Origin of the sequence: Archangium lansingense, assembly GCF_026626635.1 — a bacterium.
Taxonomy (GTDB): Bacteria; Myxococcota; Myxococcia; order Myxococcales; family Myxococcaceae; genus Archangium; species Archangium lansingense.
This window is the reverse complement of record NZ_JAPNKA010000001.1, coordinates 57,219-172,561: the sequence shown is the minus strand read 5'-3', so window position 1 is coordinate 172,561 and position 115,343 is coordinate 57,219. Positions and strand designations below refer to the sequence as shown.

Here is a 115,343-nt window from a genome sequence, read left to right as displayed (position 1 = left end):
GGCTCGGTCTTCTCCACCCGTGCTTCCTTCAAGCAGTCATGGAGCGCGGTGGTGGCCAAGGCCCCCATGCGCTCCGAGCGTGTGCGGTGCGGCTCCAGCAGCGTCAGCCGGGAGGCCCGGAGCGGCTCTCCCTTCCTGTCCAGCACTTCCGTCAGGAAGAAGCGCACGGTGCCGGCCGCCATCTCCACCTGGGTTGTTCGGGCGGTCAGCCCCAGTGGCGTACACAGTCCCAGCCCGAGCACCGCCACTTCCTCCGGCCAGGTGCTCATGGGGACGCCTCCTCCCAGGGCTCCAACTCGCGTACCACGCTGTATTCGTGCCGGGACAGCTCCCCATGGGCAACCACCGCCGCACGCCAGATGAGCGTCAGGGTTCGCTCCTCGGGCTCGAGATGGATGGCGTCCAGCGCCAGCGGGCGCCGCTCCACCCGGTGCTGGAAGATCACCTTGACGGCCAGGCGATGCCGGGGCAGCGGGAAGGCCCACTGCCCGTCGGGCGACAAGCCGGTGAGGACCACGGGCTCACCCCCCTTCAACCAGGGCGAGGCCACGAGTCCAGGGGCCGCCGCCTGGAAGAAGCGACGATCGAAGTCGGGTGGCCACAGGGGGGCGCGGTTCTTGAGCCATGCCTCGTCATACGTGCCCGCGTAGGCGAGGCGAGGCTGCCAACTCCGGGCAATGGGGCCGAACCCCACGGGGGTCACCTGGTCGGCGTGGTGGCGGAGAAGCTGGAGGGGATCCTCCAGGTTGGGAAGTGGCTGCTCCACCGCCGCCCGGGCCGAGGCGTAGAGACCTCTGCCCACCGGGTTGCGCGGCTCGGTGGCCCCACCGAAGCTGCGCTCGTAGACGAGCGGCATGGACTCGAAGGGCAGGGGGTCCAGGGGACGAGGCTCCAGCAGACCCCGTGCCCACACTCGCTCGCCGAAGACCTGGAGGACCTTCCGACAGGGGCCGATCCGGACGCCCACCTGCATCTCCTTGATGGGCTTGCCTTTCGGTGCCCAGGCCTTTCCGGAAATGTAGATGTCGGTGGCCGGGCGGAACCAGGTGCTCTGTCCCTCCACGCGAAGGCTGGACGTGTCTGGCGGCCCCCACCATGTGTCCTCCATGGGAGGAGGGAACTGGTGGTCGCTGCGAGCAGGAGGTGCCTCCGACGAATGGCCAGCGGGTGGCAACTCGAAGCGGCCGGCGATACAGGCGACCAGCAGTTCCCGTCCCTCCTCATCCAGGGATGGGAAGGTCACGGCCTCGAAGGAGGTGAGGTTCTCGAGGTTCGGCATGGGTTGTTGTGTCATCCCCCCGGTGACAACAGGCACTCCAGTGGCTTCTTTGGCTTCCCCTTCTTCGTCGGGACTACTCCTGAGCAGGAGCGGTCTTGAAATCGGAAACCACGGAAGCGAACCAACTCAGACGCCCCACCAGAACCGTCCAGCACCCGGAGACATCCGGCCCGTCCAGCTTGATGATTCGCGCATACTGCTTGTCATCGAGCGATTCCAACGCGATTCCGGGGGAGCCAGCGATGAGCTTGTTCTTGTCCAGAAAGGCGAAGAAGTCGTCCGCCTTCTTCCGGACCGCGTCGTTGGCGAAGCTTCCCCGGCATCGAACGACGATGGGCCCCGCGGCCCTTCCTTCCAGTCGGATGTTGTGGCGGTTCCGACCGGACTCCCTGCCGATGTTGAACTCGATGGCGATCCGGATGGGCCTCTTGGGATCGAGATTTCGCTCCTGGAGCGCGATCAAGAAAGCATCCCGTGTCGTGTTCTCCGTGGGGAACTGCGTCGATGCCATCAAGATCGTGGCATGGCTCGACGAGAACGTATAGGTATCGAGGATCGAGAGGTCGCGCGGCGTGTTGGGGATGCTCCAGCGCCTTTCGATAAATGGCCTCTGGCTGGCCACATCACGCGTGGCGCGACCAGCTTGGGAAGAGCGTCCTCCCTTCACACGAAGAATTCAAGTGCCTCGTTCCTGGAAGATGGCGACCAGAATGGAGCGCGGGCGCTCCATCAGAACTCAGAAGAGGTCCTTGGTTGAGGATTTCGTTCCCCCATTCAGCTTCTTGGTCGCGCGCGCTTGGATGGGGTTGTGGATCGCCTTTTCCATTAGGCTTCTTCCCCTTGATTGGGGTGTCAGGAATGCCTTGCTTTACCTCCTCGGCATAACTCTGTTGGTTGCGTTCGAGAAGACGGTCGAGCATCTTGTCTATGTTTTCAGACTTCAATGTAAAACACACGCCGAGCGGTGTTTCAATAAAACCATGCCGCTCTTTTGCCAAGTCACTCCAGCCATAGCATCCCAGTACTGCTTGATTGATGTCCTCATACAGTTTGCGCAATTGCGCTAGACTACCCGGTCAGATGCGAGAGGGCCCGAGGGGAGGAGCGCGGGCGCAGATGCTACGCAGGCAGAGAGGACAGTGGCCGATACGGCGCAGTATCAAATGCTGAAGACGGCGGCGCACCTGGGGCAGCGTCCAAGGTGTCCGCCTCCGGGGAAAAAAGCGCCCGGCGCGGGGCGAGAAAACCGTGAGCCATCATGCAGAGCGTGGCGTGGTGGTGGAAGCCACGCCAGGAGCGGCCTTCGAAATGGTCGAGGCCCACCTCCGCCTCCATCTCCTGGTAGTTGCGCTCCACGCGCCAGCGCAGCTTCGCCAGCCGCACCAGTTGTTTGAGCGGTGTGTCGCCCGGCAGCGAGGAGAGGTAGTACTTCGTCGGGGCCTTCTGCGCCTTGGGCCATTCAATCAGCAGCCATTCCTCTTGGCCAGGTGCAGCACCGTGGACGTGCCGCTCGGCCGAGTGCACACGCACGGCGGCAAAGCGCGAGGACTGCTCTCCACGGCTGCCCTCACGCCAGGTGACGGTATGGAAGTCCTCCTGGGGCACCTGGAGGGCGAGTTCCTCAATGCTCCAGGGCTTCACCCCCTGGGCCTCGCAGCGCGTACGCGGGCGTCCATTCTTTCCCTTCTCCTTCGGCGGCTGCGCGGGCCTGGCTCCTGGTGGCCACACCTTGTGCGTACCCTGCACGCCCACCTGGTAGTGCAGCCCTCGTGCCCTCAGGCCGTCACGAAACTCCCGAGCATCCCCGTACCCGGCATCCGCCAGGGTGACATGCTGGCGCACGCCCCACGCCAACGAGTCATCCAGTTGCTCCAGGGCAATCTCCCACTTGCGCAGGAAACGTACCTCCTTGGGGACTCCCGCGACGCTGCGACGCTTGCGGCTGTGGGGCCACTCCTCGGGCAGGTACAGCCGCATGGCGATGCAGCCGCTGCCTTTTTCTCTCCCGCCAGATGCAGGCTGACGGCCACCTGGCAGTTGTCAGTGCGTCCCAGCGTCCCGGAGTACTGCCGGGCCACGCCTACCGAGTGCGTCCCCTTCTTGGGAAAGCCCGTGTCGTCTATGACGAAGGCTTCCAACTCCGGCAGCTCCGCCTCCAACTTCGTGGCCAGGCGCCGACGCAGCTCGGCATCGCTCCAGTTGGACGCCGACACGCACTGTTGCAGTCGCTGGCGCATGGCATCCACCTGCGCTTCATCCTCCACCAGCCGGGCCGCCATCGGCTCGATGCTCTTGCGCTCCCCCCTCCAGCAGCAGCCCCGTCACGTACCACTCCAGAGCACGGCGCCGCTCACTGCGCCCCATGCCCTCCACCATCGACTCCATGTACTCGCCCAGCTCCCGGTCGAGCTGGCGCAGCTGTGCCCGTGTCATCCTGACTTGTAAACACGGGTCGCCCGAGGTTACTTCCGAAGTGACCTCGTAGTACTAGGAGCTTGTCGGAGAATCGCCGAAAAACGACTCCTACATACCAACCATAGCGGTGTGTTTGAGTCGCACTACCCCTCATGTAGTGGGTAGCCGAGGTATTCCGACAGGCTCCTAGTGTGAGGGTGGTACGCGCCGGGAGAGGACCGTGCACGTTGCCGGCGTAGTCCACCATGAGCACGCCGCCCTCGCCCACGGAGACGACCCAGCCCACGCGGCTCGACGATGCGCTCCTGCGATGGAACCTGCCCTCCACCGGGCTTCCGTCCAGGGTTCGGCGGTCATACAGCTCCCAAGCGATTGGAGTCCCCCCCTGAAGCCCACGTCCACCTGCCTGGACAATGCCGAGGCGCTCATGGCCGGTGGCCCCAGCATCCGCTCGAGCTGCTGCACCGCACTCTCTGGGGCTACAGCGCGAAGTCCACCGTCGCGGGCGCCACCTTGATGTCCGTGCACTGCGCATCACACACGACGGGGCCGTCGCACCTGGCGACCCCCGCGCGGAACGGGACGACGCCAATGGGCTCGAACGTGTAGCGGCCCTCGGCCTCGAGCGCTGGCATGACGAACTTCACTGTCGTGCCCTCCACGGTCAGCCGATACACGCGGTCGACGATCTCCTCGGCCCCTTCCTTGCGGACGAGCAGCATGTCCGGAGAGACGAGATCCGTGGCCGGGGACCACTGCAGCACCACGGGGTCACCCGCGCGCACGCTGCCGGTGGCTGGCGACGCGAGCGTCACCGAGCGCGCAGCGCACACCGATTGGAACTCCGCGCGCCACTCCGTATTTCCATCAGAGATGACGATGTTCGCGGTCTCCGCGGTGAAGTCGGGGAGGCGCGAAGCCGCGTCGGGACGGCTCGCGCGGTGGTTGTCGTCGACGTAGAAGCCGGGAGGGCTGCACACATCGCCCTGCGCATCGTACGAGTAGTACGTGCTCCCAGTCTGGAAGGTGCCCAGGCTCAGCTCGTTGATCGCCCCCGTGACGCCGCGACGCATACCGACGCACCCGGGCGCCCCCGTGATGATCGTCACGCGCATGGCGCCCAGGCCGTGAAACGAACCCAACGCGTTGGCTCCAGTCGAGACGCTGAGGTACAGCTTGGGCTCAGGGAGCTCCTGAAGGCTGAGGCGGGGTCCCTCGGGATCACGGCCGCAACCCATTGCAACCAGGAGGCTCGAGGCGAGAAGGAACGAGCGCATGGTCGGTCCATGCTGCCGACGGAGCCGCACCGAGTCCAGCCATGAGTAAGGGCAAGCGGATGGGTGACACGCAGAGAGAACCTCGTGCAGCAGAGCGGCCCACCTGCCCTCACGGCCCGTGAACCTGACCCCGGCGCAGGGCCAGCGCAGCTCGCCTGGTGTTGAGCGCCAGGCAGCAGTTGCCCACAAGCCCGTCCCCCTACCGCGCTCCTCATGGGAGGGCGGCCTCAGCCGGTGATGATCTTCCCCATCGCCTCCGCGAGCTTCTCCGGCGTGCACACCAGGATGTCCATCCCTTCCTTACGCAGCCGGCCCGCCGTGTTCCGGTTGTATTGAGGCTGCGCGTCATAGCCGAGCGCCCCGAGCCCCACCATGCGCACATTCGCGTCCACCAGCCGCCTCACCACGCGCACGAGGTCCTCCTCGGAGCGGCCTTCGTAGAAGTCGGTGATGAGCACGACGATGGTGCGCGCAGGCTCGCGCACGAGCCCCGAGCAGTACTCCAGGGCCCGGGTGATGTCGGTGCCGCCTCCCAGCTGCACGCTCAGGAGTACGTCCACCGGCTCTCCGACCTTGTCGCTGAGGTCCACGATCTGCGTGTCGAAGAGCACGAGCGACGTCTTGACCCCGGGCAGCTCCGCGAAGATCGACGCCATCACCGCCGAGAAGATCGCCGACTCCAGCATCGAGCCGGACTGATCCACGCACACGATGACGTGCCAGGGCCGCTTGTTCTTCTCGGCCGCATGGAACCAGATCCGGTCGATCAACAGCTTCTGCCGCTCGCCGTTCCAGTTCTTGAGGTTGCGCCGCAGCGTCGTCCGGAGGTCCAGGTTCTTGAACACCCGCCTCGGAGAGTGCTTGTCCTTGCGGACGGCCCCAGTAATTGCCTGCTCCACCCGCACCTCGAGCTTCTTCTTGAGCTCGTTGACGACCTTGTCGATGACCTTGCGCGCGAGCACCCGGGTCTTGGGCGTCAGCAGATCCTTGTGCGTCAGGAGCGTCTTCACCAGCTCCACGTTGGGCTCGATCCGCTCCAACAGCTCGGGCTGCTCCAGCAGTTGGTGGATGCCTTTGCGCTGGACGAGCTCGCGCTCCAGCACCTCCTTGGCCTGCCGTGGAAAGAGCTCGTTCACCGAGTCAATCCACCGGGGGACCGTGAGGTTCGAGCCGCTCGAGCTGCCGCCACGCTCGTTGAAGAGGAAGTCGAGCGCCTCCTCCGCGCCCTCGCAGTCCCCGTCGCCCACGCCGGGCGAGATGCCCAGACCTGATTGCTCGGCGCTCTTGCCGAGCACGAGCCTCCAGCGATTGATCTGCCCGCGCTCCTGGTCGGTCAGGTCTTTCAGCGACCGCCTGGCGGGCTTTGGCGGCGTGCTCATGCGAAGTCCCACTCTTTCATGATCTCCCCCACCCGCGCGTCGATCTCCGAGAGCTTCACCGCGGCGCCGACACTCGTCTCCAGCTTCGTCACCGCCGCCGCGTCGTCATCCTTGAGGCCATACATCACGGCGACGCGATCCCCGAGCGAGACTCGCGAGCGCTCGTGCACGGCCTCGAAGGCGCCACGCGTGCGCGGGAGCAGCATGAGGAACTGGTCCCAGCTGGCCACGCGCAGGAGCTCGTCGATGGCATGGACGATGCCATCGGCGCCGAGCATCAACGCCGTCTTGCTGGTCTCCATGACGCCGCTCAGGTAGTCCCCGCACTGGACCATCTCCTCGGGCAGGGCCTTCGCGAAGCGCGCCACGTCGGCCGCGAGGTCCTCGGGCGATTGAGCGCGGATCTCCGTCAGGACGCCGGAGAGCGCACCGCGGAGGCGCTGGCTCTTCGAATCGGCGAGCGTGGTGCGCGCGTTCTCGATGAACAGGTCGCGATCCAGGTCCGCGCCCTTCTCACTGATGAGCACCTCCGCGAGGCTCTTCACCCCGGCCACCACCTCGTCGAACTCCTCGGCCGGGACATTGGCCGCGTTCGGCATGGCGAAGCACGCGCGGCCGAAGCACCGCTCGATCAGGTCATCGAGGAGGTCTTTCTTCAGGCGGCGCCGTGCGGCCTGACGCTCCAGCACCACGAGGTGCGTCAAGGCCTGTCCAAGCGAAGCGAGCCGTGTGTCCGCATCGATCGCCCCGCCGGCCGACGCCTGCAGGCGCAGCACCATCCCCGGGAGATCCATGTTCACGGCTCGCAGCAGGCGCTCCGCGACGGCGCCGGCCGAGCCCGCCGCCTGCGCCAGCTCCTCGTCGAGCTTGGCGAGCGCCGCGGACTCCACGCTGTCGCCGTGGATGCTCTCCTCGATGAGCGCGGCCTCGACCTTGGGAGTCCACGCGACCTCCCACTCCTCGGTGAACAGGGTGCCCGCCTTGTCGACGGCTAGCTGTTTGGCGAAGGGAATGCCGATCTGCGCGAGCCGGTGGAAGAAGATCGAACGCCGCTCGTCTTCCGCCTGTTGCAGCTTGAGGACGACCTTGGCCTTCCTGTCCTTGGTGACGTACTCGCCGAGGTCGAGCTCGTCGAGCGCCTTGTAGAAGTCATAGAGGAGCGGGAGCTTGCCGAGCGCGGGGGTGACGCGGCCCACGGCCGTGCCGGTCTCGACAGCCTTCATCGCGCCCAGGAGGTACCTGCCCTCCTGCTGCGGCGAGCCCTTGCAACAACAGGAGATCAGCGCGTCACGCACGTCGTCGAGGATCGGCGCGGAGCGGTTGCGCAGATTCGCGAGCATGCGCGCATGCTGCGTCACCGAGATGGCGTCCGCCGAGGACAGCAGCTCTCCGTCACGCCGGCCACGTGCCAGCACGCTGACCACGTGGTCCACCATCGCGGCGACAGGCGCGTTCGCGGGGTCGGACTCGGAGTGCTGGAAGAGGCGCTCGTAGTAGAGGGGCGCGCGATTACCGGCCCCATAGCCGGTGTCGGAGCTCGTCCGCAGGTAGGAATACGGCGCCAGGGAGTTGTACACGGTGCCCGGCGGAAGGGCCCGGCCAGGCTCCGTGCTCTTCTCGAGGAAGATGTGGAACCCGCCGCACACCACCATGGCCTTCTCGGGCGGCGTCCGGGTCTCGGCGAGGGTGCGCGTGATGGTGCTCCACATATGCGCTTCGCGCAGGAGCGTGCCGTCGAGCTCCATCCGCTCGCGGCTGGTGGTGGCGCGCACCGCAGCGCAGAAATAGGCCAGGTCGCGCCGGAAGCTCTCCGTGTCCGAGTGGCGCAGGGACACGTCGAAGAGCGCATCCCAGCACTCGTCGAAGGAGCGGTACCCCGCCGCGTCCGCGAGCTTCTGGTAGAAGCTGCTCTCCACTGCGAGGTGTTCCCAGCCTGGCTGGCTCTCGTGGTGCTCGGCCACGTGATGCTCGTCATCGCGGGGCGGACCCACCTCTTCTTCGGGCGCGGGCTGCCGCGGGCCGGACTCCTCTGGCGCCCCCTGGAGGCCTCGCTCGGCCGCGCTCTTCACCCGGGCGCGGTAGGGCAGGTCGATGAACACCACGCGCGCCCCGAGCGCTGCCGCCTCGCGCATGGCCACGTACTCGGGTGAGTACGAGAGCAGCGGATAATAGACAGACACCTTGAAGGGCACGTCGGGCGCCGGGCTCTCGATGCCCGCGAGCCCAAGTGTGTTGTCGTCGTCGCGGTACGAGGAGAACAGCGCGATCGGCGGCTTCGTCTTCTTGTCGACGATGTGCGGCACCAGCTCCGAGGCGTCCGAGGGGGCCTCGATGAAGACGATCGACGGCCGCCGCGCCTGGATGGTCTGGGCGACGTGGCGGGCGACCGCGGGAGAGTGGTGCCGCACCGGGAACCAGTGAAGAGGCTCGGCCAGCACGGCGTGCGCGCGCGCTTCGATGCGCCCGGCGTCGAGCTCCTCGAGGATCTGGGCGATGGGGGAGGCGGGGGTCATCGGCTATTTGATGGCGGAGATGGCCGCTTCGTAGAACGCCTTCCACTGCGCGTCGCCCTCGCCGCGCTTCTTGGCGACCAGGGACAGGTACTCCTTGAGCACCTTCACGTCGTCGAGGTCCTCCTTGACGATCGAGCCCACGAGGTTGCGGCCGATGGAGTCGGCGCCCACGACGCCCGAGCCGAAATACCGGCTGTGGATGGCGGCATCGAGCGCCACGCCGATGGCCTCGGCGGTGGACAGCGTGGTCGAGGGCTTCTGGACGTTGACGCCCTCGGCCGTCACGCCATTGCGCATCTCGCGGAACACCGTGGCGAGCAGCTTGAGCACGGGCTCCTCCACGCGGGCGGCGATCTTGTAGCGCTCGAGCAGCTCCTTGGAGCGGGTGCGGACGATCTCGACCTCGGTCTTCTGGTCGGCGACCACCGGGATGTGCACGTAGTTGAAGCGGCGTTTGAGCGCGGCGGACAGCTCGTTGACGCCCTGATCTCGCGCGTTGGCGGTGGCGATGATGTTGAACCCAGGCTTGGCGAACACCATGGCATCCCCCGGCAGCTCGGGCACCGCGATGGCCTTGTCCGAGCAGATGGAGACGAGCGCGTCCTGCACGTCACCGACGCAGCGGGTGATCTCCTCGAACCGGAAGATGGCGCCCTTGCGCATCGAGATCATGCACGGCGAGGCGATCATGTTCTCGGGCTTGGGCCCCTCGGCGATGATGCGCGCGATGTTCCACGAGTATTTGATCTGCTCCTCGGTGGTGCCGGCCGTGCCTTGAATCGTCAGCGTCGAGCAGCCGCTGATCGCCGCGGCGAGGTGCTCGGAGAGCCAGCTCTTGCCCGTGCCCGGATCTCCCACGAGGAGCAGCGCGCGTTCGCTCGCGAGCGTCACGATGGACCGCTCGACGATGGTGTCGTCACCGAAGAACTTGCGCGTGATGGGCACCTCGACCTGGGCGCCATTGATGGTCGCGGTGAGCGGCTTCTTCGTCCCGACGATGTAGGCGAGCACCGAGCGCGGAGACAGCTTCCAGGCGGCGGGGACCTCATCCTTCTCGTTCTGGCGCAGGGCCTCCAGCTCGTGGGCGTATTTGATCTCCGCCGGCTCCTTGAGGATCTCGGATACGGGAGGGGCTGCGGTCTCTTCGGATTTCTTCGCGGGTTTCGCCATGCTTCTCACCGGTCCTCAGAACAGATTGCCCACGAGGGCGGAGACATCGAACGTCTTGTCACTCAGCATGAGATGCTCCGGGCCGCCGTCCTTCGTCACCTTCGCCTTGCCCTCGCCCTTGGTGCCCTTCTTCTTCGAGGCCTGGGCCTTGGGTGCGGGCTCGGGCTCGGGGGCCGCGGAGCCGCTGTAGAGCAATGACAGCGGCAGGAGCATCATGCGGCCGAACTCATAATAGGTGATGCCATAGAGGAGGGGTTTGTCGGCCTGCTTGAGCGCCGCGCGCAGGCGTGGCAGGAGCTCCTCGCCGTCCGGGCCATCGGGGATCACCGCATCGAACGAGAGCCCGCCCGCACCGCTGAGCGCGAAGATCCGCCGGCCATCACCGGTCTTGATCGGCTTCTCGCTCATCGTGGCCCCGGCGACGACGACCTCCTCCTGCAGCTCGACCGCGAGATCCAGCGGCCCCGGCGTGTGGCGCTTCACGCGCTCGAGCGCCGCGGCGGGGTCGAACTGGAAGAGGGGTGGCCAGTCCGTATGGACAGAGCCCTCGGTCACGGTGCTCTTGGGCCCGAGTGCGAGCCGGCCGCCGCCGCGCTCGTCGAGCATCAACGCCGCGTCGGTGATCTTCACGACCTTGTCCTGGCGGAAGACCCTGGGCATGAACTTCTGCGGCTGACTCAGGTGCAGATAGGCCTCAGCCGGGAGATCCTTCGCCTTCCCCTCGGCCTTGCGCGCGAACACGAGGCTGTAGGTGATGCTCCGCCCCACGAGCTCCGGCTCCGCGGCGCCCACGATGCGCAGCTTGAACTCGAACGTGTATGCGCTGGCAACGGTGCGCTTGAGCACGCCGAGCGTGACGACCTCGATGGACTTGACCGGCCGCGGTGCAGCCGACGGGGCGGCGGCCAGTGCCGCGAACAGCGCGTCATTCTTGTCGCGGATCGCCTTCACCATCCCGCGGGCGAGGAGCCACGAGCGGTGGAGGAAGAACGAGAAGCGCCGGATCGAAAACTGCGGGTCGCCGGCGAGGTAACGGCCGACATCGTCGTTGACGTAGCGCAGCGACGGACCGAGCCGGAGGAACTTGCGGCGCGACGCCTCCTTGAAGGACGCATCGATCTTGGCGCGCGTGGCCTCGGTGGCGACGGGGACGCCCGTGCGCACCAGGTCCTCGACCGCGCGTGACAGCTCCTCGAGAAGCGCGAGCGCGCCTTTGGGATCTTCGATGGGGGGCGCGGCGGCGGGCGGCTTCACGGCGGGCGGCGCGGAGGCCGCCGGCGCTGCATCCGCCGCCCCTTCTTCGCCTTCTTCACTCTGTGCTGCGACGTATTCGGCCCACGCCTCGGCCGCGGCCTCGAGGCTGAGCACGCGCTCGAACACGTGCAGGCTGGTGTGCGCGGAGAGGAGCGCACGCGGCGCGTCTTTCGTGCCGGCCTCGGCGGCCCGCAGCGCGGCCGTCAAACGCGACGCGATGTGCCCTGCGCCGATGCGCTCCCACTGCTCGGCGAGCGATGCGAGCTTCTTCCAGTCCGCGGCGGACGACGATGCGAGGCCGCGCACATAGAGTTGCTCGAGCTCCGTGCGGAGGGTGTCCGCTTCCTGTCCGACTTCCTCAAGGCTGCTCATCGGGCGAGCCGGCTACAAGGCATAATAGTCTTCAGGGGTGGTCTCCGTCGGGCGCCACTCGATTTCACCGGCCTCGGCGCCCTTGTATTTGACGAAGGTGGCGCTCATCGCGTCCTTGTCGATCACCGGCTTCTTGCCTTTGAGCGCTTTCGTCCACTCGGAGAGCCGGGTGGCGTCGATCTTCCCGCCCTGCACGAGGCCGATCATCAACACGAGCATGTGCTTGCAGGGCTTGTTGCCGCCGAGGCCGCCGCAGCGGTTGAGGTTCTGCGTGCAGCACATGAAGTTCCCATGCTTGTCGATCTTGCACGCGTAGAAGAGAGAGTAGTCCGTCTGGCTTTTGACGACGCCGGTGACGTGCTCATCGGTCACCTCGTCGAAGAGCTGGAAGCGATCGCTCTGGAGCATCGAGGTCGCTTTCTGGACTCGGGCGGAGTCGGTCTGCTTCCTGAGCTGCTCGACGAATCCCGAGAGATTGAGGGTGCCCGCCGACATGCCGGTGTTACCAGACGCTGCGGGTTGGATGATCTTTCGCGTGGCCATGACCTTCCTCTCGGGTGCGCAGTCTAGCGAGGACAGGGGCCCTCCTGTCCAGCACCTGACGGAAGCCCAGAGGGTAGCCGGGCAGGCCAGAGCGCATAGGAGAGCTTCACCCTCAACGGGTCCGTGTGGCCGCGGCCCGGCTCTGTCGGGGGCAATCGCTAAAGTGGGCGTCACCCTCCGGAGGCACTGATGACGTCCACGCGGCTGGTGTTGCCGCTGCTTGCCCTGGCGCTCCTGTCCAACGCCTGTGTGCCGCTGACGCCACCACCCGAGATGGGGCGGAGCCTGCGCTACACCCCGCACGGCGCCACCGGGCCCGCCTTGGCCGGAGGAGCACCCTCCCCTCCTGGGCCCGAGGCACCGGGGCGGCTGCGCAATCGAGGTTCCCGGGAGGCGGTGCCGGGGGCAGGCCCTGGCAGCGCCGACGCGACTGTGTGGCAGAGCGCCCTCGCTGCCCACCTGGCCTTTCGCGGAAGCGCGGGCGAGGTGTCCGGCACCACCCGCCGCATCTCCCGCGAGCTCTCCAGACTCAGGGCCAGCCACTCCGGCATCGCTGGCGCGGGCAACGGCAGCTTCGTCCGCTACGTCGACCATGGCGAAGCCTGGTTGCGATGGATTGACTCTGAGCTTGCCACCGCCAATGAGCTCGCTGCCGAGGCGTCGGAGGTGGAGGACCCGGACATGCAACTCGCCCTGCTGCGCCTCGCTGGCCCACGGTTGGAGGCCGCCATGATGGGCTCCATGCTGCTGGCCGTGTGGTTTGACTTCCTCAACCTCACCGACGCCACACTCTCCCGGCACCTCTACGGCGTGGAGACGCTGTACGTGAAGATGGAGCGCTGCCAGAAGATGCTGGAGCCCTCCATGACGGCTCTTTCGTCCCTGGAGCCAGAGCAGGTGGAGTCAGCGGCGGAGGACATGCCCGCCCTGGTAGGCCACCTCACGAGCGAATTCGCCACACTTCTCGAGGCCATACACAAGGGGGCGAAGGTCCTCGAGACGGCACTGGTGCTGAAGGAATCCATGGAGGCGCTCACCACCCTGTCGGTGCTGAAGTTCACGTTGCCCGCGCTGCGCGCGGCGACTCCCGCCACGCTCGGTGTGGGTCTCATGGTGAGCCCCAACGGCGTGATGATGGGAACACGGATTGTGGTGTCCGCCGAGTGGGTGGAGATGATGCGCCAGTTGGTGCGCGCGGGCGTCCTCTCCGTGCCCGCCGTCAGCGCCGCGGTGCGGATTCAGGCCGGCCTCGTGATGATGGCCCAGGGCCACGGCGACCTCCCGCGGGGCGTGCGCGACGCGCTCGGCGATGCGCCCGAGGTGCGTGCCATGCGCGTGACGGGCAAGACGGGCGCCGGCATGGCCGAGCCCCCAGATCACCACGTCATGCCGAAGGAGTTCCGCGCGTGGTTCGAGAAGCGCGGCTTCACCGGCAAGATGAGCATCGACTGGTTCTGCGTCACGCTGCAGCAATCGCACCATCAGGCGATTCACGGTGGTGGAAACTGGAAGCTGGGGCGCAAGTGGCCCGGTGAATGGAACCGGCTGACCATGGAGACGCTGTACGAGGCTGAGGCCAAGGCTGGCCGGATGTTGACGCGGAACACGATCCTGGAGATCGTCGCGGAGCAAATGATGAAGTACAGAATGCCAATGAACTTTATCCGCTGTGGTGGGAGATGAGCGACGGACGTGCTTGGGAGGGCAACATCAAGGCGCGCCTGTACGAGCGGGTCCGCGAGCGAGGTTACAACTCGCTCACCGCCTTCGCCGAGGCGCGCCCCACTGCTTCGCTACTGGCACTAGCGGACGAGCTTGGCCCTGAGGACATCGCGGCAGTGCAGGTGTTCAGCGGGTTGGTGGCCGAGGCGGAGCGAAGCCGCAAGGTCACACGTTTGGTGCGAGGGCAACTCGTGCGCGAACTGTTTCAGCGTCTCCCCAACGGCTGGCCGGCCGTGCTGGACGACGAAAACCGCCTCAAGGTTGCCGTGGCGCTCGGCACGTGGACCGCTTACAGCCCAGAAACGCATAAGGAGCGCGTAAGGCGGATCGGTGATGCACTCCTTGCCACTCCTCCTCCCCCAGGGTGGCGGCCACTCGGACCCGACGACGAGCTGCTGCTGACGCTCCTGCCCGACGAAGAAGCCTGAGCCTCGCCCCCTGGAGAGGACCATGAGCGAGGGCCGTTCCTGGGAGGGTAACTGGAAGGTGCGCCTGTATGACCGGGTTCGCGAGCGGGGTTACGACTCGGTCACTGCCTTCGCGAACGCCCGCCCCACGGCCTCCTTGGTGGCGCTGGCCGACGAGTTGGGCCCGGACGACATCGCAGGAGTGCAGGTACTGAGCGGGTTGCTCGCCGAGGCGGAGCAGCGCAAGCAGGTCACTCGCTTCGTGCGTGATGTGCTCGTGCGCATGTTGTCCCAGAGTCTTCCCGATGGGTGGCCGACTGTGCTGGACGATGCCAACCGCTTCAAGGTTGCCAAGGCACTTGGTCGCTGGTTTGCGTACACCCCAGAAACCCACAAGGAGCGCGCCGACAGGGCTGGTGATGCGCTCCTTGCCACGCCACCGCCGCCCGGTTGGCGCCCGCTCGGGCCCGACGACGAACTGCTCCTCACGCTCTTGCCTGACGAGGAAGTCTGAGCTTCTCCCCTTTGAGAGGACCATGAGCGAGGGCCGTTCTTGGGAGGGTAGGCTGCCCCCACTCCGCTGAGTGGGAAGCTCAGAGCGCGTAGGAGAGTTTCACCATCAGCGCGTCCGAGTGGCCGCCGTCCAACAGGCCCTCGGGCAGCAGCGTAAGGGGCACGGGCGCCCCGGAACGGGCCTGCGCCTCCTGCGAGCGCGCGTACACCACGAAGAGCGTGGAGCCGAGCGCGTACTCCCAGCGCAGCACCAGGTTGATGTTGAGGGCCGCCGTGTGGAAGGCCGGGTCCTCTCCCGTCAGAGGCACCTCGCGCAGGTCCGCTAGCCGCAGCCGAGAGCCCGGCTCGCCCAGGGCCCCGAAGAAGCGGTCATACCGCCCATAGCCGCTGTAGAGCTGGGCATGCGCCTGGAGCGTCAGCGTGGGCGAGAGCACCACGAGCTGGCGCAGCGTGACCCCGACGAACCGAGGCACCAGGTCCCCGAAGCGATGCAGTCCCTCGGGCGAGCTGTCCAGCCAGCGCGGCCCGTCCGATGCGTTCTCGAAGGAGAGGCGCAGCGAGGTGCTGAGCTGCGGCAGGGGCGTCCACGTCCCGGCCAGCGTGACGTTCTGGCCAGTGCTCCAGTGACGCACGGGCACGCTCACGAGCCGGTCCGCGTACACATCCGCCTCCAGCGCGAGCGGCCGGGAACGGTCCGTAGCGTACGCGCAGCCCCCAAAGACGAAGGAGGGGCGCTGCAGGGCCACGCCCGACCCCACCACCTCGAACAGGTCCTGCCGCGCCGTCTCCAAGCCCACGTAGCAGTCACCCGCGCTCGAGTCCGACAGCACCACCCGCGCCTCCACCTGCGCCCGCGTACTCAGCGGCAGGTGGCGCCCATCGGCGGACCAGCGCTGTTGGGCGTGCACCCCCACCGCCACCTCGGGCAGCCCGCGCCAGTCGATGCGGACGAGCTCCGGGTTCACCAGCAGCAACTGCTCGTTGTGCATGGGCTGAAAGCCGGTGGGGTTGAGGTTCAACCGGGGCGAGGTGAGGCCATACCCGAGGCGCAGCCGCCAGGGCTCCCCCCCTTCCTTGCCGCCGCTCACCCGCAGGCCGTAGCCCATGTCTCCCGAGCGCAGCAGCGTCCCATCCGCGAGCAGCCGGCCCTCGGCGGGCCCGCCCGTCACCCGCGAGCCGGAGAGCTGCGCCGCCAGCACGTAGTCTCCCAAGTCGCTGCGCAGCGCCATGTCCAGCGTGGCCGCCTGGCCTCCCCGGGCAGTACACCCTTCCAGGTCCGCGTCCTCCGGATCGCAGTCCGGCCGCAGCGGGGTGGCCAGCGCCACCGAGCCGCCCACCGTGGCGGCCTCGGACACGCGCGCCCGCACCACGCCGGCCAGGAAGTTGGTGGGTGCGCCCACGCGCCCGGGCAGGGTGTGGCGTGGCGCCACGTGCAGCGGCCTCCACGGCAGGAAGCGCACCGAGGTGTCCAGCGGCTCCTCCTCCCCGCTCCCCGCCTCGCCCGCTACCACCGCGTCCAGCACCGCCACCTGCACGTTCTCCGTCACGCTGCCGCTGAGCTTCACCGCGCCCAACATGGGCAGCTCCAACCCTATCCGCCGCGAGTACAGCAACGACTGCTCCGGCAGCTCGCTGTCCACCAGCGGCTCGAAAAGCTCCAGCCCGTCCAGGAAGAACGGGCGCTTCTCCGGGAAGTACAGCTCCACCCGGCTGGGGTTGTAGAGGAGCTGGTCCGCCTCCACCTGTCCGAAGTCCGGGTTGACGGTGAGCGTCAGCGACAGGTTGGAGGTGAGCCCCGCCTGCACGTCCACCCCCACGTCCGCCGAAGGCCCCAGCGGCCCCGTCCCCTCGCGCACCGAGCGCATCGCCACGTACGGCAGCACCAGCATCTGCCTCGGTGGCCGCAGCTCGCGCAGCGCTCGCAGCTCCGCGAAGCGCGAGACCAGCGCGTTCACATCCCGCGGCAGCGGCACCGACTCCAGCACCTCGTGGGTGCGCGCCAGCTCGCGCCGCACGTGGAAGCCCCAGCGCTGCTCCCCCGCCTCCGGGAAGCGCAGCAGCCGCAACGGAATGCGCAGCTCCGCGCTCCACCCGAGCCCGTCCACCGACGAGGCCCCCTCCCAGATGCCGTCCCACGCCGTGTCCGTCTTCGTATCCTGGGTAATGCGCGCGTCCGCCAGCGTCCCGCCCGCGTTCACCGCGAAGACGAGCCCCGTGCGCCTGTCTCTCAGGCTATCCACCATCACCCGCACCACGTCCGACACGGGCAGCTCATCCCTCCGCCCGAGCGGCGCGCGGATGGCGGAGGGCTGGCCGTCGAAGCACCGCACTCCTACGTAGAGGTTGCTGTCATCGTAGAGGACGCGCACCTCCGTGCGCTCGCTCGGGGCAGCGTCAGGCTCGGGGAAGCTCTGGTGGAAGCGGTCGAAGACGGGGGCCTGACTCCACGCCGCTTCGTCCAGGCGCCCGTCCACGCGCGGGGGCTCGCCGGTGCGCAGCGCCTCGAAGCCCTCTGGGCCCACCTCCCGGGCCTGCACCGGTGCCGCCCACGCCACCGCCAGCAGCAAGGCGAGCCCTGTCATGCGACGTGTCCTGTCCATACATCCAATTCCATTCAGGGAAGTACCTGATACTCCCTCTCCCCTCGGGAGAGGGTGGGGGTGAGGGTGCCCGGGCCCGTTCTTCAACCCGTGGCACTCAGTGGGCAGGGGGGTTCAACCCGGGTTCACCCGATACCCTCACCCCGTCCCTCTCCCGGGGGGCGAGGGGAAATATGGCAGCGTTGTCAGCACATGTTCCCAGAGGCGCACCTTCGAGGACCTGCCCGAAAAGGCTCAGTCCGGCTCCGGGACCACCACCGTCATCACCGCACCCACTCGCACGGACGGCATGCGCCTGGCCTCCAGGTTGCGCTGGGTGTTGACCATGTCGTGCCAGGGGCACTTCACGCACTGCGTCCCCTCGTCATACGTCCCCAGGCTCAGCGGGCCGCCGCGGTGCTTGCACCGGTCCAGGATGACGACGAGCTCCCCGTTCTGGCGCAGACACAGGTAGCGCTCACCGCCCACACGCTGGCGGGCCCAGTGCCGAGCCTCCATCTGGAGAATCATCCGCGCCCCCCTGCAGCCTGGGGCTCCAGCACGAGCGAGGCGCCCTCCTCCAGCACGCGCACGCCCAGCATCCGCCCGGCGGGCACCATCACCGCCCCGCCCGGCCCCAGCACCCGCGGCGACAGGTAGCCGCCATCCACCTCCACCCGGCCCTTCACCACGCCCACCACGTGTGGCGTGTCGTACACGTTCGGCTCCAGGAAGGTGCCCGCCGCGAGCTCCCGCGCCTCCAGCCCCTGCCACGGCCCACCAGGGGCCGCTCCTCCCGCCGCGAGCGCCTCGCAGAAGTCCATCTGCTCCAGGTAGTCGCGCTCGGACACGTCCCCCAGCAGCCGGCTCGCCTCGATGCCGCGCACCATGGCGGGAATGACGCTGTCCCCGTAGCGCTCCACCATGGGGCGGATGAGCTTGTCGAACGCCATGCGCCGATGGTGCAGGTCGATTCCCACGTGCTCGTCGAAGTAGCCCGTGTTCACCCCCGCTCCAAAGGTGTCGTGCAGCAGCCGGCTGAACTGCCGATTGAAGTGCGGCACCACCGCCTCAATCCAATACAGCGCGCCCACGTACTCGAACCACCGCGTCTTCGTGGCGGTAATCCAGTGGAAGTAGCTCGTCATCAACAGCGAGGTGGGCAGGTACCAATAGTAATGCGTGTGCACCCGCGGGCTGAGCCCCACCGAGGAGAGCGTCTCCTCGAAGAGCGTGGAGTGCTTCTGCGGGTGCACGCCGTAGCCGAACTCGTCGATGAAGATCTTCATCAACTCCGAGTGCACCGGCCCGTAGTTGCCGGGCAGGGCCCGCGCCATCTGCGAGGCCTCCGAGAGGAAGTCCGGCGCCACCTGCAACAGGAAGAGGCGCGCGGCCTTGTCCGGGTGGGCCGTCCGGCGGATGCGCTCACACAGGCCGCTCGGGGCCGCCTCGAAGCGGCTCAGCGCGTCGCGCGTGTACTCCTCCAGGTGGGCCATGGACCAGGGGCCCTGCACGGAGATGGTCTCAGTGAGAAAGTCGAAGCAGGAGCGCTCCAACACCGGGCGCAGCAACGCATTCGCGGCCACGAAGTCCGGCGCGTAGTAGCTGTGGAACGCCTGCAGTTCCTGCTCGCTGAAGCGCGCGGACGGCAGGTAGAGGTTGTTCTGCTCGTAGATGTTGAAGAGCAGCCGGTTGAGCACCAGCGAGCGCCGCGTGCACAACGTCTCCATCCGCAGGGGCTCGCCGAGCGAGCCAGGCGACAGGCCCGTGAGGTCCGTAGGCCGGTGATAGGGATTGTCCAGCGTCCAGCCCCGTCCGGGCTGATAGGGCGCGGAGGACTGGAGGTGCTGCCAGAGGGGGCGCAACGCGGGGGACTCGAGGAGGGTGGCGGTGTCCAACATGGTCTGGGTCTCGTGGGAGAAAGGAAGAAGCAGGTAGGAAGGAGGCGCCCCTCACTGCGCCGGGGCGCGGCCATCACCGAGCAGCGCCACCAGCAACGGCAACGCCTCGGGGCCCTTGTTGGAGTCCACCAGCGTGGCGGCCTCCGCGTAACGCCGGAGCTGCGGCGCGGCGCCCCCGGCGGGCACCTCGGCGGCGGGAAGCTGCGCGCACCGCTCCAGCACCGGCGTGTGGACGTAGCGGGCCACCGAGCCGTGGATGTCCTCGTGCTGCCGCGCCGCCCAGCCCAGCAGCTCGTGGCAGAAGTCTCCGCCCTTCGTCTCCAGGTAGGACTTGAAGCCCGGCTCACTCGGCGAGAAGGACGCGGCCGCCGCGGCGTAGTGCCGCACGGAGATCATCCGCAGATCGTCCGGGCTCGCGCCCTCCACCCGGGACTTCCACTCGGCGCTCTCGCGAGCACGCAGCAGCGAGGCGAGGTAGCGGTCAATGTAGCCCTTGAGGTGGAGCTGGTGATCCGGCACCCACGCATCGGAGAAGGGCCGCAGCTCGCGGCGATCCTCCGGCACCTTCACGAGTGAGAGCGACGCCACCGCCCAGGAAGCACGCAGGTGGGGATCCGCCGACGTGTCGAGCGCCCGGCGCGTGAGCTGCTCCCGCAGCCCGGCCAGCTCCGTGGGCCGCTTGAAGGCGTACAGGTGACCATTGCCGAAGAAGTCACTCTGGAAGAGCGAGGCGAAGCCCGCATGCAGCAACGCCGAGTGCAGGTGGCGCACGCCCACGAAGGGCTGGGGCTGCTCCAACCCGCTGAGCACCTGGTAGTCCCACAGGTTGGTGTTCATCTGCATCACTCCGCCCTCGGACAGCCGGGCGCGCGCCAGGGCGAAGAACTCCTGGGTGATGCAGTGGGTGGGAATCTGCTCGCCGGCGAAGATGTCCACGACGATGTAGTCGTAGGTGCTGGTGTCCTCGCGCAGGAAGAGCCGGGCGTCGCGCACCACCATCTTCACGCGAGGGGACTGGAGCGCGGGCACGAGGCGGAGCGACAGGTCCACCACCAGTGGATCAATCTCCACGCCCGTCACCTCCGCCTGAGGGTCCGCCGCGAGGATGGCCGCCACCGCCCCGCCCAGCGCCGTGCCGAGCACCAGGTAGCGGCGGGAATCGCGCGCGAGGCCCACGTTGACGTAGGCGGTGGTGAACTGATCCTTGAGCGGCGCCTTCGGGTACACCGTGGAGTGCACGTAGTCGCGCGAGGGCATGTACTCCAGGCGCTCGTCCCCGCCTTCCTCCTGGGCGCGCAGCACGCGCACGGTGCCGTAGAGCGACTCGCCGGCGAACACGAGCGCCTCGTCCTTCTTCTCCAGGAGGTGCGCCGTCGCCGGCCCGCCCACCGCCATCGCCAACGCGGCCACCGCCGCCCCCGCGGCGAGCACCCGCCTGCGCCCGAGCGCCAGCCCGAGCGCCACCACCAGTCCCAGCGACGCCAGGAAGATGCCGAGCGTCGTCTGCACCCCCAGCACCGGCAGCAGCAGGAAGGAGGGCAGTGTGGTGCCCGCAATGCTGCCCACGTTGGACACTGCCATCAGGTTGCCCGCGGTGCGCCCCGTGCCCTGCCCGGAGTCGGAGGCCGACAACAGCTTGATGAGGAACGGCGACACGTGGCTGAGCGCCACCATGGGCGGCCCGAAGAGCACCAGCGTCGCCAGCGACACCGGCACCACGTGCTGGAGCGTCACGTCATCGAACGAGGCGCGCAGGTGGTAGCACGCGTCCAGCAGGGGCTCGACCAGCAGCAGGTGCACCACCGCCACGTAGACGACCGACGCGCCGATGAGGCCCAGCAGGAACTCCAGCGAGCCGAAGCGCTGCGAGAAACGGCCTCCCAGGTAGTACCCCACCGAGAGGGCGATCATCACCAGCGCCAGCAGCACGCCGGTGACGTAGATGGATGAGCCGAACGCCGTCCCCAGCACCCGAAAGCCGCACATCTCCAGCAGCATCACGTTGAAGCCGCCGGCGAAGGACAGCAAGTACAGGTATGGATTGAGCAGCCGATGCTGCGATGAGACCATCTCGGACAAGACGTGCTCCTAGCCGACGCTGTGGGAGTTGGGGTTGGTGAAGGACGACTTGAGGAACCACCAGGCGAACCCGAGCGCCTCGCTGCCGTGCACGAAGTTGTACGTGAGCGAGATGCTCGTCCGGGTCGTGTGGACCTCGTGGAACCACAGGTGGGGGACGAAGAGCGTCTCCCCGGGAAGCAGGTCGAACTCCACCATCTTCGCGCGGCCGAACGAGGGTGGCTCGAACTCCAGGTGCTTCACCTGGCGCGCGCGCCGCGAGTCGCGGTCCGGCAGCTGCGACTCCTGGTCCGGCGCCAGCACGTAGCAGCGCTTGGAGCCGTACACCTGGCAGACGATGGCGTTGGAGCGGATGCCATCCACGTGCAGCTTGCTCGCGCCGCCCCGGGGCGAGATGAAGAGGCCAAAGCCCGGGTAGCGCTCGCGCGTGGGGTCCATCCCCAGGGGCGCGAAGGGGATGCAGTAGCCACGCTCGGGCATGAAGTAGGGCCGCGCCCAGTGCTCGCGCACCGGCTCCATCGGCTCCAGCTCCCGCATCCGCATATAGCGCAGGTGCTGGATGCTCCCATCCTGGGGCACCGGACCAGTCTCCGCGGCCTTCAGGTGCGCGTAGAACTCCGAGTACGGCATGCGGCCCTCGGGGTCCGGCCCGTCCCGAGTCACCTCCACCGGCAGTTCCCCCAGCAGGGACTGGAAGTACTCGGGCGTCCACAGCTCCCGCGCCTTCCAGGTGTCCAGCGCGTCCGAGACGATGACCGGCTTGTTCGGGACGACATACTCCTGGACGAACTCGCGAGGGGACAGCTTCTCCCGGACGTCAATGGGTCGATTGGGCATGGCTCTCATGGTGCGTTCTCCAACGCCCGCCGGAAGTGCTCCGCGACGGCGTCGACGTGCGGCTCGCGCACGAGTTGGTAGTGGTCTCCCGCCACCTGGTGGTGCTCCACGCCCCCCAGGACAACGGCCTTCCAGGTGTCAGGCAGAGCGGGCTCCAGCGAGGCCTCGCGCTCGGCGGCCTCGAGAAGCAGCATGCGGCCCAGGTATGGCCCGGGACGGTAGCGCCGCAACGCGCCCAGGTTGCGCCTCAGCTCCTCCAGCACGTGCTGGAGCGGCTCGTCGGCTCGGCCCTTCCCTGCGAGCAGCTCGCGGGCCTCGTCCTCGGACACGCCCAGCTCAGCGGACACCAGCCCGGCCAGCTCCGCCGCCGCCCACTCCTCGGACACCTCGCTGACGGAGTCAGGCACCGCATCGAGCGCCAGCAACAGCGCCACCTCGCGCCCGCGCGCCTCGAGCTGACGCGCCATCTCGAAGGCCAGCACGCCGCCCAGGGACCAGCCCGCCAGCAGAATGGGGCCCTCGGGCCGGACCTCGCACACGCACCGGACGTACTCGCGCGCCAGCTCGGCCAGCTCCTCGGGGCGCTCCACACCCTGCAGCCCCACCGAGCGCAGGCCATAGTGGGCCCGCTCGCGTCCCAGACGCCGCAACAGCGGCTCGTAGCACAGCACTCCGCCGCCCACCGGGTGCACCCAGAAGAGCGGAGGCCGCTCCCCCCCCTCGCGCAGCAGCACCAGCGGCGAGTGCTCCGGAGCGCTCCTCCCGGCCTCGATACGCCGGGCGAGCGCGTCGATGGTGGGCGTCTCGAACAGCGTATCCAGCGGCAGCTTCACCCCCAGCGACTGCTGCACCCGCGTCATCATCCGCAGCGCCAGCAGCGAGTGGCCGCCGAGCGCGAAGAAGTCGTCCGTCACCCCCACCTGCTCCACGGAGAGGAGCTGCTTCCAGATGGACGCGAGCTCCTCCTCCACCGGGCCCCGCGGCGCCACCGCCGCCGTGCGTGGCCCGAGGTGCGTGGCCTCTGGGGGACGCAGCTGCTTGCGGTCCACCTTGCCACTGGCGTTGAGGGGCAGCGCGGGCATCGGCACGAGCGCCGCCGGCACCATGACGGCCGGCAGCGAGGCCGCGAGGTGCGTGCGCAAGGACTCGGACCACTCCGCCTGAGCAGGCCCTTCCAGCGCATCGCGGACGGCGCAGTACGCCACCAGCCGCACGTCCCCCGGCCCGAAGGTGTGCGTCACCACCACGCAGTCGCGGATGCTCGGGTGGGCGCGGAGGCAGGACTCAATCTCCCCCAGCTCGATGCGCACTCCACGCAGCTTCACCTGGTGGTCCGTGCGACCGAGGAACTCGATGTCCCCGTTGGGCAGGTAGCGCACCAGGTCGCCCGTCCGGTAGAGCCTCGCGCCGGGCTCGACGCTGAAGGGGTCCGGCACGAACTTCTCCGCCGTCACCTCCGGCCGCCCCTGGTAGCCCCGCGCCAGGTAGGCACCGCCGATGAGCAGCTCGCCCGGCACTCCCACGGGCACCGGCCGCAGGTGCGCGTCGACGATGTACATGCTCGAGCGCGAGATGGGCTTGCCGATGGGCACACTCTGCATCCCCGGCACCATGCGGCAGGGCCAGTGCACCACGTCCACCGTGGCCTCCGTGGGCCCATAGGTGTTGACGAGCTCGACGGACAGGGTCGCCAGGAAGCGCTCCTGCAACACGAGCGGAATGGCCTCGCCGCCCACGAAGACACGCCGCAGGGACGGGCTGCTCATGAAGAGCGGCTGGTCCAGCATCAGCTCCAGCATGGAGGGAACGAGCTCCATGCTGGTGACGCGGTGCTCGTCCACGTGCCGCGCGATGACCGAGGGATCTCGATTCCCCCCCGGCGGCAGCAGCACGAGCTGCGCGCCCGTGGAGAGCGCGTGGAAGATCTCCAGCACGGACGGGTCGAAGCCCAGCGAGGCCACCTGCAACACCCGGCTGCCCTCACCGAGCGGATAGGCGGCCTGCCCGAACGCGAGCCGCTGGCACACCTCGCGGTGCGCGAGCATCACGCCCTTGGGCCGCCCCGTGGAGCCCGACGTATAGATGACGTACGCCAGGTGCTCCGGTTCGAGCGCCGGAAGCGCGAGCGGCTCCGTGTCCTCGCTCCCCGCCACGTCGTCGAGCCACAGGCGCTCGAGCGCCATGATGGGCAGGCGCTCCTCCAGCCGCTTCTGGGCGAGCAGCACCCGCGCGCCCGAGTCCTCCAGCATGTACTGGAGCCGCTCGGCGGGGTGGGTGGCGTCCAGCGGCACGTAGGCGCCGCCCGCGTGGATGACGCCCAGCACTGCGATGATCATCTCCAGCGAGCGCTCGGCGCACACGCCCACCCGCACCTCCGGACCCACGCCGCGGGCTCTCAGCGCGCGGGCCACACTCCGGGCCCGGGCCTCCAGCTCGCGGTAGGTGAGGAGCGACGTGCCGAAGGACAACGCCGGAGCCTCGGGCGAGCGCGCCGCCTGGGCCGCGAGCAGCGCGGCGAGATTCGTGTGCGTGGGGAACACGTCCGGAGTGACGTTCCACTCCACGCAGATGCGCTGGCGGGCCTCGACGTCCAGCACCGGCAGCTCGCGCACGCGCAGCTCCGGAGCACGCACCGCCGCCTCCAGCAGCGTCTCGTAGACGGACAGCCAGTGCGCCACGACCTCCTCGTTGAAGAGGTCCGTGTCGTACTCGGCCTCCAGCTCCAGACCGTGGCCGGTGTCCGTCACCGCGAGCGTGAGGTCGAACGTGGACGTGCCCGTCTCCACCTTCAGCGGCTCCACCCGCAGCGAGGAGAAACGCTCCGGCTCGCCCCCCGGCTCGTTGTAGATGAACATCGTCTGGAACAGCGGCGTGTGCTGGGTGGAGCGCACCGGCTGCACCGCCTCCACCACGTGCTCGAAGGGGATGTCCTGGTGCGCATAGGCGTCCAGGCACACCTGCTTCACCCGGGCGAGCAGCTCGCGGAAGGGCAGCGCTCCGGGCACGGCCGCGCGCAGCACCAGCGTGTTCACGAAGCAGCCGAGCAGCCCCTCCACGTCCGCGTGCGTGCGTCCGGAGATGGGCGTGCCCACGAGCAGCTCCTCCTGTCCCGTGAGGCGGTGCAGCAGCGCCTTGAAGGCCGCGAGCGACCACATGAAGGGGGTGACACCCTGCCCCTGGCTCGCCGCGAGCAACGCCTCCCGCAGCGCCCCGGAGGCCTGCCGTCCGAGCGTGCGACCCCGGTAGCGCTGGCGCTGAGGCCGGGGCCTGTCCCTCGGCAGCTCCAGCACCGGCAGCTCTCCACCGAGCTGCTGGCGCCAGTAGTCGAGCTGACCCGCGAGCGCGCCGGACTCCACCCACCCGCGCTGCCACGCGGCGAAGTCGGCGTACTGCACGGGCAGCGGCGCCAGGGCCGCCGGACGACCCTCGAGGTGCGCCGCGTACAACTCCCCCAGCTCGCGCACGAGCACGCGCAGCGACCAACCATCGGAGACGGCATGGTGCATGGAGAGCACGAGCACGTGCTGCTCGGCCCCGAGCGTGCACACGTGGGCCCGCAGCAGCGGACCGCGCGCCAGATCGAACGGGCGCTCCAGCCACGCCCGAGCCAACGCGAGCGCCCGCGCCTCCCGCTCCGCCTCCGACACCTCCGCGAGGGACACCTGCTCCAACGCCACCGTGGCCTCGGGGACGATGAGCTGGCGCGGCTCTCCCTCCACCTCCACCAGCCGGGTGCGCAGCACCTCGTGCCGCTCCACCAGCCCGCGCAGCGCGGCGGAGAGTGCCGACGCCTCCAGCCTCCCCTCCAACCGGAGCGCGAAGGCCATGTTGTAGAAGGCGCTGCCCGTCTCGAGCTGGTCGAGGAACCACAGCCGCTGCTGAGCAAAAGACATCGGCGGCGGCGTGCTCCGCTCCACCCGGCTCAGCGGCGGAGGCAGCCGCGCGGGAGCCTCCCCGGCGCGCGCGCGCAACCAGCCCGCGAGTTGCTCCAGCCGCGGATGCTCGAAGACGGTCTTCAGCGGCACCTGGAGCCGGAAGGTCTCACGCAAGCGAGAGACGAGCTTCGTGGCGAGCAGCGAGTGCCCGCCCAGCGCGAAGAAGTCCGAATCCACGCCCGGCACCTCCACCTCCAGCACCTGGGCCCAGAGGTCCGCGAGCAGGCGCTCCTCTTCCGTGCCGGGAACGAAGCGCGAGGGCACGCCCGCGGAGCGCGGAGCCTCGGCCTCGACGAGCCGCTGCCGGTCCACCTTGCCGTTGGGTCCGAGCGGCAGGGCGTCCACCACGGTCCACGAGGTGGGCACCATGTGCTCCGGCAGGCGCTCGCGCAGGGCCACCCGCAGCGCGGAGGGCGACGGGGGCGCGGCCTCGTTCCGCGGCACGACGAACGCGGACAGCCGCTTGTCTCCCGACGGGTCCGGCAGCGCGAGCACCACGGCATCCGCCACCTCCGGCCGGGCGCGCAGCACCTCCTCGACCTCTCCCAGCTCGATGCGGTAGCCGCGCACCTTCACCTGCCGGTCCAACCGCCCGAGGTACTCGATGCGGCCGTCCGCGCGGAAGCGCGCGAGGTCCCCCGTGCGGTACAGCCGCGCACCGGGCCGATCACTGAAGGGATGCGGGATGAACCGCTCGGCCGTCAGCTCCGGCCGACCGAGGTAGCCCCGGGCCACGCCCGGCCCCCCGAGGAGCAGTTCCCCCGGGACGCCCACCGGCACGGGCCGCAGCCGCGCGTCGACGATATGGGCCTCGGTCCCCGAAATGGGCCGGCCGATGGGAAAGCCGTCCACGGGCTCGCCCGGCGCCACCACGTGGCTGCATGCGAACACAGTGACTTCCGTGGGCCCGTAGCCATTGATGAGGGCACAGTCCGGGAAGCGCTCGCGCACGCGTCCCATGTGGTGCGCGGACACGGCATCGCCGCCCGCCAGCAACTGCCGCACCCGCGCGAGCCCCTCCAGGTTGCCCTCCACCATCTGGTGGAACAGGCCGGCCGTGAGCCACAGCGTGCTCACCTTCCGCTCCTGGAACAGCGTTCCCAGCTCCTCCAGGGACAACGCGCCCGGAGGCGCCATCACCACCTGACCGCCGTTGCACAGCGGCCCCCACAGCTCATAGGCGGAGACGTCGAACGAGATGGAGACGAACTGGAGCACGCGCTCCCCCGCCCCCAGCTGCGCGTACGTCGAGCCCGTCACGAGCCGCGCGAGCCCCCGGTGCGTCACCCCCACGCCCTTGGGCCTGCCGGTGGAGCCGGACGTATAGATGACGTAGACGAGGTTCTCCGGCACGAGCCCACTCTCGAGCGCCTCGCCGGGCTCCCGCGCGAGCGCCTCCGCGTGCGCGTCCAGCAGCACCCGCCGTTCCCCCATCGAGGGAATGCGCCCGGCCACGCGCTCCTGCGCCACCAGCACGGACACACGGCTGTCCTTCAGCATGAAGGCGAGCCGGTCCTCGGGATAGGCAGGGTCGAGAGGCAGGTACGCCCCACCCGCCTTGGAGATGCCGAGCATCCCCACTGCCAGCTCCAGCGAGCGCTCGGCGCACAACCCCACCACCGACTCGGGCCCCACGCCCAGCCGGCGCAGGTGGTGCGCGAGCTGATTCGCGCGCCGATCCAGCTCCCGGTAGGTGAGGCTCTCGTCGCCAGCGCTGACGGCCACCGCGTCCGGCGTGCGCCGCGCCTGCGCCTCCACGAGCGCGGGCAACGTCGTCTCCTCCTGCCCGGGCTCGGGCCCCCGGCTCCACTCGCCGAGCACCCGCGCGCGCTCCTCTGCGTCCAGCAGCGGCAGGTCCGCGATGCCCATGTCTGGCGTCGCCGCGCCCCGCAGCACCCGCTCGTAGTGCGCGAGCATCCGGCGCACCGTCGCCTCGTCGAAGAGGTCGGTGCTGTACTCCACGTGGCCGCGCAGCCCCCCGGCCGTCCCCTCCAGCGACAACATCAGGTCCAACCGGGCCGTGCGCGTGGGAATGGCCAGAGGGGTGACGCGCAGGCCCGCGAGCGCGAGCGGCACCGCCGGCTGGTTCTCCAGCACGAGCATCACCTGGAAGACTGGAGGAACGCCCAGGCTCCGCGGCAGCCGCAGCTCCTCCACCACCTTCTCGAAGGGGATGTCCTGGTGGACGTAGGCCTCGAGCGTCTCCGCGCGCGCCCGGCGCACCAGCTCGCGCAGCCCCGGGTTTCCCGCCGTGGACACGCGCAGCGCCAGCGTGTTCACGAAGAGGCCAATGAGCCCCTCCTGCTCGGCGCGGCGGCGGTTGGCCACCGGCGTGCCGATGACGACCTCCGGTGCCCCCGAATACCGGTGCAGGAGCGCGGAGAAGCCCGCCAGCAGCGTCATGAAGAGTGTGGCGCCCTCGCGCTGCCCGAGCTCCCGCAGCGGCGCCAGCACCTCAGGCGGCAGGGAGAAGTCCAGCGTCGCGCCCTTCAACGTCTGCACGGGCGGGCGTGGGCGATCCACCGGCAGCTCCAGCACCGGCAGCGGCCCGGCCAGCTTCCGCTTCCAATACTCCGCCTGGCGCTGGGACTCGCCGCCCTCCTCCATCCACTCGCGCTGCCACTCGCTGTGGTCCACGTACTGCAACTCAGGCTCCGGCAGCGGCGAGCCCCGCCCCGCCCGTGCCTCGGCATACACCTCCAGCAACTCCCGGGCGAAGATGGCCATGGACCACCCGTCCGAGATGATGTGGTGCAGCACCAGCAGCAGCACGTGCTCCTCGTCCTCGAGCCGCAGCAGCGAGGCGCGCAGCAGCACGTCCCGCTCCAAGTCAAACGGCCGCGCCGCCTCGCGGGCGCACCAGTCCAGCACGCGCGCCGTGCGAGCCCCCGGCTCCACCGGCTCCAGCTCCGCCAGCGTCAGGCCGAGCGACGCTGGCGGATGGATGACCTGGTTCACCTCGCCATCCGCCGCCTCCTCGAAGCGCGTGCGCAGCGCCTCGTGGCGGTGGAACACCTCGTCGAGGGCCTGCCCCAAGGCCTTCACATCCAACGGCCCCGTCAGCCGCAGGGCAAAGGGCATGTGATAGGCGGCGCTCCCTGGCTCCAGCCTATCCAGGAACCACATGCGCTTCTGCGCGTAGGAGGCCGGAAATACATACACCTCCCCCTCGTGGAGGATCTCGTTCGGCTCGCTCATGACCTGGGCGGACATCTGTCGCATGAACTCGTTGGGTGAGAGGGATTGGAGTATGCCAACCCCCTCCCACACTCCCTCAGCCACCCACTCCGGTGGCATGTGTGGGGTTGTCTTGAAGAACGTCATCCTCGATGCGGTACAGACCCGGCCGGGCCCGCACCACCGCCATCACCGTCATCAACAACAGCCCCAGCAGGAAGAGCAGTAGGCCCACGCCCCGGCCCTTCCCCACGCCGAAGACGCCTCCCAGGCTGCCCGCGAGCGCTCCATCCGGCGCAAGCAGGGGCTCGAGCACGCGGTCCACGAGCGGCCCCGCGCCGAAGAACACGACGACCGCCGTGGCCTCGCCCACCATGCGCCGCAAGCCGAACGCACGGCCCTGGAGCTCCGCCGGAATCCGGAGCTGCCACACAGCGTGGGCACAGCTCCACACCACGGGCATGCAGAACATGGCCACCCACCCCGCCACGGCCATGACCACCACCGAGCCCCCAAGGCCCGCGCCGATCAGCGCCAGCCCCATCAGCGCGCCCGCGCCGAGCACTCCGTCCATCTTCCGGCGCGGCCCGCTCCAGGTGCTCATGGCCACGCTGCCACACAGCGCTCCCACGCCCGCCACCGACATCACCATCCCCATCACCGCTGGCGACGTGTGCGCCAGCAGCATCGGCGGCACCAGCACCTCCATGGAGCACAGGGTCATCGTCACCATCGAGGCCAACACCAGCAGCCCCACCAGCTCGCGCCGCGAGGCCACGTACTCCCAGCCCCGCACCGCCTCGCGCCAGGCCGAGCCCGGCTGCCCGCCTGCTTCCACTCGCGGCACCGCCGGGAAGCGCAACAGGAGCAGCAGGCTCACCCCGACGAGGAAGGTGGCGAAGTCGAACACCAGCGCGGCCATCATCCCCCCCATCGCCAGCAACCAGCCCGCCAGCGTGGGCGCGAGGATGTCCGTCATTCCCTCCGACACCTGCACCAGCCCCACTGCCCGGGAGAGCTGCGCGGGGGGCACCAGCTGAGAGATGGCGGCGGACCAGGCGGGTGACTGCAGGGCGCTCGCGCTCGCGCCCGCTATCACCGCCAGGTACAGGTGCCAGGACTGGAAGTGTCCGGACAGCACCAGCCCGGCTACCGCCAGCGTGCACAGCGCCGCAGCCGAGTCCGCCCACAGCATCACCCGGCGCCGGTCGTACCGATCCGCCACCACGCCCGTGAAGGGCAACAGCAGCAACACCGGCAGCGCGTCACACATCGCAACCAGCGCGAAGTCCGTCACCGCCCCCGTGCGCTGGAAGAGCCAGATGCCCAGGGCGAGCCGCGACGCGCGCGAGCCCACCATCGACACCGCCTGGCCCAGGCAGATCGCGACGAAGGTCCTGAAGCCCGGCCCCTCCTGGCCGCTGTGTGCCTCGCGGGTTCGCACGCGCCTACCGGTTCTCCAGGTCCGACAGCGGCACGAGTCCCGGCGTGGGCAGATCAGAGACGCGCCGATAGAGCGCCTCGCCGTGCTGGCCCCCCGAGTGCGGGAACTTCTCCAGGTACATGAGGCGGAAGCCCTGATCGCGCAGGAACGCATCCACCTCCTCGAAGAGCGCACAGCCCTCGTAGCGCCGATCGAAATTCACCTCGGTAAAGATGGTGTCCAGCTGCTCCAGGGTGCGCGGCGCCCCTTTCAGCGCGAGCAGCTCGCCCCCCTGAATGTTGAGGTAGAGCGCGTTGTAGGGCACCCCGCCCCCGTGCCGCTCCACCACCGTGTCCAGCCGAAGTGTGCCCACCTCCACGCGGACCGGTGCGTGCGCATCCGCCATCTCCCGCCCCACCAGCTTCACCCAGTACTCATCGTCTGGCTTCAGGAGGGAGTTGAGCGTGGGTACTCCCGGCACCATGTAGTACGCGGACGTCCCTTCCCGGTCCGACACCGCCGCATGCACACAGCGGACGCGCGCCGAGGCATGGCGCTCGAGCTGTGAGAAATCCTCGGGGTTGGGCTCAATGCACAACACCGACTCGAAGCCCGCGTCGAGGAAACCCCCGACATTTTCACCCACGTGGGCCCCCGCATAGATGATGCCTTGGGGCTTCACGAGATGTGTCTGGAATAGCGTACGCAGCGTGTACATGGCTCGGGTTCCTGGGAACGTGTCTGGTGATGGAGCCGTATAGGACATGGGTCTGTCATGTCCGCTCACCGCTCGGGTCATCCCTGACGTCGGCGAGGCATGTCAGACGCGTCTCTATCCTCTGCGAACACTTCACCCGACCCGGTCTCTCCATTCACTCCAGCGATTGGCATCGGGCCCCTTTCTCAAATCCAGACAAGACCCGGTGACTGACAACACCGACACAAGGAGCACTGACACCACCATGGAGGACACGGCCCCCTCCCTCTCTCCCGTCCGGGAGACGGGGGCGTCGCCCAGACTGAAGGTGGAGGAGCTGCGCCGCTTCCGGCTCTATCTGTCCGAGGGCGAGCGCGGAGAGCGCTTCCGGCGCTACCACCAGCCGAGGCCCCTGGTGGCGCTGTGGCAGGTGGCGCAGTCGTGGGCGCTCGTCTTCGTCGGCTGGGCAGCGGTGGTGTACGTGTCACCGCTGTGGCTGCCCGTGGCGCTCGTGCTGGTGGGCTCGCGGCAACGCGCGCTCGGCAACACGCTGCACGATGCGGCCCACGGCAACATGTTCACGGGGCGTAGGACGAACCGCCACGTGGCCACGATCCTCTTCGGTCCGTGCATCTTCGAGGACTTCGAGGCGTACCGGCTCTCGCACCTGCGGCACCACGCCTACCTCGGAGACCCAGAGGGGGACCCGGACTTCCTCCCGCCACCCCGCGACGCGGACGGCCACGTGGTGCGCTCGTCGTGGCGCTTCTACCGGTCCTTCCTCTTCAACGGCGCGCTGTGGCGCAAGTCCGTGCTGGGAGAGCTTCCACGCATGAGTGGTGCGCAGCGCCTGCGGGTGGTCGTCTGGTGGGCCGCCATGCTCACCGTGCTGGGCGTCGTCGGAGGTGCCCGCGCCGCGCTGTCATTCGCGGCCGTGTGGATGCTGGCGCGCGCGACCGTCTATCACGCCATCAAGGTGTTCGCGGAGATCTCCGACCATGTCGGGCTCGAGCCGGGAAGCATCCTTGGCTACACGCGCAACCTGCCGTCCAACGGGCTGGCGTTCTTCCTGCACCCGCACCACGACAACTACCACCTCACGCACCACATCTTCCCCCGCATCCCCCTGGCCAACCTGGCCCACATCCACCGGATGCTGGAGCCGCTCCCCGAGTACGCGACAGCCAATCACTGTCACGGCTACTTCCTGGGTCCCCATGCGGTGGTGAAGAGCTGGACCACGCCGGTGGCCAACGCCGCCCCGCCCCTCGTCTCCAGCACTCCAGCCCAGCCGGACCGCGTGGCCTGACGCCCCTCCGTTCCACCCCTCCTCTCAAGACACCCGAATGATCGCCACAGCTCAGCCCCAACCGTCCAAGCAGCTGCCCGTCGTCAACGCCTTCACCGAGTGGGACCTCCTGGAGGAGGTCGTCGTCGGCGTGGTGGACAACGCCACCTTCCCCGAGTGGCACATCTCGCTGAAGGCCACCGTGCCGGACAACATGTGGGATCTCTTCCAGCGCAACGCGGGCCGCCCCTTCCCGCCCGAGCGCATCGCCGCGGCCAGGAAGGATCTGGAGGAGCTGGTCCACATCCTGGAGGCCGAGGGCGTCACCGTGCGGCGGCCGGACGCGCTGGACTTCCGCCGGCCCATCGTCACGCCGCACTTCACCAGCTCGGGCGGGTTGTACGCGGCCATGCCTCGCGACGTGCTGCTCGTGGTGGGGGATGAGATCATCGAGTCGCCCATGGCGTGGCGCTCGCGCTACTTCGAGCCCCTGGCCTACCGCGCGCTCATCAAGGACTACTTCCGCGCGGGCGCGCGCTGGACGGCCGCCCCCAAGCCGGAGCTGCGGGACGAGCTGTACGTGCACGACTTCGTGGACCCCACCGAGGACGAGCCGCCCCGCTACGTCATCACCGACACCGAGCCCACCTTCGACGCCGCGGACTTCATCAAGTTCGGCAGGGACCTGGTCGTCCAGAAGAGCAACGTCACCAATGAGTTCGGCATCCGGTGGCTACAACGCCACCTGGAGGGCCGCTTCCGGGTGCACGTGGTGGAGCCGCGCGACACCCACCCCATGCACATCGACGCCACGATCATGCCGCTGGCGCCGGGCAAGCTGCTGGTCAACCCGCAGCGCTTCCCCAAGGTGCCCTCCCTCTTCCGCGGCTGGGACATCCTCGAGGCGCCCACTCCCTGCATCCCCGACGGCCACCCGCTCTACATGACGAGCAAGTGGATCAACATGAACCTGCTCAGCCTGGACGAGAAGCGGGTCGTCGTGGAGCGCAGCGACGAGCCGATGATCGCCGCGCTGCGCCGGTGGGGCTTCACGCCCATTCCCTGCAACTTCCGCAACTTCAACACCTTCGGCGGCTCGTTCCACTGCGCCACGGTGGACGTGCGCCGCCGCGGCGGTGCCGTGTCCTACCTCTAGAGACGAACGCTGAAGACGCACGCTCTCCCCTCTCCCGCCCGCCCGACATATGAGCACCTCCTCGTCCGCCGTCTCCCAGGAAGCCGAGCCCCTCAGCCATCCCCAACGCCGCATCTGGTTGACGGAGCAGGTGGCCCCAGGCGGTGCGGTGGGCACGCTCGCGGGGTTGTTGGAGGTGAAGGGCGCAGTGGACGCGGGGCTGCTGGCCCGGGCGGCACGGCTGTTCCTGGAGCAGACGGAGGACGCGCGCGCGGAGGTCGTGGTGCACCAGGGCGAGCCCTTCCAGGTGCCCGCCCGTGGGCCGGTGGAAGAGGTGCCCGTGCGGGACTTCCGGGGTGGGCCCGAGCCCCGGGCCGCCGCACTGGCCTGGGCTGGAGAGCGCGCTCGCGAGCCGCTGAGCCTCGGGAGGGGCTCCCTGCGCGAGCTCGCGGTGCTCACGTGGGGCGAGGGCTCGGCGCTCTTCGCGCGGTTCCACCACCTGCTCGCGGATGCAGCCTCGCTGGCCCTGCTCGGCCGGGGAGTGGGCAAGCTGTACGAGGCGCTCGCCGAGGGCCGCGCACCGGAGCTCCCCACGCCGGGGCGCTATGCCGCCTTCCGCGAGGAGGAGCGCCAATATCTGGCCTCGGAGACGGCCGCTGGAGACCTGGCCGCGCTGCGCGAGGCGCTGGAAGGTGTGGAGGAGCCCACCCTGCTGGGAGAGTCCGGGCTGGCCCTCACCGGCACCCGCGCCGAGCGTCACACGCTGGTGCTGGAGCCCGCGTTGACGGAGGCCCTCCATGCTCGGCTGCGCGAGTGGGGCAGCACTCCCAACCGCTTCTTCTGCGCCCTCACGGGCCTCTTCCTCGGAAGGTTGTTGGGGCGACGGGACGTGTGCCTCGGGGCGTACTCGCACAACCGGAACTCGCGGCAGGCGCTGCGCACCTTTGGGATGTGTGTGGCCACCGTGCCGCTGCGCCTGGAGCTGGAGCCTGAGAGCTCCTTCTCCGACTGGTTGTCGCGCGCGGGCTCCCGCGTGGGAAGCTTCCTCCGGCACGGGCGCTACCCGTACGAGTCGCTGCTGGAGCGGCTCGAGGCACCGGCACTGCGCCGCCAGGGCCTCTTCGACACCGTCGTCTCCTACCAGAACCAGCAGTACGAGAGCACCCTGGCCGGTCATCCGGTGGAGATCCACTGGCTGTTCAGCGGCCACGAAGCCCATGCGCTCGCGGTGCAGGTGAGCGATCGCACGCGCCAAGGCGAGCTGCGGGTGGACCTGGACCTGCGCACGGGCGCCTTCCCCGAGCAGGTGCCGGCCCGACTCGCGGAGAGCTTCCTCGCGCTGCTGGAGGCGGTGGTGCGTGAGCCCAGCACCCCGCTGGGGCGGCTGCCGCTGGTGGGTGAGGCCACACTGGCGACGATCCTCGGACTGAATCCTCTTCCGCCCTCCACGCCCGCTCCGAAGGATGCGCTGACGCCCATTCTCGAGCAGGCGGCGCGCGCGCCCGACGCAGTGGCCCTGCGCACGGGCGGACAGCGGCTCACGTATGGCGAGTTGCTCGGCCGGGCCCGGCAGCTCGCCGCGGAGCTCACTGCCCGAGGCGTAGGCCGGAACGACACGGTGGCGCTGTGCACGTCGCGCTCGGCCTCTCTGCTGGTGGGACAGCTCGGCGTCCTGTGCGCGGGCGCGGGCTGGTTGCCCCTGGAGCCTTCCCATCCTCCCGAGCGCCTGCGCTTCATGCTGGAGGACTCTGGCGCCCGGCTGGTGCTGCTGGATGAAGCCACCGCCTCGCTCTCCGCCGTCCTGTCCGTGCCCTCGGTGCGGGTGGACATGCTCGGCGAGCCGGTGGTCCCCGCGGCTCCCCTCCCCGCTCGCCCCGGGCCCAGAGACCTAGCCTACGTCCTTTATACGTCTGGCTCCACCGGCAACCCCAAGGGCGTGCTCATCGAGCACCACTGCGTGGGCAACTTCCTCGCCGCCATGGCCGAGGCCCTGCCGCTGGGAGAGCGTCCCCGCGTGCTCTGCTGCACGAATGCCACCTTCGACATCTTCGTGCTGGAGACGCTGCTGCCGCTGTCGCTCGGGCTGGAGGTAGTGCTGGCGGACGAGGAGGCACAGTCCTCGCCGGAGCTGCTGGCCACCCTCATCCTGCGCGAGGGCTGCGAGCTGGTGCAGCTCACGCCTACCCGCCTCCAGCTCCTCCTGAGCCATCCGCTCGGGGAGCGGGCGCTGCGCTCGGTGCGCCTGCTGCTGGTGGGCGGAGAACCGCTGCCCCCCGCGCTGCTGCGCACCGTGCGGGGCATCACCCCGGCGCGCCTCTTCAACATGTATGGCCCCACGGAGACGACCGTCTGGTCCACCACCGCGGAGCTGAGCCACACGGGCCCCGTCCACGTGGGCCGCCCGGTGCGCTCCACGCGGGTGTACGTAACGGACGCCCAGGGTGAATTGTTGCCACCGGGCCTGGTGGGCGAGGTCCTCATCGGCGGCGAAGGCGTGGCGCGCGGCTACCTGAACCGGCCCGAGCTGAACGCGGAGCGCTTCGTCCGCCTGCCCTTCGACGCGGGGCGGCTGTACCGCACGGGAGACCTGGGGCGGTGGCGGCCGGATGGGAACCTGGAGCACCGGGGCCGCGCGGACCACCAGGTGAAGGTGCGCGGGCACCGGGTGGAGCTGGGCGAGGTGGAGGCGCGAATGATGGCCTCGGGCGTGGTGGCCAGCGCCGCGGTGGTGGTGCGCGAGGACGGGGCGGGGCAGGCAGTGCTCGCGGCCTTCTATGTGCCTCGCGGGGACGACTCGGGCCTGCGGGGCTTCCTCGCCACGCACCTGCCGGACTACATGGTGCCCACGTACCTGGTGCCACTACCGGCCATGCCCACCCTGCCGAGCGGCAAGACGGACCGCAAGGCGCTGGGAAAGTGGCCGCTGGCCGTGCGCGCCCGCGAGGCCGTGCCGCCCGAGGGTGCTCGGGAGACGGAGCTGCTCTCGCTGTGGCACGAGGTGCTCGGCTCGGAGGCAGGCGGCGTTACCGACGACTTCTTCGAGCGGGGTGGCCAGTCGCTGCTCGCCATCCAGTTGCTGCACCGCGTGGCCGTCAGGCTGGGCCGGCGCGTTCCGCTGGCGCGCTTCCTCGCGGCTCCCACCGTGCGCGGGCTGGCCGCGCTGCTCGACGAGGCCGAGGCCGCCCTGCCCCCGCTGGTGCCCACCGAGCCCTCCGCCCACCACCCCACTACCGCCGCCCAGCGGCGGATGTACCTGGTGCACGAGCGCAGCGGCGGCACGGACACCAGCTACCACATGACGGGCGCCCTGCGGCTGGAGGGCTCGCTGGACGAGGCCCGGCTGGCGCGGGCCCTGGCCGGACTGGCACAGCGCCATGAGGCCCTGCGCACCTCCTTCCACCAGGTGGAGGGAGAGACCGTGCAGCGCGTGGCGAGTGCCGTGGAGCTGCCGCTGGAGCGTTGGGAGGCACGGGGGGAGAACGTCTCCAGCCTGCTCGCGCGCTTCGTGCGGCCCTTCCGGCTCGGCACCGCGCCGCTGATGCGCGCGGGGCTGGCGCGCGTCTCGGAGTCCGAAGCGCTGCTGCTCGTCGACTTGCACCACCTGGTGGCGGATGCGGCCTCGGTGGAGGTGCTGGTGGAGGAGCTGTGGGCCTTGTACGAGGGGCGAGCGCTCGAGGCCCCCCGCCTGCAGCCGAGGGATTACGCGGCGTGGCAGCGGCGGCTGGCGGGTGCTCCGGCGCTCCAGGAGGCCGAGGCGTGGTGGAGGCGCGAGCTGGCCCTGCCTCCGACACCTCTGGAGCCTGGCACCAGCCGGGCGCGTCCCGCCACCGTCTCCAACGCCGGTGCCACGCACATGGAGGAGTTCCCCGCGGAGCTGGCCGCGGGTCTCCACACCCTGGCGCGCGCGCACGGCACCACGCTCTATAATGTGCTGCTGTCCGCATTGACGCTGCTGCTGACGCGGCACTCGGGCTCGCGAGAGCTGGTGGTGGGCGCCCCGATGCTGGGACGTCCCCTTCCGGAGCTGGAGCGCATGGTGGGCCTGCTCACGCAGACGCTCCCGCTGCGCAACCGCACGCGGCCGGGCATGACGGTGGCGGAGCTGCTCGCCGAGGTGTCCCTGCGCACCCGCGACGCCCTCGCCCGCGAGGCCGTGCCGTTGGACATGCTCCAGGAGGGCCCCTCCGCGGACGCCGGGGGTGCCATGTATGACGTGCTGCTGCTCGTGCGCGAGCCCCGGCCCCCGGAGCGGACCTCCGTCCACGGGCCGCGCGTCCACCGGGTGGAGCACCCCATCCCCTCGGCCAAGGTAGACCTCACGCTGACGGCTGTGCCCGCGTCCACGGGCGAGGCGCTCGCGCTGGAGTGGACGTACCGCACGGACGTGCTGGAGGGCGTGGAGGTGGCGGCGCTCGCCCGGCGCATGCGACGCGTCCTGGAGCAGATGGTTGAGGCTCCCTCGCGGCCCCTCTCAGCTGTGGACGTGCTCACCCCGGAGGACCGGGCCCGTCTGGACGACTTCCACACCGTGCGCCAGCCTTTCGCGGCGGACGTCACGGTGCTGAGGCTGTTCACGGAGATGGCCGCGCGGCACGCCTCGGACGTGGCGGTGTGGCACGAGGGCCGCTCGCTCACCTACGCGGAGCTGGAGTCACGCTCCCGCCGGCTGGCGCGGACGCTGCGCGCGCTCGGCGTGGGTCCCGAGGTGCGCGTGGGCCTGCTCGCCGAGCCCTCGCTGGAGATGGTGGTGGCCATCCTCGGCGTGCTCGGGGCGGGCGGCGCCTGGGTGCCATTGGATCCTTCCCACCCCGAGGAGCGGCTCGAGCTGCTGCTGCGCGACAGCGGCGTGGAGCTGCTGCTGCACCAGGGGGCCACGCCGTGCCCCGCCTCCTTCACCGGGCGCGTGCTGCGGCTGGGGGAGTCGCTCCTCTATGCGTCCGGAGACGGTGCCCTGCCCGAGGTGGCCCGGCCCGAGCACCTCGCCTACGTCATCTACACCTCGGGAACGACCGGCACGCCCAAGGGGGTGATGCTGGAGCAGCGCCAGTTGTGTGCACAGCTCGCCTGGCTTCGCCGCTTCTTCTCCGGCACGTCGAGGCGCATGCACCACATGCTGCTGGTCTCGCCCGCGGTGGACGTGTCGGTGCACCAAATCTTCCTGCCGCTGATTCGGGGCGACACGCTCTACCTGCCGCGCCAGGAGACCATCCTCTCGCCCGAGGCGCTCGCGGCCTATGTGGCGGCGCACCACATCGACGTGGTGGACTCGGTGCCAGCGCTGCTCAAGGGCCTGCTGGAGCGAGACGCGGCGGCGGGCCGGCTGGAGGTGGAGTACCTGTGCTTCGGCGGCGACGTGCTGAGCACGGACGTGGTGCGGCTGGTGGGCCGGAGCGTCCATATCCGTCACCTCATCAACTACTACGGGCCTACCGAGACGTGCCTCAACGCCACCGCACTGATGACGTCCGAGTGGGAGCGGTTGCAGCGGGTGCCCATCGGCCGGCCCTGTGACAACTACACCCTCCATGTGCTGGATGCGTCGCTCTCGGAGCTGCCACCGGGCTGCGTGGGCGAGCTGTACGTGGGAGGCCCGGGCGTGGCGCGCGGCTACCTCGGGAGGCCAGAGCTGACGGCGGAGCGCTTCGTGCCGGACCCCTTCCGCCCCGGAGAGCGGCTGTACCGCACGGGAGACCTGGGGCGGTGGCTGCCGGACGGACAGCTCGACTTCGTGGGCCGGGCGGACCAGCAGGTGAAGATTCGCGGCTACCGGGTGGAGAAGGGCGAGGTCGAGGCCGCCCTGCGCCGCGCGGCCCTGCACTCCGGGAGTGCGCTCTCCGAGTGTCTCGTGGAGGTGACGGATGCGAACCCGCGCCGGCTGGTGGCCTTCCTCGTGCCCGGGCCGGGAGGGGCCGCACCGGATGTGGCCTCGCTGCGCGCCGCCCTCAAGCGGTGGCTGCCCGTATATATGGTGCCCTCGGCCTTCGTCCCCGTGGAGCGCCTGCCCCTCACGGTGAGTGGCAAGGTGGATCGCAAGGCGCTGCTCGCCCTGGCGGAGGAACACGAGGCCGGGCTCCCGGAGCAGGTCGAGCCCCTGTCCCCCACCGAGGAGCGTCTGGCCTCCGTCTGGAGGGAGCTGCTGGGCGTGCGAGGCGTCCGTCCGAGCGACAACTTCTTCGACCTGGGAGGCCAGTCGCTGCAGGTCGTCCAGGTGGTGTCGCGCCTGCGCGAGGCCCTGGGCGTGGACGTGCCCCTGCGGCTGCTCTTCGAGGCGGAGGATCTCGCGGCCCTGGCGCGCGGCGTGGAGGGGCTGACGCGACGGACAGCCCAGCTGCCCCCCGTGGTGCCCGTGGCTCGGACGGGCGCGCTGCCGCTGTCCTCGGCCCAGCAGCGGCTGTGGCTGTTGGACCAGCTGGAGCCCGGCAGTCCCCTCTACACCATCGCCGGAGCGCTGCGGCTGGAGGGCGAGCTGGACGTGGGCGCCACCGAGGAGGCCCTGCGCGCGCTGGTGGCGCGGCACGAGTCCCTGCGCACCCGCTTCGTGTCCGAGGCGGACGAGCCCGTGGCGGTGGTGGAGCCCGCGCCGCCCTTCTCGCTGGAGCGCGTTGTCCTCCCGGACACCGGGGCCGACCTGCTCGAGCGGATGGACGCGGTGGTGGCCGAGGTGGCTCGGCGACCCTTCGTGCTGGAGCGGGCGCCGCTCTTCCGTGCCGTGCTGGTGGAGGTTGTCGCCGGGGAGCACCTGCTCGTGCTGGCGCTCCACCACCTCGTCGCGGATGGCTGGTCCCTGGCGCTGCTGAGCCGGGAGTTCGCCACCCTCTACGAGGCGCGGACGCGAGGCGGAGAGGCGGCCCTGCCCCCGCTCGCGGTGCAGTACACGGATTTCGCTGCATGGCAGCGCGAGCACCTGACGGAGGAAGCCCAGGCGCCCCTGCTGGCCTTCTGGAAGAAGCACCTGGAGGGCCACACCGAGCTGAACCTGTCCACGGACTTCGCCCGGCCCGCGGTCCAGTCGCACCGGGGCGCCACGCTCGCGTGGGGGCTGTCCGAGTCCCTGTCGGAGGACGTACGCGCGCTCGCTCGGGCCCGGGGTGTCACGCCCTTCATGGTCATGCTGGCCACCTTCCAGGCGCTGCTGCACCGCTACACGCGGCAGGAGTCGCTCACGCTCGGCATTCCGGTGGCCAACCGCGGCCAGCGCGAGGTGGAGGGCGTGGTGGGCTGCTTCGTCAACACGCTGGCCCTGCGCGTGGACGTGCGTGGCGAGCGCTCCTTCACCGAGCTGCTGGAGCAGGTGCGCGAGCGCACCCGGGAAGCGCTGGCACACCAGGAGCTGCCCTTCGAGAAGCTGGTGGAGCATGTGCAGCCTCCGCGGGACACGAGCCGCTCGCCCCTCTTCCAGGTGATGTTCAGCTACGACGTGGCGCCCGAGGCCACGCTCCAGCTCGGCGGCCTGCGCCTCACGCCGTACGAGGCGGACACGGGCACGGCCAAGTTCGACCTGACGCTGAGCGTGCTGGAGCAACCCGGCGGGCTGCGCTGCTCGCTGGAGTACGCGACGGACTTGTTCCGCGAGGCCACCGTCTCCCGCCTAGCACAACACTACGAGCATCTGCTGTCCGCCGTGGTGCGGGAGCCCCAACGGGCGGTGCGGCACCTGCCCCTGCTCACCATCGAGGACACGGCGCTGCTGGAGCGCCACCGCGCCACCGCTGCCCCGCCCGGCCTCCCCCTCACCGTGCACGGCGCCTTCGAGGCCCAGGTGGCGCGCACGCCCGGAGCCCTGGCGCTGCGTCATGAGTCGCACTCGCTCACCTATGCCGAGCTCGACGCGCGGGCCAACCAGCTCGCCCACGTGCTGCGGCGCCGGGGCGTGGGCCTGGGAGCACACGTGGGACTCCTGCTGGAGCGCTCGGTGGAGGCGCTGGTGGGCTTCCTCGGGGTGCTCAAGGCGGGAGCGGCCTACGTGCCGTTGGACCCCGAGTACCCCCGCGAGCGCCTGGAGGCCATGCTGGACGACTGTGGCGCCCGGCTGTTGCTCACCCGCGCCGCGCTCCTCGAGCGGGTGGGCGCGCGAGGCGTGGAGGTGCTGGACGTGGACGCCTGCCGCGCCGAGCTGGAGGCCGCGCCCCGCGAGGCACCCCGGGTGGACGTGCCGCCCTCGGCTCCGGCCTACCTCATGTACACCTCGGGCTCGACGGGCCGGCCCAAGGCGGTGGTGGTGCCGCACCGAGCCGTGGAGGGCTACGCGCGCTCGTGCATCCAGCTCCACGGCTACACGTCCGCGGACCGGGTGTTGCAGTTCTCCACCCTCAGCTTCGATGCGAGCGTGGAGGAAATCTACCCGGCGCTGCTGAGCGGGGGCACGGTGGTGCTGCGCACCGAGGCCCTGCTGGACGCGCGCGAGCTGTGCGCGCGGTGCGAGGAGTGGGGCGTCACGCTGCTGTGGCTGCCCACGGCCTTCTGGGTGGAGCTGACGGCGGCGCTGGCGTCGGGCGCGGCGAGGCTGCCCGGGTGCGTGAGGACCGTGGCCGCGGGAGGCGAGAAGGTGCCTGCCGCGCAGGTGCTCCAGTGGCGGCGGGTGGCGGGCGGCGTGCGCCTGGGCAACGAGTACGGCCCCACGGAGACGACAGTGGTGGCGGTGGCCGCGGACCTGGACGCCGTGGCGGAGGAGGAGCTGCGGCGAGGCCTCGTCCCCATTGGCCGGCCGGTGCCGGGCATGAGGGCGTATGTGCTGGACGCGGCGCTCGAGCCCGTGCCGCCGGGAGTACCGGGCGAGCTCTTCCTGGGAGGCGCCCACGTGTCCCAGGGCTACCTCGGCCGGCCGGAGCTGACGGCGGAGCGCTTCCTGCCCGACCCCTTCTCCCCGGAGCCGGGGGCACGCTGCTACCGCACGGGAGACCTGGCGCGCCTGCTGCCGGACGGCTCGCTGGAGTACCTCGGCCGCACGGACCAGCAGCTCAAGTACCGAGGCTTCCGGATAGAGCCGGGGGAAATCGAGTCGGTGCTCGGCCGGCACCCGGGTGTGAGGGAGGCGGTGGTGGTGCTGCGCGAGGACGCGCCGGGAGTGAAGCGGCTGGTGGGCTACGTGGTGCCCTCGGACGGAGCGCCCCTGGAGGTGACGGAGCTGCGCGCCTTCGCCCGGGGTCAGCTACCCGAGCACATGGTGCCCACCGCCCTGGTGGCGCTGCCGCACCTGCCCCTCACGCCGGGTGGCAAGGTGGACCGGGCCGCGCTGCCCGCGCCGGACGCCGGGGCGGACGCTCCCCGTACGCCTCCCTCCACTCCGCTGGAGATGGGGCTCGCCACCGTGTGGAGGGCGCTGCTGGGCGTGCCACGGGTGGGCCTGGAGGACGACTTCTTCGAGCTGGGCGGCCACTCGCTGCTGGCCATGCGGGTGGTGGCGCGAGCCCGAGAGGAGCTGGGCCTCGAGGTGCCGCTGCGCGTCCTCTTCGAGCACCCCCGGCTGGGGGACCTGGCCCGGGCTCTGGAGGGGCGTTTGGCGGTGCCCGGGGACTCGCGGCGCATCACCCGGGTGGACCGGGGAGCCCGGCGAGTGAAGCGTTGACGCTTCCGAAGCTGGCATACGGGTTGTGCGATGGTGTAGAAACCCAATCCGTCATCTGGCCGCGCTCCTCGCGGCCGGGAGGGTGGACGCGACGACGCACGGCAGACGCGCCAGGTAGCGCGAGTGGTCGAGAGAGGTCCGGAAAGCATCAGCCTTCGCGCCTCGAGCGCGGGAGCGGCGCTGCGCCGCTCTGGAAGCAATGCAGGACACTCTCCGCAAGGTAGCCTGTTCTTGGCTCTCTCCTGGTAGTGGAGCTCCGGCCGCCCGGGGAGCTGAGCCAACGACGCAACCGCCGTTTCCCCAGGCGGCCGGAGCTCCACTACCAGGGAGAGCCGGTGAGGCTACCGTGCCCCAGGTGAGCAGGTGGTGGTTCCAGGCCTCTCTCGACCGCTCGCGCCGTCCCGTCCCCCTTTGACGCCTCCTCGCATCACCGAGGTGCTGTGATGACCGCGAAGCTCGAGACGTTCGTCCCCGCCGCGGCCCCGGTGGTCGTGCCTACCCCCACTCCCGCCCCCGCCTCCGCCAACGTGGTGGCCCAGCGCGAGCTGAGCCAGCGCGAGGAGCAGGCGCGGTTGGCCCGCTGGAAGGCGATTGAAGAGGCCGGCGGCCAGGAGGCGTGGGTCGAGGCCGAGCTGAAGGCCAAGGGGCTCGCGCCCGAGCACGAGGACCCAAGCGGACTCTCTGAAAAAGAGAAGACGGCCTGGAAGGAGAAGAAGAAGGCCGAGGCCGCCGAGCGCCGCGCGCTCCAGCGTCTGGCGTGGGAGGCGTGGCGCACCACGCACATCGACCACCTGGGCGCGGGGGTGCACTGGGAGGAGGCCGGGGGCCCGGACAAGTTCGACCTCAAGGACCGCGAGGAGCGGGCGAAGGCCAACGAGCTGCCGGAGCTGGAGTCGGCACAGGCGCTGGCGAAGGCGCTCGGGCTGAGCGTGTCGCGGCTGCGCTGGTTCGCCTACCACCGGGAGGTGGACACGGGGACGCACTACCGGAGCTGGGAGATTCCCAAGCGGGACGGTGGGAAGCGGACCATCACCTCGCCGAAGAAGGAGCTGAAGGAGGCGCAGCGCTGGGTGCTCGCCAACGTCGTCGAGCGGCTGCCGGTGCACGGGGCGGCGCACGGCTTCGTGGCGGGGCGCTCCATCGTCACCAACGCGCTGGCGCACAAGGCCGCGGACGTGGTGGTGAAGATGGACATCAAGGACTTCTTCCCCTCGGTGACGTGGCAGCGGGTGAAGGGCCTGCTGCGCAAGGGCGGGCTGGCGGAGGGTACGGCGACGCTGCTGGCGCTGATGGCCACGGAGGCGCCGCGCGAGGTGGTGCAGTTCCGCGGCAAGACGCTGTACGTGGCGAAGGGGCCGCGCGCGCTGCCGCAGGGAGCGCCGACGTCTCCGGGGATTACGAACGCACTGTGCCTGCGGCTGGACAAGCGGCTGTCGGCGCTGTCCAAGCGGCTGGGCTTCGCGTACACGCGCTACGCGGATGACATGACGTTCTCCTGGAAGAAGAGCCGGGGGAAGCCAGAGGCCCCGGTGGCGGTGCTGATCGCCCGGGTGGAGAAGGTGCTGGAGGCAGAGGGCTTCCGGGTGCACCCGGACAAGACGCGGGTGATGCGTCCGGGGAACCGGCAGGTCGTGACGGGGCTGGTGGTAAACGAGGCCGCGAAGGGCCAGCCGGGAGCGCGAGTGCCGCGCGAGGTGGTGCGCCAGCTGCGGGCGGCGCTGCACAACCGCGAGAAGGGCAAGCCGGGCAAGGAGGGCGAGACGCTCGATCAGCTCAAGGGCATGGCCGCCTTCATCCACATGACGGACCCGGCGAAGGGCCGCGCCTTCCTGGAGCGACTCAGCGCGCTGGAGAAGCGCGAGGCGTGAGCAGGCGGTCCTTCAAGGTGTGGCCGCGTCGTGGTGGAGCCAATGGCCACGGAGAAGGAGGCTCGGGGCTCGGAGGCTCAGACGTCTTCGTCGGGCAGGAGCGTGAGCAGTAGCTCGTCGTCGGGGCCGAGCGGGCGCCAGCCGGGCGGCGGTGGCGTGGCGAGGAGCGCATCGCCGGCCCTGCTTACGCGCTCCTCATGGGTTGTTGGGGTGTCGGCGAACCACGTGCCGAGCGCCATGGCAATCTCTCCACGGCTTGCGTCGTCCAGCACGGCTGGCCAGCCGTCAGGGAGGCTCTCTGCAAGTTCGCGCACGAGAACATCGCGCACAAAACGTGTGACCCGATGGCTTCGCTCCGCCTCAGCAAGCAACCCTCTGAACACCTGCACCCCGGCGACGTCGTCCTTGCCAAGCTCCTCAGCCAGCAAATACAGAGGAACGGCGGGGCGCGCCTCGGCAAAGGCGGTGAGCGAGTCGTAACCCCGCTCGCGCACCCGCTCATACAGACGGACCACCCAGTTGCCCTCCCAGGCCCGTCCGCCGCTCATTGCCCTCTCCCCCGAGTGAACTCCATCGGGATACCGTAGCGCCGCATACGCTTCGCGACGAGCTTCAAGATTTCGTTCCGAGTCAACATCCGGCCAGCCTTGGCCTCGGCCTCGTACAGCGCCTTCATGATCATCTGGTTCCATTCACCAGACCATGTGCGGCCCAGCTTCCAGTCGCCACCGCCGTGAAGGGCCTCGTGGTACGCCTGCTCCAGCTTGACGCAGAACTCGTCAATGTCCATCTCGCCGGTGAAGCCGCGCTTCTCGAACCACTCGCGGAACTCTTTGGGCATGACGTGGTGCCCCGGCGGCTCGGCCATGCCGGCCCCCGCTTTGCCCGTCTCGCGCATCGCCTCCACCTCGGGCCCATCTCCCAACGCCTCGCGCACGCCCCGCGGCAGCTCGCCGTGCGCCTGAGCCAGCATCACCTGGCCCGCCTGAATCCGCACCGCGGCGCTGACGACGGGCAGGGAGAGGACGCCCGCGCGCACCAACTGGTGCATCATCTCCACCCACTCGGCGGACACGACAATCCGCGTGCCCATCATCACGCCATCGCCGCCTACCGCCATGCCGACCAGGGTGGGAGCGGACGGAGGCACCGAGGGCAGCGAGAACCGCATCGTCGAGAGCATCGTGACAGTCTCGATGGCTTCTTTGAGCACCAGCACCTTCTGGAGGTTCTCCGCCGCCACGCGCATTCTCTCCACGGTGGCCGCGAATTCGTCCGTGAGGTGGCCCACCAGCGGGGGCACGTCTTGCGCCGCGGCCTCCATCTGCCCGTGCTCCAGGGAGGAGAGCGCCCTCATCGCCGGCTCGAGCATCTCCTGCCAGCGCCACATGTCTGCGAAGAGCGTCTCCACGGAGTAGAGGTGTTGTCTGAGCGCGACGTCAGCGATGTTGAGGAAGTCGAGCCAGACGGCGAGCAGGAGCGAGCCCATCATGGCGGCCTCGAGCCGTGGACCGGCCAGGCGTAGCAGGGCGAGCTGCATGTCCGGGTCCTCCACCTCCGAAGCGGCGTTGACCAGCCGGGTGGCAGCGGCGAGCCGGGCGTCAATCCACCGCAGTTGCGCGGCGCTGTAGCCGGCGTAGCGGAGAAAGACACCGTTTCCGCTGGCGAGGCCCCAGCCACTGGCATTGAGCCGGGCGAGCTCGCCTGAGATGCGGCGGGTGGAGCCGGACACCTCACGAAGGGCCCCGCGAAACGCCAGTTGAGCCGCGAGGGCCCGCTGCCGCGCCTCTCGCTCCGCGCTGTCCGAGCCCGCGGCCGTCACCTCCGCACGGGAGGCCCGGCGCCGATGCAACCGCTCCGGCGCCTCGGATTCAGGCGTTGAGACGAGGAGGTGGCGAGACTCGACACCCGACCCCTGGACCGATGAATGCCCCGGAGCCTCGCCCAGCGTGTAGCGCAGGCCCGTTCCCATACCGGGCGGTGGCGTCAGTGACGCGCAGCCGGTGGACAGCAGGGCCAGGGCGAGCAGCAGGCCCGTCCGCCGGGCCCGAAGCGAGTCTGCGAGCATTGTTCACCCCAGTCCCACGGAAGCGAAGGCCCCCAGGCGCAGCGCCTCCGATGGGAGACTCCCATTCTGTCGGGCGCCTCCGACTCCTCCGCGACTCCTTGGCGCGCGAGCGCTCCTTCATTCTCACGCCGCGCGAGCCCCGCTCTCGCCTGACAGAGGAACCTCGCGAGGCACGGGCCCAGACTCCGGGTGAACAGCGGGCCCTGCTCGCCTGCCTGCTCGCTCTCGGGCCCCGTATCCAAGGTGGCTGGAGCGACAACCATCTGCTACGAATGGGCCCTCTTCCGCCCCCGGGTCTCCCCCCTCCCGGCGGTGGTGTGGTCCGGCATGAATTTCCCTTCGAGGCTGCACGCACTCGCGGCGTTCCTGCCTGGTTCCTTGGTACGCGCCCTCCAGGAGGACACCTCGCGGCCTCGCGCCGGAGCCCTGCGTGAGCAGCAGGGCGCGGTGCTCTTCGCCGACCTGACGGGTTTCACCGCCATGGCCGAGGCCCTGGAGAACAGCGGTCCCTCCGGCGCCGAGCGGCTGCGCGGCATCCTCGACACCTTCTTCTCCCGGCTCATCGACACCATCCTCGCGCATGGTGGAGACATCCTGCGCTTCGCCGGAGACGCGCTAGTAGCGCTGTGGCCGGCGGACCCGGATGGAGAGCTGCCGCGCGCAGTGAGGCTGGCGGCACAGTGCGCCCGGGCGGCCCAGTCGCTCATCGAGGGCAGCGAGCCCGTGGACGGGGTGCGGCTGCGGCTCAAGGTGGGCATCGGCGCCGGGACGGTGCGGCTGTCCGACGTCGGCGGCGAAAAGGGCCGCTGGGACTTCCTGGCCTCGGGCGAACCGCTGCTGGAGATGGCCCAGGCGGCGCACTCGGCGCAGCCGGGAGAAATCATCCTCGGCCCCCGCGCCTGGCCGCTGCTGCACGAGGCCCAGGGCAAGCCCCGGGGCAACGCGGGCTGGAAGCTGGTGGCGATGGAGCCCGTGCCACTATCGGACGTGCGCCCGCCAGAGCCGGTGACACCGGAGCTCGCGCCCGCCCTGTGCGCCTACCTCCCGCGAGTGGTGACGCACCGACTGGAGGCAGGGCACGGCCAGTGGCTGTCCGAGTTCCGCACCGTCACGGTGATGTTCATCAACCTGGACGAACCCGGCTTTGCCGCCGGCCAGCGGCCCGAGGAGCTGCAACGCGCGCTGTGCACCCTCCAATCCGTCCTCTTCCGGTACGGGGGCAGCGCCAACCAGGTGGTGGTGGACGACAAGGGCGTCATCATGGTGGCGGCCTTCGGGTTGCCCCCGCTCTCACACGAGGACGACGCGGCGCGCGCGGCGCAGACCGCGCTGGACCTTCGGGGCCCGCTGAAGGCCCTGGGGGTGCCGTACCGTCTGGGCCTGGCCACCGGGCGCGTCTTCTGCGGCACCACGGGCGGAGCCACGCGGCGCGAGTACGTGATGGTGGGCCATACAGTGAACCTCGCCGCGCGCCTGATGCAGGCCGCGGTGGGCGACGTGCTGTGCGACGCCACCACGCTCCGGCAGGCCTCCTCGCGGCTGCGCTTCGAGACGCTCGCGCCCCTGAAGATGAGAGGGATTACGCACCCGGTGCCGGTGTTCCGCCCCGAGCAGGGCACCGAGAGCGCGGAGGCGCCCGGTCCGAGTACGCGGCTGGTGGGCCGCCAGGAGGAGCGCTCGCGACTGGCCTCGGCGGTGCGGGCCCTGGCCGAGCGTGGCGTGGGTGGCACCCTGCTGCTCGAGGGTGAGGCCGGCATGGGCAAGTCCGTGCTGGTGGGCGAGATGATCGAGCGTGCCCGGGCCGCCGGACTGAACACCGCGCTGGGCCTGGGCTCCTCGGTAGAGGGCTCCCCTGTCTGGCACGTGTGGCGCGCCGTGCTCTCGCGCCTGCTGGGACTCGAGGGCCTGCCGGACGAAGCCACTCGCACCACGCGCCTGATGGAGCGGCTGAGCGCCTGGCCCGAACAGGAGGCGTGGGCTCCGCTCCTCAACGGCGTGCTGCCGGTGCAGGTGCCGGAGAACGAGGCGGTGCGTCACATGACGGCCGCCCTGCGTGCCGCCACCACCCGCGAGCTGCTGGTGCAACTGCTCGACGACTGCACCCGCGAGCGCCCCCGGCTGGTGGTGCTGGACGACGCGCACTGGATGGACTCCGCCTCGTGGGAGCTTGCGCTCGCCGTGCAGCGGCGGGTGAAGCGGCTGCTGCTGGTGCTCTCCACGCGTCCCCCGGGCGAGTCGGCCCCCGCCGAGTACCGCCAGCTCCGCGACTCGCCCGGCACGGCGCACCTGCCCTTGGGGCGCATGTCCTACGACGACGTGCTGACACTGGTGTGCCAGCGGCTCGGCGTGCGGAACCTGCCCGCCCAGGCCGCCACCTTCATCCGGGACCGAGCCGAGGGACACCCCCTCTTCAGCGAGGAGCTGACGTGTGCCCTGCGCGATGCCGGCTACCTCGTCATCGAGCGCGGCGAGTGCCGGCTGGGCGCGCGCTCCCTGGAGAAGCTGGCGATGGAGCTGCCCGGCACCATCCAGGGCCTCATCACCAGCCGCATTGATCGGCTCACCCAGCAACAGCAGCTCACCTTGAAGGTGGCCAGCGTGCTCGGCCGTGCCTTCTCCTTCGAGCTGCTGCGCGACGTGCACCCGGTGGAGGCGGACCGTCCCACGCTGCCACAACAGCTCGCCGAGCTGGAGCGGTTGGACCTCGTGCAGCGAGAAGACTCTGGCTCCGGCCCGGTGTATGCCTTCAAGCACGTGCTCATCCAGGAGGCGGCCTACCACCTGATGGCCTTCGCCCAGCGCCGGGAGCTGCACCGCGCCGTGGCGCTGCTGCACGAGCGCGACCAGGAGGAGCGAGGCGAACAGCTCCAACCGCTGCTGGCGCACCACTGGCGGCTGGCGGAGCAGCCCGAGCGAGCGCTGGAGCACCTGGAGCGGGCCGCGGAGGCCGCGGTCTCGCGCGGGGCCCACGCGGAAACGGTGGCCCTGCTCAAGCGCGCCCTGGGACTGGCCGCCAGCGGTGCCGAGCCAATGGACACGATGCGCGAGGCCCGCTGGAGCGCACGGCTCGGCGCCGCGTACCACGCGCTGGGCGAGACGGAGCACAGCCTGCGCCACTGTGACAGCGCGCTCCGCCTGCTGGGACAGACGCGGCCTGGCACTCGTGCGGGTTGGGGCGGCCGGCTGGCGAGGGAGGTGGTGCGGCACGTGGGGCGCATGCTGCTGGGGCGCTGGCTGCCGGCACCGCGCTCGGAAGAAGAGCGGGAGCGGCTCTCCCTGGCCGCCAGCATCTTCAGCACCCTCTCCGAGCAGACTTTCTACGCAGGCCAGATGCTGGAGCACTTCACCGCCAACTTCGCCGCCGTGAACCTGGCGGAGACGGCGCGCGACTTCTCCACCGCCACCGCGGCCTACAACTCGCTGGGTTACATGGCGGGCCTGGGCCGGATGGATGGGCTGGCGAGGCGCTACTTCCGCCGCGTCAGCGCCTCGGTGGACGCGAGGAACCCGCCTACCGACATTGTCGAGGGCGCCTTGCACCTGACCTTCGGGCGTTGGGAAGAGGGCCTGCGGCTGGCGGAGCAGGGCATCGCCGGGGCCCGCCGCCACAACAATCCCTTCACCCTGTGCACCGGCCTGGAGGTGCTGGGCATGGGGCTGGAGCTGGCTCGCGAGCCGGGTGCCGCCCAGTACGTGCGCGAGTCCATGCTGGCCGTGGCGAACGATGTCTCCAACGTCATCAACGTGCTGTGGGCCCTCACGGAGATGACTCCCACGCTGTTGCTGCTCGCGCGGCTGGAGGAGGCCGCCGAGAGGCTGCGCGAGGCGGAGGTGCTGTTGGCCCTGGCGGACCCGCTCAACGTGCTGCGCTTCCGCTGCAACGCGGCGCTCGTGGCCCAGCGACAGGGAGAGCACGCCCGGGTGCTCGTCCATGCGCGTGAGGCCTTGCGCCTGCTGCGTCAGCGCCCGCTGCTGGTGTGGTCCGATCTCACCTCCCTCACCTCGCTGGTGCAGGCGTGTCTGGAGCTCTGGGAGACCGCGCGAGGCGCCGGAGACTCCGAGCCTCGGGCACTGGCCATCGCTTCCCTCCGGGTGCTGCGTAAGGTGAGCCGGCTCCACCCTACCGCTCGCAGCCGCACCGCCCGCCTCGAAGGGACGCGGGCCTGGCTCGAAGGCCGTCCCGAGCGCGCCCAGGTGTTGTGGCAGCGAGCCCTGGAGCTCGCTCGCACCTGGCGCATGCCCACCGACGAGGGGCTCGCCCATTACGAGCTGGCCCGGACCTCCGCTCTCGGCGGCACTCGGGCGCTCCACCTCTCCCGAGCCCGCCACATCTTCGAGCACCTGGGCGCAAAGGGCCCGCTGCAGGCGCTCGATGCCCTGGAGGCGCCCCTGTTGCCCGCTCCCGCGAAGGCGTCCGCCCTTTAATACAGTGATGAATGCTCCCTCTCCCGGGAGGAGAGGGGAAATGGCCGCGGGCACGCCTTCACGGACTCACCTGAAAGGGCTCAAGACACCTCGCGGCCCTCACGCCACGTCGATGACGCCGGGCCGTACGAGGAAGTCCTGGCGGGAGAAGCGTGCGGCGAGCTTCTCCGGCTGCTCCGCGTAGTTCACCCGGACCTCGCTGCTGGGGATGAGGTGGTACGCGGCCCGCACCACCTCGGGGCCCACCTCCAGCACTGTGAAGCCGTGGGCGTCGCTGTCCACGAAGGTGATACCCGGGTTGCCCTCGCGGAAGGTGGCCTCCTGTTCGGTGACGACGTAGCGATAGACAGCCGTTCCAGGAGGGAAGCCCGCGGCCTCCACCGCCTCGCCCGCCTCCTCCTGCACGGCAGCGGAGGCAATGGCAGGCGCGGTGAGGGCTGGCACCCCGTGCTCCACCGACGCGAAGGCCGCATGAATGTCCCCCGCGACGACGAGCGTACGGCCACCGGCTCGCTCCCGCAGGGCCGTGAACAGCTCGCGCCGCTTGTCGGGGAAGCCGTCCCACTGGTCCACGCTGAAGTAGTACCGGTTGCGCACCGTGGGCGGCTCGACGTCCGGCTTGTTCCTCAGGTCCCAGATCATCGACGTCGTGGACACCGAGCTCGCCACCACCTTCCACGTCTGAGCGCCCTCACCCGCCTCCAGCAGCCAGGCCTCCTGGGCCTCGCCGAGCGCGTCCTGGGCCTCGCGGCCGGAGGTGGCATACCGCCAGGCGGCGTACACATCGAAGGTGTCTTTGATGACCACGTTGCGAGCGCCGATGCTGGTGAAGAGGTCCTGCTTCCCCATGTGCACGAAGGCCAGCCCCCGAGGATTTCCCACCGGGTCGATAGGCCCCGCCCCCGGCTGAGCCGCCGCCACCAACACGGGGTTGACGTAGGCCAGCGCGAGGTTGCCCTGCACGGCCGCCACTGCCCGCGCCGAGGCCTCCTCGGACGACAGCCCCGCCCCCACCGCGAGCTGCACGTACGCGCCCCGCAGCACAGCCTGCTGCGCGGGGAACTCGCCGATGTTCACATAGGCGAAGGCATCCGCCGAGAAGGCCTCCGTGAGACCCAGTGAGGCCAGCACCGCCGCATCCATGGCCACCGTGGCGGGGTAGGCATCCTCGGGGATGAGATGGTCCGGCCGGTGGGTGCGGTAGTCGGTGACGAGCAGCCGCAGGTGCTTGCCAAAGACGAAGTCACGCCAGATACGCGTGTCTGGGTAACGAGGCACTCCCTCCAGGTCGATGGCACCTGGAGGCGCATCGGTGTTGTCGAGGGGCATGTACTCGAAGAAGGCAAGCTCCGCGTTGCGCCGCCGCTCGGGCTGGAACTCATCGGTGCGCCCATCGGTGTACGTGGCGTGCGCGTCCCAGCAGTCGTTGGAGAACTCGTGGTCATCCCAGGTGACGATGAACGGGTAGCGCTCGTGCACCTGTTGCAGGAAGGGGTCCGAGCGGTAGGTGCGGTAGAGGTCGCGGTAGTTGGACACCGACTGAGCAACGAGCTCCACGCGTCCCCCGCCCATGTCCCTGGGCAGGGCGGAGCCGGGGTCGGTGAAGCGCACGTTGCGCGTGGGGTCCGTCGAGGGCACGAGCGAAGAGTCGGCCTCGTAGATGTAGTCGCCGATGAACAGGACGAAGTCGAGCTCCTCGTCGAGCTGTAGCAGGCGGTGCCAGGAGTTGTAGTAGCGCCCGCGGAAGTCCTGACAGTTGGCCACCGCGAATCGGACGGACGTATTCGTGCCGGAGGCGGGAGCGGTGCGAGTGCGGCCCACGGGCGAGCCCAGACGTTGGCCGTCCTTCTCGAGGATGAAGCGATAGTAGTAGCGCGTCCTCGGCTCCAGACGCGTCACCTTCACCTTGAGAGCATGATCATGCGCGGATTGAGCGAGCAGTCCGGTGCGCTCCAGGACGCGGTGTTTGAAGTCCTCGTCCAGGGCGACCACCAGGGTGATCGCAACATCGGTGTCCGGACGATCGGGGTCCACCATGCGCGTCCACAGCACCACGCTGGTGGCACGTGGGTCTCCCGAGGCCACTGACTGAGGGAAGTACGCACGCCCGTCGTCCACGGGTGGCTCATCGTCATGACAGCCGAAGGCGGTGCTCGCCGCCGCGGCGACGAGACACTTCAAGACAGTCCGGCGGTGCAGGGGCTGGGACAAGGAGACTCCTCCGCGTAGAGCCGGGCCAGGAGAACGCCCGGAGCGCGGGAGGGTACGCAGCACCCACCACACGGACGTCTCCGACTCCAGGGCAGCATGTCTCCCGTCCGCCACGCGGGAGCTGGAGAGCGTCCACTTTCCGGCACGCCATCAACAGCGCACTGCCCCATTCCCCGAGGACCTCCCGGGCTCGCGCGTTGCCAACTGGTCCGACCATCGGACCAGTTGCTCGCGACCGCGCCCGGAGGGCTCACTCCTTCTCGGGCTCCTCCACCTCGCGCGTCATCTCCACCATGGTGGTGCGCCAGCCGAGCCGGGTGAACAGCCGCTGCGCTGCCTCGTTCCGCGACGCAGTCATCAACAGGATGCGAGGCACACCCCGCGTCCGCAGTTGCCGCACCATCTCCTCGACGAGCAGCGCGCCCACGCCACTGCCTCGCGCCGCTTCCTCCACCCAGACGTCATGCAGCTCGCCGTGGGCATCGAGCAGCGCGTTCCAGTCACGTCCCTCCACGGTGGCGTAGGCGTAGCCCACCACCATGCCCTCTTGCTCGGCCACCAGCACCACCGCGCCCTGACGCTTCAACTCGCGGGACAGCCACCACTGGTAGCCGGACTCCACGTCCTCCGCGGGGGTCATGAAGCGCTGGGAATCGTACGAGTGGTGCAGGCGAACGAGCGCCCCGCCCATGCGTCCCAGGGCGGGGGCGTCCTCGACTCGGGCGGGCCGGATGGTGGTGGGCATGCCTCGGGCTCCTTACGGCTCCACGCCGAGCTGCGTGAGCAGGAAGGCCTGGTCGAAGGCGATCTCCTTCAACCGGTCATACCGTCCCGACGCGCCGCTGTGCCCGGCGTTCATGTTGATGTGAAACAGCAGCGGGTTCTTGTCCGTCTTCAGGGAGCGCAGCTTCGCCACCCACTTGGCCGGCTCCCAGTACATCACCTGGCTGTCATTGAAGCTCGTCTTCACCAGGAGCGTCGGGTAGGCCTTCGCGGTGACGTTGGTATAGGGGCAGTACTGCCGCATGGACTCGTAGTCCTCCTTCACCTGGGGGTTGCCCCACTCCTCGAACTCGCCCACGGTGAGCGGCAGACTCGCGTCGGACATGGTGTTGAGCACGTCCACGAAGGGCACGTTCGCCAGCACCACCTTGAAGAGGTCCGGACGCAGGTTCACCACCGCGCCCATCAGCAGGCCGCCGGCGCTCCCGCCCTGGATGGCCAGCCGCCCCTTCGAGGTGTAGCCCTGGGCGATGAGCCCCTCGGCCGAGGCGATGAAGTCCGTGAAGGTGTTCATCTTGTTGCGCATGCGGCCGGCGTCGTGCCACGCCTTGCCCAGGTCGCTTCCGCCGCGAATCTGCGCGGTGGCCAGCACCACGCCCCGGTCCAGCAGCGACACGTCGTTGTAGTTGAAGCCCAGGAAGGCCGAGGCCCCGTAGGCACCGTACCCCTTGAGCAACAACGGCGCGCTCCCGTCCTTCTTCAGCCCCTTGCGGTAGACGAGGTTCACCGGAACCTTCACCCCGTCCTTCGCCTCCACCATCACCCGCTCCGTCTGGTAGTTCGAGGCGTCATAGCCGCCCAGCACCGGCCGCTGCTTGAGCAGCTTCCGCTCGCGGCTCACCATGTCGTAGTCGTAGACGGACGACGAGGTGACGGGCGACTGGTAGCCGATGCGCAGCAGCTTCGTGTCCCACTCCTCGTTCATCTCCGGGAAGACGGCGTACACCTCTTCGGGGAAGGCAACCCGGTGCGCGGCGCGCGTCTTCAGGTCGGTGATGGAGATGTGCGGCAGCCCGGCCTCGCGCTCGTACACCATCAGGTGGTTCTTGAAGAGGGAGACCCCTTGCAGCATCACCGTCTCGCGGTGGGGGATGAGCTCCTTCCAGTTCTCCCGGCCGGGCGACTTCACCGGCGCGGTGACGACGCGGAAGTTGCGGCCCCCCGAGTTGGTGCGGATGTAGAACTGGTCCCCCCGGTGGTCCACGCTGTACTCGTGGTCCTGCTCGCGCGGCGCCACCACCGTCAGGGCCGCCGTGGGCTTGCGGGCCGGCCACACGCGCACCTCGCTCGTGGTGTGACTGCTGGAGACGGTGAACAGGTACTCCCCGGAGCGCGAGCGGTGGGCGTACAGATTGAAGCGCTCGTCCTTCTCCTCGTACACGAGCACGTCCGCGGAGGACGCCGTGCCCAACGTGTGCCGCCACAGCTTCGAGGGCCTCTTGGCCGCGTCCTCCGTCACATAGAAGAGGGTGCGGTTGTCCGCGGCCCAGACCACCGACGTCGCCTTCTCCATGCGCGCCTCGCCCACCTGGCCGGTGCGCAGGTCCTTCACCCGCAGGGTGTACTGGCGGAAGCCCGTCGTATCCAGCGAGTACGCCAGCAGGTGGCCGTCATCACTCACCTCGGCGTCGCCCAGCGAGAGGAACGTCTGCCCCTCGGCGAGCACGTTGAGGTCCAGCATCACCTCCTCGGGCGCCTCCAGGCTTCCCTTCCTCCGGCAGAGGATGGGGTACTGCTTTCCCTCCTCGGTGCGCGAGTAATAGAAGTACCCGCCCTTGCGGTAGGGCACGCTCAGGTCCGTCTGCTGGATGCGGCCGAGCATCTCCCTATACAGCCGCGCCTGCAGCGCCTCGGTGGGCTTCATCACCTCGGCGGTGTAGGCGGCCTCGGCCTCGAGGTACGTGCGCACCTCGGAGTTCTCCTTCTCGCGCAGCCAGAAGTAGTCATCCTGGAGGGTATCCCCGTGGAGGTTGACGGGATGGGGCACGCGCCGGGCCACCGGCGGCACCGGCCCCGAAGGCGCGGGCGCGGCGACCACCTCGGCGGCGGGCGCGGGCGCAGCGGCCGGTGCAGGCGGCGTGGTGGAGCAGGCCACGTGCGCGAGCAGCGCGGCCAGACACAACGACAGAAGACGGGTGGGACGCATGGAACCCCGGGAGTGAAGCCCCGCACGTGGCGGAGCACCTCGCCGGGGTAGCTCAATCCCGGGGCGCTTGGGAAGGGACTACGGGCTGCTCGCCGAGGCCACCGTCTCGGGAGCCTTGGGCAGCTTCACCCGGAAGGTGGCACCCTGTCCCGGCGTGCTGTCCACCTCGATGGCGCCGCCCAGTCCCGACACCACGCCGTAGCAGATGGAGAGGCCCAGGCCCGTCCCCTCTCCCGGCGCCTTGGTGGTGAAGAAGGGATCGAAGATGCGGCTCAGGTGCTCCTTGGCGATGCCCACCCCGTTGTCCTTGATCTCTATCATCACCCCGCCGTCCTCGCGCTGGCGAGCCACCACCGTCACCCGCGGCTCCGCGGCCCCCTTCAGGGCATGTCCCGCGTTGTTCAGCAGCCCGAGGAACACCTGCTCCAGGCCCTGCTCGCTGCCCCACACGGGCGGCACGTCCTGGAAGTCGCGCACCACCTGCGTCTTGGGCCCCAGGTTGTAGCTGGCTCCCGACAGCGCGTGGTCCAGCACCTCGCGCAGGTCCACCCACGCCTGCGGCTGCCCATCCAGCTTCGAGAAGAGCCGGAAGTCATTCACGAGGCGCAGAATGCGGTCCGCCCCCAGCAGCGCGTCCGAGCACACCTCGCTCAGCTCTTTCGGGTCCGCCTGCCGGCCGCCCTTGGCCTGGTCATCCAGCTCCGAGCGGATGAAGCCCACGCTGGCCATGATGACGCTCAGCGGGTTGTTGACTTCATGCGCCAGCCCCGCCGACAGCCGCCCGAGCGCCTCCAGCCGCTGGGCCTGCACCAGCCGCAGCTCCAGCCGCGCCCGGTCCTCCATCTCCTTGCGCAGCCGCTCGTTGGCGACGGACAGCTCGCGCGTCCACTCCTCCACCTCGCGCGTCAGGTCCTCCAAGCGCCGGTGGCTCTGGCGCAGCAGCTCCCACTTCTCGGTGAGCGCGTGCGCGAGCTGCCGCACCTCGATGTTGTCGAAGGGCTTGCGCAGAATCAGCAGGCGCTGGCTGATGCCCAGCCGCTGCGTCATCTCCTCCCACGAGTAGTCGGAGTAGGCCGAGCAGAGCACCACCTGCAGGTCCGGGTCCATCTTCCACACCCGCTGCACCGTCTCCACGCCGTCGATGCCCGGCGGCATGCGGATGTCCACGAAGGCCAGCGCGTACGGCCGCCCCTCGGCCACCGCGGCCTTCACCTTCTCCAGACCCTCTTCGCCCTGGTAGGCCGAGTCCACCTCGAAGCCCGTGTCCACGGGCGCCGCCGATGGACCGCCAAAGAGCGCGGCCTCCATGGCGTCCAAGGCGGTGCTCGCCGGAGCGGCACAGAGAATCTTGCGGAAGTCCTGGTGGATGGCCTGGTTGTCATCCACCACCAGGATGCGGCGGTTGGGTGGGGTGGCGGCACTCATGCCCTGTTCTCCTCGCCCGAGATGGGCAGATCGATAGTGAACGTAGCACCCTGGCCGCGACCTTCGCTCGTGCAAGAGAGGAACGCGTCCATCTCCGCCGCCGCCAGTGCGCTGATGTGAAGGCCGAACCCGTGGCCGTCCTTCTTGGTGGTGAAACCCTGGGTAAAGAGCCGGGGGGCGTCCTCGGGGGAGATTCCCACCCCGTTGTCCTGTACAGCGATGCGCAGCCGCTCGGCCACCATTCGCTCCACCCGGATGGTGAGCTGCTTGTCCGCCCGCCCGCTCTCCACCAATGCCTGTCGCGCGTTGCTCAGCAGGTTGAGCAGTATCTGCAGCAGCTTGTGCCGATCCACCTTCACCAGGTGGTGGCCCTCGAGGTAGTCGCGCCGCACTTGAATGCCCAGGCGCTCGAAGGACACGGCCTGCAGGCGCAGCGCATCGTCCAGCAGCGCCGTCAGCTCCAGCCGCTCCACCACGCCCGAGAACCGCGCGTGCTCCTGCTGCATGCTCACCACGGACTTGATGTGCTCCACGCTCTTCTGCAACGTGCGCACCTCATCTAGCAGCTCCTCCCGCTCGCCGAGCAGCTGCGAAGCAAGCGCCTGCAGATAGGAGGGCAGCTGCTTGCCCCGGCCATCCGTCGTGAGGAAGGCCCCCAGGTCCGCCGCATGCGAGGCCATCAAGTCCATGGCCTTCTTCAGGCCCGGCAGCCGGGACTGGTGGAGCCGCTCGGCCAGCACGTTGACGGAGACATTCACGCTGTTGAGCGCGTTGCCCACGTTGTGCAGCACACCGGTGGCCATCTCCGCCATGCCCGCCTGGCGCGACACATCCAGCAGGCTGCGGTGCATCTCCCCCAGCCGCGCCTCGGCCTCCTTGCGGTCGGTGATATCACGCCCGAAGACGGTCATCCCCACCACGCGGCCGCCCGACACGTCGAACACGGGGTTGAGGGAGATGTCCAGCACCCGCGGCCGCTTCAGCCGTGAGGGCGAAGCCTCGAAGCGCACCCGCTTGCCGGCGAGCACCTGCGCGGAGGCCTCGCGCCAGCGCCGGCGCAGGCGCTCCGGCGAGTGCTCCGGGAAGAGCGGGTCGCCCGGCGACAGCTCCGCGCCGATGAGCTCCCGGTACATCTCCTCGAGCGCCGGGTTGGCCGCGATGAGTCGCCCGTCAGCATCCACCGAGCACACGATGTCCTCGGTGTTCTCCAGCAGGCTCGTCAGCTTGCTCTCGTTCTCGCGCAGCGAGCGCAGCGCCCGCACCAGCGCCGAGTTGGCCTGATCTCTCGCGGCCAGAATCAGCCAGCTCAGCGCCCAGGCGCCCAGGATGAAGAGCGCGGCGAACAACGAACGGGCCCACAGGCCACCCTCCACCCTGTGCCACAGCGGCAGCACTCCGCCCACGCCCAGAGCGCCGAGCGCCGCGAAGATGAAGCCCGTCCGCGGCCCGAGCAGGTAGACAGACAGGATGGGGATGAGCATGCAGATGGCATGCGTGCCCACGTGGGGATCCGGCATGAGCAGCCCGGCGGCCAGGAAGCCGCCCGTCAGTATCGCGCACAGCAGCATGCCCGGCAGCCGCAAGGAGGTGCCCCGACGCAGCAACACCAGCGAGGCCGCGAAGCCCCCCGCGCACGCTACGCCCACCAGCGCCAGCGACAGCGGGAAGCCCGTCCTCGGCACGTAGAGCAGGAACAGCAGCGAGCACAGCAGCAGCACGACATTGGCGCCCGCCAGCACCCGGCTTCGTCCGAGCTCCTCGGCGGGCCCGCGGCGCAGCGACTCCGCGAGGAAGGCGTCCAACCACGCGAGCAGCCGCACCGTCCCACGCGCGCGCGCGAAGCTCTGCCCCGGCGACTCCAGGCCTCCGACTCCCTGCGCTCGCGCGACCCTGGTGGTGGACATGCTCGACATGAACGGGCGGCTCTCCCAACCCGGACGCGAGTATGCCTGAACCCCTCACAAGTGCTGCAAGAGCAGGGAGACGGGAAGTATCCGCTCGCCGAGTCCCCTGCTACCCACGTGGGTAGAGTTCACCTCACTCCAGGCGGCCTACTCCTCCCACTCCACGTGAAAGCGTGCACCGGAACCTTCTCGCGACACCACCCGCGCCCGCGCCCGCTGGCCACCCGCCAGGGCAATACACGCCTGCAGAATCCCCTCGTAGTAGGTGGGCTGGCCCATCACCTCGTTAATCCATACCTCGCACGAGGTGGGCGACAGCTCGGTGAGGCGCGCCTCCACATAGTTGTCCGCGCTGCGCAGCGTGTTGTTCAGCCGGCGCAGCGAGCGCAGCGGTCCCAGCAGTCGGGCCACTCCCACCATGGCGCGGCCCATCACCGTGTGCACCAGGCCGTTGACCACCTCCTGGCCCAGCCGGCGCCACCCCTCCTCGCGCGGCAGCAGCGGGTGGAGGTCCACCACGGTGAGCTCCAGGGCCCGCTTCCACGTCTCGTACGAGTAGGCGGGCAGCAGGGGCTTGGACAGGTCGATTCCCGCCGCGCGCAGGCCATTCCAGGCCTGGGCTGACAGGCGGCTGCGCAACGAGAAGCGGAAGAGCCCTTCCACCGTGTGCTCGAACACCAACCGCCGCGGCGTTGCCGTCGGACGCCCAACCCCCAGCTCCCACGAGCCCTCGAGCCCCTGCATGCCCCACGCTCCCATGACAGTCACACGAAAAAATTAGGAATGGGCGCTCTGCTTCCCCAGTCCGGGGGCGCTCAGACGGGCAATGCAATGCTGGATGGTCAACGTTCGGCGGCGTCCGGCGAGCCCGGAGCTGTTCAGCGGAGGACACGCCTCTGGGGCAGAAGGGCGAGCCGCCCGGCCGTGCGCTGTCCGGGCCGCTGTCCGCCGTGTCGCCGGAGGGTGCCTACCCTGGTGGAAAAGGAGCGCACACCATGGAGACCTCTGGTTGCACCCACCTCGAGTCCATTCGCGACGTCCGTCCAAGCAGCACGGCCGGGTGTGAGGACTGCCTGCGCATCGGCGGCCGTTGGGTGCACCTGCGGCTGTGTCTGGAGTGCGGCCACGTGGGCTGCTGCGACTCCTCGCCCAACCGCCACGCCACCAAGCACTTCCACGCCACGTCCCATCCCGTCATCCGCTCCTTCGAGCCCGGCGAGGACTGGGGCTGGTGCTACGAGGATGAGGTGATGCTCGAGCCGGACGCGCTGCGGCTGGCCGTCGCTCGCCACGGACAGGGGGGGCACCCTCCGCACGTCTGAGTGCTCTGCTAGAAATAGCTCTCATGGATGACGCTCGTCACGAGAGGATCTCCGAGCTGTGCGTCATGGGAGAGGAGCTCGCGCGGCAGCGGGAGCTGGCGTCCGCGCTACTGAAGTACCGCGAGGCGCTCGCGCTCATCCCCCGGCCCGTGGAGGAACACGACGTGTCGCTCCGGGTGCTCACCGCGCTCGGGGACATGTGCTTCCAGCTGGGGCGCTTTAGCGAGGGCAAACACGCGCTGCAGGGAGCGGCACGAAGCTCCGGCGGCCTGGGCACGCCCTTCGTCCACCTGCGGCTGGGCCAGTGCGAGCTGGAGCTGGGCAATACGGAGCGGGCCGTGGAGGAGCTCGCGCGGGCCTTGACGCACGGGGGCGAGGCGCTCTTCGAGGGCATTGACTCCAAGTACCTCGCGTTCGTGAAGTCCCTGCCCCGGCGGCCATAGTCAGGTGGAAGGTGCGTGCTCCGCCAGCACGCGGTCCAGGGCCTCCGCCTCCTGCCGCAGCTCCGGATCCGAGTCCCGCAACACCTTCGTCAGGAGAGAGCGCGCGCGAGCCGGGTCTGTCTTCGCCAGGGCCATGGCCTGGTAGAGGTTCGCACGAGGTTGGTCTGGCTGAGCGTCCAGCACCGGCGCCAGCACTTGCGCTGCCCGTGCGTCCTCGCCCCGCTCCAGCAGTGACATGGCCAGGTCACACGCGGGTCCCGGCTCGGAGGGTGCGCGGGCATGGGCGAACTCCAGCAGCTCCAGCGCCCGGGCACGCTCTCCCGCGAGGTCCAACGCGAGCGCCAGCCCGTGCATTGCCTTCACATCCCCCGGGGCCTTTTGGAGCGCCTCCTCCAGCAGCCGACGCCCCTCTTCCACGTCCCCCGCTTCCAGCCGGGCCATCCCATCGAGATAAAGGTCCGTTCCCACTGAGGTCTCCCCGCACCACGCGGCGCGTCAGTCACAGGTACGCAACTCCCGTACGGCGGACTTCGATAACTTGAGAAGAAGCTGCCCCCAAGGTTCCCATGCTCGTCCGTAACTCCCCAGTCTCGCCGCGCCGCCCGGTCAACTCCACTCCCGCGGAGACGCCGGCCGAAGCGTCGTCCAACGCCGTTGCCCAGACGCGTCCCCACCAGCAGGACACGTTCACCGGCGCCGCCAACGCGCTGCAGCGCACGGCGAAGGTGGGAGCCGCGCCCGCGGGCAACCACGGCACGCTGATGCGGGAGTACCTCACCGGTGCTCGCCCGCCCCCGGCCGACTTCGAGCAGGTCATGGGCTACAAGCCCTACGCCATTCAGACGAAGCACGGCCAGCGGATGCAGGATCCTCACGGCGACGCCTCCGCCCCGGGGAAGATTGGCCCGGACAAGGAGTTCGATCCCATGGCCAAGACGCACGACTACGGCTACGACCTGCTTCGCTACTACGAGAAGAAGGGCACGCCGCTCGGGCCCGAGGCGCGCAAGGCCGCCGATGCCCTCTTCCGCGAGGATCTCTTCCACTACGCCAATGATCAGAAGGGCCTGGGCAACCGCATCAAGTTCAAGGCCTGGGCGCAGATCTACGCCACCGCGGTGGAGCTGAACTCGCGCCGCCAGGGCTATGGCCCTCCGTGAGCTGAAGTGGAGTGTCCTCGAAGGTCTTGAGGACATCCCCTCTCCCTCTGGGAGAGGGTTAGGGTGAGGGATTTCCCTCCTGTGCCCCATGACTGCGACGCGGGGTGACACGCAGGGGACTACCCTCACCCCCCGCCCTCTCCCAAAGGGAGAGGGAGCATGCGCAACTCACTTCTTCTCGAACATCGCTCCAGCCCTCCTGCACAGAAGCGTGGGTGAGCCCAGCACTGGGGAAACCCGGGGCCCGTGGCACCCTCACCCCGTGGGGCTTGCCCCCCTTTGAACGACGGGGGGATCCTCTCCCGGAGGGCGAGGGGTTCTTGGGCTCGGCTTCGAGCAACTGGTCCGATAGTCGGACCAGTTGGCGACGTGCTCTCCCGGAGGGCGAGGGGTTCTTGGGCGCGGTCTTCAGAAAGGTGTCCGACTGTTGGACACGTTCGTGAAGCTACGGCTCCGGCTGAGGCTGCGGCTGGGGCTCCGGCGGAGACTGCGTCTCCGGCTGCGGATTCTTCGCCCGGCGGTACTCCTCGTACCCCTTCGAGTAGGTGCCCCCGAAGACCTTGTCCAGGTAGGCGAAGAAGCCCGCGTAGTTGCCGAAGAACCGCCGGTGGTGGAAGTCGTGGTACGCCGGCCCCTTGTAGAAGGGGAAGAGCAGCGCCGGGTTCCACGGCACGTCGTAGCCCGAGTGCCCGTCCGCCGCCTCCAACTGCCGGAAGACAATCCACGCCCACAGCGTCACTACATGCGCCCCCACCAGCGAGGGCCCCACCAGCACCAGCGTCGAGGTCAGCATGAACTCGACCGCGTGCATGTAATTGCCGGTGAGCGCGTAGGGCGTGGTGATGCGGTGGTGCACCGAGTGCACGTGCTTGTAGAGCCAGCGCGTGTGCAGCGTCCGGTGCATCCAGTAGTAGAGGAAGTCGTCCAGGACGATGAAGAAGAGGATCTGCCCCACCATCACGTACCAGGCGGGCAGCTCCCCAGCGTGAATGCCCGACAGGCGGAACACCGGCCACGCGGCCAGCACCCCCATGAAGGACACCAGGTTGTTGAAGGCGAAGCGCTGCAGCGACGGCGCGAACCACCGCTTCACCGGGATGTCCCGGCCCTGTACCCGGTACTTCCGCAAGGACTCGGGGTTCTTCCAGGCCACCCACGTCCAGGGCAGGGCGAAGAACAGGAACGCCGTGATGCTCAACAGCGTGGAACAGATGGCGATAAGGAAGAACCGCTCCTCCTGGTACATCGCCACGATGCTGTTGAGACTCGTGATGGCGCCTTCCATACCGCCCTCCCGCGGTGATGCACACGGGAAGCAAGTACGCCGGCCTTGCCGTGAAGCCTCCCTGTCGGAAAGCACAGCTTAGCGGGTGCGCGGGCAGGCGGCGAGCCACGGCCTCTCTCCCCGGTGGCTCGGCAGCCAGCCGTCCTCCCACCTCAACGCACCGCGCCATGGGGCTCGGAAGGGGCACTGCGGGGGCTCGAACGGGGCTCAGAGGTACTTGCCGAAGAGCACCGTCACCCCCTCCGACAGCCGCTTGAAGAGCCCGCGCCGACGCCACGAGTCCCAGCGAATCTCCACTGAGTGTTGCAAGTCCTCCTCGAAGGCTCGGGCGAGCTGCGCCGCCAGCTCCGGGTCGTCCACCACCAGCGAGCCCTCCTCGGCACTGAGCGCCAGTGGGTCCAGGTTCGTCGAGCCCACCATCGACAGCCGGTCATCCACCAACAGCGACTTGGAGTGCATCATCGACACCTCGTACTCCCAGATGCGCACGCCGTTCTCCAGCAGTCGCGCGTAGGTGGCGCGCTGGCCCTCGTGCACCGGGGGGATGTCATGGTGCCGCCCGGGCGTGAGCACCCGCACGTCCACGCCCGCCTTGGCCTTGGCGATGAGCATGTCCTGAATGGCCCCCGTGGGGATGAAGTACGAGTTGGCGATCCACAGCCGCTTCTTCGCCGAGGCAATCGCCAGCAGCGTCATCCGCTCGGCGTTGGTGAGCACCGGCGCGCCCGTGTGGGTGACGAAGCCGGCACGCGCCTCACCCGGGGTGGGCATGGGCTCGGGGAAGGCCTCGGCCGGCAGCATGCCGCCCCCCGCCTCCTGCCAGTTCTGTGCGAAGGCCAGTTGAAGGCCTCTCGCCGCCGGCCCCTGCACCCAGATGTTGGCATCGCGCCACTCGTCCGGCTTGCGCCCCTCTCCTATCCAGCTCTTCCAGATGCCCCAGCCGCCCGTCATCCCGGAGATGCCATCGCGCACCACCAGCTTGCGGTGCAGCCTCGATTGGAAGCGCTTGAGGTTGAGGGTGGAGATGGTGCCCTGCAGCGGGCGGAACATGCGCACCTCGCAGCCGGCCGCCACCAGCTCCGGCCCCACGCTGTCCTCGAAACGGATGCTGCCCAGCGGGTCCACCAGGACGCGGCACGCCACGCCGGGATGGCGCTCGCGCAGCGCCTGGATGATGCGGTCCGACGGGTGCCCCGGACGCCAGATATAGAGGAGGATGTGAATGCTGGAGCGGGCGGCGCGAATCTCCTCCTCGAGCATGTCGAAGACGTGGCCGTTGTGGACGAGCTCCACGTGATTGCCCGGCTCCAGCTCCACGCCCACTGTCTGGTACCAGGCGAGCGACAACCCCTCGTGGGTCTCTGGGATGGTGTCCCGGATGCGCAGGGCAAGGTGATGATTCGGCAGGGGACAACCCGCCAGCACTCCAGCGAGCAGCAGCAGCGGCCAAGGCGTCTTCACGCGCGAAAGCTAGTCACGCCTCGCACAAGTGACTGGGCCTGCCCGAGCTCCGTCCACCCGCCGACAAGCGAGGACCCTCTCTGTCTGCTGGGACGCGCCCGCCCAGGTGCACGGGTGGACGAAACGCGACACCCGCCCCATCCCTCCGCCACACGGGTCCACCACCAGGTCCCCGCTGCCCGGGAGCCGGGCCGGGGCGGCTGCACCGCGGGCCCTCTCTGAATACCATGCGCCTGCCTGCTTCCCTCCTCTCCTCCCTGGCCTCCCTCGCGCTGCTCGGGGCCGTGCTCGCCTCATCACAGGCCTCGGCCCGGCCCCTCCCGGCCCTCCACGAGTCACCGCTGAAGGCACGGGCGCGGGGCATCCCCGTGGCGCTCCCGCTCCTGACCGACCAGAACGTCGAGTTCCCCGCCACGCCCGTCCAGCCGGAGCCCCAAGAAGAGGCTTCCGAGGTGGAGAAGACCGAGCCGCCGCCAAAGACGGTCCGTACGTCTCCCCACCTCGCCGCGGACGCTCCCGTGTCCGCCGGGGCGTGGGTGATGTACGGGACGTTCTCGCTGGTGCCGCTTGGAGGCGTGTACGGCGCAAGCCGCATGGGCGGAGAGCGGCTGTGGGTGACGGCGGCGGAGACGCTGGCTGGCAGCCTGGTGGGCGCGTTGCCGGCGGGGCTGCTCTTCCTGCAATCGGCGGAGTCGGGCGGGCGCTGGACGGAGCTGGACGTGGCGGCGTTCGGCGCGGGGCTGGTGCTCACGCCCCCGCTGGCGGCCCTGGGGACGTGGGGACTGGGCGAGCTGGTCTTCAACGGCAGCCAGGATCGGGGAAGCGCCTTCCTCGGAGCGCTGGGAGGTGCCGCCGTGGGCACGCTGCTGGGCGTGGTGGCTCACGGAGTCCTGGAGGAAGTCGTGGATAACCGCAGCACGCTCCAGTGGCTCCGCAAGTACATCGCCCTGGGCTTCATCGGCTCGGGTGCCACCGTGGGGTACCAGTGGGCAGGCGGAGGACCGCGCACGCGCTCCAGGTGAGCCCACCTGCGCGCGGCCACCCTTGTTAGGCTCTCGGGCGCTTCCTTCCTTCCCGAGGGCCTACTTCGATGAACCGACTCCTCCCGATCCTCTCCGCGTGCCTGCTGTTCGCTGTCTCTGCCTGTGGCCCGGACACGGGAGACCCAGCCAACGTGACGTTCGCCTCCGAGCTGGGCGTGGACCTCGCGGCCATGCAGCGCACCGACTCCGGCCTCTATATCCAGGACCTGGTGGTGGGCACTGGCGCCGAGGCCAAGACCAGCCGCTACCTCGAGGTGCACTACACCGGCTGGCTCCCCAGCGGCACGAAGTTCGACAGCAGCCGTGACATCAACCAGCCCTTCGCGCTCCGGCTCGGGGTCGAGCCCCGGGTCATCGCGGGGTGGGAGGAGGGCCTCGTCGGCATGAAGGTCGGCGGCACGCGCAAGCTCGTCATCCCCGCCGAGCTCGGCTATGGCCAGAACGGCAGCTACCCCTCCATTCCGCCCAACTCGGTGCTCGTCTTCGACGTGGAGCTCATCTACGCCCGCTGACGCGCGGAGCCCGGGTTCCCCATGACTGACTTCATCGAGGTCCACGACGGCGTCCTGCCACCCGCGCTGTGCCAGGACATCCTCCAGCTCTTCGAGAAGAGCCCCCACGTGCAGCGCGGCCGCACCGGGGGCGGCGTCGACCTGACCAAGAAGGACAGCTACGACCTCACCCTCAACACGTACGCGGAATACCAGCCGCTGCTGCGCCGGCTGCTGGACGCGGCGTTTCCCCCGCTCAAGAGCTACCTGCGCAAGTACCTCTACAGCCTCATCGGCGCCGTCTCCCTCTCCACGAAGCACCCCAAGACGGGCCAGGTGGTGACGCTCACGCGGGAGAACTTCGCCGAGCTGGGGGACCCCGTCTTCGATCAGCTCGTCGGCTTCCTCTACCGCTACGGGGACCTCACCGTGCAGAAGTACCTCAAGAGCTCCGGCGGCTACCCGCACTGGCACTCGGAGGTGTATCCCAAGGACGCGAGCTGCGAGCCCCTGCACCGCGTGCTCGCCTTCCAGTTCTACCTCAATGACGTGAGCCAGGGCGGCGAGACCGAGTTCTTCTACCAGGAGAAGAAGGTCCAATCGAAGGCGGGCCGCATGCTCATCTTCCCCGCGAGCTTCACCCACACCCACCGGGGCAACGTGTCGGAGTCCAACGACAAATACATCATCACCTCGTGGGTGCTCTTCCACCGCGCCGAGACGCTCTACGGCGGCGCGCCCCGGAAGTGAGGGCCTCCCGGGCCGGCCTCAGGCCTTGGGCTTCCACGTGGCGCGCATGAGGTGGACGGGGCGCCGTCCCCGGGTGCCTACGCCTCCCTGGGCCTATAGGCGGGCCGCGCTGTTGGGGGCCGTGCTGCTATCCACCGGCTGCGTCACGCTGGCGCCGCGACATGGCGGCAGCACCCTGGAGAGCTCCAGCGCCCTCTCCACGTTGCGAGATACGGGGGCCAGTGAGCCCCCGCTCCTCGCGGCACTCTCCCCTCTTGCTTCCACGCAGGGGGGCGAGCACGCCCTGTCCGCCGGGCCGGGCCAGCAGGAGCGGCGGGGGGGCGCGGGCGAGGCGCCTGAGTACGTGGTGGCCAGCATGGGGCCCACCCCCCAGGGCTGTGGGGGGCAGGCCGTGCCGCCGGGCTGGCCCGACTTCTCCTCCGAGGACAGCGACGCGCTCCTCGCCCCCTTCCTCACATGCACCTCGCCCGCCGAATACGTCGCACTCCAGCAGCGTGTGGACATGCCCCGGCTGGTGGAGTCGCTGACGGACTGGGATGCCGTGCGGCTCGGCCCGCTGGGGCCCGTGCGCGAGGACGCCGCCAGCATTCTCAACCGCAAGCGTCTCTCCTTCCTCCTCCATGCCACCGACACATATGGAGTCGCCCATGCCGAGGTGTTCGTCCGTTTCCTCCTCGACTCGGCCTATGACGATGAGCTGCGAGAGCTTCTCTTCTGGCTGGCCCGGGACAAGCGGCTGGAGTCCACGCTGGGGCTGATGCCCAGGGCCCGTGCGGAGTTGGAGGCGCGAAGCCTGAAGCTCTCAGCTCGTCCGGACAGGGATTTCCAACCCGGAGACCTGCTGCGGGGGACTGGCCGCGCCGCCACCGACCTGCTCACCCACGAGCAGGAGAAGAATGCCTGGTACACCCACTACGCACGGCAACGAGGCCAGCTTCCCCCCTCCTACCAGGAGGACCTCGACGAGGTGGAACGGGAGGCGGCGAAGCAGCACTACTCGGCGGGCAACGTGGTGCTGGGCAGTGTGGACCACCTCACCTTCGGTGTGCCGCTGGGCTTCTACTACCTCGCGGCGGGTACGGGCCACGGGCTGTACTCGCTCTCGCGGGGCGAGTACGAGCAGGCCGTGCGCGAGCTGACACCCGTCGCGCTGCTGGCAACCCTGTACGTAGGGGGCAAGGGCGTGCGCCCCCTCTATGAGGCCCGGGGAGGAGGAGCCGGACTCCAGAGGGGGCTGGAGACGGTGCGGACGCGAGTGGGAGCCCTCGCGGAAAAGACGCGGCAACTGCAAGCGCAGCTGGGCATGGGTGCGGAGGGCCTACGGGAGCTGGCCCGGTACATACAAGCCAGACGTGAGGCGGGCCGCTTCGTGGCCGTGGGGGGAATGGACGCCGCACTGGCGCTGTACGCGGCGAGGGGGAATGTGGCCAAGGCCCGGCCGCTCATGTCCAAGGCCAGGCCCGGGGCCACGGGCTCCCCACCCGTGAAGAGCGGTGCGGGGGCCAGCGCCGGGAAAGCCGCCACTGCGGCGGACGAGGCCGCACGCCCCGCCCCGAAGCAAGCCCTTGCCGCGGAGCGCCAGGGCACCCTGGCCTCGTTGGTGGATGAGGGGGTGGGCCACACGCGGGAGGTGGTGGAGGCAAAGCTGGCGGTGGCGGAACTGGAGGCCACGGGCCCGCGCCTGCCCAAGGACGTGAGGGTGCTGGAGCAGCACCGCCCCGTCCTGGAAGCCCCGCCGCCGGAGGCCCGGGGCAGCCCGCGCTGGCGCGAGTACGTGGAGTACTACAACAAGCGCTTCAAAGAGGTGGAGCAGGGCACGGCCGCCGAGGGCCCCCTGAAGTGGGCGCCCTACGAGCAGTTGCGCGGGTGGTTTGCCCGGGGCCTGGCCTTCGAGCGCGACATGGTGAAGCTGCTGCGCGAGGACGCGGCGAAGCCTCGGGCCGAGCGCCGCTTCCTCGGTGATTTCGACAGGCCCCGCATTGAAACGCAGGTGGGCGTGAGGAAGCCGAATTCTGGCCTGCGCTACACGGATGTGCTCGTCATCGAGGAAGGCGCGCTCGGCGGACAGCCGCTGCGGGTGGAGACGTTCAGCTTCAAGAGTCGTGACCTCTCACAATCAGGAGACAAGGCTCTAGAAACGCAGATGAAGGCGGATGCGCTCGAGGCCCTGAAACATTACGGCGAGACGCTGGACATCCGCCGCAACTCCGTCCAATCCATTCTCCCAGGGAGCAGCGAAGTGCAGGTCGTGAGGGTACGCCTCATCTACGAGGGCGGCGACCTCAAGCCTGCAAAGGTCAACAACTTGAAGGCTGTTGTGGACGCGGTTCAGAAGGCGATTCCGGGAGTGGAGGTGTTGTTCCCATGAAGGTTCTGGAGTTTCACGGCGAGAAGGACGAGGACTCCCTTTGGTTCTCATTCCAAGGCGCCTTCAACCCGCAGGCGGCAAGGGAGAGCGAGCTGGAGCCTTTTCTCGTGGCGCTCGAGGAGCACGCCGGTGGGTGGATGCCGGACGTCGTCGAAGGCAAGCGGCGACGAAAATATGCCCGCCCCGCCGTCTGGAAGGCACTGGACGAGGAGCGCCGCGACAGAGGAACAACCATCGGGCTCTACCGGACGAAGTGGCCCGCGTTGGACATCACGCTCAGACAGTGGTTCCCACCTCTTGCGCCCCAACTGGACATCACCATCAAGATAAAGCCTCTCTCCTTCTTTTCGGGGGAGGAGCGCTGTCGCCAATTCGTGGAGATGGTGCGTGCCTGGACCGCGCGCTACCCGGGTCCCCATGCAGTGGCTCACAGCATTGATGACATGGAGTGGGCGGGCTTCCCCGATTTTGGCCGCGACGACGCGACTCGACGAAGAGACGGGTTCGATAAAGTCTATGAGGTGTGTTGGCTCAACGTCTTCAGTCCCAGACTGGTGGAGACCGTGGGCCGCGAGCGCATGCTGTCCACGCCGGCGCACCGGGTGGAGGAGTTGCCCAACGGCTGCGTCCTCCTGGTGACGTGGCCCACCGCCGCGGATTTCGCCAGCAAGGAGGCCCGGCTCGCCCAAGCCCGAGCCCACGCCCACCTCCGGCCGGACCTCGACTTCGACACCGTGCTGCGCACCCTGCATGAGCGCAGCGCCCTGCTCGCCCCCGTGGAGCCCCGCTTCCACCCGGACCTGGCCCCTCTCCTCTCGCGGGTAGTGGACCGCGCCCCCAGTCACGTGCGCCAGCGCAGAATCGCCGAGCTCAACGCATGGCAACCTCCCGAGCCCGAGGAGTGGCGCCCCGCCGGCTCCGCCCTGCCCCCAGACGTGGAGAACCTGGAGCTCGCTCTGCAGCAGTACAGCCTCTACGCCGAGCACCTCGTGGCCCTGCTTCACTCGGAGGTGCCCTCCGTCTTCGACGCCACGCCCGAGTCCCTCACGGATGCCGACTTCTACTTCTGGCGCGAGGAATTCCCGACGAGCCGCCTGCGGGAAGCCATCGACGAGCACGCGATACCCGCCATTGGCGCCTACCTGGGAGAGGTGCTGGTGCGCAACCTCGGCGGCAGGTGGATTCCGCGCCAGAAGCTCGAGGAGGCCCAGGTGCTCGTGGGCAACCGCCTCTGGCTTCCCTTCGTCCGGGCCCGCAACTACATGCGCTCGCGACAGTCCCTGCTGGACTCCTCCCTCACCTGGCTCTACCGCGTGGCCGAACGCCACCGGGGCTCTTGATGAGGCGCACCTCGGACCATCTCCGTGGTCCCATCGAATGCCGCGGCGAGAAGGACTTCAGACCTTGGGCTTCCACGTGGCGCGCATGGTGAAGCCCTTCGCGTCCATGTCGTGCAGCCGCACCTGGGGCTCATCCGCGCCCCCGGCGCGCATGCCCGCGAGCACCAGGCCCACCGTGAAGTGGCGCAGCACGTCGTCCGTCTCGTTGAACCACAGCTCCATCTCCGTGGGAGACACCTCGGTGATGCGGACCTCGCTGTAGTTGTTGCCGGTGCGGAAGTTCTTCTGCGCCCGCTGCAACATCCGGCGCGGCCCCAGCACCTGGAGCATGGAGAACATCGCCCGGCCAATCATCGAGTCCTGGTAGCCGTCGATCATCCGCTCGCCCATCCGGCGCCAGGCCAGCTCGCGGCGCGGCTCGTCGGGGAAGGCGGCCCGGGCACCCAGGTCGATGCAGCGCGACCACACCGTGGTCGGGTAGGCCGGCAGCAGCGGCTTGTCCAGGTCCACCCCCGCCACGCGCAGCTGCGCCTTGAGCTCGGGGGGGACCCCGTCCGGGAACGTGCGGGAGAACAGTCCCTGGACGGTATGGTTGAAGACGAGTGGGGTCTCCGACATGCGGCGGCACCCTAGCGCGGAGACCCCGGAAGGGGGAGGGCTTCCCCCGCTACGGCGTCCCCACGTTCGACACCGGCGGCGCGTCCTTCGGGGCCTCCGCGGGCGTGGGGCTACCCGGAGCACCCGGCCCGTTGTCCCACAGCGGCGGCGGCTCCGCCTCCATGAAAGTCAGGAGATCCTCCAGCGCCTGGTCCTGCATCGGGTGGTTGCTCGTCACGTAGCAGCGCGAGCGCAGCTCGAGGAACTGCTGGGTCCAGGGGATGTGGGGCTCGAAGGCCCCGACGGCCTCGGCGCACAGGCCCCCCTTGGGGTCAATCCGATCGGCCATGTCCAGCCGGACGCCCAGGCGCAGGCTCTCCCCGGCGTAGTTGGAGAAGGGCTTGTCCAGCGCGGTCCACAGCCGCCGCCCCAGGACCGGGTCCTTCTGGGAAATGGTCAACGCCTGCGTCAGCGCATCCTGCAACAGGGAGCGGTTGTGCCAGGGCGTCTGGCGCAGGATGGCGAAGGCGCGCTCGAGCGACTCCGTCTCCTCCACCGGACGCTGCTGCTGCTTGCGCAGCCGGGCCACCAGCGCCTCGGCATCGAAGGGCCTCGTGGGGCGCAGTTCCTCGACGAAGGGCATCATCGCCGCCTCCTCACCCGCGGCGGCCAGCGACTCGGCCACCCGGACCAGCTCGATGGGGCCCCGGGGCTGCCAGCCGCCCTCGCGCCACAGCTGCAGGGCCCTGGCGTGCTGGTTGCGGCGGTACGCCTCGCTGAAGGCCTGGTGGTTCTCCAGCGCGGCCTTGTTCACGCCAGGCTGATTCATGGAGTAGGGAAGCTCGCCGGACAGCCGCAGCTCCTCCACCCGATGCCAGTCCGCCGTACCGCGCGCCACCTCCGGACGGTCCACGTTCAGCTCCCGGCTGCGCCTGCGCAGCAGCGGGTAGGAGAAGCCCGTGTCCTTGCGCCCCACGCTGCGGGCGAAGGCGAACTCCACGTACGAGAGGTCATCCGTGTTGAGGAGCGCCTCCTGGCCCTCGGCCAGCGCCTTGGACAGCGCGGGCCCGGCGATGAAGTGTGCCAGCACGCCCTCCAGCTCGTTCGTGCCCCAGACGGCGGGCAGCGCCCGACGGTAGGGCTCCTGCGACACGCGCGCCCGCATCAGCTCCAAGTCATGCCGCTGCGGCTGCTCGGTGGCCATGAGGATGAGATCTCCACCCTGCGTGTGCCACGTCTCCACCGCGCCGAACTCGCTGGACAGCGTGGCGTAGACGCTGCGCACCGTGCGCGCATCCACCTCGTACGTCTGCAGCCACTGCAGGAAGATGCCCCCGGGCGCCAGCCGCTTCTTCACCGCCTGGTAGAACTCGCGCGAGAAGAGGCTGGAGATGCCGGCCCGGTAGGGGTTGGAGGGCTCGGAGAAGATGATGTCGTAGGACTCCTTGGAGGCCAGCAGCACCTCGCGGGCGTCGTCCAGGTGCACCTTCACCTTGGGGTTGTCGAGCACGCGCTCGTTGACGTCCTGGCACATGCGCGCGAAGTGGAGGATGGCAGGCTCGATCTCCACCACGTCCACCCGCTCCATCTCCGGCACGGAGCCGAGCCAGCCGGCGGTGCTGCCGGTGCCCAGGCCCACCACGAGCGAGCGGCGGGGGTTGGGATGGGTGAAGGCGCCGATGAGGCCGCCCATCACCTGGGTGCCCGAGTCGCCGAGGCTGTTGCCGTCCGACTTGCCATTCACCATGAAGGACAGGCCGTAGGCGCCGAGGACGCCGACGCTGCTCTCCACACCGTCCGTCTCCCAGCGCAGCCAGCGGCGCTGGCCAGCCATCCAGTCGCGCACGCCGTTGATGGAGTTGCCCCCTTCCAGCTTGTCGCGGCCGGCGCCGATGGCGCTGTGACGCCAGGCGGCCGTGGGTCCCACTGCGGTGAGCAGCAGGGCGGCCACCACGGCGGCGGCCAGCGGCGGCACCATGCGTCCCGGCGTCGCCTGCTCCTGGCGCAGCGACAGCACCACGGCGGCGAGCCCCAGGCCCACCAGCACCGCGCCCACCAGCCGCCAGACACCAGGGGCGGAGAGCAGCGGCAGCAGGCCGAAACCGCCCGCCAGCGAGCCCACGATGGAGCCCGCCGTGTTCCACGCGTAGGCCATGCCCACCTGGCGGCCCACGTTGTTACCGCCGCGGCCCAGCAGCGCCAGCAGCAGGGGGAACTGCACGCCGGAGATGAAGGCTGCCGGCAGCACCACCACCGCGGCGACGATGGCCCAGCTCAGCACCAGGCCGCCGAAGCCGAAGATGGACAGGGGCCGCATGAGAGAAGCGAACACCGCCATCCGGTCGCCCAGCGCCAGGGGCACGGCGAGCAGCAGCGCCTCCAGCAGACACGTCAGCGCGAAGCCACGCAGGGTGGCCGGGCGCTGCTGGCCCCACGCCGCGTACGCCGCGCCGCCCAGGCCGATGCCCGCCAGCGCCACCACCAGGATGATGCCGAAGGTGAAGGTGGAGCCGCCCAGCAGGGGCCCCAGCATCCGGTACCACACCATCTCCATGAGGAAGAAGGCGAAGCCCACCAGCGCCGCGGCGCTCAGCACGAAGCGGCGCGGCGGCAGGGAGGCCGTCGCGGCCTCCGGGGCAGCAGCAGCAGCGGCCTCGGCCGGTGCGGCGGAGTCCTCATGGTCGGGCAGTCCCCGCGCCACCGCACGCGCAATCAGGGCCACCAGCACGTTGAGGAGCGCCGCCAGCCACAGGGTGCTGCGGGTGCCGAAGACCTCGAAGAGGAGGAAGGTGGAGGCCGCCGCGCCGGCCACCGCGCCCAGGGTGTTGAGGCCGTAGAGGACGGCGAGCGCCCGGCGCCGCACGTCGTCCTGCGTCTCCGCCGCGCGCGCCGCCGCCGGCAGCGTGCCACCCATCAGCAGCGTGGGCACCGCGAGCACCAGCGCGGAGAGCACCAGCCGCACCACCGAGCCGAAGCCCAGCCCCATCGACACCGTGCCGCCCAGGCCCGTGTAGACGAGCCGCGCCAGCCACACCAGCGCCGGCGTCACCGCCGCGCTCAGGGAGATGAGCAGCTCCAGGTTGGCGTAGAAGGCCAGTGGGCGCTTCTCCCGGTCCACACGGCCGCCCAGCAACGCGCCTCCGAGCCCCAGCCCGCCCATGAAGATGGCCAGCACCGCGGCCGATGCGGCCGTGGAGGCCCCGAAGATGAGGCGCAGCTCGCGCTGCCACGCGGTCTGGTACACCAGGGCACAGAATCCCGAGCCGAACAGCAGGGGGGCTATCTTCCAGACACGTGCGTTCATCGATCCTCGGCCAGTTGCGGCGAAAGAAGCGGGGCGGGGATTGAACCAGTGCCGGCCCGGGGTAGCCAGTTCCACGTTCAAAGCCGCTCCCGAACCAGGCGGGCCAACAGCCCTCGCGTTGCCTGGGAATAACTACCTGACACGTCGGATGACGGCACTGGCTGACGCGGCGTGTTGGCGCGAAGCGCCGTACATGGGCCGCATGGGAGACCCGAACCCGCTCTTATGCCCGCCCGGTGGGGGACCTTGTTGCGGCCGAGGGCAAGCCGTTAAGGGATCGCCCCCCATTTTCATCGAGACGAAGTTTCCCCCATGAAACAGTACGAGAAGAAGCTCGACGCCCACGGCCGGCCCTACCTGGAGACGCACCTGGAGGGGCTGATGCTCACCCGCCTGCCCCTGCTCAACAAGGTCACCTCCTTCAGCCTGGAGGAGCGGCGCGAGTTCGGACTGCTGGGCCTGCTGCCCACGCACGTGTCCACTCTGGACGAGCAGCTCGAGCGCGCCTACGCCAACTTCCGTTCCTTCCGCTCGGACCTGGACAAGCACGTCTACCTGCGCGCGCTGCAGGACCGCAGCGAGGTGCTCTTCTACGCGCTGCTGAACCGGCACATCGAGGAGATGATGCCCATCATCTACACCCCCGTGGTGGCGCAGGCGGTGGAGCAGTTCAGCCGCATCTACCGCTATCCGCGCGGGCTGGTGGTGAGCCCGGAGAACATCGGGGAGATCGACGCGCTGCTGGCGAACACGCCCTTCCCGGACGTGCAGCTGATTGTCGCCACGGACAACGAGGGGATTCTGGGCATTGGGGACCAGGGCTTCGGCGGCCTGGCCATCTGCATTGGCAAGCTGTCGCTGTACACGGCCGCGGCGGGAATCGACCCGGCGGTGACGCTGCCCGTGGAGCTGGACGTGGGCACCAACCGCAAGGAGCTGTTGGATGACCCGCTCTACCTGGGCGTGAAGCGGCCGCGCATGGAGGGCAAGGAGTACGACGACTTCATCCACGCCTTCGTGACGGCGCTCAAGCGGCGCTTCCCCAACGTGCTGGTGCAGTGGGAGGACTTCAGCAAGCAGAAGGCCTTCGACGTGCTGGAGCGCTACCGGGACGTGCTGCCCTCGCTCAATGACGACATCCAGGGCACGGGCGCGGTGGTGCTGGCGGGCCTGCTGTCGGCCACGCGGCGCAGCCAGACGACGCTCGGCCAGCAGGTGTACCTGGTGCACGGAGCGGGCGCGGGCGGCGTGGGCGTGGCGCGGCAGATTGTCCGCGGCATGGAGCGCGAGGGGATGAGCACGCAGCAGGCGCGCGAGCACATCTACCTCATCGACTCCAAGGGCCTCATCCTGAAGGACCGCAAGGGGCTGGAGCCGTACAAGCTGGAGTTCGCGCACGAGCCCTCGCGCGTGGCGGGGTGGAAGATGCAGGGCTCGATTCCGAGCCTGCTGGAGACGGCGCGGGAGGCGAAGGTGACGGTGCTCCTGGGGCTGAGCGGGCAGCGCGCGGCATTTGGCGAGGACGTGGTGAAGGCGGTGGCGGCGAACACGCCGTACCCGGTGGTGTTCGCGCTGAGCAACCCGACGGCGAACTGCGAGGCGGTGCCGGCGGACATCTACCAGTGGACGCAGGGCAAGGCGCTGGTGGCCACGGGCAGCCCCTTCGAGGACGTGGAGTGGGACGGGGCGCCGCACCCGGTGGGCCAGGGCAACAACGCCTTCATCTTCCCGGGACTGGGGCTGGGCGTGCTGCTGTCGCGGGCGAAGCGGGTGACGGACGGCATGCTGACGGCGGCGTCGCTGGCGCTGGCGGACTACACGGACGGGGCGAGGCTGGCGCAGGGCGCGCTGTACCCGCGCATGGACCGGCTGCGCGCGGCGAGCCGGCAGGTGGCCATCGCCGTCATGCGCCAGGCGGTGAAGGAGGAGGTGGCCATGCGCAAGCTGCCCGAGGACCTGGAGAGCCTGCTCGAGGCCGAGATGTGGCGGCCCGAGTTCCTCCCCCTCCGGCGCGCGTCGGGGAAGTAGCCGTTCCGGTGGTGTCGTTCCGCCGGTATGATGGCTCGCCGCACGTTCCGGCGTGCGGCGGGCCCATGAGCGACACAGCGGCATACTGGTTCTCTCCTGCACCGAGCGAGGTCACGTCCTCGCGGCTCTCGCTCGACTTCGATCTGCGCGCGGCCGACCTGTTCTTCCGCGAGCTCGTGGTGCCCGAACTCGGTCGCATCTGGTTCGCGAGGCAGCTCTCGTGGCCCCTGGCCGCACTCGCGCTCCATGAGGAGCTGGCGAGCCAGGGCTCGAACGCGCCGAAGCCAACGGCCATCTGCCATGGCATCGAGGCACTCGCTTGCAAGCTCGAGTACCTCGTCGATCCGCAGGCCCCGTCGCCGCGTATCCTCGGACGCCGCGCGTTCGGTCGCGACACCGAGCGGGAGGTGTGGTCGTTCCACCGGCTGCGCCAGGCGACAAGCTACGTGCGGAACACGCACCGCCAGGCCGCGACGCGCGCCATTCGGGTCGACGGTGGGCTCGGCTTCGCGCGCGGCTCACGCTTCGATCTCCTCGAGCTGGAGCCGATCGGGCGAGCCCTGGCCAACGCGTTCCTCGAACAGCGCGTCGGCAAGGGCGGGACGAGCCTCCTCAAGTGGCTGCTCGGGTGGCTCGACGGCGACCGGGAGCTCTCTGGCTGGCCCAGGACCCTCCTTCAAGCGCTCTCGCCCGAACACGCCACCGACGAAGAGCGTGCACTGGTCCGCTCGAGGCTCCTCGGAACCTCGACGCCAGCAAGCGAGAAGCGGCAGCGCCTGGAGCGGGCGCTTGGGCGCAAGGCCGACTTGCCGGACATCGAAGGCGTGGTCGTGCCCCGGCTTCGCGAGGCTGGTCATCGCGAGCAAGCCAACGAGCTCGTCGCGGCTCTCCGGTTCGGCGCGGTGCTCGACCGGGCTCGCGACGCAGTCGCCAACCTGACCCGCGCGGTGGAGCCAGGACGCGGCGGCGTGAAGCTCGCGACGCTCGCCAACGACCCGGCGCTCAAGAGGGCCATCGCGGACCTGCGCACGGCCGCGAAGAACTACGTGGAGAAGGCAAACAGCGCCTCGGTGATGGAGGCCACGAGCCGCTCCTTCGCCGATGCGGTCGTTGCTGCCGATGACGCCGAGGCCATCCGGCTTCTGGTTGGGCGCGCGGGCAAGGTGCTCGGGCTCGCCGATGGCTCCGTCGTCCGAGGCCCGCTGTTCCGCATCATCGACGCCACCGGCGAGGCAGGCGGCCTCGAGGACGGCGCGGAGAGCATCGAGCCCGATCGCACCGGCAGGACCTTCCGCCTCGCGAACCTGCACTCGCTCCTGCGTGACGTTGACCCGCGAGGTACTCGATGAGCGCCGAGACGCTCCTCGACATCTTCGTGCCGCCCGAGGGCATGGTTGGGCAAAGCGCGGTCCTCGTCGCCATGACGGGCACTGAGGACTTCCTCGAGGACGCCGTGCAGCGCTTCACGGGCCTCCGGCCGCGACAGCGCGCGGAGCTGGGGAACGTGCTCGTGTACCTGATGCTCGACGGGCACTCGTCGTCGTCGCGGCAGGCGGTCTTCCCACCAGGGCGCATCCCCGGTCTTCACGAGTTTCAGCCGCGCGCGGTCAATCCCGGCTCGCTCCTGCACGCGAAGGTCGCACTGCTCGCGTTCGCTCCGAACCGGACGGGCGCGCCGGTCCACCTTCGCCTCGCGGTCCTCACGGCCAACTTCACCTATACCTCGGCGCGGCAGCAGCTCGAGCTGGTCTGGGTCGTCGATCTCCCGCTCGATGGCACCGCCCGTGCCGAGGACCGTGCGGAAGTGGCAGCGGCCGGCGCGTTCGTGGAGACGCTCCTCGCGCGGCGCTTCCACCGCGACGAACAGAGTCTCCCAACGAATGAGCGCAAGCTGACCGCGCGGCTCGACGCGCTCCTTGCCGCCGCATCCTCGGTAGCGCCCGCGAACCGCAAGCCGCGTTTCATCCACTCGCTCGATCGCCCGCTGTATGACCAGATCCGAGAGCGCTTCCGCAGCGCGATCGACAAGCCGAGGAACCTGCTGCTGTGCGGCTCCGGCTTCTACGAAGAGCCGTCCGCCAAGGCACGCAAGCCCGATGTCTTCGGCAAGCTCGAGGACCTGGGCGTGTTCACCGCGAACGTGCGGCGCGTGGCGCTCGTCGATCCCGGCGAAGCGGGCGCCGTGGCGACATGGGCCAAGGAGGGCGAGACCGAGGGCTGGGAGCTCGTTCGGCCCTTCGACGCGTTGGACCACAACCGGAGGCTGCACGCGAAGTTCGTGTACGCCGGCTATCTCCGCGATGGTCACGTGAGCAATGGCTGGCTCTACCTCGGCTCTGGCAACCTCTCGCGCCGGGGCATCCTCACGCACGGTGCGATGCCCGAGGGGAACGTGGAGACCGGCGTGGTCTTCGCGGTAGACGAGCGGCTCGACAGCGAGGCCATCGGGCGCTGGTTGTTCTGGACCGATGAAGCAGGGACGATCGACGGCGACGAGTGGATAGTGGGCCAGGAGGGTGACGCACCGGACGCACAGCCCATCCTGGAAGCACCGCCAATTCTCTCGGCCACCCTCGAGCCGGAACCGTCGCGACGTCTGAGCCTGCATTGGCGCGAGGACGTCACGGCCGGGACGCGCGTGAGCATCTCGTGGACGGGGCGCGACTGGTTCGACGTGCAGCGAGGGGATGACGTCCCCCTGAAGAACGGCGAGAACCCGGCCGCCCTCAGCGTGCGCGGAGAGAGCAACCGCAAGTGGGTCGTGCCCGTCGTGGATGCAGCCGGGCGTGTCGGCTGGCAGCCACCGCGCTTCGACACCTACGCGGACGCGCTCGCGGCGCTCCTCGACTTCCCCATCCGTCCCGCGGAGGCCACCGACGACGGCGACGGTAATGACGGTGATGACGGCGGCGGCGGCGGCACCAAGGGCGCGGGCAAAGGGGCGGCACCCGAGCAGGAGAAGAGCTACGCGCTGCACGCCTCCGCCGAGCTCGTCGAGCAGGTCGCCGCGCTCCAGGCCGCGCTCCCGGAGTCGATGCTCGACGACTGGCTCGATCACCTCGACAGGATGTTCCGCGCGTCGTTCCCCGAGGCGCTCATCGCGACATGGCGGACGCACCGGCTCGACGTCTTCGCACACCTCCGAGAGCCGGAGCTGAGCTCGCCACACCTGACCGACAAGCAGCGAGCCCGGTACTTCGAGGTGCTGGATGGCGCTGCCCGCGCGTGGGGTCTGCGATGAGCTTCTCGTGGGCCCGCGCAGCCAGCGCGCTTCGAAAGCGCGTCGCGGAGGACGCGGCCAGGCCACGTGAGGAGCAGCACCTAGACGACGGTCAGCGGGCATCGCTCACGTGGATGACCGAGCGGCTGCCGCAGAGCGGTGTCGTGCTGGCCGACGAGGTCGGCACCGGCAAGACGCGCATCGCGTGCGCCGTGGTCCACGCGGTCCTCGAAGCAGGCGGCCGGGCCGCCGTCGTCGTCCCGCACGGCCTCATGCACCAGTGGCAGCACGAAGCGCGCATGCTGGGCATGCCGTACGCCAAGACGTTCACCTCGGTACGAGACTTCATCGAAGACGCGAAGTCGAAGACCTGGGAGGAGATCGCCCCGGCGCCGGGGGCCACGGAATGGCTCCTGGTCTCACATGGCTTCCGCGCGCCACAAGTCCGGCAGGGCAGACGACCCGCGGAGTGGCGCGTAGCCCTTCCCTCCTACGTTCGCGCGGAACTGACGGCGCAGGCCACGCGCGACGATCGACGGACCTTCGCTGGCAGGTTGCTCGACGATCCGCATGTGACGACCGGGCGAATCGCCTCAGAGCTGGTTCGCCAGGTACGGGGGCAGGACCGCGTCAAGCTCCGTGAGCGCCTCGATCAGTTGCCGCCGTACCGGCGAGATGGCGACAACAGAAAGCTCATCGAGGCACTCAAGGACGATGGGCGTCTCCTCGTGGAGGATCTCCTGGGCCTGTGGCTCGGCGAGTTCGACCTCCTCGTCATCGACGAGGCCCACAAGAGCCGGGGTGAGGTGGACGTCGAAGGCACGGCGATGGGGGCGGTCTCCGGCACCGTGCTCGCGCGTCTCGTCGATGTGCTGTTGAAGCAGCCGGAGAGCGGGCAGCGGCTTTGCCTCACGGCGACACCGATGGAGCTCAAGCTGTCGCAGTGGCTCGAGCTCCTCGAGCGCGCGCGCAGCGAGATCGATCGCGAGCGAGGGAACCAGGTCATCGAGCGCCTGCATGACGCCGCGGGACGCGCGGCCGTTGCGCCCGACGAGGACAGCCGCCTCGACGAGCTGTGCGCGGCCGCGAGGGACTTCGCCGAGACGCTGGCACCGTACGTCACGCGGCGTCGGCGTAATGAAGACCCGTTGGTCCAAGGCTTCCGGGAGAAGCTGCCCGCCGGGAGGCTCCGTGACGCCCCACATCCGCATCGGAACGTACTGCCGCTGAGGATCGGCTGGGCTGAGACGGTCGGCGAGCGTTCGCCGTGGCTCGACGTGCTGTTCGCCGCCGAGTGCATGAGCCAGAGCGCTCGCGGGCTGACGCTCAAGGACACCGCGGACTGGCCGCGCGCGGTGCGCGATGCGTACACGAAGCTGTCGGCGGGCCACGTCAGCATCGACTTGTCGGAGACGGAAGAGCCGCTCCATATTCCCGAGCCCGGCGTCGTCGACGATCACACGCGCGGGAAGATCGCGCGCACAGCCTACTGGTATCGACGTCTGCGCGTCGGCCGCAAGCGCGTGCTCGAAGGACTACCGCCCGTGAACGGGGCCGAGCTCGACCCCGACGCCGAGCACCCGCGCATCCTCGCTGCTGTGAAGGAGATCGAGGGCTGGACGCTGAACCGCGAGAAGGTGCTCGTCTTCGGCGTCTTCCTGCGCCCGCTTCGGCTCCTCCGTGACGTGCTCAACGTGCGCCACGCGCTGCGCGCGGCCGACGCGAGCAGGCCGATCGCTCACGATGTTCACACCGACTCCGCGTTGCTCGGGATCGCGCTTCGCCAGCTCGAGCGCTTGCGCGCGGAGCGCGCGCTCTCGGGGCGCCTGGCCATGGGCAACGGCGCCGAGATGCGCCGCGCGCTGACCGACTGCCACAATGACTACAAGCGCTTGCGCCGACAGGTGCGCGAGCGCGCGAAGAAGCCGGTCGTAGCGTGGTGCACCGACCCGACGTTGCTCGGCGGCGCGCCGGTCGACCGCGAGCTCGAGGGCGCGCTGGAGGACCACCTCGTCTCGTTCGTCCTCGACGACTTCCTGGCGACGACCTCGGAGTCCGACGAAGTCACCCACGAGCGCTTCGACGCGTTGGCCGCCGAGTTCGTCGAAGAGCGGCTGCGACCACTCCTCGGAGAGCTGGACAACGAGGATGTCGACGAGGAGCAGGCCGTTCTCCGGCACGAGGCGCTCCGGGCGCTCCTCGAGGACGACAACGGGCGACAGAGCGTCCACGCCCGACTGCTCGAGGGAGACACGCGCTGGCAGACGCGGCGCTACCTCCAAGCCGCCTTCAACCGGCCCGGCGCCTCGCCGTGGGTACTCATCGCGCAGAGCCAGGTCGGGCGCGAAGGGCTCAACCTGCACGAGTCCTGTCGCGTCGTCGTGCAGTTCCACGCCGAATGGAACCCGGCCGTCCTCGAGCAGCAGATCGGGCGCGTCGATCGCAAGGGCAGCCTGTGGGAGCAGCGGGCGCAAACGTGGCTCGCGGAGGGTGCGCAGGGCGAGCCACCGTTCATCGAGGTCCGGCAGCTCATCTTCGAGGGGACCTACGACGCGTTTCAGTGGGACCGCGTCATGCGCCGGCAGCACTTCTTCGACGCCAGCCTCTTCGGCTCGCTCCTCCCGGCCGGCGCGTGGGAGCGCGTACCCGAAGGGCGACTGCGAGAGCTGCTGGCTGCCGCGCCGTCGTTCCGCCCGCCGCGCTCGAAGTAGCACGCATGTTCCCGGCTGCTACCGTCCCCGCCGCGAGGGAGTCCACGCCCCTGCCGGAAGCCCCCCGTGCCGCCGCCCCACCTCCAGCCGCAGCTTCATGTCCAGGGTGGTACCGTGTCGTTTCACGCTTCAGCCCCGGTGCCGCTCGGCCACGCGGTAGAGCCAGGTGAGGGAGCAGTCCAGCAGAGCCTGGAGCGAGCGCATGTAGTTGCGGGCCCGGACGAAAGGAAGCCAGACACGGTTGCCCACGAGGACCTGGGCCTCCTCGAGCTTCTGTCGCGGAATCCACCGGCCGCCCAGGTTGCGCACCAGCACCTCGCCCAGGTACGCGCCAATGGCGGGCACCGCGTGCTCGTCGATGGCTTCCCGCTGGCGGCTCTTCGGGAACTCCTCGCGCCAGAAGTAGAAGTCGGCATCCGTGAGCGACTCGGGCGTGGCCTCGAAGACGGAGGGCACCTCCGAGTGCAGCAGCGCCACGAGATGCTCGGCGTAGAGGCTGTACTGCTGGAGAGCGCGCTCCACATTCTCTACATCCGCAGGAAGGGCAGAGTCAGCAGGGCGCCACTCCTCGGGCTCAGGAGGGCACCACGCGTTGAGCTCGGCGATCCTGCGCTGACGCTCGTGACTCGCGGCGCCGTCCACCACCCGCGAGAGAAGCGGGGCCAGGTCCGGATGGAAACGGGGTTCCACAGGGGCGAGCATGGCACTGCGCTCATGCAAGGTACGCAGCACGGTGTCGAAGTCGAGGTCCGGCCGGAGGTGGGCGTGGGCGCGAGCCTGTGCGAGCCGTGCCTCCTTGCTGGCGAAATCCGCCACGGTGGGCCACGTCACCAGGAGGACGGAGCCGTTGGGCAGTTCCTCCACACAGTGGGCTGGGGTGGACAGCATTCGCTCGCGACCGACCGTCTCCACCAGTTTGGGACCGAAGACGTTGAGCCAGAACACCTCGTAGACTTTGTCGAACCCGTCTCTGCGGCGAGTCTCGTCGTCGCGGCCGAAGTTGGGCGAGTCCGTCAATTGCGTGTCATCAGTGCTGTGGGCCTTAGCGTACGTAACGGGGTAATGCGAAGCCCATGCGCGCACCATTTCCACGAAGTGCTGGCAGCGCTCCGCCCCCGCGAAGAAGGAGAGGGGCTTCACGTTGATGAAGATTCCCAGCTTGGGAGGCAGCGGCGGAAACCAGAGACTGAGCGACATGTCCAACGCGGGCCACTTCGTCCGATAAAGTCCGAGCCCCAATGTTCTTTGGCCGCGCTCCTCTTCAAGGGACTTCCAGACGGCGGCGCGGGAGTATTTGCGGCGCCGCTTGCCTTCAACGACGTCCGGCAACCACTCGCCGGCGTACTCCTCGAGTGCCTGGAGAAAGGGCTCCAGCTGTCCCTCCAGCGCCGCCTGCTGGTCGAAGACAGTGTCGAACTCGAGTCGGAGGAGATCCTCCGGCTTCAGATCGTGCACGCTCAGCCACTTCATTGAAACACCACCTCCACTCCCGGAACCGCTGCCTTGGTCTCGTCCACGGCTGTCTTCAACAGGTCCACATTCTTGGGCATGGGTTTGCCCCCCTCGTAGATGAGGCGAACTCTCGACACCTGCACCTCACCGCTCCCTGGTAAAAGGGACTGGAGGGAGCCTCGGCGGATATCCAGCGCCTCACCGTACTTCTGTAGGGCCTCGCTTGCGTCCTCGATCATTTGAGCTTTCAGGGCTTTTTCCCCCAGCCCCGAGAGGTCGCGGCTCTTGAAACTGAATGACTCCACGCGCCGTGGCCCTCCGCCGAGCGCGCCTTCCTCGATGACGAGCACATCCGCGTAGCGCAGGCCGGTGCCCGGCTTCCTCACGCCCACCTGGATTTCGATGCGCGGCCTGTCGAAGTCCCCGAGAAAGCTGCGCTGAGCCCGAGGCTTCTTCGCGTCCTCTTGCAGCATCCTCACCATGTCGCGCTCGAAGGCCAGCCCCCGGGCAAACCACCCGCGCAACTGCTCGTAGGGCGCCCACTTGAGGGGGCCCTCGGCGGCCGTGCCACTCTCCACCTCTTTGAAGCGCGTGTTGTAGTACTCGACGTACTCGCGCCAGCGCGGGTTGCCCTGGGCCTCGGGCGGCGGGGCTTCGAGGGAGGGGCGGTGCTGTTCCAGCACCCTCACGTCCTTGGGCAGGCGCAGGCCCGCGGCCTCGAGCTCCGCCGCCGCGAGCTTCGCCTCCACCACCGGGAGCGTGTGGCCCGCTCCCTCGTCCACCAGCGAGGCCAGGGTGCCCAGGCCCTCCGTGACAGGGGCCTGCTTCGGGAAGGGTCGTGCGGCATCGTCCGCCGCCGCGGTGGCTTTCCCGGTGCTGGCTCTCTCTCCACTCTTCACTGGGGAGCCCGAGGCCCCGGGTCTGGCCCTGGACATGAGCGGCCGGGCCCTGGCCACATTTCCCCCGGCCTCGAGCAGCGCCAGCGCGGCGTCCGCTCCGCCCGCAGCGACGAAGCGGCCCGCCTCCCGGCTGGCCCGGATGTCGCGCACCACCTGCCGCAGGCCCTCCGGGCCCAGCAACCCGTGAAGCTGCCGCGCCGTCTCCGTCAGCGTCCGCAGCCGCGCTTCCACGGCCTCCAACCCGGTGCGCAGGCGCCCCCCCGTGGCACCTTCTCCCTTGGCGAGGTGGCGCACGCCCTTGCCACCCGCGACGAAGGCCAGCACCAGCGCCGGCGCCACCTCGCGCGTGCCCTGCTCCCACTCTCCCTGCCAGAGCAGCCGCACGCCATGCAGGGAGTTGGCGGCGAAGTGGTAGCCACCCAGCGGAACACCAAAGGTGAGGTCGTCAAACGCACTCAGCGCCAGGGTGCCCACGGAGGCGTGCTCCACCAGTTCCCGCTGGGCCCTAGCGAGGGCCTCCTGGTACTCCGGCGGCAGTTGGCTCCGTATGGGGAAGAAGGCGAGCTCACGCCCTCCGTCGCTCACGAGAGTGCTGGAGAGCGCGTCGGCGCCGAATCGGAGAACGCCTCGGCCCACGTCTCCGAATTCGGAGTCCCTGTCCACACGGGCCTTGGGCTTCAGCCCCCTCTTCTCCAGCGCCACCTGGAAGGCGGGCAGCAGCGCGAGGGTTTCCTCCAGCCGCTTGTCCCGGGCCAGCAGGAAGAGAATCTCCCTCAAGTCATCGTCATAGGCCGAGTCGACGATGAAGACGGCGAGCACCGCGGAGTAGAGGCGCCCATAGGCCTCGGGAGCCTTCACGAGGAGGGCGGTGCGCTTTTCGTTGAGCAGGCGGGCAACATCCTCGCGCGGTGGGCCCAGGGCACCGAAGCGCACCGCGCGCCAGTCATCCAGGGCCTCCAGCAGCCGGGGCATGTCCACCCGCTCCTGCAGGGCGAGGACTTCCCCGGGCGAGGTGCAGGTGAGGAAGGGCGCCAGTAACTCCTCACGGCTGGAGGCGAAGTCGGGCCAGCCCGGAGGCACGGCCTGCCCTCCGCACGAGGGCGGCTCCTCGGGAACGAGCCCCGTGCTGGCCACCTCGTCCGCGGACGCCTCGCCCGGGCTCTCCAGGGCGGAGGACGAGCCCAGCCCGCGGGCACTGCGGCGGCGGCGCAGCCGCTCCTGCTCGTGCACCCCGGAGGAGAAGGCGTGCTCGCCCGCCTCCATGGAAGCAAGAGAGGAGCGCGCATCAAGAGGAGGCACCGTCGCGCCCGCCTCCCGCAGCGTGGAGAGGGCGCGGGCGCCCTCCGAGGTGCTGCCGCCGTGTCGCGGCCCGAGCGTGACGCAACCGGTGGAGAGCAGCACGGCGCCCATCAGCAGCGCCGCCCACCTGAGCACCAGGGCCTCAGCGCGCATTGTCCACCCCCACGCCCAGCGAGGCGAAAGCACCCTGGTGCAATCCCCCTCACCCATTGGAAACAGCAGCGACTGGTGCCGCGCCCTGACTCGCGTGGACTCGAGTTTCGCCGCCATTGGCTCCACGCTATTGCGCTCGCCCGGTAACAGCAGTCCCGTCGGGTCGCCGCGCAACGGCTCCAGCCGAGCCGCGTATCCCATTACCGTCCCCAACCGATGGAGGTACGCCTCGAGCCTCTCCTCGGGCGTGCTTGCTCGTACCGGCATGGGCCAGCAACCTCCTGCTGCGTCGGCAATTCCTCCACTTCATGACACAGTAGTACTAGGCCCCGCGCGGCATCCGTACGGAGAAGGAGGTGACGCCCCCAACCGAGCCCACCTCCACCCGCCCGCCGTGCCCCGTCACCACCTGATGCACGATGAAGAGGCCCAGGCCCAGGCTGCCCGCCGGCCGGAACTTCGCCATGCCCCGGCGGAACGGCTCGAAGAGCACCGGCAGCAGCTCGGCCGGAATGGGCTCGCCCTCGTTGGACACCGCCAGCTCCACCTCGCCCTCCAGCTCCCGGGCCCGCACGGCCACCGCGGTCCCCGCTCGTGAGTGCCTCAGCGCGTTGGACAGCAGGTTGGAGAGCACCTGGCGCATGCGCTCCCCGTCCCACCACCCCTCGCAGCGCGCGTCTCCCTCCAGGAGGATGCGCCGGTCCGGGTGCGTCACCATGAACTCGTCGATGACTTCCTGACACAACCGCACCAGGTCATTGCGCGTGCGCTGCAGCGGAATGCCTCCGCCCAGCCGCCCCCGCGTGAAGTCGAGCAGATCGGAGATCATCCGCCCCATGTTGTCCGCGCTCGTTGCGATGCGCCCAGCCGTGCGCAACACCGCCTCCGGCGTCGGCCGCTGCAATCGCTGCAGCGTGCGCGCCCCCAGCGAGATGGCGGCCAGCGGGTTGCGCAAATCATGGCTCACCATGCCCAGGTACTGCTGCTCCAGCTCGGAGCGCTCCCGGGCCTCCTCCTTCTCCCGCCGCTCCTCCTCGTAGAGCCGGGCCCGCTCCAGGGCCTGGGTACACAACCGGCAGATCGACTCCAGGTGCGCCTTGTCCTGCGCGCTGAAGCGGCGCAGCGAGGAGAAGCTCAGCCCCAGCACGCCCACCACCCGCGCTCCATCCCTCAACGGCGTGCTCAGCCAGGAGCGGCTGCGGCTCCCCTGGAGCAGCTGGGCGAACTCGGGCCACTCCCGCTCCATGGACTCCGAGGCCTGGAGCGCAACAGTCCGCCCCTCGAGAATGGCCACGGTGGAGGGGGTGCGAACGCCGAGTGGAAAGAGGCTGTTGTCCTGGGCGAAGCGGATGGGGTAGCCGAAGTAGCTGAGGATGCGCATGTGCTCGCCCTCCACCAGGCAGAGGGCACCCGCATAGGCGTCCAGGGACTTCAGCCCGTGCTCCACCAGCGCCTTCCCCACCTGCTCGGAGGTGAGCGCATGCGCGAAGGCAGCAGTGGTGGCCTGGAGGTCCGCGGCGCGCTGCGCGTCCAGCTTGCGCTCGGTGATGTCCAGGTAGGTGCCCGAGAGCCGGGTGGGCCGCCCGTCCGCGTCGAAGAGGACTCGGCCCCGAGAGGCAACCCACCGCAACACCCCGTCCTGCACCCCCACCGTCCGGTACTCGGCCGAGAAGAAGCCCTCATTCTCCCGGGCCACCGCGCGCCGGACCGACGCCTCCACCCACTCCCGATCCTCGGGGTGGGTTGCCGCTCGCCACAGCTCCATGTCCACCGGAGCCTCCGGCGGCAGCCCGAACAGCTCCTTGGCGCGCGTGTCCCAGTGGTGCTCGAGGGTGGTGAGGTCATAGCTCCACGCGCCCAGCTCGGCCGAGTCCAGCGCCAGGCGAAGCCGAGCCTCGCTGGACTCCAGCTCCGCCATGAGGTGCTTGAGCCGGCGCTCGGCCTCTCGGCGCTCGGAGAGGTCCACCCCCGACTCGGTGAGCCGGCGCGCCCGGGCCCGCGTCTTCTCCAGCTCGCACTGCAGCCGGGCCTGCTCGGCCTGGGACGCCTCGCGCTCGCGCTGACGCTCCAGCTCGGCCCGGCGCATCCGCACCAGTGCCCAGGTCTGCGCCACCAGGTGCCGGGACTCGATGGGCTGGGAAATGTAGCCATCCGCGCCATCCTCGAAGAGCCGCTCCTCCAACTCCGCGTCCTGCAGCAGCGCGGAGCTGTAGAGCACCCGAATGGCAGCGGTGGCCGGGTCCTCCTTGAGTCGGCGGCACACCTCGAAGCCGCTCATGTCCGGCAGGCGCACGTCCAGCACCACCACGTCCGGCCCCGACCGGGCCGCCGCGAGGGCCTCCGCACCACTCACCGCCTCCACCACCTGCATGCCCGCCAGGCGCAGCGTATGGACGATGAGGTAGCGCTTGGCGTCCGTGTCATCCACCACCAACACCCGCCCCTCCATCCGCGGAGGAGAGGCCCGCTTGAGCTGGGTCCCCCGTCGCGCGGGAGGTGCGGAGTGGCTGCTCGACACGATGAGGGCTCCCTACTCGCCTGGGGGGGCAGGCGCCACCGGACAGATTACCGTCACGATCCACCCCGACCGGTCCCGCCCAGGAAGGAAACAGCGGTCCTGCACGTCGAGCGTCCCCCTTCGGGGCCGGCCCCTCGCCCTCCAGTGGAGCAGACGCCGAGAAAGCTATTTATCGGGAGGGAGACGAGGAACCCCCCGGAGTCTCATCGTCCAGGCCGGGCAGCTCCAGCTGACTCCGCTCCACGCGCTGACGCCGCCAGCCAGGACGTCCCGAGGGCCGGCGCGGAGGCGCGTCGGTGGGCAGCAGCTCGGGGACGTCCTTCCACCCCTCTTGGACGAGTTCTTCGAAGGAGGCTCCGGTGGAAGTCTTGGCCACCAGGGCCTCGAGCCGGCGCGCCTGTCTATCCAGCTCGCGGATGGCCTGGAGCCGCTCGGCGTTGCCCAACTTCGCCGCATCCACCGCCGAGCGCAGCACGCGCAGTGTCTCGTCATAGACATCCAGCCGCACCGGGAAGGGGTGCCGATCCTTACCGCCCTGAGCGAAGGCGAAGCGCGCCGGGTCCGTGAAGCGTGAGGGCGAACCGTGGATCACCTCGGCCACGCTGGCCAGCGCCGCTACCGTGCGCGCGCCCACGCCCGGGGTGAGCAGCAGCTCGGCGAAGTCCCGAGGGCCCTGCTCGGCCGCGGCGGCCAGCGTGCCGTGGAGCCGGCGCAGCAGCACATCGTCACGCGTCACCTCCTCGTGCACGGGCATCTGCAGGTGGGGCAGCAGCGGGGTGAAGGGGACGGGCGCGGGCTCCAGCCGAGGACGCAGCTTGCGCAGCGCGCCCAGCACCACGTCCGGCCCCTGGGACACCAGCTCCACCTGCGCGGCCCGGGCCCGCGAGGCGCGTCTGTCCGTGAGGTTGAGGATGACGCCCTGGTTGGGGCCCTCGATGGCGGCGTGAGGCGATTCCACGAAGCTGCCCAGACCCTCGGACAGCCAGTGGTAGCGCCGGGCCTGCCGGGCGTCGGCGTTCATCCCCTGCTGCACCACGGCCCACGCGTTGTCGTCCGAGAGGATGAGGCTGTGGGCATACAGCTCGAAGCCGTCCTGCACCGCGGCGCTGTCCACCTTGGCTGCGAGCCGGCTGACGCGGATGAGTGCGTCCGCATCAATGCCCACCCGGTCTCCGATGATGCGCAGCTCGTCGGGGGTGCGGCGCGCCTGCATGCCCTTGCCACCCACCACGTACAGCCCGAGCTGGCGCCCGCCCGGGGTGAGTCCGCGCTTGAGCGCACCGAGCACGGTGGTGGTGACGCCCGAGGAGTGCCAGTCCATGCCCATGACGGCGCCGAGCGACTGGAACCAGAAGGGGTGAGCGAGCCGGCGCAGCACCTCGTGGCGGCCGTAGTGGAGCACGAGCGCCTCGACCACGACGCGGCTCATGCGCGCCATGCGCTCGGCGAGCCAATCCGGCACGCGGCCTGAGTGGAGGGGAAGGTCTGCACTGCCCGTACGGTCCATGATGACTCCGGAGGTAACCTCCTGGAGTCAACCTCTGACCTCGGGTGCTTCTTCACACGGGAGCCCGGTGCGGCCCGAGCCCGGCCGCCCAGCACGCGAGCGCCCTGCTGGTTGCGCATGCGCCCTCTCCCTCTGGGAGAGGGCGGGGGGTGAGGGTAGTCGCCGGCGTGTCTCCCCTCGTCTCAGCCATGAACCACTGGGGGGAAAACCCTCACCCTGACCCTCTCCCAGAGGGAGAGGGGACTTCCACGGGCCCAGAGGTCCTAGGACTGCACGGACCTTCCACTGGGTGGATCAGCGGCGGCCCTGGGTGAGCACGGGCCCGTCGGTGGGCGCCGACCTGCGCGCTTCGGCCCGGCCCTGGGCCTCCAGCTGGCAGGACAGTACCTCCCGGTGCATCTCCGAGACCTCCTGCCGCAACTGCTGGAGCTCCCACGACTGCTCCGCCTGGGCGCGGCTCATGTAGGCATAGAGCCAGGCGGTGCTCGCGAACCAGATCGCGAACCCCAGCAGCCAACCGCGAGGGAGAGACGTAGGCATGAGCACACCTTCATACCACAAGGTAGGAGACATGCGCCACATCCCCCCTAGACACTGACAAAGGGGCGCCAAGGAGTACCATTTAGACGCCAGATGCGGGCGGATCAGGAGTGGGGTACAGACGGCGGCGCCTTGCTCGTCGTCCACCCCCATTTCCACCGGCGCCGCACCGGCGTCACCGCCCACACCGAGCGCATCGTCACCGAGCTGGCGCGGCTGATGGAGACGCGAGCGGTGGGGGGCAACCTGGAGGAGGACGTGCCGCGGATCACCTGGGGCGAGCTATGGCGGCGCATCCGCCAGGAGCCCGTGGTGTGGCACGCACACCGGAACAACGAGCTGCTGGCCGGGCTGCTGCTGCGACTGGTGGGCCGGGAGGTGCGGCTCGTCTACACGCGCCATGGAGGGAAGCCGCCGGGCCGCTACACCCGCTTCCTCACCCGCTTCGCCGAGCAGCTCGTCACCCTCAACGCCCAGAGCGCCGGGTGGATGGGGAGGCCCTCGCAGCTCGTCCCGCACGGCGTGGACCTGGAGCGCTTCACCCCTCCGGTGGATAGGGATGCGGCCTGGAAGGCCCTGGGACTCGGCGGCCGGCGCGGGGTGGGCGTGGTGGGACGCATCCGTCCCAGCAAGGGCCAGGGAGACTTCGTCGAGGCCCTCACCCCGCTGCTGCCCGAGCTGCCCGCCTCCGAGTGGACGCCCGTACTCGTGGGGCTGGCCAAGGGACGAGACAGCGCGTGGGCGGAGCAGCTACGCGCCGCGACGGGAGGGCGCCTGGTGCTCGCGGGAGAGCAGCGCCCGGTAGTGCCCTGGTACCAGGGGCTGAGCGTGCTGGTGAACCCCACGCACTTCGAGTCCTTCTCCATGGTGATGCTGGAGTCGATGGCCTGCGGCTGCTGCACGGTGATGAGCCGGCTGCCGCACGTGCCCTCCTTCATCGAGCACGGCCGCACCGGCTTCCTCTTCGAGCCCGGCAACGTGGCGGAGCTGCGCGAGCTGCTGCGGGAGCTGCTGCACGAGCCGGAGCGGGCGCGGCAGGTGGGGCTCAACGCCGCCGAGGAGGCCCGGGCACGTTTCGGCGTGGCGCACGAGGCGAGAGCCCTCGCGCGGGTGTACCATTCAGCGCTGGGCGACTGAACGCCCGGAGACGCTCCTCATGGAACAGAAGCCGCCTGTGGGCCTGATGCTGGGGCTCCTCATCGGACTGATCGCCGGAGTGGTGGTCAGCGGGTTGTGGACGAACCGGAAGGTCCGCGCGGGCTGGAACCTCGTGCCCGTGGTCGTCGCCAGCCAGGACATCGAGGAGGGAACGGTCATCACGTTCGAATACCTCAATCAGCGGAGCATCCCGGAGCAGTTCGTCACCAGCAACGTCGTCCTGCCGGAAACCGCCACGTACATCATCAACCAGAAGCTGCGGGTGTCCGTCGTGGCGGGAGATCCGCTCCACTGGAGCTACTTCGAGACCAGCCCGAGCAAGCCCGCGCCCGGGAGGCAACCGGCCGCCTCGGACTCGGCACGCTGAACGCGCAGCATCCGCTCGAAACCCAGGCGGGGCTCGATGAGGCTGGCCTCGCGCGGGACGCACTCTCCTCCCACGTAGTCCATCCACCCGCGCTCGCGGGCCCGGTGCGCCACCGCGTTCATCGAGCGCCGGTACTCGCGGCTCGCCGAGGCGAACAGCCCACCCCGGTCCCCCACACACCGGCTCAGCCACCCCGGCAGCCGACCCAGGCCCAGCGCCACGAAGTCGCCGCACTCGCGCCACAGCACCCACTCGCGCCACTGGGCCGGCAGGATGCGCAGCTCCGGGAACACCGCGTCCACGTTGCGCAGCACCGCCCGCTCCGCGTCCTGGAACACCCGCAGCCAGGTCGCATGGGTCCCACCCAGCGCGGGCCCGGCCAGCTCCAGCGCTCGCTCCAGGTCCTCGTGGTGCGCCTCCAGAAAGGCCAGGGTCGCTCGCTGCTTGCGCAGCAGGTTGCCCGCCTCCACCACCCTGCCCCACCATTGCTGCCGTGACGGCACGGCGATGTGCCGCAGCTCCCACACCTCGCGCCACGCCGCCACATCCAGCCGCTCGCGAATGGGCGCCAACGCAGGCGCAGTCTCCAGCTGGTGGCGCTCCTCGGCGGAGAGCAGGTCCGGGTACTCGTCGCGCACGGCCTCGAGGATGCCCAGAACGGTGAGCAGCTCCAGGTACAGCCCCACGCGCACCAGCCAGCGTGGATCCGGCAGGTGCGTGGTGTGCCGCGAAACATCGCTCTCGATGGCCTCCAGATACAGCCGCGCCTTGTCCATGCCGATGGTCAGCACCGGGTACCAGGGGTGGTGCGCCATCGAGAAGAGCCCCCACGCGCCCCGCCTCGCGGCCTGCGCGTCCGTGTCCGGCCGCACCAGCCCGTCCAGCACCCGCTGGTACAGCGAGCCGAAGCGCCCCAGGTCATAGAGCTCCACCTCCGTGGAGTCGCACGAGAGCACCTTGTCCCCGGCGCACAGCTCCAGCAGCACCCGGAAGCGGCGGTGAAACAGGTGGGCGAGCGAGAAAGCCTCCGCCCCCGCGGCACCGAGGCGTGCGAGCCCCTCGCGCACGGCGGCGTACGGCAGCGCGGCGACATAGCAGCCATGGGACACGCCGGCCGGAGGCGCCTCGGCCCGCACGAGCTGGGCCTCATTGGCACACGACGGCTGGCACAGTGGCACCTCGTGGCACAGCAAACCGGGGAGCGCGAGGGGGCCACCGTCCTCCGGGCAGTCCGGCAGCAACCACACCGAGAGGCGCACCCGCAGGGACTCCTGCACGCGGTGGCGGCCCAGGCCCGGGTGCAGCGCGTAGAGCAGCCAGAGCGCTCCGCTGTCCTCCTCACGAGCGTCCCGCGAGTCGAACAGGCCGATGTGCAGGCTGCAGCCCTCTCCAGGGGCCAGCGCCTCGTGCCCCGGGCGGGCTCCAGAGCGAAAAGGGATGACCCGCAGCCGAGGACGGGCATCCTCGAGCGGGATGACTTGCCGGAACTTCTTGGGCTCTGGCTTGGAGCAGGGTTCAGCAGGAGAGAGAGCGGCGGCTGCGGAGACGGCCACGAAACGCGACAAGGTTGACCCCCTTCTTCGTCGCACCTCCGTGCAGGAGGGGGGCCAATCCAGATGTGACAGCCTGGCTGTGGTGATGGGCCTCCCAGAAGACCCTCACCCCCACCCTCCCCCACAGGGAGAGGGGGCGCTCGCGGCTTGCCTACTTCTTCGAGCGCGACGAGGAGCTCTTGCCCCGCGAGCGCGACGACGTGGAGCGGGTGCGCGAGCGCGACGAGCTCGCCTTACGCCGCGTCTTGCCGCTGGCGGTGGTCCTGCTGCGGGACTTGCCTCCGACGCTGCGCGTGCTGCGGACTGGCTTCGCCCGGCGCGTCGAGCTCTTCGCGGAGGTCCTCGTCGAGCTCTTCTTCGACGAGCCCTTCGCCTCACCGGCCTTGCTGCGCTGCTTGTTCACGACGCGAGCGGCAAGCTGCTTGGCTCGGCCCGTGCTGGCCCCACGCTTGCGCGCGGACTGCTTGATTTTCGAGTACTGCCGCTGACGCTTCTGGCTCTTCACTCCACGCGGTGGCATCCGTTCCTCCTCCCCCCGATTGTCGGGAGACATGTGCCCACAGCATGGGGATGCCTGTTTCCAAACGCTGGGGGCGTGCGGAATTTCACGAGGCCGAACGTTGAACACCTTGCGCTCGTGAAGCCCTTGAAGCGCGCGGACGTCCAGCGCGTGACAGCTCAGGCCGCGGACTGGCCGGAGGAAGGCCCGGAGTCGTCGGAACTCTCGGCCACGGGCAAGGTGATGAAGAAGCTGGTGCCACGGCCGAGCTCGCTCTCGACGCGAATCTCCCCGCCGAGCGCGGTGATGATGCGGTGGCACACCGACAGCCCCAACCCCGTCCCCACGCCTTGGGGCTTGGTGGTGAAGAACGGGTCGAAGATGCGCCGCAGGTTCTCGGGGGAGATGCCGTCCCCGGTGTCGCGCACCTCCACGGTGATGTGGCCTGGGGCCGAGAGCCGCGCCTGCACGCGAATCTCGTTCTCCTGCAACCGGCCCGGTGCAATGGCGTGCGCCGCGTTGATGATGAGGTTGAGGAACACCTGGCCCAGGCGCGCGGCGTTGGCGCGCACCGGAGGCACCCCGCCACAGTCCTCCACCAGCCGCGCCTTGTCCCTCACCTCGTGACGGGCCATCTTGGCCGAGGCGCGCACCACCTCCGCCAGGTCCACCGCACCGAGCACCATGTCATCCGGCCGCGAGAGGGACCGGAGGTCCTGCACGATGAGGCGCACGCGCTCGGCGCCCTCGCTCGCCTCGGAGAGCGCGGAGACCATCTCCTGGCGGGACTCCTCGGAGGGAGCGCCGGGCAGCTCCTGAAGCTCCTGGTGGACGTAGCGCAGGTTGCTGAGGATGAAGGCGAGCGGGTTGTTGATTTCATGTCCCACGCTCGCGGCGAGCCGGCCCACGGAGGCGAGTCGGTCCGCGAAGAGCAGCTGCTCCTGGGCGGCCTGGAGCTGCTGGAGGCTGTCCTGGAGGCGGGTGTTGGCCTCGGCGAGCTCGGAGGTGCGAGTGTGCACCGTGTCTTCCAGCAGGGCGTTGTAGCGGCGGGCCTCGCGCTCGGTGGCTTCGGCCTCGGCGCGGATGAGCCGCTGCTTCTCGTCCAGCAGCTCGCGCAGCTCACGGGCCATCCGGTTGAAGGCGTGTGTGAGCCGGCCCAGCTCGTCATGGCCGTCGGCGGGGAGGCGGAAGTCGAAGTCCCCCCGCCCGATGCGCTCCGCCACGGTCATGAGCCCCTGGAGCGAGCGCTGCAAGGGGTTGAGGATGGCGAAGGCGAGCGCCAGCACCAGCAGGAGGCAGATGGCGGGGAAGACCAGCGCGAGCTGTTGGGTGAGCTGTACGCTCGCATCCCAGCGGCGCCCCAGCTCCTCCATCTCGTCCTTCTCGGCCTGCTGCATGGCCTGGATGCGCTGCCCCACGGACTGCTCGAACTGGGAGTACAGCAACCACTCCAACGTGGAGCCCACCGAGGAGCCCTCGGGGAGAGCCTGGATGCGCGCGGCCGACCACTCCGACCATCGCCTCAGCGCCTCGCGGAGCTCCCGCTGCGACTGGCGCTCGGACTCCACGGTCCTTTCCCCCAACCACCGCGCCTCCCGGGTCAGGCTCTCATCGAGCCGCACCAGCTCCAGCTCCACCTTCTCCATCAGCTCGCGCTGCACAATCGTGGTGCTGCCCTCCACCCGCCGCATCTGGGCCAGCTGGTTGAGGTAGGGCCAGGCGAGTCCGTGCAGCCGCTCATAGGCGTCGCGCTGCTCCTGGATGGCCGTCAACTGCTCGCGGATGTACTGGCCCTTGCGCGCCCCGACGAAGAGGTGGACGCCCATGAGGCATACGAGCCCGACCGCCAACAAGGCGAACAGGAACACCTTGGCGCGAATCGTCATCGCCGGGCCTCGGATCGACCAACCAACACCCGTGCATGCTCGCACGACCGCCCACGCCATGCGAGAGGGGGGCGCCCCCCTTCGACCTGCCTGAAACGAGGGCCTCCAGGCTATCCTCCGCGCCCTGCGGCCCGTGGAGCTGGCGTGCGAGCGCGTCAGGTCCGCCACGGCCTACCGTCAGCGCATCCGCCATGGCCGAAGCTCCCCTGCCCTCCTTCGAGCACCTCCCCGTCCCGCCCGCGCTTGCCCGCCTGCGCCGCTTCCCCATGGATGGAGCGCTGCTGCTCTTCGATCGCGACAGCGGGATGAACGCGCTGTGCGAGGGGCCGGAGACCGCACACCTGCGCCAGCGCGCGCCGAGGGCGCTCCAGTTCGGCATCACCAACCGATGCAACCTGGCGTGCACCTTCTGCTCACGGGACGTGGAGGCGAGGAGTGCCTGGACGGCGGACGAGGCCTTCCGGATGCTGGCGGGCCTGGCGGAGGCGGGAGTGCTGGAGGTGGCCTTTGGAGGGGGCGAGCCGTGGGTGTTCCCCCGCTTCGAGGAGTTGGTGTGCCGGCTGTACGACGAGACGCCACTGGCGGTGAGCTTCACCACCAATGGGCTGGCGCTCAACGCGCGGCGGCTGGCGGCCATCCGGGGACGCTACGGACAGTGCCGGCTGTCGCTCTACGAAGACAATGACTGGCGGCGGAAGGTGGAGGAGCTGGCGGACGCGGAGGCACGCTTCGGCGTCAACTACCTGGTGACGCCCGAGCGCCTCGCCTCGCTGGAGACGGTGGTGCTGGAGCTGGTATCACGCGGCTGCCGGGACGTGCTGCTGCTGAGCTACAACGGAGCGGACCGGGCGCTGCACCTGTCGCCGGAGCAAGCGAGAGAGCTGGCGCGGCGCGTGAAGCTGTTGGGCCGAGCACTCGAGGGCCGGTGCCAGCTCAAGCTGGACGTCTGCTGGGGCGAGCGCATGGAGAGCGTGCCCCGGCTGTTCCAGCGCACGGACTGCGGCGCGGGAAGGGACTACCTCGTGCTGACGAGCGACCGGAAGGTGATGCCGTGCAGCTTCCACCACGTGGCCATCCCGGTGAGGGACGCGGCGGAGGTGATGGAGGTGTGGCGGGAGCGACGGATGGAGCTGGCCTCGGCCTCGCGGCTGCCGGGCTGCGCGCGCGTGGCGGGGTACGGGCTGGAGACGTACGAGGGAGGGGCGTCGTGAGGATTCACGTCTGGAACGCCTTCGCGAGCAACAACAGCGGCAGCTACACCATCGTGGGACGGTTTCCTTCCGAGGAGCTCGCGGCCCAGGTGGCGGCCGAGCTGTCCGAGGTGCTCGCGGCACAGAAAGGGTGGCGCCGGACGCCCGGGGCCAGATGGAACGAGGAGGGGCCGGAGCCGGAGACACCCTCTCCACTGCGGGCCTTCACCCAGGCGAACAGCCTCACGCAGACCGGGGCCGACTGGGCGGACCAGGGCGAGCTGCGCGCCTGGAGTACAGGCCATCAGGTCATCCTGCACGACCCTTGGACGTTGGGGTTGCAGGACTCCTACGAGGAGTTTCTGAAGGTGCGCGGCGGGAAGGTGGAGAAGGTCATCCGGCACGCGCATGGCGACCTGGTGAGCCGCTTCGAGCTGCGCGGCACGCTGCCGAAGAAGACGAAGGCCGCGACGGTCTCCGCCCTCGTGGAAGAGTTGCACGCGGACGATGGGCCGCTGGTGATGCAGGCCCCCTTCGACATCCAGCCCGCGTGGAGGGAGGGCTCCAAACCCAACGAGCCGGTCCTGACCCTGGGCGCGGCGTTCCACGACCTCGCGGCGGGCTTCACCGGGGTGGCGACCCTCGCACGCCACCACGGCCTGGAAGTCACGGTGCAGGTGTCCGAGGACGAGGCGCTGGGAGATCCACTGGCCTGGCTCCGACCCTCGCAGCCGCCGCTCAAGCGGAAGCTGTTCGATGTCTGGCTTCTCGGGACGGGATACTCGGCGAAAGAGGTGGCGCTCAGACTGGAGAAGCTGCGGCACGGCAGATACGTCGACGTCCCAGGGCTGTTGAAGTTGATCCCCGACACGGTGCTGAAGCGGCTCACCCAGGCCCGGGCCGAGCAGGCCGTGCGATTCCTGCGCGAGTGCGGCGCGAACGCGGAGCTGCGCCCCGCCGAGTAGCGCCTGGCGTCATGAACTGAGAGCAGGAGATCCACCCTTGAAGATTCACGTCTGGAATGCCTTCGCGAGCAACAACAGCGGCAGCTACACCATCGTGGGCCGGTTCGAGAAGGAGGAGCTGGCAACGCAGGCGGCGGCCGAGCTGAAGGAGGTGCTCGACGCCCATGGTGTCTGGTGGGAGACGGCGTACTCGGCGATGAAGGAGCACGAGCGGCCCTCACCGCTGGACGTCTTCATCCAGAAGCACGGGCTCACCGGGGGTGAGAACATCGGCGCCTGGGACGACTGGCCATCCTTCTCCGGGAGGAAGCCCGCGCCGGACGTCTGGGCCATTGGCCACCAGGTGTTCGTGCACCACGACTTCACCATCTCGCTGCCGCGAACGATCGGCGAATTCATCTACGCCCGCGGAGGGAGGGTGGAGACCGAGCTGGATCACGCGCACCACCCCATCGTGAGCATCTTCGAGTTCTGGAAGGGCGAGCATGGCCAGGAGGAGACCGAGAAGCTGCTCGCGGCGCTCGTGGACGAGCTGAACGCGGAGGATGGACCGCTGGTGACGGGAATCGACTGGAACGTCCTCCCCGCCTGGAAGGCGGGTCACGGCTTCGGCGAGCCGGTACTACGAATGGGCGCCGCGTTCGAGGATCTCCCCGCCGGCTTCACCGCTGTGGAGCGGATCGCCCGCGGTCACAACCTGTATCTCGCGGTGAAGGTGTTCGAGGCCTGGCCCGACGCCGACCCGCTCGCGTTCCTCCGGCCGAGCCAGCCACCGATGAAGCGGGAGCGGTTCGACGTCTGGCTGACGGCCCTGGGGGACAAGCCGGAGGACGTGAAACGCCTGCTCCGGGACCAGCGGCCGCTGACCTACGAGGAGGTGTGCGCGCTGCAGGGCGCGGAGCCCATCGCGGCGTGTAAGTGGCGGCTGCGCGGGAAAGCGGAGGAGCTGGCGAGCCAACTGCGGCAAGCCGGCGCGAGCGTGGAGGTTCGGCCCTCCACCGTCACGTAGCCCGCGGGGCCCGGACGATCTTCTGCTGGAGACGTTTGTAGATCTCCAGCACGAGCCGCAATTCGTTCTCGGTCCGCTGCTCGATGGCGCCGTAGTCGCGGCTCTCGTAGCTCTCCCAGACCCCCTTGCTGGAGCCCTTGCGCTCATGCAGTCCCAGACGCTGGGCCATCTCTCGAGTCGTCTTGGGATACAGGATGGGCTCCCCGGGGAACAGGAAGCTGGCCTCGTTGGCGAGGTCGATAGGCCGAGACTTGAAGAAGACCTCGAACAACTCAGCCGGGCTGGCGATCTCGTTGAAGAGGGAGCGGCAGTAGAGCGCCGGGAGGTCGAACTTGGCGATCCCCGCGCCGCAGACGACGAGGTCCGTCGCCGGCTTGCCCATCACCCGCACCTTCTCCTCGCGCTGCCGCCACCACTCCTCCTCGAAGCGCGCCTTGATGGCCTTGAGCAGGGCGGCCTCGGACTCGAAGTTCCAGAGCCAGAGCCCCTGCACCTCTGGAGCCTCGGGGACGGGGTCCTCGAAGCGCTTGCTGAAGAAGCAGCCGCCCAGCAGCAGGTGTCCCGGCCGCCCGGGATTGACGACGAGCGAGCTCAAGCTCGCGGTGCGGTCATCGGGAGGTGCGTAGGCTTCCAGGTCGAGGAACAACATGGGTGGAGGCTATCACCCCTCCCTGTTCCTCAACCGAAGGGTCCTCACCCTGCACGCAGACAGGGCCGTACGTTCGTGGGGAGTCATCAACTCATGGCAGTAGCGCTGGAGGTACGCGGCGGTGGTCGTGTCGTACTCGGGCTCCGGGGCCTCGATTGACGGTTCGCCAGTGAGGCGTTCGATCACCAGGTTCGACATGCCGTCCTCCTCGCCGGGCCGCAGTATGGCTGACGACACTCGGCACGGCGGTGTTCCTGACATGGACACTCCTCCTGTCTGGCATGAGTCACCGCATGGAGAGTGGCGGCCCGACGGCTCGGAAAGATGATTGGATGGCAGGCTCGGAACCGCATTCCCAGGAGGCCTCCCCTGCCCACCTCCAAGCAGACATTGTGTGCCGCGATGGCGGCCGGATGTTTCTTCACCGCCACCGTGGCCGAGGCTCGCTTCGGCAAGTCCTCCGGCTCCAGCTCTTCCTCGTCGGGTGGCTCACGCGCCTCCGGTTCCAGCTCGTCCAGCTCCGGCGGCTCACGATCCTCGGGCTCCAGCTCTTCCGGCCGAGGCTCGGGAGGGTGGAGCTCCCACGAGCACGGCAGCAACAGCGGGAGGACCCGGGTCCACGATGCCACGCCGGTGGGCCGGGGCTCGGATGACTCGCCGAACAATGGAGGCAACGGCGGCAACTCCGGTGGGGGCAAGGGCCCGCGCCCCCGACGGCCCATTCTCACGCCGGGGGTTGGGTGGATTAGCGTCACGGGGGCTTATGTCCCGTACTACCACCGTCGGTACCGCCCGCGTCCGGCGGCGCAGGAGCCAGATGAGCCGAACCATCGGGTGATGATGGTGCGCATGGGAGCAGAGGCGGGCTACCTGAGGAAAGAAGGGAGAACGGTGGGGCTCAACCTGGGCCTCGAGGAGCGGCGTTGGGGCATCTCCACGCGCTTCACGACGCTGATGCTGAACACGGATGACGGCTCGGAGGGCCAGGACCGCATCCACCTGGCGGACGCGAGCGTGACATTCGCCCCGTACGCGAGCGAGCGCGGCCGACTGCGGTGGGAGGCAGGCGTAGCCATGGCGCGGGCGCCGGACATCACCTTCATCGGACCGAGCCTGGCACTGTCGTTCGAGCGGTGCCTGTTCGGACCATTTGATGTAGAGGGGCGCGTGCAATGGGTACCGCTGCCACACCTGCAACTGGATGGACAGGCGGCCCTGGCGATGCACCTGGGCGCTCTGACGGTGCGAGCGGGTTGGCGCGGACTGCTGCTGGATGACCGGGGCTACCTGGACGGCGTGGTGCACCGGGACAAGATTGGCGGCCCGTTCGCGGGCGTCGGCCTGCACTTCTGAGTTCCAGACTGGCCCTTGCGAGCGAATGACAAACCGTGCCCAGAAGTGTGCTGGTGCGGCGTACGTAACGAGAGCGCGGGCTGGCACACCGCCAGGAGAAGGCTCGCGTCCTCCTCTCCCTGAGAGGGTGTTGAACTAGAGCAGGCACCCGCGAGCTACGGGAACGTCACGCCGTCGAAGAGCTCCCCGGCGCTACCGTCCTGGCTCCACAGCTTCAGTGTGAAAGTGCCGCGCGCCGCCTCTTCCGTCATCTCCACCTCCACCCCGACGACTTGCGACTTCCCGGGGGGAATGGGTTCCCGCGTCCACATGTCGAGCGCCTTCCACTCCACCCCCTTGGGGCTCACCAACACCGCACCTGCGGGCGTCCAGGGCGTGCTCCCGTGGTTCCATAACTCCTGCTTCACGACCAGCCGCACCACCCTCTGTCCGCCCTCCAGGTGCGCGGTGTCCGTGCGGTAGCTGCTGGCCTCGATGGATTGGAGCGTGTTGCCTGAGCGCGAGGTGACGCTCTTGGTGATGTTCTTATCGGCGATGCCCCCCTCGCCCAGCAGTTCCTGGGCGAGCAGACCCAGGAGACCCGTCCGCCCGGCACACGCCGACTCCAGGCGCGCTTTCTCCTCCCGGCATTGCCGGGCCTCCGCCCGCGCCTGCTGCTCGCCTTCCCGGGAGGAGGCGAGCGTGCGGGGCTGGCGTGTCACCTCGACCAGCCGTGCGGCCTCGGACGGGTGCACCACCAGGGTGAAGGTGACGCCCGCGGGGGCATCTCCGCCCTGAAAGGAGACTGTCAGTGGCACCCGCTCCCCGTCTCCCAGTGCCACCGTGGGAACAAGCGTGAGGCCCGTTTCATCCGCCAGCACCCGGAACCACTCCCGCCTGGCCAGTTCCACACGCCCCAGCTTCGTGTCGAAGAGGAAGCTGGTGGTGAGCCCCGGGTGGATGCACACCTCGTGCGCCTTACCGGGCGTGTCCGCCGTCACCTCGAAGTGGCGCGTACCTGCCTCACAGTCAGGCGGCGGGGGCGAGGCGGAGGCACCCAGGGGGACGGCTAGCAGCACGAGCCGCACCAGGGCGGCGGAGGACAGGACGGACATGAGGCGCGAACCTCCAGGCAATGCGGACAAGACCGGGGAAGTTGGCCTCTACCACACCTCCTGCCCGGTCGTGTCAGGTGCGCGCCCGTCCTGGCTTCGAGCCGCCCTATTTGAAACGGTCCACCACCCGTACACGCACGACGGGGTCGACCATCATCTTCCCCGGCTCGCTGCCGGGCTGGAGCTCGAGGCCAACGTTGCTATCCGTATCCATCAGCTCCATGCACACCGGGTACGTCACCCCGTCGGGCGTGCGCGCCGCGGTGAGGCGGCCGTACACCCGCCCTTCCCTGGCGTAGAGCCGCCCGGAGATGCGGGTGTAGCCCGGCAGCGCGGTCTTGTAGCCCCTGCCCGTGAAGTCCGCCCCCGCCTCCCAGTCCCCCGCCACGCGGACCGGGGTGTCCTCGTACACGCGCACGGACCTGCCGCGCACGTCGCCCCAATCGACGCTCTTCCTGTCTCCGATGCGCAGTTCGAGCACTCGCGTCATCGTCTCCAAGGCCCCTGCGGGGCACTCCTGGGGAGGCGGAGCGGGGGGCGAGGGCGGCACCTGCTGCTGGCCAGCAATGCAGGCCTGGAGGGCGAAGCCGGTGAGGCCGGCACACGCGTTGCGCACGGCGGGTCCCCAGCCCTTGGGGGCTGCTTCAGGCTGAGGGCCAGGCGTCTGCTGCTGCTTCGTCTTCACGGGGGCACTGTCCTTTCGGGGCGCCACCGGCGGGGCGGCGGCCGCGGGAGGGGGCGCCTCCGGTGCGGGAGGCGCGGCCACGGCTCGCGCAGGTTCCGGTACGGGCTTCACGGGCGCTACTTCCTGGCCGGAGCCGAGCCACCACGCCCCCAGCGCCAGGGCCAACCCCACGCCCACTCCCGCAAGTACCCGGCCCCGCCGTGCCCACGGCTTCACGGCGGGCCGTCTCTCCGGGTGCAGCGGCTACTTCCAGGACGCGTCCGCCCCGGCCTTCACCGCCTCCAGCGCCTCGTACAGCGCCACTGCGCCCGGGTAGCGCTCCTCGGGCTTCTTCGCCAGCAGCCGCAGGCACACCGCCTCCACCTCTCGTGGCACGCGCGGGTTGACGAGGCGCGGCGACAGCGGCGCCTGGTTCAGCACCGCCTCCACGTCCACTCCGCCGTCGTCGGTGAAACGGAAGGGGAAGCGACCCGTCAGCAGGCAGTAGAGCACCACGCCCACCGCGTAGAGGTCATCCCCCGGCCCGGCCCGGTAGTGCGCGCCCGCCACGCCCACGTGCGCGCGGGCATAGGCCCAGGCCTCTGGAGCGCGGTAGGGCAGCGTGCCCGGGGGAAACATCCCCTTGGTGAGGGTGGGGCTTCCCTTGCGGTAGCTCACTCCGAAGTCCACCAGCACCGCCTGCCCGTCGCTCTCGCGCACCAGCACGTTGGCTTCCTTCACGTCGCGGTGCACCACACCCGCCTCGTGCATCACCGCCAGCGCGCGTGCCAGCTCCAACGTTCGTTCCACCACCTCGGCCACGGTGCGCCCGGGCACCAGGCCCCACTCCTCCAGCGTGAGGCCCTCAATCAGCTCCAGCTTCAGCCAGAGGAAGCGGGGGTTGTCCTCGGGCCACTGGCCGCCGCCGAGCTGGCGCGCGAGATTGGGGTGGCGCAGGCGCATGCCCAGCGACAGCTCTCGCCAGGCGCGCTCGGCCCGCTCCTCGCCCTGATCCAGGGGCAACAGCTTGAGGGCGTAAAGGCGGCCCTCGGGGCTGCGCACCAGGTACACGGTGGCGAAGCCGCCGGAGCCCAGCTCGCCTTCCACCACGTCCCCGCCAATGCGGGTGCCGGGCGGTAGCGGGGACATGTCGGGCGGACGCAGGGCTCCCATTGCCGCGACAGGGGACGGGATGCTCGGGACTGGGGACGGTGGATGTGCGGACACGCGGGGCCTACCTCTGAAGACCTCAACGTATCAGGTCAAGCACCCCGGCCGGGGACGCAGTACGTGCGCCCATCACGCCGTCCACTCGCAGTAGACAAACCCCTCGCGAGAGCACGAACGCCTGTTGCTGGCCTCTCCGGAGGTACAGAACCGGAGGACTCCGCACCCTGGCCACAAACTCGGATGCGAGGAACCTTCCGGTCGCACGCGGCTCGAACTGGTCCGACCATCGGACCAGTTGCGCGAACTCGCGCCCGGAAGCCGCCTCTCTCCTCTGCGCGACTCTGTCCAAGAACTTCGTGGACAGTCCACCTCAGCAAGGGTGTAGATCGCTCGGGCACCTTTGTGTCTTGCCTGGAGCGCACCTCATGATTCGGCTGGTTGTTACGGACATGGACGGAACGCTGTATTCGTGGATCGACTACATCGTTCCGGCGGTAGAGGCACTGGTCAGCTCAGTGGAGCGGTCGACCGACTGGCCCCGCATCAAAATCGTGCAGGCGCTCAAAAAGGTCTACGCGAAGTACGAATCGAACGAGTATCCGTTCGTCCTCCAGGAGTCGGAGATCTTCACTGCATTCCCTGAGTTCGGTTCGTTCGACAAGTTGATCATCGAGCCGGCCGCCACCGCATTCCAGGATGCCCGTAAGAAGTACCTCCAGCCATACCCGGGCGTCATCGAGACGCTTGAAAAGCTGAAACAGCGAGGTATCCCCGTGGTGGCGCTTACGGATGCGCCGCGCAATCCCGTGCAAGTCCGGGCGAAGCTGCTCAAACTCGATCAGCATCTGGACGCCATCTACTGCCTGCCGGGATTCGAGTTTCCGAAGAGCGATGACGGGGAGAAGAAGATCTCTCGGCGCATTGAGCAGAAGGATCAGCAGGGCGAATACCGGGCGGCATGCAAAGTGACGGAGCTGCCTCGGGACTACGAGAAACCAAATCCGCTCGGGTTGCGGCGCATTTGCGAGGAGATGGGTGTTTCTCCGACGGAGACGCTTGTCGTGGGTGACGCGCTCAAGAAGGACGTGGCAGTTGCTCGGGAGGTCGGCGCCGTGGACTGCTGGGCCGAATACGGCACCTACGTTTCGCTAGAGTACAAGGAGCGGCTCGAAATCATCTCGGCTCCAGCGATCACGAAGCGCCACGCTGCGAGCATCCTTGATGGCGATGCTCGCAAAAATGCGCATCCGACACATCGGCTCTCGCACTTTGAGCAGATTCTCCAGATCATCGATGGCTCTTCGGGTCGAGCGTGAGGCGCAGGGCACAGCGTTGAGCCAGGAGAAGGATCGCGTCCTCCTCGCCCTGTTGGAGGACGCGGAGCGAAGGGTGTGCCGGCTTCGTCGGGAGAAGCCCCTGCGCCGGGAACATCTGGAATCGCTCGCGCACGCGAAGAAGGTGGCCCGGGTCCCACGCCCACCTCCCCGATGACGCCGCTTTTCCGCCCCCTCGCCCGGGAGGCGGCCGGAGGAGCAGCGCGTCATGCCGGAGGAAGACTCCCGGAGCGGGGGCTTTCACGATATGTGAGGCGGACTTCCGGACCCGCCATGACCTCACGTCCTCCCTGTCGCCCGCTCCCCGCGGATGGCCGCTTCCTCCAGGCCATCGCCCCCACCCCGCTGGTCCCCGTCCGCCTGGAGGCGGAGGGCCCCACCATCTGGTGCAAGCTGGAGTTCCTCAACCCGAGCGGCTCCACGAAGGACCGCATCGCGCGCTACATGCTGGAGAAGGCGTGGCGGCTGGGTGAGCTGTGCCCAGGCGGCGAGGTGGTGGAGGCCTCGAGCGGCTCGACGAGCATCGCACTGGCGTTGGCCTCGGCACAGATGGGCCTGAAGTTCACCGCGGTGATGCCCGAGGGCGTCACGGGCGAGCGTGTGCTCACCATCCGCGCCTATGGCGGCAATGTGGAGCTGGTGCCGCGTGACTCCGGCATCCGGGGAGCCATCGCCCGGGCGGAGGAAATCTCCCGTGAGCGAGGGGCCTTCGCGCCCCGCCAGTTCGAGAACCCGGACAACGCGGAGGCGCACCGGGTGTGGACGGGGCAGGAGATTCTGTCCCAGGTGCCGGGCGGACTGGTGCACGCGGTGGTGAGCGGGGTGGGCACGGGCGGCACGGTGGTGGGGCTGTACCAGGCCTTCGCTGAGGCGGGCTGCCCGGTGACGCCCTTCGTGGCGAAGCCCATCTCGGGGCTGGGCACCGACCTCGAGTGCTGCAGCTTCAGCTCGCGGGTGCCGGGCGTGGTGGACGGCCTGTCACGGCTGTACCGCGAGGCGGACCTGCCGGGGCTGGTGGAGCTGAACATCTCGGACGAGCTGGCGATGCGCACCGCGCAGGCGCTCATCCGCCGGGGCTTCCCCGTGGGGCCCTCGTCGGGGCTCAACTACGCGGCGGCGGTGGAGGCGGCGAAGCAGCTGGGCCCGCAGGCGCAGGTGGTGACGCTCTTCCCGGACCGGATGGAGCGCTACTTCTCCACGGAGCTGCTGCAACCCAAGGGCACCGCCTAGCGCGGGACGAAGACAGGGGGCACCGATGACCGCGACACGGACCACGCCGGAGTCCACCGAAACCGGGCTCGAGGAGCTTCGCATGCTGCACGCGCTGAACCGCGAGGTGGACTCGCTCATCGAGGAGTGCATCCGGGAGCAGTACTCGCTGGCCCAGACCTTCCAGCGGATATTGCCCGCGGTGCTGCGGGAGCTGGGGGCGCAGGGCATCGCGGTCACCACGCGCAACGAGGAGCTGGCCGAGCAGACCTTCCACACGGGGGACTTCGGCGGTGTCTTCCCAGGCCCGCTGCTCACCGGTCCCCATGGCACGCGGCGCGAGGGAGACGGCACGGTGGTGAGCCAGACGCTGGACGTGATGGGCCAGACGGTGGGGCTCATCGGCCTGTACCTGGTGGGAGACCACACCCGGCCCGAGCAGGCGCAGCGCCTGGAGCGAATGCTGGACACCGTGGCCGAGCAGCTCGACACGGTGCTGCTGCTGGTGCACAGCGCAAGCGAGAAGCAGGAGCTGATTCTCCGGCTCAACCAGCTGCTGGCCAATCCCGTCTTCGAGGCGGGCATGGACCAGGTGGTGCTGACGCTGGCGCAGCGAGTGCGAGTGCCGGGCTTCCTGCTGGTGTACCGAGATGCGGTGCGGCACTCGGTGCTGCACTACCGCGCCTACCGCCACGGGCACCTGGAGTACGACTCGGGGGATAAACCCTCGGCGGAGCTGGACACGGTGCTGCGCGAGCACGGGGCCGAGCTGCTACGGCCGGGGGAGGAGCGGCTCAAGCAGGCACTGGGGCAGCCGCGGGTGATGGAGGCGGTGCTCATCTCGGGCCACCTGCAGAGCCAGCAACTGGGCCGCATCCTGCTGTGGTCAGGCGAGGAGGGCTTCTCCAGCCAGACGATGGACCTGGTGCGGGTGCTGGCCTCGACGCTGAGCCAGCGGCTGGTGGACTACAACCGGGAGCGCACGCACCTGTCGAAGTTCTTCCCAGCGGACACCATCGACGAGCTGCTGCAAGTGCCGGACTACGCGGCGCGCTACCTGGTGGGCCGGGATGAGGAGGTGGGCATCCTCTTCGCGGACCTGAACGGCTTCACACGGCTGTGCGAGCAATTGGAGAGCCCGGCGCGCATCGGCCGCTTCGTGGACCGGTGGAGCGAGCGGATGGTGGAGCTGCTGTGGAGGCACGGGGGCGTGTTCGACAAGATGGTGGGCGACTGCATCATCGGCCTGTTCGGCCCGCCGTTCTTCCGGGACAGCCGTCGCGAGCGGGCGGAAGCGCTGGTGAGGGCGGCGTGCGACATCCAGCGCACGACGGCGGCGATGAGCGCGGACCCGGAGGTGAGAACCATCTGCGAGCGGGTGGGGATGCCGGGGCTGGGAGTGGCGGTGGGACTGAACCTGGCGCCGACGCTGTGCGGACTCTTCGGGCCGAACCAGGACTACACGGGCTTCTCGACGGGGATGAACCAGACGGCGCGGCTGCAATCGCTGGCGGGCTTCCGCGAGATGCTGGTGATGGAGCCGGTGAAGCAGGCGTTGGAGGGGAGCCAGGACCCGGTCATCCAATCGCTGCGTTACGGCGAGCTGACGGAGACGCCGGTGAAGAACGTAGCAAAACCCCTGCGCCACCACCGGCTGCACCTGCCGGACTGAAGAACAGAAGACCCGAAGAACAGAAGAACAGAAGACCCGAGGCCCTAATATCCCCTCGCCCTCCGGGAGAGGGACGGGGTGAGGGTGCCACGCGCCCCGGGTTGAACCCCCGTGTGCGCAACTCAGCGTCTGTCGCGAGCCTCGGGAGCACGAACGGCCTTCGATTCTCCGCGGGCAGCGCACGTGCACGGTGAAGGGGGAGGAACGAGGCCCCCAGACACGCAGAGGCGTTCCGCCACAGAGGCGGGTGCGGCATTCTGGGAGACCGTGGCGTTCCGCCACAGCCCGGGTCTCCCGCCAGCCCACGGCCCGCCTGGGCTCCGCGAGTGGAGCCCACCTCCCTTCACCGTCGTTCCCCGCCCCCCTCCCCAGGGAGAGTCGGTCGCATTCCGCTTGCAGCTATCTCGAGAAGGAGAAGGAGCCGTCGATTCCGTACTTCACCTTCACCAGCTCAATCAAATTCGCCCCGTAACTTGGGCCATCCATCACCTGCATATACGTACGGAACTGGGACCCTGCGCGGATGCGAACGGTGGCATCGGTTCCCGCTGTCCCGCTGTAGTTGTTCAGCATCACCGAATACGTGCCTGGGACAAGCTTTCCTGGAGAGCAGACGAAGTAATTCTCAGGTCCTCTCCCCTGGATGTCGTCCCGATCGAGCACCCCAACATCTCCATACTTGTCGAAGAAATATACATGAGAGAGGTTCGGCTCGACGAGGTGCAGATCGATGTCGCCGGCAATATTCCAGGTGAGGGTTACCTGGAAGAAGCCTTGTCCGAGCGTGTCACGACTGTTGCCGAGGCGGCTGTTGACGTCTTGGAGCTCGGACTGAACCTTGAGCAGTGACGCAGGGTACTGCAGGTAGCTTTCCGTGAAGTTGTGCGTGACGTAGGCAGCATGAACCACCGGCAGGTAGAGGGCAATCGTAGCCACTGCTTTCACCCACCCCTTCGCGCCCAACGCACTGATGAACCTCGCGGTCAATCCGGCTTGCTGCAGGCGGCGCCGCACCTCCTGGGAGTTCTCATTCTCCACCGTCGAATCAGGCGCTCCCGGTACAGCATGGATGATGTCACCGAACAACTGAACATGCCTCACTTGAAAGGTGGACTGCGTCGCGAGGTATTGGAGCGGCGAGGCGACGGCGACGACCCCCACGGAATCCGCCGGAGTCCCCTCTCCGTCAGGTGGATTTGACGGCATGGCACTCAGCGCCGCATTGACGTAGAAGTTCCCCTGTGAGTGCGCGACGAGCAGCACCTTCTTGCCACTCAGCACGTCAGAGAGGACCAACTCTTGCAATCTCCCAACCAGGAGCGGCTCGGGCCGTGACAGCTCCGGATCAAGCCACTGGACGATAGCCTCCGCGAAGTCCTCGAATTTGGCGCGAAGGCGCTCGTCATTGCAGCGTTGGGCTGCCGCCGCCTCGATCTGGGCCCGCATGGAACTGGTGACCCGTGGATCGTTGAGCACCAGGCCGTAGTAACTGCATTCAGCCTCTGGACTGCGGGAACCACTGGCATTGTAGAAGAGCCTGTATTCCACGGAGCCCTCGAAGAGGCTTTTTGTGTTTTTCTCCAACACATGAAGGCTGGCAAGTGCGTGGAAGATGCTATTGCCAATACCATTGACGAAGTACACGACGGTCCGTGCCTGATCGACATTCTCGGTACACAGCGGGGTGGACAACCCCATCACGCCATCCTTCGCGCGGCTGGCGACGAAGGCGGTCGAATAAACACGGCCATCCACGGTCTGTTCCAGCGCCGCGAAGGCTCCGGACGTCTGGGCATCCAGCTTTGCCAGGGGTGACAGGTGCAGCATGCTGGAAATCTCTTCGGGATTGCTGCTCTGCTCGAGCACCCGCGCGATCTCCCCTTGATAGGCCTGGAGGGCCACGTCCGGGTTGTCGGGAGCACTCAGGACGGCTGCCGCAGCGTTCGTGAGCCCCAAGTCGGTGACGGGCTCATCTGTCTCCGCCTCCGAGCAAGCGCCCCCCAGGCCCAGCAACACAGTCAACGCCATTACCTGGCAAGCAGTGCGCACGACTCCATTTCGTATGGTCATCCTCAGGCCCCCCTGACCTTGCGTTGAACTTCAAACTTCCATGCGCCCCAACATACACCCTCGGTGAAGTCACTCAAGATAGCAGGAGATGGAAGAGCCAATCATGCGACACATGCAACCCAGCCGGTCTGGAAACCGGCTGGCGTAGCAAGGGGATGGAGGTGAGGTCCCGGACCCACGACTACGTACGGAAAGGCCCAGTCACCTCGAAGGTGATGCCGTTGCTCGAGGAGCCGGAAGTACCGCGCTGCGAGCTGAAATACAGCCGCTTCCCATCCGGGCTGAACGCAGGACCCGTAATCTCGGAGCTGTTGTGGCCCACGAGCTGGATGAACGGTGCCACCACGCGATCAGGGGTGATGATGCAGAGCTGCAAGTCTCCACCGTCCTCGGCGACATAGAGGTCCCCGGAGGAGGACACGGTGACGTTGTCCACGCCGGTGAGGGGCGAGTTCGGGAAGAGGTTGTCGTCGTAGAGAATCTCCAAACGCGAGGTGGCGGGGGAGTAGGCCCAGACGCGGTTATCGCCCTTGGTGGTGAAGTAGACGACGCCGCGGTCGTACCAGCAGCCCTCGCCGCCATTAAAGACAGAGGTCTGCGAGGCATTGGACTGCTGGGAGGCGGGCTTGTTGTTGGCCACGGCGACCCACGTCACGGCGGCACCGGTGAGGGGATCTCCCGACACACGAGCGGCCTCGAGCGTGCCAGCACCGAGCGAGGGATAGGAGGACGGGGTGAAGCGGTAGAAGCGGCCGCTGGTGCTGTCCTCGGTGAGGTAGAGACGGAAGTCATCGGAGTCCACGGCAACGGCCTCGTGGGCGAAGGTGCCGAGGGCGGAGCGCACCACGCCCTGCGAGGACTTCGTCACATCACACTCCCAGACGCGGCCGCCGGAGAACTCCTCACAGGAGAGCCAGGAGCCCCAGGGGGTGGGGCCGCCGGCACAGTTGGAGGTGGTGTTGGAGAGGATGCGGTACGCGCCGACAATGGCGCCGCTGGCATCGAACTTGAGAGCCGAAGCACCGCCGGTGCCCGAGGCCTTCTCGGAGTTGGAGGAGTAAATCCACCCGCCACCGGAGACGGGGAAGCAGGCGCCACCATCGGGAGCGCCGTGCCAGGTGTAGCCAGTGCTGGCCACCTTGGAGCCGGAGCGGGCGACGATGCGCGAGGAGAAGCCGGCGGGCAGGCGGACGCCGTTGACGTCGGCCGAGCCGGACATGGCGCCATAGGGGCTGGGACCGGGCTGGGCGGGGGCGGCGTAGGCGTTGCGCCAGAAGGCGGGACCCAGGGCGAGCGCGGATCCACTGAGCGCAGACAGACGCAGGAAGTTGCGACGATTGAGTTGCATGAAGCACCTCGGGATTGGCGTGGAAGGCCAACCTCTCACGGTGCTGGAGGACGCTTGGGTCAACTCCAGGTCAGAAGTGTCTCACGGCGCCGTCACGGGTACGCGCGGCGCACCCCACCTCGGGATACAAGGAGCGAGGAGGAAGCCGCATGCCACCGGTATGGGAAGCAGACGTCACCCTGACCCATGAGGACGCCACGCGGTTGGTGGAGCACCAGTTCCCGGAGCTCGCGCCGGCGAGGCTGGAGCACCTGGGGACGGGCTGGGACAACGCGGCGTACACGGTGAATGGACGGTGGGTGTTCCGCTTCCCGCGCCGGAAGATCGCCGAGGGGCTGCTGGTGAACGAGGCGCGCATCCTGCCGCGGCTGGCGCCCCACCTGCCGCTGCGCATTCCCGAACCGGTGTGGCACGGGAAGCCCGAAGGGAACTACCCCTACCCATTCTCCGGGTACGCCATGCTACCCGGGGTCACCGCGTGCGCGGTAGAGTGGACGCCCGAGGAGCGGCTGCGCAACGCAGCAGCACTCGGCAGGTTCCTCGCGGCGCTGCACCGCATTCCCGTGGACGACGAGACACTGGTACGAGGCCCGGGAGACGAGATTGCGCGAGCGGACCTGCACAAGCGCGCGCCGATGATTCTCGAGCGGCTGGAGAAGGTGGAGACGAACAACCCGGACGTGGACGGTGCGGCGGTGCGCAACTGGGTGACACGGCTGGTGGACACGCCGCGCTGGGAGCGGCGCGCCTGCTGGGTACACGGGGACCTGTACGCGAGACACCTGCTCGTGGACGAGCACCACACAGTGACGGGGGTGCTCGACTGGGGAGACGTGCATCTGGGAGATCCAGCGATCGACCTGACGCTCGCCTTCACCTTCCTGCCGCCGGAGGCACGAAGCACGTTCCGCGAAGCCTACGGAGACATCGACGAGGCCACATGGGACCGGGCGCGCTTCCGGGCATTCCACTACGGGGTGGCGCTGATGCTGTACGGGCAGAGCGAGGGAGACGAAACCATCACGAAGGTGGGCCGGGACGCACTCCGCTACGGAGCCGCCTGACACTCCCTCTCCCTCTGAGAGAGGGCAGTCACCTCCAGCCCACGCCTTCAACAAGGCCCCCATCGCTCCCATACTTCACAGCGGGCATGGGGAGCGATTGGAACCCGGCGCGCCCGCTGGCCAGCAGCTCCGCCATGGCCGCGGTGAGGGGGAGCCCGGCCAGGATCTCGACGTAGAGGTACTGGCCCATGGGGTTCAGCTCCAGGAAGATGTACTCGCCATCATCGGTGAGCTTCATGTCGATGGTGCTGAATACCAATCCCAGGCGGCGTACCAGCGCCAGCAAGCGGCGCGACACATCGCCGGGCAGCGTGTGCGGGCGGTAGGGTGTCTCCATGTCGAGCCGGCCGTCGATGAGGCCACGACGGGGACGGAACTCGGCGGCGAACACGTGTTCGCCGATCACCGTGATACGTAACTCGCGACAGTCGGTCACCATCTCCTGGAAGATGGTGGGTGCCAGCACCAGGTCCGGGAGGAGGGCGCGATCCGACTCGGACCACTTCTGGGTGGCCAGGAAACGATGGCGCGGCGGGGAGAGGGTCTTGTGCACCACACGTCCGCGATGCCGTTCGACGAAGGCCTCGGCGGCGACCGGATCATTGGTGATGAGCGTGTCGGGAATGCGCAGACCGAGCCGTTCGGCCAGGCGCAGCTGCAGCGGCTTGACCGCCGCCTCTTGCCGCTGCGGCTCGTTGACGAACCACGCATCCATCGACGAGAACACGCCCAAGATCATCTCGGTCCATTCGCGGCGGAAGTACTGCTGGTCTTGCGCGCCGGGGAGAGTCAGGGGGGCGGGCAGGAAGCGGCGGCGGTGCCACACGGTCTCCACCGACTCGAGCGGCACCGGCCGGCCGTCCTTGCAGGTCCAGACGCTGCCGCTCTTCTGCCCGGCCCGGAACTCG

General features: G+C 69.2%; 76 protein-coding genes and 1 pseudogene (2 of these 77 cut by a window edge). 31 read left to right on the top strand and 46 right to left on the bottom strand.

The features are described 5' to 3' along the window. The 11 genes and pseudogenes from OV287_RS00615 to OV287_RS00560 all read right to left on the bottom strand — a co-directional run. Positions 1–269, bottom strand: the 5' end (the start) of a protein-coding gene (locus OV287_RS00615; RefSeq protein WP_267531991.1) for a beta-ketoacyl synthase N-terminal-like domain-containing protein. The gene continues 790 nt to the left of window position 1, outside the view; only the first 269 of its 1,059 coding nucleotides appear in the window; the start codon lies at positions 267–269; its stop codon lies off the left edge, out of view. Beyond that, positions 266–1,279, bottom strand: coding sequence for a DUF2169 family type VI secretion system accessory protein (locus OV287_RS00610; RefSeq protein ID WP_267531990.1), 1,014 nt, complete (start codon positions 1,277–1,279; stop codon positions 266–268). Before OV287_RS00610 ends, OV287_RS00615 begins: the two co-directional genes overlap by 4 nt. A 73-nt stretch (positions 1,280–1,352) precedes the next feature. Next, positions 1,353–1,946, bottom strand: coding sequence for a hypothetical protein (locus OV287_RS00605; protein WP_267531989.1), 594 nt, complete (start codon positions 1,944–1,946; stop codon positions 1,353–1,355). Then, on the bottom strand, positions 1,903–2,337 hold the full coding sequence (locus OV287_RS00600; RefSeq protein WP_267531988.1) for a hypothetical protein: 435 nt from the start codon (positions 2,335–2,337) through the stop codon (positions 1,903–1,905). The genes OV287_RS00605 and OV287_RS00600 overlap by 44 nt, the downstream gene beginning before the upstream one ends. Before the next feature lie 61 nt (positions 2,338–2,398). Continuing rightward, positions 2,399–3,712: pseudogene (locus OV287_RS00595) on the bottom strand (IS701 family transposase). Positions 3,713–4,173: 461 nt separating this feature from the next. After that, positions 4,174–4,836 carry a hypothetical protein gene (locus tag OV287_RS00585; protein ID WP_267531986.1) on the bottom strand — a complete coding sequence of 221 codons (663 nt, stop codon included), beginning with the start codon at positions 4,834–4,836 and terminating at the stop codon, positions 4,174–4,176. Positions 4,837–5,198: 362 nt separating this feature from the next. After that, positions 5,199–6,350 carry a VWA domain-containing protein gene (locus tag OV287_RS00580; protein WP_267531985.1) on the bottom strand — a complete coding sequence of 384 codons (1,152 nt, stop codon included), beginning with the start codon at positions 6,348–6,350 and terminating at the stop codon, positions 5,199–5,201. Further along, positions 6,347–8,863 (bottom strand): DUF5682 family protein, encoded by a 2,517-nt coding sequence (locus OV287_RS00575; protein ID WP_267531984.1) that lies wholly within the window; start codon positions 8,861–8,863, stop codon positions 6,347–6,349. Before OV287_RS00575 ends, OV287_RS00580 begins: the two co-directional genes overlap by 4 nt. Positions 8,864–8,866: 3 nt before the next feature. After that, entirely contained in the window at positions 8,867–10,033 is a 1,167-nt protein-coding gene (locus tag OV287_RS00570; RefSeq protein WP_267531983.1) for an AAA family ATPase, read from the bottom strand. 15 nt (positions 10,034–10,048) lie between these two features. Then, positions 10,049–11,659 (bottom strand): hypothetical protein, encoded by a 1,611-nt coding sequence (locus OV287_RS00565; RefSeq protein ID WP_267531982.1) that lies wholly within the window; start codon positions 11,657–11,659, stop codon positions 10,049–10,051. A gap of 12 nt (positions 11,660–11,671) precedes the next feature. After that, complete coding sequence (locus OV287_RS00560; protein ID WP_267531981.1) at positions 11,672–12,202, bottom strand: hypothetical protein; 531 nt, start codon at positions 12,200–12,202, stop codon at positions 11,672–11,674. Between the two features lie 189 nt (positions 12,203–12,391). Between OV287_RS00560 and OV287_RS00555 the strand changes: the two genes are divergently transcribed. From OV287_RS00555 to OV287_RS00545, 3 genes are read left to right on the top strand one after another with little or no spacing between them, the layout of a single operon-like run. After that, positions 12,392–13,885, top strand: coding sequence for a DUF2380 domain-containing protein (locus OV287_RS00555; protein WP_267531980.1), 1,494 nt, complete (start codon positions 12,392–12,394; stop codon positions 13,883–13,885). Beyond that, positions 13,882–14,352 (top strand): NUDIX hydrolase, encoded by a 471-nt coding sequence (locus tag OV287_RS00550; protein ID WP_267531979.1) that lies wholly within the window; start codon positions 13,882–13,884, stop codon positions 14,350–14,352. The genes OV287_RS00555 and OV287_RS00550 overlap by 4 nt, the downstream gene beginning before the upstream one ends. 22 nt (positions 14,353–14,374) lie before the next feature. After that, positions 14,375–14,845: an NUDIX hydrolase gene (locus OV287_RS00545; protein ID WP_267531978.1), complete on the top strand. Its 471-nt coding sequence runs from the start codon at positions 14,375–14,377 to the stop codon at positions 14,843–14,845. A 79-nt stretch (positions 14,846–14,924) separates the two neighbouring features. On the opposite strand, the gene OV287_RS00540 is transcribed toward OV287_RS00545, so the two are convergent. The 8 genes from OV287_RS00540 to OV287_RS00505 form a co-directional block, all read right to left on the bottom strand. Then, positions 14,925–17,426, bottom strand: coding sequence for a carbohydrate binding family 9 domain-containing protein (locus OV287_RS00540; protein ID WP_267531977.1), 2,502 nt, complete (start codon positions 17,424–17,426; stop codon positions 14,925–14,927). Between the two features lie 252 nt (positions 17,427–17,678). Next, positions 17,679–17,954, bottom strand: coding sequence for a Rieske (2Fe-2S) protein (locus tag OV287_RS00535; RefSeq protein ID WP_267531976.1), 276 nt, complete (start codon positions 17,952–17,954; stop codon positions 17,679–17,681). Continuing rightward, the gene (locus OV287_RS00530; protein ID WP_267531975.1) at positions 17,951–19,324 is read right to left on the bottom strand and encodes an iron-containing redox enzyme family protein; all 1,374 of its coding nucleotides are present in this window, start codon (positions 19,322–19,324) and stop codon (positions 17,951–17,953) included. The genes OV287_RS00535 and OV287_RS00530 overlap by 4 nt, the downstream gene beginning before the upstream one ends. Positions 19,325–19,375: 51 nt before the next feature. Next, complete coding sequence (locus tag OV287_RS00525) at positions 19,376–21,394, bottom strand: fused MFS/spermidine synthase (RefSeq protein ID WP_267542266.1); 2,019 nt, start codon at positions 21,392–21,394, stop codon at positions 19,376–19,378. 18 nt (positions 21,395–21,412) lie between these two features. Then, on the bottom strand, positions 21,413–22,249 hold the full coding sequence (locus OV287_RS00520) for a cupin-like domain-containing protein (protein ID WP_267531974.1): 837 nt from the start codon (positions 22,247–22,249) through the stop codon (positions 21,413–21,415). Next, positions 22,246–29,397: a non-ribosomal peptide synthetase gene (locus OV287_RS00515; protein WP_267531973.1), complete on the bottom strand. Its 7,152-nt coding sequence runs from the start codon at positions 29,395–29,397 to the stop codon at positions 22,246–22,248. The genes OV287_RS00520 and OV287_RS00515 overlap by 4 nt, the downstream gene beginning before the upstream one ends. 52 nt (positions 29,398–29,449) lie before the next feature. Beyond that, positions 29,450–30,796 (bottom strand): MFS transporter, encoded by a 1,347-nt coding sequence (locus OV287_RS00510; protein WP_267531972.1) that lies wholly within the window; start codon positions 30,794–30,796, stop codon positions 29,450–29,452. Positions 30,797–30,800: 4 nt separating this feature from the next. Further along, positions 30,801–31,493, bottom strand: a complete 693-nt coding sequence (locus OV287_RS00505) for an FkbM family methyltransferase (protein WP_267531971.1) — start codon at positions 31,491–31,493, stop codon at positions 30,801–30,803. A gap of 244 nt (positions 31,494–31,737) precedes the next feature. Here OV287_RS00505 and OV287_RS00500 point away from each other — a divergent pair, with 244 nt between their 5' ends. From OV287_RS00500 to OV287_RS00485, 4 genes are all read left to right on the top strand, one after another. Beyond that, positions 31,738–32,781, top strand: coding sequence for a fatty acid desaturase family protein (locus OV287_RS00500; protein WP_267531970.1), 1,044 nt, complete (start codon positions 31,738–31,740; stop codon positions 32,779–32,781). A 37-nt stretch (positions 32,782–32,818) separates the two neighbouring features. Next, positions 32,819–33,916, top strand: a complete 1,098-nt coding sequence (locus OV287_RS00495) for an inosamine-phosphate amidinotransferase 1 (RefSeq protein ID WP_267531969.1) — start codon at positions 32,819–32,821, stop codon at positions 33,914–33,916. A gap of 49 nt (positions 33,917–33,965) precedes the next feature. Continuing rightward, positions 33,966–43,460, top strand: a complete 9,495-nt coding sequence (locus OV287_RS00490) for a non-ribosomal peptide synthetase (RefSeq protein ID WP_267531968.1) — start codon at positions 33,966–33,968, stop codon at positions 43,458–43,460. A gap of 443 nt (positions 43,461–43,903) precedes the next feature. After that, a complete protein-coding gene (locus OV287_RS00485) occupies positions 43,904–45,328 on the top strand; it encodes a reverse transcriptase family protein (RefSeq protein ID WP_267531967.1) in 1,425 nt (474 codons plus the stop codon). 77 nt (positions 45,329–45,405) lie between these two features. On the opposite strand, the gene OV287_RS00480 is transcribed toward OV287_RS00485, so the two are convergent. Both OV287_RS00480 and OV287_RS00475 read right to left on the bottom strand, forming a co-directional pair. Then, entirely contained in the window at positions 45,406–45,876 is a 471-nt protein-coding gene (locus OV287_RS00480) for an NUDIX hydrolase (protein WP_267531966.1), read from the bottom strand. Further along, entirely contained in the window at positions 45,873–47,396 is a 1,524-nt protein-coding gene (locus OV287_RS00475) for a DUF2380 domain-containing protein (RefSeq protein ID WP_267531965.1), read from the bottom strand. The genes OV287_RS00480 and OV287_RS00475 overlap by 4 nt, the downstream gene beginning before the upstream one ends. 327 nt (positions 47,397–47,723) lie before the next feature. On the opposite strand from OV287_RS00475, the gene OV287_RS00470 reads away from it, so the two are divergent. Further along, positions 47,724–51,821 (top strand): AAA family ATPase, encoded by a 4,098-nt coding sequence (locus tag OV287_RS00470; protein WP_267531964.1) that lies wholly within the window; start codon positions 47,724–47,726, stop codon positions 51,819–51,821. A gap of 99 nt (positions 51,822–51,920) precedes the next feature. Here OV287_RS00470 and OV287_RS00465 read toward each other — a convergent pair whose 3' ends face one another. The 6 genes from OV287_RS00465 to OV287_RS00440 all read right to left on the bottom strand — a co-directional run bounded on the left by OV287_RS00465 (position 51,921) and on the right by OV287_RS00440 (position 61,034). Beyond that, a complete protein-coding gene (locus tag OV287_RS00465; protein ID WP_267531963.1) occupies positions 51,921–54,032 on the bottom strand; it encodes an alkaline phosphatase D family protein in 2,112 nt (703 codons plus the stop codon). A gap of 250 nt (positions 54,033–54,282) precedes the next feature. Beyond that, the gene (locus OV287_RS00460) at positions 54,283–54,777 is read right to left on the bottom strand and encodes a GNAT family N-acetyltransferase (protein WP_267531962.1); all 495 of its coding nucleotides are present in this window, start codon (positions 54,775–54,777) and stop codon (positions 54,283–54,285) included. A 12-nt stretch (positions 54,778–54,789) separates the two neighbouring features. Then, complete coding sequence (locus tag OV287_RS00455; protein WP_267531961.1) at positions 54,790–56,961, bottom strand: S9 family peptidase; 2,172 nt, start codon at positions 56,959–56,961, stop codon at positions 54,790–54,792. A gap of 78 nt (positions 56,962–57,039) precedes the next feature. Beyond that, positions 57,040–58,386 carry a hybrid sensor histidine kinase/response regulator gene (locus OV287_RS00450; protein ID WP_267531960.1) on the bottom strand — a complete coding sequence of 449 codons (1,347 nt, stop codon included), beginning with the start codon at positions 58,384–58,386 and terminating at the stop codon, positions 57,040–57,042. After that, positions 58,383–60,299 (bottom strand): ATP-binding protein, encoded by a 1,917-nt coding sequence (locus OV287_RS00445; protein ID WP_267531959.1) that lies wholly within the window; start codon positions 60,297–60,299, stop codon positions 58,383–58,385. The genes OV287_RS00450 and OV287_RS00445 overlap by 4 nt, the downstream gene beginning before the upstream one ends. A 138-nt stretch (positions 60,300–60,437) precedes the next feature. After that, a complete protein-coding gene (locus tag OV287_RS00440) occupies positions 60,438–61,034 on the bottom strand; it encodes a DUF2378 family protein (protein ID WP_267531958.1) in 597 nt (198 codons plus the stop codon). 251 nt (positions 61,035–61,285) lie between these two features. On the opposite strand from OV287_RS00440, the gene OV287_RS00435 reads away from it, so the two are divergent. Both OV287_RS00435 and OV287_RS00430 read left to right on the top strand, forming a co-directional pair. After that, a complete protein-coding gene (locus OV287_RS00435) occupies positions 61,286–61,612 on the top strand; it encodes a ubiquitin carboxyl-terminal hydrolase 14 (protein WP_267531957.1) in 327 nt (108 codons plus the stop codon). A gap of 23 nt (positions 61,613–61,635) precedes the next feature. After that, entirely contained in the window at positions 61,636–62,055 is a 420-nt protein-coding gene (locus OV287_RS00430) for a hypothetical protein (protein WP_267531956.1), read from the top strand. On the opposite strand, the gene OV287_RS00425 is transcribed toward OV287_RS00430, so the two are convergent. Further along, a complete protein-coding gene (locus OV287_RS00425; RefSeq protein ID WP_267531955.1) occupies positions 62,056–62,523 on the bottom strand; it encodes a tetratricopeptide repeat protein in 468 nt (155 codons plus the stop codon). 98 nt (positions 62,524–62,621) lie between these two features. Here OV287_RS00425 and OV287_RS00420 point away from each other — a divergent pair, with 98 nt between their 5' ends. After that, a complete protein-coding gene (locus tag OV287_RS00420) occupies positions 62,622–63,215 on the top strand; it encodes a hypothetical protein (protein WP_267531954.1) in 594 nt (197 codons plus the stop codon). Positions 63,216–63,660: 445 nt separating this feature from the next. On the opposite strand, the gene OV287_RS00415 is transcribed toward OV287_RS00420, so the two are convergent. Both OV287_RS00415 and OV287_RS00410 read right to left on the bottom strand, forming a co-directional pair. Beyond that, positions 63,661–64,500: a sterol desaturase family protein gene (locus OV287_RS00415; protein WP_267531953.1), complete on the bottom strand. Its 840-nt coding sequence runs from the start codon at positions 64,498–64,500 to the stop codon at positions 63,661–63,663. Between the two features lie 207 nt (positions 64,501–64,707). After that, positions 64,708–65,961, bottom strand: coding sequence for a phospholipase D-like domain-containing protein (locus tag OV287_RS00410; protein WP_267531952.1), 1,254 nt, complete (start codon positions 65,959–65,961; stop codon positions 64,708–64,710). 227 nt (positions 65,962–66,188) lie between these two features. Between OV287_RS00410 and OV287_RS00405 the strand changes: the two genes are divergently transcribed. The 5 genes from OV287_RS00405 (at position 66,189) to OV287_RS00385 (ending at position 71,953) form a co-directional block, all read left to right on the top strand. Next, positions 66,189–66,983, top strand: coding sequence for a hypothetical protein (locus OV287_RS00405; RefSeq protein WP_267531951.1), 795 nt, complete (start codon positions 66,189–66,191; stop codon positions 66,981–66,983). A gap of 68 nt (positions 66,984–67,051) precedes the next feature. After that, the gene (locus OV287_RS00400) at positions 67,052–67,516 is read left to right on the top strand and encodes an FKBP-type peptidyl-prolyl cis-trans isomerase (protein WP_267531950.1); all 465 of its coding nucleotides are present in this window, start codon (positions 67,052–67,054) and stop codon (positions 67,514–67,516) included. Between the two features lie 21 nt (positions 67,517–67,537). Beyond that, the gene (locus OV287_RS00395) at positions 67,538–68,245 is read left to right on the top strand and encodes a 2OG-Fe(II) oxygenase (protein WP_267531949.1); all 708 of its coding nucleotides are present in this window, start codon (positions 67,538–67,540) and stop codon (positions 68,243–68,245) included. A gap of 46 nt (positions 68,246–68,291) precedes the next feature. Next, complete coding sequence (locus tag OV287_RS00390) at positions 68,292–70,613, top strand: hypothetical protein (protein WP_267531948.1); 2,322 nt, start codon at positions 68,292–68,294, stop codon at positions 70,611–70,613. Beyond that, entirely contained in the window at positions 70,610–71,953 is a 1,344-nt protein-coding gene (locus OV287_RS00385; RefSeq protein WP_267531947.1) for a hypothetical protein, read from the top strand. The genes OV287_RS00390 and OV287_RS00385 overlap by 4 nt, the downstream gene beginning before the upstream one ends. 57 nt (positions 71,954–72,010) lie before the next feature. Here the strand turns inward: OV287_RS00385 and OV287_RS00380 are convergent, their stop codons facing one another. After that, a complete protein-coding gene (locus OV287_RS00380) occupies positions 72,011–72,571 on the bottom strand; it encodes a DUF2378 family protein (protein WP_267531946.1) in 561 nt (186 codons plus the stop codon). A gap of 49 nt (positions 72,572–72,620) precedes the next feature. Beyond that, positions 72,621–75,854: a fused MFS/spermidine synthase gene (locus OV287_RS00375; protein WP_267531945.1), complete on the bottom strand. Its 3,234-nt coding sequence runs from the start codon at positions 75,852–75,854 to the stop codon at positions 72,621–72,623. Between the two features lie 312 nt (positions 75,855–76,166). Here OV287_RS00375 and OV287_RS00370 point away from each other — a divergent pair, with 312 nt between their 5' ends. From OV287_RS00370 to OV287_RS00355, 4 genes are all read left to right on the top strand, one after another. After that, complete coding sequence (locus OV287_RS00370) at positions 76,167–77,882, top strand: NAD-dependent malic enzyme (RefSeq protein ID WP_267531944.1); 1,716 nt, start codon at positions 76,167–76,169, stop codon at positions 77,880–77,882. Positions 77,883–77,947: 65 nt separating this feature from the next. Continuing rightward, positions 77,948–79,231 carry a hypothetical protein gene (locus tag OV287_RS00365; RefSeq protein WP_267531943.1) on the top strand — a complete coding sequence of 428 codons (1,284 nt, stop codon included), beginning with the start codon at positions 77,948–77,950 and terminating at the stop codon, positions 79,229–79,231. Next, positions 79,228–81,123: a phospholipase D-like domain-containing protein gene (locus OV287_RS00360; RefSeq protein ID WP_267531942.1), complete on the top strand. Its 1,896-nt coding sequence runs from the start codon at positions 79,228–79,230 to the stop codon at positions 81,121–81,123. The genes OV287_RS00365 and OV287_RS00360 overlap by 4 nt, the downstream gene beginning before the upstream one ends. Continuing rightward, positions 81,120–83,813 (top strand): helicase-related protein, encoded by a 2,694-nt coding sequence (locus tag OV287_RS00355; RefSeq protein ID WP_267531941.1) that lies wholly within the window; start codon positions 81,120–81,122, stop codon positions 83,811–83,813. Before OV287_RS00360 ends, OV287_RS00355 begins: the two co-directional genes overlap by 4 nt. Positions 83,814–83,942: 129 nt before the next feature. Here OV287_RS00355 and OV287_RS00350 read toward each other — a convergent pair whose 3' ends face one another. The 5 genes from OV287_RS00350 to OV287_RS00330 all read right to left on the bottom strand — a co-directional run bounded on the left by OV287_RS00350 (position 83,943) and on the right by OV287_RS00330 (position 92,181). Beyond that, on the bottom strand, positions 83,943–85,283 hold the full coding sequence (locus OV287_RS00350) for a hypothetical protein (protein ID WP_267531940.1): 1,341 nt from the start codon (positions 85,281–85,283) through the stop codon (positions 83,943–83,945). Next, positions 85,280–87,883: a hypothetical protein gene (locus tag OV287_RS00345; protein WP_373371795.1), complete on the bottom strand. Its 2,604-nt coding sequence runs from the start codon at positions 87,881–87,883 to the stop codon at positions 85,280–85,282. Before OV287_RS00345 ends, OV287_RS00350 begins: the two co-directional genes overlap by 4 nt. Before the next feature lie 55 nt (positions 87,884–87,938). Next, a complete protein-coding gene (locus tag OV287_RS00340) occupies positions 87,939–90,134 on the bottom strand; it encodes an ATP-binding protein (RefSeq protein ID WP_267531939.1) in 2,196 nt (731 codons plus the stop codon). 169 nt (positions 90,135–90,303) lie between these two features. Then, positions 90,304–91,641 carry a DUF763 domain-containing protein gene (locus OV287_RS00335; RefSeq protein WP_267531938.1) on the bottom strand — a complete coding sequence of 446 codons (1,338 nt, stop codon included), beginning with the start codon at positions 91,639–91,641 and terminating at the stop codon, positions 90,304–90,306. A gap of 294 nt (positions 91,642–91,935) precedes the next feature. After that, positions 91,936–92,181, bottom strand: a complete 246-nt coding sequence (locus OV287_RS00330) for a hypothetical protein (RefSeq protein WP_267531937.1) — start codon at positions 92,179–92,181, stop codon at positions 91,936–91,938. Positions 92,182–92,274: 93 nt separating this feature from the next. Here OV287_RS00330 and OV287_RS00325 point away from each other — a divergent pair, with 93 nt between their 5' ends. After that, complete coding sequence (locus tag OV287_RS00325) at positions 92,275–93,318, top strand: glycosyltransferase family 4 protein (protein ID WP_267531936.1); 1,044 nt, start codon at positions 92,275–92,277, stop codon at positions 93,316–93,318. A 19-nt stretch (positions 93,319–93,337) separates the two neighbouring features. Next, complete coding sequence (locus OV287_RS00320) at positions 93,338–93,706, top strand: SAF domain-containing protein (RefSeq protein WP_267531935.1); 369 nt, start codon at positions 93,338–93,340, stop codon at positions 93,704–93,706. On the opposite strand, the gene OV287_RS00315 is transcribed toward OV287_RS00320, so the two are convergent. Beyond that, positions 93,637–95,271 (bottom strand): hypothetical protein, encoded by a 1,635-nt coding sequence (locus tag OV287_RS00315; RefSeq protein WP_267531934.1) that lies wholly within the window; start codon positions 95,269–95,271, stop codon positions 93,637–93,639. The genes OV287_RS00320 and OV287_RS00315 overlap by 70 nt on opposite strands. Before the next feature lie 167 nt (positions 95,272–95,438). On the opposite strand from OV287_RS00315, the gene OV287_RS00310 reads away from it, so the two are divergent. After that, positions 95,439–95,747: a hypothetical protein gene (locus tag OV287_RS00310; RefSeq protein ID WP_267531933.1), complete on the top strand. Its 309-nt coding sequence runs from the start codon at positions 95,439–95,441 to the stop codon at positions 95,745–95,747. Positions 95,748–95,937: 190 nt separating this feature from the next. Here OV287_RS00310 and OV287_RS00305 read toward each other — a convergent pair whose 3' ends face one another. Then, a complete protein-coding gene (locus tag OV287_RS00305) occupies positions 95,938–97,644 on the bottom strand; it encodes a sensor histidine kinase (protein ID WP_267531932.1) in 1,707 nt (568 codons plus the stop codon). Between the two features lie 191 nt (positions 97,645–97,835). Between OV287_RS00305 and OV287_RS00300 the strand changes: the two genes are divergently transcribed. From OV287_RS00300 to OV287_RS00290, 3 genes are read left to right on the top strand one after another with little or no spacing between them, the layout of a single operon-like run. Next, complete coding sequence (locus OV287_RS00300; protein ID WP_267531931.1) at positions 97,836–98,855, top strand: radical SAM protein; 1,020 nt, start codon at positions 97,836–97,838, stop codon at positions 98,853–98,855. Further along, entirely contained in the window at positions 98,852–99,799 is a 948-nt protein-coding gene (locus OV287_RS00295) for a hypothetical protein (protein ID WP_267531930.1), read from the top strand. Before OV287_RS00300 ends, OV287_RS00295 begins: the two co-directional genes overlap by 4 nt. A gap of 37 nt (positions 99,800–99,836) precedes the next feature. Continuing rightward, a complete protein-coding gene (locus OV287_RS00290) occupies positions 99,837–100,808 on the top strand; it encodes a hypothetical protein (protein WP_267531929.1) in 972 nt (323 codons plus the stop codon). Here OV287_RS00290 and OV287_RS00285 read toward each other — a convergent pair. After that, positions 100,801–101,457 (bottom strand): hypothetical protein, encoded by a 657-nt coding sequence (locus OV287_RS00285; RefSeq protein ID WP_267531928.1) that lies wholly within the window; start codon positions 101,455–101,457, stop codon positions 100,801–100,803. The genes OV287_RS00290 and OV287_RS00285 overlap by 8 nt on opposite strands. A gap of 402 nt (positions 101,458–101,859) precedes the next feature. Here OV287_RS00285 and OV287_RS00280 point away from each other — a divergent pair, with 402 nt between their 5' ends. Beyond that, positions 101,860–102,810: a porin family protein gene (locus OV287_RS00280; RefSeq protein WP_267531927.1), complete on the top strand. Its 951-nt coding sequence runs from the start codon at positions 101,860–101,862 to the stop codon at positions 102,808–102,810. Positions 102,811–102,965: 155 nt separating this feature from the next. Here OV287_RS00280 and OV287_RS00275 read toward each other — a convergent pair whose 3' ends face one another. From OV287_RS00275 to OV287_RS00265, 3 genes are all read right to left on the bottom strand, one after another. Further along, positions 102,966–103,904, bottom strand: a complete 939-nt coding sequence (locus OV287_RS00275; protein ID WP_267531926.1) for a DUF2381 family protein — start codon at positions 103,902–103,904, stop codon at positions 102,966–102,968. Positions 103,905–104,010: 106 nt separating this feature from the next. Next, entirely contained in the window at positions 104,011–104,805 is a 795-nt protein-coding gene (locus tag OV287_RS00270; protein ID WP_267531925.1) for a hypothetical protein, read from the bottom strand. A gap of 27 nt (positions 104,806–104,832) precedes the next feature. After that, positions 104,833–105,717 carry a serine/threonine-protein kinase gene (locus OV287_RS00265; protein WP_267531924.1) on the bottom strand — a complete coding sequence of 295 codons (885 nt, stop codon included), beginning with the start codon at positions 105,715–105,717 and terminating at the stop codon, positions 104,833–104,835. Between the two features lie 446 nt (positions 105,718–106,163). On the opposite strand from OV287_RS00265, the gene OV287_RS00260 reads away from it, so the two are divergent. The 3 genes from OV287_RS00260 (at position 106,164) to OV287_RS00250 (ending at position 109,953) form a co-directional block, all read left to right on the top strand. Then, on the top strand, positions 106,164–107,054 hold the full coding sequence (locus OV287_RS00260) for an HAD family hydrolase (protein WP_267531923.1): 891 nt from the start codon (positions 106,164–106,166) through the stop codon (positions 107,052–107,054). A 291-nt stretch (positions 107,055–107,345) separates the two neighbouring features. Continuing rightward, positions 107,346–108,302: a PLP-dependent cysteine synthase family protein gene (locus tag OV287_RS00255; protein ID WP_267531922.1), complete on the top strand. Its 957-nt coding sequence runs from the start codon at positions 107,346–107,348 to the stop codon at positions 108,300–108,302. Between the two features lie 25 nt (positions 108,303–108,327). Then, positions 108,328–109,953, top strand: a complete 1,626-nt coding sequence (locus tag OV287_RS00250; protein WP_267531921.1) for an adenylate/guanylate cyclase domain-containing protein — start codon at positions 108,328–108,330, stop codon at positions 109,951–109,953. Between the two features lie 399 nt (positions 109,954–110,352). Here OV287_RS00250 and OV287_RS00245 read toward each other — a convergent pair whose 3' ends face one another. Both OV287_RS00245 and OV287_RS00240 read right to left on the bottom strand, forming a co-directional pair. Next, positions 110,353–112,023, bottom strand: a complete 1,671-nt coding sequence (locus OV287_RS00245; protein WP_267531920.1) for a YfaP family protein — start codon at positions 112,021–112,023, stop codon at positions 110,353–110,355. A 181-nt stretch (positions 112,024–112,204) separates the two neighbouring features. Continuing rightward, positions 112,205–113,371 (bottom strand): alkaline phosphatase PhoX, encoded by a 1,167-nt coding sequence (locus tag OV287_RS00240; RefSeq protein ID WP_267531919.1) that lies wholly within the window; start codon positions 113,369–113,371, stop codon positions 112,205–112,207. Between the two features lie 149 nt (positions 113,372–113,520). Between OV287_RS00240 and OV287_RS00235 the strand changes: the two genes are divergently transcribed. Then, on the top strand, positions 113,521–114,435 hold the full coding sequence (locus OV287_RS00235; protein ID WP_267531918.1) for a phosphotransferase: 915 nt from the start codon (positions 113,521–113,523) through the stop codon (positions 114,433–114,435). Between the two features lie 28 nt (positions 114,436–114,463). On the opposite strand, the gene OV287_RS00230 is transcribed toward OV287_RS00235, so the two are convergent. Continuing rightward, positions 114,464–115,343: the 3' portion of an MvdC/MvdD family ATP grasp protein gene (locus OV287_RS00230; protein ID WP_267531917.1), read on the bottom strand. Its footprint extends 122 nt past the window's final position; the window shows 880 of its 1,002 coding nt (coding positions 123–1,002); the start codon falls outside the window, past its right edge; its stop codon occupies positions 114,464–114,466.

Coding starts and splice junctions, on each gene's coding strand:
- OV287_RS00450 (WP_267531960.1), bottom strand. CDS start 58,386: ATGAGTGCCGCCACCCCACCCAACCGCCGCATCCTGGTGGTGGATGAC.
- OV287_RS00610 (WP_267531990.1), bottom strand. CDS start 1,279: ATGCCGAACCTCGAGAACCTCACCTCCTTCGAGGCCGTGACCTTCCCA.
- OV287_RS00285 (WP_267531928.1), bottom strand. CDS start 101,457: ATGTTGTTCCTCGACCTGGAAGCCTACGCACCTCCCGATGACCGCACC.
- OV287_RS00560 (WP_267531981.1), bottom strand. CDS start 12,202: ATGGCCACGCGAAAGATCATCCAACCCGCAGCGTCTGGTAACACCGGC.
- OV287_RS00400 (WP_267531950.1), top strand. CDS start 67,052: ATGAACCGACTCCTCCCGATCCTCTCCGCGTGCCTGCTGTTCGCTGTC.
- OV287_RS00470 (WP_267531964.1), top strand. CDS start 47,724: ATGAATTTCCCTTCGAGGCTGCACGCACTCGCGGCGTTCCTGCCTGGT.
- OV287_RS00235 (WP_267531918.1), top strand. CDS start 113,521: ATGCCACCGGTATGGGAAGCAGACGTCACCCTGACCCATGAGGACGCC.
- OV287_RS00415 (WP_267531953.1), bottom strand. CDS start 64,500: ATGGAAGGCGCCATCACGAGTCTCAACAGCATCGTGGCGATGTACCAG.
- OV287_RS00485 (WP_267531967.1), top strand. CDS start 43,904: ATGACCGCGAAGCTCGAGACGTTCGTCCCCGCCGCGGCCCCGGTGGTC.
- OV287_RS00570 (WP_267531983.1), bottom strand. CDS start 10,033: ATGGCGAAACCCGCGAAGAAATCCGAAGAGACCGCAGCCCCTCCCGTA.
- OV287_RS00335 (WP_267531938.1), bottom strand. CDS start 91,641: ATGGACCGTACGGGCAGTGCAGACCTTCCCCTCCACTCAGGCCGCGTG.
- OV287_RS00255 (WP_267531922.1), top strand. CDS start 107,346: ATGACCTCACGTCCTCCCTGTCGCCCGCTCCCCGCGGATGGCCGCTTC.
- OV287_RS00260 (WP_267531923.1), top strand. CDS start 106,164: ATGATTCGGCTGGTTGTTACGGACATGGACGGAACGCTGTATTCGTGG.
- OV287_RS00565 (WP_267531982.1), bottom strand. CDS start 11,659: ATGAGCAGCCTTGAGGAAGTCGGACAGGAAGCGGACACCCTCCGCACG.
- OV287_RS00325 (WP_267531936.1), top strand. CDS start 92,275: ATGCGGGCGGATCAGGAGTGGGGTACAGACGGCGGCGCCTTGCTCGTC.
- OV287_RS00245 (WP_267531920.1), bottom strand. CDS start 112,023: ATGACCATACGAAATGGAGTCGTGCGCACTGCTTGCCAGGTAATGGCG.
- OV287_RS00380 (WP_267531946.1), bottom strand. CDS start 72,571: ATGTCGGAGACCCCACTCGTCTTCAACCATACCGTCCAGGGACTGTTC.
- OV287_RS00505 (WP_267531971.1), bottom strand. CDS start 31,493: ATGTACACGCTGCGTACGCTATTCCAGACACATCTCGTGAAGCCCCAA.
- OV287_RS00440 (WP_267531958.1), bottom strand. CDS start 61,034: ATGCAGGGGCTCGAGGGCTCGTGGGAGCTGGGGGTTGGGCGTCCGACG.
- OV287_RS00350 (WP_267531940.1), bottom strand. CDS start 85,283: ATGAAGTGGCTGAGCGTGCACGATCTGAAGCCGGAGGATCTCCTCCGA.
- OV287_RS00525 (WP_267542266.1), bottom strand. CDS start 21,394: ATGGTCTCATCGCAGCATCGGCTGCTCAATCCATACCTGTACTTGCTG.
- OV287_RS00280 (WP_267531927.1), top strand. CDS start 101,860: ATGGCGGCCGGATGTTTCTTCACCGCCACCGTGGCCGAGGCTCGCTTC.
- OV287_RS00395 (WP_267531949.1), top strand. CDS start 67,538: ATGACTGACTTCATCGAGGTCCACGACGGCGTCCTGCCACCCGCGCTG.
- OV287_RS00535 (WP_267531976.1), bottom strand. CDS start 17,954: ATGATTCTCCAGATGGAGGCTCGGCACTGGGCCCGCCAGCGTGTGGGC.
- OV287_RS00265 (WP_267531924.1), bottom strand. CDS start 105,717: ATGTCCCCGCTACCGCCCGGCACCCGCATTGGCGGGGACGTGGTGGAA.
- OV287_RS00375 (WP_267531945.1), bottom strand. CDS start 75,854: ATGAACGCACGTGTCTGGAAGATAGCCCCCCTGCTGTTCGGCTCGGGA.
- OV287_RS00530 (WP_267531975.1), bottom strand. CDS start 19,324: ATGTTGGACACCGCCACCCTCCTCGAGTCCCCCGCGTTGCGCCCCCTC.
- OV287_RS00345 (WP_373371795.1), bottom strand. CDS start 87,883: ATGCCGGTACGAGCAAGCACGCCCGAGGAGAGGCTCGAGGCGTACCTC.
- OV287_RS00360 (WP_267531942.1), top strand. CDS start 79,228: ATGAGCGCCGAGACGCTCCTCGACATCTTCGTGCCGCCCGAGGGCATG.
- OV287_RS00300 (WP_267531931.1), top strand. CDS start 97,836: ATGGCCGAAGCTCCCCTGCCCTCCTTCGAGCACCTCCCCGTCCCGCCC.
- OV287_RS00555 (WP_267531980.1), top strand. CDS start 12,392: ATGACGTCCACGCGGCTGGTGTTGCCGCTGCTTGCCCTGGCGCTCCTG.
- OV287_RS00305 (WP_267531932.1), bottom strand. CDS start 97,644: ATGACGATTCGCGCCAAGGTGTTCCTGTTCGCCTTGTTGGCGGTCGGG.
- OV287_RS00370 (WP_267531944.1), top strand. CDS start 76,167: ATGAAACAGTACGAGAAGAAGCTCGACGCCCACGGCCGGCCCTACCTG.
- OV287_RS00520 (WP_267531974.1), bottom strand. CDS start 22,249: ATGAGAGCCATGCCCAATCGACCCATTGACGTCCGGGAGAAGCTGTCC.
- OV287_RS00390 (WP_267531948.1), top strand. CDS start 68,292: ATGAGGTGGACGGGGCGCCGTCCCCGGGTGCCTACGCCTCCCTGGGCC.
- OV287_RS00500 (WP_267531970.1), top strand. CDS start 31,738: ATGGAGGACACGGCCCCCTCCCTCTCTCCCGTCCGGGAGACGGGGGCG.
- OV287_RS00515 (WP_267531973.1), bottom strand. CDS start 29,397: ATGCGACAGATGTCCGCCCAGGTCATGAGCGAGCCGAACGAGATCCTC.
- OV287_RS00550 (WP_267531979.1), top strand. CDS start 13,882: ATGAGCGACGGACGTGCTTGGGAGGGCAACATCAAGGCGCGCCTGTAC.
- OV287_RS00435 (WP_267531957.1), top strand. CDS start 61,286: ATGGAGACCTCTGGTTGCACCCACCTCGAGTCCATTCGCGACGTCCGT.
- OV287_RS00420 (WP_267531954.1), top strand. CDS start 62,622: ATGCTCGTCCGTAACTCCCCAGTCTCGCCGCGCCGCCCGGTCAACTCC.
- OV287_RS00330 (WP_267531937.1), bottom strand. CDS start 92,181: ATGCCTACGTCTCTCCCTCGCGGTTGGCTGCTGGGGTTCGCGATCTGG.
- OV287_RS00575 (WP_267531984.1), bottom strand. CDS start 8,863: ATGACCCCCGCCTCCCCCATCGCCCAGATCCTCGAGGAGCTCGACGCC.
- OV287_RS00430 (WP_267531956.1), top strand. CDS start 61,636: ATGGATGACGCTCGTCACGAGAGGATCTCCGAGCTGTGCGTCATGGGA.
- OV287_RS00365 (WP_267531943.1), top strand. CDS start 77,948: ATGAGCGACACAGCGGCATACTGGTTCTCTCCTGCACCGAGCGAGGTC.
- OV287_RS00580 (WP_267531985.1), bottom strand. CDS start 6,350: ATGAGCACGCCGCCAAAGCCCGCCAGGCGGTCGCTGAAAGACCTGACC.
- OV287_RS00445 (WP_267531959.1), bottom strand. CDS start 60,299: ATGTCGAGCATGTCCACCACCAGGGTCGCGCGAGCGCAGGGAGTCGGA.
- OV287_RS00455 (WP_267531961.1), bottom strand. CDS start 56,961: ATGCGTCCCACCCGTCTTCTGTCGTTGTGTCTGGCCGCGCTGCTCGCG.
- OV287_RS00355 (WP_267531941.1), top strand. CDS start 81,120: ATGAGCTTCTCGTGGGCCCGCGCAGCCAGCGCGCTTCGAAAGCGCGTC.
- OV287_RS00475 (WP_267531965.1), bottom strand. CDS start 47,396: ATGCTCGCAGACTCGCTTCGGGCCCGGCGGACGGGCCTGCTGCTCGCC.
- OV287_RS00540 (WP_267531977.1), bottom strand. CDS start 17,426: ATGACAGGGCTCGCCTTGCTGCTGGCGGTGGCGTGGGCGGCACCGGTG.
- OV287_RS00240 (WP_267531919.1), bottom strand. CDS start 113,371: ATGCAACTCAATCGTCGCAACTTCCTGCGTCTGTCTGCGCTCAGTGGA.
- OV287_RS00495 (WP_267531969.1), top strand. CDS start 32,819: ATGATCGCCACAGCTCAGCCCCAACCGTCCAAGCAGCTGCCCGTCGTC.
- OV287_RS00480 (WP_267531966.1), bottom strand. CDS start 45,876: ATGAGCGGCGGACGGGCCTGGGAGGGCAACTGGGTGGTCCGTCTGTAT.
- OV287_RS00545 (WP_267531978.1), top strand. CDS start 14,375: ATGAGCGAGGGCCGTTCCTGGGAGGGTAACTGGAAGGTGCGCCTGTAT.
- OV287_RS00385 (WP_267531947.1), top strand. CDS start 70,610: ATGAAGGTTCTGGAGTTTCACGGCGAGAAGGACGAGGACTCCCTTTGG.
- OV287_RS00460 (WP_267531962.1), bottom strand. CDS start 54,777: ATGCCCACCACCATCCGGCCCGCCCGAGTCGAGGACGCCCCCGCCCTG.
- OV287_RS00275 (WP_267531926.1), bottom strand. CDS start 103,904: ATGTCCGTCCTGTCCTCCGCCGCCCTGGTGCGGCTCGTGCTGCTAGCC.
- OV287_RS00250 (WP_267531921.1), top strand. CDS start 108,328: ATGACCGCGACACGGACCACGCCGGAGTCCACCGAAACCGGGCTCGAG.
- OV287_RS00405 (WP_267531951.1), top strand. CDS start 66,189: ATGCGCCTGCCTGCTTCCCTCCTCTCCTCCCTGGCCTCCCTCGCGCTG.
- OV287_RS00490 (WP_267531968.1), top strand. CDS start 33,966: ATGAGCACCTCCTCGTCCGCCGTCTCCCAGGAAGCCGAGCCCCTCAGC.
- OV287_RS00320 (WP_267531935.1), top strand. CDS start 93,338: ATGGAACAGAAGCCGCCTGTGGGCCTGATGCTGGGGCTCCTCATCGGA.